The following is a 101,183-nucleotide window of genomic DNA, read 5'->3' as shown; positions in this document are numbered from 1 at the left end:
AGACAACCTCAGACAACCTCAGACAACCTCAGACAACCTCAGACAACCTCAGACAACCTCAGACAACCTCAGACAACTATGTGAAAGGCTTTTGAAAAAATTTCTTCATCGAAAATTTTTACAAGGTATTTTTTAGATTATATTCTGTTTTCCACCTGAAATGATAATTTTATCACCTGAAACCAAGAAAAATGCATGATCACCTTGATGCTTTGTTGGCTTTCCCCAAAAGGACAAAGCCCGCTCCACCGGTCTTCAAACAATGCCAATCGATAAACAACAGTCTGTAAACAATCTGGCTTCTTATCTAACGGATTTGACTTAGCTTTCCCCTTCAAATACACCCTTGTAATGCATCCTTGTCTAGAGTTATTCTACAAAAAACACTGCTTTAAGAATACCACAAACAAAAAACATCCCATGCATAAAATTTTAACCGCACCTCAAACAATAGTATTTTACGACACAACAGGATAAACTATTGTCTTACAGATTTTCTCGTATCACTCTCATTCTGTTTCAAGAAGTTGCCTGATAAGCACAAAATGCCATCTAAGAGAGTTCAATGCCTCACCATGTAACGCATCGCCAATCTGCTCTAGCCAACAAAGCGCCCATTTTGAAAGAATAAACGCTTTTTACATACACTCCCAAAAGAAGGAGAGAACCATTTTGCCTTTCCTCACTTTAAATAGACATATCCGTTGACCTCTTCCCACCACCTCAAAGGACGAAGATTTTAGCCCCTATCGGTTTGTAAACAATTCAACTACTCTGAAAGGATTCCGTCTGCTAATCATTTATATGATTCATTGGCATAAGGTTTAACCAAGCAAGCCCTCCACTGAATAGATGTCTCTTCAATACTTAAATGGATCAAGTATTGTATATCTTATTTTCCTTATATCACCAGCTTCAATAATAGTGTTTTAATGACGATGTTTTACGGCATAACAAGATAAAATTTTATCCATGGGCTTTTTGTCATCGCCCACCAGCACCTTAAACCCAGCGCTTTAATAATGTATCACGATACCACAAGAGAGAAGCATTTTGGATAAAGTCTTTATTCCTCAGCAAAAACTCTATGAATAAAGAAAGTTTTTTTGTTCTCTTTTACCCCTACCTTCAATAATCACTGTCTTAATCCTCTAAAGAACAATAGGCAAACTGACCGTTACACATCCAACAAAGGCAGCACAAAAAATAAAATAATAAAGAGAGTTGAGTTTTTTCTAAAGCGCCTCAAAACTTTCTGCACAATATATTCTATAAGACTTTTTCTCATAACAGATATTTTGCAATCATTTTTATCTTTCTCAAAGCTTTCATTCTCAGGCTTTGACAGCATAAATCACCGCCATATTGACAGGGCGTGTTTCATCACCCCCTGTTTTTTGCAACAAGACCTTATGTTCATGCTCTCCTGCAGCCTTCGTTAACCGATCTTTATTGTAGACTTGAGCCAGACTTCTATTATATTCACCGTGATTCATATCCCAAACTACCTTGTCAATCATTGGATAACTATGCTGGTGTTTGCCTGTTGAATCTGTTTTTCCTTCATGGGTATGAGATTTAAAAGACTCTTCTTGTCGACTTCCCAAGCGACGTCCTTTATCAATTGCTTTTCCACTATCGAGCCCCCGTAAAAACATTCCACGAAAATCGGGAACATTGAATGTTGTTCTCCCGTCTCCTTTTCCCCATGTTTCTCCCAGAACAGCAAAGAGATTGGCATAGCTCCTTCGCGAATATTCTTTACCATCACACAGTAACCATCCAGAGGGTATTTTTTCTGTAGCAAAAGTCCCGATAAATCCAGAAGAAAACGTTTCCGGTAAAGGAGGAAAGGGCGGAATTTCAGGAAGTTTTATAGTAGGATTGGTTAAAAACCAGCCATCAGCATTTTTTCCGGCAATATCACGCGTATAGACGATCTCATAAAGCCCCCCTTTTTGAATTTCTCCGCCCTTTAAAGGCATAATACCCTCTGGCGTTGCCATATAAGTTGGTCGTGGAAGTAATTGATTTAAAGAAACATTTGTTATTCCTCTGTTGGCGCCTTGTGCTTTGAAGCGCACAACAATGCCATCCATATAAGTCTCAAAAAAAGACTTTGTCGCCAAACGAAGTGATGTCCTCTCGTTCTTCACATCAACAGTAAACTGTGTTTCAATCCCGCCCCCATTATCCAACAAATATTCTTTGATGCGTTGCATCATAGCGCGAGCACTATCATTAACTGTGCTTGGAGGTTGCCCTTCTGCCCAGTTTATACTCTCGTCGGCATAAGCATTTTCTGATGCGATAATTGACCAATCATAAATCGAACTCATAGAAGATACTCTTTATTCAAAAAGGGAAAACGAGCAAAAAATGAAGAAAAGAAAGCCGCAATTTTATTTTTAGATGCCGGTATTTTCTCCTCTTTCATTTTCTCCATTTTCAGTCCTATTTTGTCATAATCAACATGCAATAATTTTGTTTTTGCATTGACATAAACAGCTTCCGGCTTCACACGCAACACGTCTTGCGCCATAACGCCCTGATAACGTTGTGGATTTCCTTTATAATTAAAGGTATAAAGTGGATATCCCTTTTTCTGCCCCACAGAGATAATATTTTCTTTTGCCCTCACATCACAAAGCCCTAAAATTCCGCCGACCAATCCAAGCACTTGCTGCGCATCACGCAATGGATCTTTTGTCACAGAAGGCATTGTCGTGGATTTTCCGGAAGTCGTTCCGTAATTTCCAGCAGCCTGAGTCCCGACCTGTAACAAGCTTTGCAATCGGTTCCAATCTTGATTATCTTTTTCTGACCATTTTTGGCGTTCAGCATCTAAGATATTTTGACGATTTACATCTTGAATCATGCCCCCTTTCAAAGCATTGCTTTGCACGTTACTCTGCCCTTGATAATAGCTATTTGCCGCATTAACCTGATCATTCTGAGAGCGATCAATCATCTGGTTTGCATTCATCATATTGTTAATATCTTGATTATATTGCTGCGCTGCAGCATTTGTTGCCAAGGCGCCTAGCTCATCGGCCAGCACACCGGTATGAGCCCCAGAGCCATAACGTCCTGCCCCAGACATTGATTGATTAATTGCATCGGAAGTTTTATTCAGAGCATTTTGCAATGCAGTATTAAATTTACTATTGCTTCCAATCCAGCTTCCCTTAGCCATACCGGAAAGATTTGTAGCGCTGTTGGTTGGTGCATTCAACCATTGCGTTACCGTTGGATTGTTATAGAGCCCTGCTGCTTGTTGTAAACCGGTCAGAGCATTTTTTGTCATATCGCTAAGACCAGCGACTCTGTCTCCCTGATAAACGTTTCCGCCAATCCCTTTATTATAAAGTCCAAGTGCATCAGCACTGGCTTGTTTTAAAATATCAGCCGCCCAAGCAGGTGGAGCATTTGTTTGTGTTGTTGTCTGCACTTGAGGTGTGGTTTTTCTACTCATGACTTGAGAACCTTTCTATATTGAATAAGATTACGAGAATATCCGTGATGAGCGAGCTTTTTCGCCCATCCAGTTCTTCCAAACATGTGCATTTCTTCAGCATTAATTGTTCGCGCCCATTTTTCGACTTCATCAATCAACTTGACCAATTTCAGCCCTCCCTCTCCAGCAAGATCAGAGAGAACGACGCATTTTTTCCCCGTATGGGCACTTTCAACTTTGGTTATTGCAAAAGCACTAAATTGGATTTTATTTTTTAAGACCAGCCACAATTGTGCTTGTCCTGTAGCGATTTCTTCAGCAATTTTTTCCAGACAAACATCATCAGGAAAGCGCCGAGCATATTTTCTCAATGCAGCATTGAGAGCCTCTTGATAGGGCGCTATTTTTTCCCATGGCCACTGCTCTGTCAAATGAGCAGAATATAAATCTTGACTCTCTTGCATCATAACTTTGGCTCTTTTAGCTTTATCACTCATCTCCCCTTAAAGAACATCCCCCTACGCATTTCTCATGTTCCATGCCCCCCGCACAATAAAAGAAAAAAAGCCCCATCATCTCTTTGTCACAACAAAAAGGAAACTTCTTCTTTATAAAAATAAGCCATTGTGCAGACTATTTTTCCTTTATCGCAGAAAAGCATGAAGCATGAAGCATGACGCACCACCTTGTTCCTTTGTTTATAAAGGCTTTGGTCTATGAGCATTTATTCTTTAATAATTTTAATAATAGAGGCTTTGGGCCTATCGCATACCGGCTTGCGTCAATTCCACATCAAATCCGGTGACATGAGTCCAATTCACCCCTTCAGGAATGCGCAATTTAAAGCGATAAAACCGTGCCCTTGCGCGACAATGAATTTGTCCCGTATTATAAGAGGGCTGTTTTTCTGGCAACCAAACAGTTTCCTCTTCAAGAGATTGTCGAAAGCGCATTCCCACAGACAAATAAAACTTTCCACTATTGACTTGAGGCATAATATTTTTCACCCGTGTTATCATGCCATTTGTCTGCCCCATTTCTTGTGATGTCACCACACAAGCCATAGGAGAACCAGAAAACGAACCAAGTCTGCCCTGTTGATCAAATGCCCCCAGAATAGGCGATTCATTTTTCCAAACTTTACTATCGAGAGAAAAGGACAAATTATCAATATTCTCTGTTACAAAATCAAGACCTTCTAGGGTTGTTCCGGCTAAGAAAATAGGCAATATCATTTTGATATCGACGAGAGCTTTTGTCCATTTTTGCAATCCCCAATCATAAATGAGCAAGATACGTTTATGAAGATTCTCATCAGAATCAACCATCCAATAAACACGATTATACACCCCATCGATAGCCGCAGACATGGTATACAAATTATCCTGCCTTGATTTTGCGGTCATCGTTCGATCGACTTTTTCGAACCCAATGGGGATAATCTGTCCATCATTTGTTATTTGATAAAAACCGCCCTCATCGGCAAAGAATGCTAAATCACCGCGACAAACAATTGATTCAGCATTTTTTGCGCCTCTTTTATCGTGTATTTTTTGGAAACTAAAAATAATCTTAGAGCCAGGGATAAAAGAACCGGCATAGATTGCAGAACGCATAAAGATAATTGGATTTGTTGTCTCCGTTGCCCCTTGAACAAATCCGCCATCAGGAAAATCTTGATAATCGCAACTTTTTTTCCCCACGGTCCAAAATTCAGCATCATTTAATCCAGACCAATGAACCCGTCTTGGATGCTCGGTTAATTTCATCAAACAAACGAAATCTCCCCAGATTCGAACAATCCCTGCTTGTGGTGGATTTCCTCCTAAATTTCTAAATCTTTTATCATGATTAATATCAATCACTTGTGGTTTATCATTGGCATTCACCGCAATGATAAAATCACCAAACAAAGCAAAAGACCACGGAGCATCGATATTAGCCAGATAAGATTTTCCTTTTTGGCTAATATCTTTCCAGTTCATTGTTGTATTATCAAGCAAGAAGATTTTTTCTCTTGTCCCAACAATAATGGAAACCCCATTTTTTGTTTTAACCGCAAGAGCGCCTAAAATTGGCTCAGGACAAGGCTCTGATAAAGGTTCAAAACTTGGCATAGGGATATAGGAGCCATCAGCCGGTAGCACATTAACAAGTTCATCGGTAAAAATTCCATTGATATCCGCCACATCGGGTCGATAATCAGCGATTGGGAAAAAAGCCATCAAGACCCCCATAAAATCTTTGAAGAGCCTAGTGCCATTCAAAACACCGAGGCTTATTGATAAAAAACCACAAAAGCCCTTAAAACTCTAAAGGCATAAAATTCAACAAAATACACAACCTTAAGTTGACCAACGCATCGAAAAAAAGATACCATAAATAATGGCATACCCAGCGCCATCCACCAGCGCCCGACCAAAATCAACCGCCCGCAATCACCCCAACAACTGGGAAAAAGCCTTTAAACTCTCCATAAATCTTTGAAGAGCCTAGTACCATTCAAAACACCAAAGCTTACTGATTGAAACCACTAAAGCCCTTAAAACTCTAAAGGCATAAAATCCAACAAAACACACAACCTTAAGTTGACCAACGCATCGAAAGAACGATACCATAAATAATGGCATACCCAGCGCCATCCACCAGCCCTTCACCATCAATCCCCAGCGCTCATCCAACCATAAGGGACAAACCAGCCATCAACGATTTGGAACAAAGCCTTTTAAAAACGCATTGGGCGAATCTTTGAAGAACCTTTTTGGCGCGATGTTTCAATACGCAAAGCTTGAAGCTGTTCTTGAAAATCTCTGAAAGAAACGGCGGCATATTCAGGATCTTTAAGAATATTTTTATAAAGTTCATATTTTGCCCGTGCTTTAATAAGATCAAAAGCATAAATCAACCAAGGATTATCATCCTCTTTTAGTTGTTCATCGGCAAAATGAACAGGAGCATAAGAAAGCTGTACAGTTTCCACATGTTCTGGTGTTGGAAAGAGTCCTATTTTTTGATCAAGGCACGTATAAAAGAATGGCGTTCCTAGCGCAGGATTCATACCATATTGTTGATGCAACACTTCCAAGGGCTTAAAGAACAACTTTGTTGGTGTTGCATTCTTTGTTGCTAAAAAGACGCCCTCCAAACTCTTTTCTGATTCAATAAAAACTCCCTCTTCTTGCCCATACCATGTTTTACCACTTTGTGTTTTAAACGTCCTTTCTCTTTTTTCATTAAAGAAAAAGGGTTCGCGTTCACACAAACGCAAAGCCGTAAAAATTGAATCTTGAATTTGCAGAGAATATTCCGCTGTTGTATCATCAATTTCATCTTGAATAAGGGCGACCATATAAGCAAAAGTTTTAGAATGGTCTGAATGTGTAAGGTTTAGATTTTGGGGATCAGTGGATAAAGTGGTCATAAGCCTGTCCTTGTTTCTGGAAGCATTTTAAATTTTTCCCCCAACAGATCCCTCTTGTTGGGGGAAGTGAGCAAACATTCGCTTTAAGCGGGTGCTCCATAAGTTGGGATGACGATAGTGCCAAAATCCTGAGCCCCTTGCGTACTTCCTGGCAAGGTAAAGCAAGTTTTTTTCATACCAATAATGGTTTTTGCCGCGACCCCGAATTCTCTTTCATAGTCGAAGAGTTCTTCCACCAATTTATAGCGTGTTGCTCCTCGATCTTTACCAAAAGCAATCACAGCACTCTGCGCACCAAGGAGAACAGCACGACGCACATTTGGTACAGCTTTATTTGCCGTCCCAGATTCGACCCCTTCGGTAATATGTTCAGCTTCGCGTAAAACCACACCATTATACATGCCCAAAGATCCATCATAGAGCGGATTTTTGATACGACTTCCACTATAGATTGCCTTGGTAATATCGAGCCATTGCCCCGCATCTGTGTTGGTTCGCAATTGTGTCACTTGGGTTGGATGAAGATAAAGCACATAGACATTTTCCCCATCGATCCGCACGGGTCTAATTTTAGGATTTGCCAATTTAGCCCGTTCAACAGCTTTATCAATGAGCTTAAGATCAAAAACATCGTTTGATTTTAAATCTTCATCTTTTGTTTTTCCATTAGGGCGCACGACGCGTTTATCGGTTGGTGCCGTTGGTGCATTAAACCCATAATGGACAGGTTTAAGATTAATCGTACGTCCCTCAAAGTTAATAGCTTTTGCAGTATATCCACACACTTGAATGAAGAACATCATACTCAGACGATCTGCATACCAATCAACCAAACCATTTTTTGCCTCAGTACGCAAATCATGGAGAATTCGTTGTTGATCAATCGTTCCCTCATTTTTGACACGCACAGCATGAACGAGTTCATTAATTGCCAAACGATCATTGAGAAACTGTAAAGCTTCTTCATTGCCTTCCAATGTCTGCCCTTCGCTCACCCCATCGCCTAGCAACTGCACACGCAAATTAAAGCTAATAGCATCCCCACTTGCTTTCGTGGTTTCATCTTTTAATTGTACGATACTGTTTGAATCATTTCCAATCAGCGGTGCAATCGGAAGTGCTTTTGAGACTTCTTGGTTTAGTAATTTAGACCATGTGCGCACTGCCATTGGGTCATTAAGTCCGATATAAGTTACAGTCATTTTGTCCTCTAAAAGTTTTATTGACATAAAAAACCCGGCAAAGCGCCGGTTGTTAAAACACCACATTTCATTTCAAATGGTGAATAGGTTGTTCGTGAGTTTTATCTAATTTCTGTTAGCGTCTGCCTCCCCCTTATAAGAGCTCTCCTCACCACATCCGTGCTTTGAGAAATCCCCCGTATTCCCTGCGCTAAAAGCCTCTCCACGTTCCCACAAAAAACACTTGCCACATTCTTGTTTTTTAAAATTCTCTTCCCCCCATTAAGCGATTAAAAGAAGCTTTATTTTTAGGATCAGAAACCCAAGCGCTAAACTCTGCTTCTGACATTTTATCAAGCATCTCCAAAGAAATCGGCCCATTTGGCGTCAAGCCGTTATAAGCAGCAAGTGTACGTGCAGAATTGTGTCTTTCCTGTAAATTTTCATCCATGTTATTGGGAACATTTGTGTAGCCAATTTTTTGTGCAATAGAGTAAATCACTTCAGCCGGATTTTGATTTTTTTGCGCACAATCGCGCAAGATCTGTTTCAACTCATCACCAATCAACGCATCAATATTTTTGGGATCGGCCATCTCAGGATAGAGAGAAGCACAAGCTGCCAACTGTTTAGCCCGCGTTTCATAAATAAAATCAGCGGCTTGATCAAAATCATGATGCTTTTGTTTAACACTTGCAACAGACTGCTGAAAAAACGCATGCAACTGTTCTGCTTCGCGAGCCAGAGAAGGTTGTTGTTTTTCATGTAAAAGCCCTTGTTTTTGGAGTGTTTTTCCCAACCATTGCATATAGCCCATAAAGTCTTTTTGCGGATCTGGCGGACCATCTTCTCCCCCTTGAACTTCTTTTCCAGCCTTTTGCGAAGAGTCCTGTTTTTGATGCATTTGCCCTTGGAAATTATCTTCAAGAGTTTTTTCTTCTCTTCCAATTTCACCGTCTTCTCCCTCTTGTGTTGAGAGTAGATAATCCTGTTTCAATTGGTTTTGTTCTGCTGGCGTTAAGTGTTCTTGATCCATGACATTAGCCTTCTCTTTTTTAAAACAATAAAATCAAATTTTTCAGATAAAACAGCCCCATAAGCATTTGTCCCCTTAATACTTACCCATCATCACTTAGGCTCCAGCATTCTCCTCACATGGCTCCCCCACCATGACAGCAAAACACCTCCCACCATATCCCCGCCGTGACAGCAAGACTCTATTAAAGATGTTTCCCAACACCAACACTACGGCTCAACACAACAGCTCTTCTGAGATAAAGAGAGGCGACATTGCACGACATAAGCAACATGGGTAAACTATGGACATTGTTTAGATAAGCAACTTCTGATAGATGAAATTCATCCAAGAGAGCACATCATAAAGCATCCTATTGTTGAGCCTTTACTGTCTGCAACATCTGCATTATCTGCTCTGTTCCCATATTACCCCCCATCTGCGCTGAGGCATTTTGCTCTTCTTGAAAAGAGTTTTGCGCCTTTATCGCAATTTTATGAATAAGTGAAGCCGGTAAAGGCGAATAGCGTAAGAGATCGAGCATAATTTCAGGCGTTGCAAAATTTTGCATCAAAGGAAGCAATTGCATGATCAGTGCAAAAGTACGCTCTTTTTCATTAAGACTTGTTGGCGCATCATCCACGACAATATCATATTCCAAACTTGTCACCATTTCGCGTGTCAGCGGCACATACTGGGCATTTTCATCACCAGCAATACGAACCAGCCGCCCATCGGACAGATAATTTTGAATAAGATAGAGAATAATTTTTCCCTGTCGTTGCCGATATCGACGCAACCCATCAAAAAAGGAAGCCAAAAGATTAAGTGACGATTGTCGCCGTTGTTGTTCAAGAACGCCAGGCTGATTGACAGCTCTTGTCCCAATAAATTCAGAAGACAACCCCGTCACCTGTTCAAGTGCGCTCTTTGCTTCATTAAACAATTGGAAAAACCCTTGCGGAAATTGTGCCACGGGTTTAGGCTGAATTCTTCCCCCAGACACAGCACCACTTTTCAACCAAGTAATACTATCAGCTCTAGCCCAACTCTCGACGGCTTGTCGATCATCATCAAAAGCATCGCGCTCTGCCATAATTCCGCCTTTTGATTGGCTATTGAGCAAATGCATCACTTGACTAAAATATTTGTTTGCCCACCGTTGTGGATCTTTTGTAGGGCGCACAAGTCCGTAAAAGTGCCGGCTTAACTTATCAAAAGTACCGGTAATACACTCCCATCCCAATTGATTGGGTGGAACCAAGGGCTTATCAGGCGCTTCAAGCAGCTTTCTGCCTAAAAATGCTCGTTTGACAATTTTTCTGTTCAACCTTGTTGCTTGAACATGCGGAAAGGTTTTACTTAAATTTTGGAAATCTTGCTCTGAATAATCGATAAACTTTCCACTTTGAGGCTCGAGAACTTTATAAATCACCTCGCGTTCAAACCAACGACATTCTACCAATGTCACCATTTTAGGACGTTGATAGGTCCCTCCCTCTTCCCACTCTCCCTGATATCCCCTCTCGGACTGATAACTTTGTGTCATCCCATTGCTGGTTGGGTGTAAAAAACTCTGATGTTTAACCCAATCAGCATTAAGATCACTCCAATGAACATTGGGAAACATTTCTTCAGCCATAGCAAGAGGTTTTTCATCAATATACCACAAGCGTTGTGCATCAATAAGATTAGGCTTAACAGCACTTGCATCCCACACCATTTTCATAGGGTCGAGCCGCGCAATGACTGGTTTTCCTTGTGGATCTTCTTCATAATCAAGGCGTGTATCTGTCCACCCCATTCCGCAAATAATTGCATCTTGAAAGGCATCGGAATCTTCGTATTCCCCATCGGCTTCATCACGAAACCACTCAGCCGCCCCTGTCAAAATCTGGTTTGCAAAGGCTGCTCCTTCTTGTCGTGGAATAAATTGAACTTGCCTTTTATTATTGCGCTCAGCCCCAATCACGGCATTAATTAAAGGCGCAATACGGTTAAAAGTCATAACCGGTCTGTTTTGTTCGTGCAAGACAGCCAAGTCTTGCTCATTCCATTGCCGTCCATTATAAAAATCGTAATCTTCTTGGGCATTTTTTCGCCATTTTTCGACATGGGCAATATCATCCTGATACCACCCCACGAGTTTTTTAAAAAGTGCTTGATTTTCAAGCGTTTCGATTTGATTAAAAGTAGAATCTGTAGAAATATTCATTAAAAAGCCATCCATGACGTTTGAGAATGGTGAAACGAGCGATAGGTATTTTTTCGCGCTCTAGCATGCGGCTGTTCATAAGCCACACACATCAGTCCAAAGGCATCGGCCCCATGGCTAGCCCAATCATGTTCAGCGCCTAGTCCGATATTGCGCTGTTCGTCGCGCTTTTCATGATACCAAGCAAGCGCTTTTCTACCCGCACATGTCGTTTCACGATTAAACCATAGTGCAGGAAACAATCGCCTTACGGCTTCGATACGCATTTTCACAGCGCCTGTTCCTTGATTAGGGATCACTTTAGTTTGAAAACCGGCTTGTTGAAGTGCACTTTCAAAACTCACATTATAAACACGATCTTTTGTTGCGCCATCATGAGGCAAAACCATGAGAGCCTTTTCATATCCCCTTTGAAAGACCCAGCCCACATGCTCTGAGAGAGGCTGTCCTTGGGCTTCATAATAATCGAGCACTCGAATTTCCCGTCCAACAAATTGCGCAACCCACAATGCGGTAGCATCAGCCTTTGCTCCTGTTCCCCCGATATCCCAAAAGATTCTCACCTGCATCAAAGGATCACGTGGAACGGTGGTAATCCGCCCTTCCATTTCGGCTTCGAGAAGACATTTCTGATAATAAGCCCCTTGGACAGCTTGAAGATATTCGCCTTCCCAAATATGGTTATACTGCTCTGGTCTTTGCTGCAAATCGTCCATTCGATCACGATTGAGTTTTTCAGGAAATTGCGGATTATCACGCCAATTAATTTCTGCCCCTTTGATATGAGGATTATCGACATTTCGGAAACGTTTTTCCACGGGTGCATTTTCATGGCACGGATTCCATGTGACCCATAATTCTGCATTCCAATCTTTTCCTTCTTCGCGCAAAGTTGGAATAAGTGTTTGCCAAGCAGTCTCAGTGACCGGCTCCGCTTCATCGACCCAACAAAGGAAAACGCGCCCCATTGATTTAATACTTGCGATATTGCGATCAAGCCCAGCAAACACATAGACAATCCGTCCATCTTTTGACTTAATATATTTATCGCCGATTTCATAATAGTCTTGTAAAAAAGGGTAAGATTCGATAGCGCGTTTAATTTCTTCCAAAGAACTTTCATTGAGAGAATTTTGAAATTGCCTTGCACAAAGAATAATCCCGCGTTCTCCAGCCATTCCATGGCGATATCCCACAACAGCCGACATCAAAGCAAAAGAACGTGTTTTTCCAGAACCCCGTCCTCCCCAAGCGGCTCGCACATCTGCTTTTCCAGTAAAAACAGGAATAAGCTTTGGAATAAGAGCCACTTGAGCCGTTTTCTGCTCCATTTTTTGAGAAATTTTCTGAACAATTTTCATTATAAATTTTCATACTTTAGCAATAATTGCGCTTCACCCTTTTGCTTATCCCAAGTTTAATTCTCCCAGAACAATTGAAAGAAAAGAGCAATTAAAGGAAAAGAGCAATTAAAGGAAAAGAGCAATTAAAGGAAAAGAGCAATTGAACGCAAAACGCCCTTCTCAAAAGCAGCGCTTTACCTTCCTTCATCCTAATACTCAATGAATTTCACTTTTTTGCATGAAGCCCCCCCCCTTCAACCCCTTTGAACCCCTTTGACCACTTTGGACCCCGCATATACACGATATGCGCCCCCAAGGGTCCTTAAATCACAAGGGTCCCTATCCCCCCCCCAAACCGCCCCTCAAACACCGCGCCTGTCATCCCCCAACCACAAGCACAGCATCCCCCCACCAAATCATAGCCTCAGCACATGGCTCTCAAGCATATCCAAAGCCCAACATCCTCCAATATCATGCCTCTCAAGCTTCCCCAATCCTCACACTTGTCTATCCCCGATACCCCCACCAAAACACATGCATCCCGCAAGCATAATACTTCTCTCAAGTTTCACGCCCTTCACCCATCAAAACACTGTCCCATATCCACCACACAAACATCCTGCACCAAATCTCCTCCAACACATGGCTCTCAGGCATCATTCACCCAAGCCAAGTATCACGAGCGCCTACAAGCAAGATAGCCTCCGCTTCAATCCCCTCAAGACAAGCAATCACCAAAGCAGCCCCCCTTGCAAGACATCACCCCGCATCATCCACCTCAGCCTAACATTTTTCAATATCACAAGCCTCCGTTGCTGAAAAATCACGCTTCTCCGGTTCACTATTTTTTGCATTCACTGGTACAATCTCGATACGCGAAACTGTTTTAACCTGCCCTTCTCCAGTCCCCTGAAGAGGCAACACTTTTGCAAGAAGCGAAAAAAACGGTACGGGATTGTTTAGAGCATGATATTGAAGATAAGACACCAGCCCATCTTCACCATAGTGATAGCCAGCCTGCTCCGCCGCAGTCAGAAGAGCTTCATTAAATCGCTTTGTTGTTTTATTCAAAGACCCTTTTTTCCGCCCTCTTCGACGTAAGGGAAGACAATGTTCATCTACCATCATCATGATCCTTCCAACTAAAGAGAAACCAAAACCTCAAACACAAAAAATGATATGAAAATCAGGAATGAAACCTCAAAAGCAACCAGCAATTTTAAAAAAATGGGACACATACTAAAAGGTAAAAAACACCCACAAAGCACAAATTCTCTGCTCCGTTTTTACGGATCTCCATTTTTACAGATCACCATTTTTACGCTTTTACATTATTACAGAACAAAGCCAAATGAAACTCCCAAACCACCACCCCGCTCCACTTTGTAAACACTGGTCTGTTAACAATCTGATTTCTCGTCTATCAGATTTCCCTGCTGATTATTTCATATGGCTATCCCACACTTTAAAGAATGGTGTTTCATCAAACACGCCAGATAAGCTCTGATCTACAATTCGACTTCAAAAAGCAAATTTTCCTCTGCTGAATAAAGCTTCCACCCCGCACCGGTTTTAAACTATCATCCAACCTCTTACCCAATAAATTCCCCTACTAACATCAGATTACCGCCCCCAAACATTCCTATTTTACAGTATAACAGACTAAAAAATATTTTAATTTTCTTGCCAATCTTCTGAAACTACTTTATTGATAGTTCTGTGTTTTTGATCGTCCACGCAACGGTCAAATAGGGATTTGAAAGCCCGAACGCTCAGTACATAAATTTATCCCGCTTTGCGGATATCCCGGAATTCCGGGAGCTTTTGCTATGTCCAAGTGCTTGTCAGCACTAAAAGCAAAAGGCTGGCTGAGCTCAGTGCTTTCAAACTCCCGGAATACTCATGCGAGGGCGCTCGCCCCCAGCGGGGGGCTTGAAGTGCCAACTAAAAATCCAGATTTCGCACTTTTTTAAAAAGTACCCAATCTTATAGTCTTTGAAATTATTTTGATTTTTCTTGCCAATCTTCTGAAATTGCCTTATGAATTGATCTGTGTTTTTGATCGTCCACGCAACGGTCAAATAGGGAGTTGAAGACCCGAAAACTCGTACATGAATTTATCCCGCTTTGCGGGTATCCCGGAGTTCCGGGAGTTTTTGCTATGTCCAAGTGCTTGTCAGCACTAAAAGCAAAAAAGCTGATTCGAGTTCAGTATTTTCAACCTCCCGGAATACCAATGCGAGGGCGCTCGCAACCGGAGGGGGGCTTGAAGTGCCAACTAAAAATTCACATTTCAACGACATTTCAATAGGTAAAAGAATCCGTTATAGACGTATTTCAATGGGGCTTTCTCAAAAAGAGTTAGGAAGCCATTTAGGTATCAGTTTCCAACAAATCCAAAAATATGAAAAAGGTTTAAATCGTGTAAGCGCGGGGTGTTTGCTCGAAATTGCTAAAAAACTAGAGGTTCCTATGAACTTTTTTTATGCGGACCTTTTAACAGCAGATATTCCCACAAAAGAAACTCTCTTACACCACGATCAAGACACATACAGCGAAAAAGAACACGCCCTTTTGAAAAACTTTAGAGAGCTCCAGCCGAAAAAACAAAAAGCAATCTTGTGGTTGATTTCTGATTAGACAAAAGCACACCCATCAACATCCCTCGCCAATATATCCAACATCCTTAAAATATAAGCTTCAGATCACGACACCTCAAAGAAGACAATTTTATCAGACAAGACAGATAGGCCCTGCCCTAAAATATTCCCTCACACACCTTTCTCCAGTCAACGCGATTTATACCCCTCTTCATCCCAACTTTCCCCACTCCATTCACAAATGCGTCCCCTAGTTCTCCGACCACATTCCATGTCAAGACAAAAGCATACAACGCATAAATCCTTCACTTCACTTTTACAGATTCACGTTTTTACGCTTTTCCATCTTTACAGAAAGCAGCCAAACGAAATTTCCAAACCAGCCCACCACTCAATAAACAAGAGTCTGTTAACAATCCCACTTTTTATCGAGCACATTGCATTTGGGCAACCACCTCTCACCACCCCTCAAAGAATGCTGTTTCACCAGACACGGACAGATAACCCCTACCCTCCAATATCCAGACACTCTCACAAAAAGCAGCGTATAAATTGATACGCTTGAAGGTCCATCGACGGCATATCCTTGCCTCTAATGCCCCCATCTCACCCTACCCCAAATGACAATATTTTACAGCATAAGGCATAAGAAGATAATGAGATAATTTTTAAGATACAAAAAAATGCTCTCATTTTCCAAATCTTTTAATTGTTCTTGCCAATCCCTTGAAATTACTTTATCACTCAAAGGATATTTTGGTCGTCTACGCAGCGATCAATAAGGGATAGTAAAGCCCTAAGCTCTAGCGTAAGAATGAACCCACTTTGTGGGTGTCCCGGGATTCCGGGAGATTTTGCTATGTCCAGGTGTGATAAGCACTAAAAGCAAAAATGCTGACTAGAGCTCAGTACTTTACTACTCCCGGAATACCAATGCGAGGGCGCTCGCAACCGGAGGGGAGCTTGACGTGCAAATTAAGAATTCACATTTCAACGACATTTCAATAGGTAAAAAAATCCGTTATAGAAGAATTTCAATGGGACTTTCTCAAAAGGAATTAGGAAGCCATTTAGGCGTCAGTTTCCAACAAATCCAGAAATACGAAAAAGGCTCCAATCGTGTAAGCGCCGGACGTTTACAGGAAATCGCCAACATCCTAGAAGTCCCTATTACCTTTTTTATACTGATATTTTTGCAGAAGAAGATATTCCCACAAAAGAAAATGCCTTACACCACGATCAAGACACCACTAGCGAAAAAGAACACGCCCTTTTGAAAAACTTTAGAGAGCTCCAGCCGAAAAAACAAAAAGCAATTTTGTGGTTAATTTCAGATTAGACAAAAGCGCACCTAGCGACATCCCTCGCCAATATCCCCTCTGCCTAAAACCTTTCCCGCCTGATACCACCACATCTCAAAAAACGGTTTACAGCACCGGTTTACAACATCATAGGATAACACACACCAAAACCTTGGAAAAACATCCCCACCCCTCTCACAGAATTTTATCAAGAGATCTCTTCTGATTTAAACGCACAATTCCGATTGTATCATTATGATACCTTTTTACATTTACCTTGTCAAGTTTTTATATTTTTCTTTTGATATTTTTGTGTTTTTCTTTAAGGAATCCACATCCATCAAAACACCTCTCATAAAAAACACAATGTCCAAAACAACAAGAGCTAAAACAGGAGTGCCCCTAATAGGAGTGCCCCTAAATAGGATTATTATTGTATTTCTCATTCACCCACTTATTAAAAAAACATTTCTCAATGCTTCTCACACCCATTTCACGGATATCCCCCATACAAATATAGACGCAAATATAATTGTTAAATTTCGCATAGAATATAAAAGCCAACCACGATTTTTCTCTCTTCACACCTCTTTACACATCCCCTCTTTACAACATCACCCCTGCAATCTATTCACAGCTATTCCCAAACTCTTCTCTCTAGCCAACACACGAACAGCACTCTTCATTTCCCTCCATTCACACACTCTTCACCTCCCCAATCCTTCTCACCCCTCGACACCATGACAATATATTGATTTATAAGAAATAATTTAGCGTTATTGATACTGATTGAGAGTTCCAAACATCGTAAGATTCTCTCATTTCAAATCTCTCCCATGTTGAATCAATCAAAATCACTCGCTTGCACGTCAAAAGCAGGGGAGAGCCCGTATGGATAAAAAACGATTAAGAAAGGAATAAAAATGGCTCTTATGAACCGTCTCAAGTGCCAAAGGCTGTAGCCAACACCCACGAGCTAGCAAATATAATGATGATACCGACTTGCTTCTTCATAAGCGTAAAGATAGGAGTGCTCAATGGATTTATCATTATACCATGACAAAAAACACGCACAATACACAAAGCACAAATCCTCCGCATCATTTTACAGATCACCGTTTTTACGCTTTTACATCTTTACAGAACGTAAGCCAAACGAAACTCCCAAACCACCACTCCGCACCGCTCTGTAAACACGGGTCTGAAACAATCTGATTTCTCGTCTATCAGATTCCCCTGCTGATTATTTCATATGGCTATCCCACACCTCAAAGAAAGCTATTTCATCAGACAAGACAGATAAGCCCTGCCCTAAAATATTTCCCACAAGCTCTTCTCCAGTCAACACGCTTAACACCCCTCTTCATCCCAGCTTTCTCCGCTCCATTCACAAGAGCCCATGTGGATAAAAAAACGATTAAGAAAGGAATAAAAATAGCTCTTATGAACCGTCTCAAGTGCCAAAGGCTGTAGCCAACACCCACGAGCTAGCAAATATAATGATGATACCGACTTGCTTCTTCATAAGCGTAAAGATAGGAGTGCTCAATGGATTTATCATTATACCATGACAAAAAACACGCACAATACACAAAGCACAAATCCTCCGCATCATTTTACAGATCAACGTTTTTACGCTTTTACATCTTCACAGAACGCATCCAAATGAAACTCCCAAACCACCACGCGACAATTTGATAAAAACAAAACACCTTTCAACAATCTCAAACAACAGATTTCCGTAAAGAGTTCATATGAATTTGATTGTTTAGATCTGACTATTAAATTGGCATATAGAGCCGTAGAACAGAAAGTAATTTTCTATAAGACAGAAACGATAAAAGCGCTATATAACTGAGACAGAACATGAAGAATTGCAAACAGATAAAACGATATCTCTTCTCATTACAATACTGAAATTGTAAACGAGACGACGGATAATTGTCGGCTGAATATGTAATTTTCACATCTGTAAATTTTTATTGATTAATTCAATCCCAACATTTCCCCTGAAACACATTTCTTCATTATCTACTTCTTTGAGACAAACCGGTAAAGGCGTTTCATCTATTATAAGTACGGACATAATAACGCGTTACTCCAGCCTCATCATAAGAAACCATAGACATGATACCTATCTTTATTGGCGTTATTTGATAAGTCAAGATTACACCATTTTGCTGTTTGTTTGGTTGATCTGTATAGATCACATTATATCCATTCCGTCGCAACAGATCAATAAATACGGGAGTAAAGTTGTCTCCTGTTTTATTTTTTTTCACAACAAGTGTTGTTGTAGCGGGCGGTAAAGGTTTTTTAAGATTATGAACAAAATCGTTAGCAATTAATTTTACATCATCTTGCGTAATATTTGGACTGACATAATTTGATGAATAATTACTCATAGATGCACAACCAGCCACCAATACAAGCGGTAACGGAAATAAATATTTTGACATCTTAACTCCCCTATTAATTGCATTCTCTCCTGAGAAGCTCCTACACCAGAAATAAGAGCATCCTTTCAAAGAATAGCCTTAACAATATACTGCTTTACAATCAAGCATTCGTTAATCACTTTCTCGCTTATTAAAAAAACGACCACCATCTCTCATAGTACTCAAAGCTTATGTTTAAGACACAAAATATATATGTTAAAAGTACGAAAAAACACATGTAAAGAATGTAGTATACATATAGTACATGTATACTTACTTTCATGGAGTGTTGCATTACATAAACCAACCCACAGCACCCTTCATTTCCCCTCCATTCACGAAGACACTTCCCCCCAATCCTTCTCACCCCTCCATATCATGACAAAAAACACGCACAATACATAACCCCTCTACTCCTTTCTCACAGACACATTTTTACGCTTTTACATCATTACAGAACAAAGCCAAGGAAAGGTTTACCACCCCGTACCACTCTATAAACAAAGGTCTGTAAAGAATTCAAATGCTTGCCTAGCAAGTTTCCACCACTGTCCACTCTTTCGTTTCAGATCACCCCCTTCAAAGAGCGGTGTTTTTACCTCATGAATAAGATAATGAACGAACCGTCTTTAGAAAAAAGAAACGGCATGGAGATATCAAATATATCAATGGTCGTCATCGACTGTCGTGTTAAGGGGTGTTAACTCTTTATTTTTCTTAATTTTTACAACGCCAATCATTCCCGTGGAAATAATGAAGGCAGACATCGCTAAAAAAGAGCTTAACAATCCCACAAGCGCCAAAAATCCAGCAATAAAGCCAGACATTGCTTCCGCAGAGTTCGCTAAAGTTGAAAAGGTTCCAAAACTCTTACCAAAATCTTCACGACGAGAATATAATTGAATAGCTGAAACTAAACCAATATCCACAAAGGCACCAATAAATCCTAAAACAAACGCTAACACGAGAAGGAATTTTAAATAAATTTCTGCAGCTAAGGGCATAACAAACAGAATAACCCCATAAAGAAGCCAAAATACCATGAGCTTCAACGATGTAATATTTAATATAATTTTATGATATAACAAACCACCAACAATAGTTCCAACAGCCATGAGAGAAAAAATATAACTCACAAGGCTCTCCTCTCCCCCTATAGAGAGAACAAAAGCTGGAATTAAAAATCTTAAAATAGCACCCGTAAAGAGAATAGCAAACGACGATCCAACCAGCGTAATAAATAAATGTTTATTTTCAGTAGAAATATATTTAAGATATGAAGCTGTTTCTCGATAAATTTTTATAAAATTGAATGATTTATTCTCGCTTGAATTTAAATTCATGAGATTAAATAACACGATAATAGATATAAAATAGGTAAAAAAATCAAAAATGAGTACTGCCGATTTATTTGCTAAAAAAAGCAGTAGGGAACAAACCAAAGGTCCAATGACGGCTGCAGTTTCCATGATAATTTGAGCAATGCTATTGGCCTTTGTAAGATCTTTTATTGAAAACATTCTGGGAATAGCAGCTTGAAAACTTGGTTGGAAAATACTTCTTCCGATCGTTGTACATATTGCTGCAACAATAAGAACAATGATATGTGCCGTACCTGTTATAGTGGTTATAAAAACGAATAATGAAGCTAATAATCTAACAACTTCACTTAAGATCATATTTTTCTTCAAAGAAAAATTATCCGCTAACCAACCTCCTATAGGGCCAAAAAAGAGAAAAGGGATAAATCGAAAAAAATACACAAGACCTATAAAAAAGGTGTTATCTGTTAATTCTAAGACCAGTAAAACAAAAACAACTTCATAAGCATAATCACCAACTTTAGAAATAAAGAGAGAGCAAAAAAGAGCTAAAGGACTCTTTTTTAAAAATAAATTCATACCAACCATCCAATGTTAAACTTTTCTACACTTAAAGTTACACTTCCTTCGATACAATTGGTGATATGAACTTCAGAAGAGTCTTTTATTCTAATAAATCACTTAATAAGTTAAGTGAAAATTTTTAAAGAAATACTCCTCTTGATATAAGCATTTAGACCAATATCAAGTAATATATTAATTTTTCTTTCTTATTTGCTTTAAAAAAGAAAGAATGTAAAAATTATGAGATCAAAATCTGCTATATTATTATATTGACTTCCAGCCCACGTCTCAAAGAATGAAAATTCCCAACCAGAACTAGTCTACAATCCCACGTCAAAAAGCAGCTTTCCCCACAAAATAAAGCTTACACCCAACCACTCCTCAAACGACAGCACTTCGTCAGGCTCAACAAATCAAGCCCTCTCTCCTTAAACCACCATCCTTCACGCATCTCTTTGCAATACCCGCCTTACCCACACTCTCCTCCTATCCATGCGCACTCTCTTCATTCTCCATTCCCCCCTTTTTCTCTCCCATCACACACTTAACAACTGAACACCCCTCTTCCTCTAAACTTTCCCCTCCATTCACGAAAACACTTCCCCCAATCCTTCTCACTCCTCCATACCATGACAAAAAACATGCCCAATATGAATTGGTGAATATTTCGTCTTTTTTGTAGATAGAATTACTTATAGGTAACAGTTTTAACATCATAGCTGGGTACATACTGTTAACATCATATACTTCAATTCCATTATATATATGTCCCCCTGTCTTGATTAAAAAAACAAAGCCACCTTTATATGCATTTCTTAATATCTCATCATCATTTAATTCTAAAGTAGGTGTTAAAAAAGTTGCTTTTGTAATTTCCGATAAATTGTTCATTACAGGGCTTGGTAAAGTATCGTATTTTTTTAAAGTATCCTTTTTTAATAAAATGTCTTTAAACCATATCTTTTATGATATCATCTTCAGCTTTTGAGAAATTATTTTTTAAATCAGTCTTTTAGCACTGCTCTCTTTAACAATATTTCTTTTTAATTTAGTTATTATATTTATTGTAGTGAATTAACTGATTTTCAGTTTCTGGATACGCTTTAAAATAAAAAGCACTATTTGGAATTGATTCATTATATTTATGGGCACAAACAGCAAAGTTTTCTTTTTTTGTTTAAACTTTTTTTCTGCTTGCCATTTTTTTAATTCTCTGCTAGCTTCACACACATTCTTAGTAGTGACGGTTTCCGAAGGTGCGATTTCCTCCATCGCCTTTATACCTAATGAAGTACTAAGATATGAATGTGCATAATTTATACGTTTTTTTAAGTTTTGCAGATCAGTTTTTTTGACATTGTTTACCCCAATGTTGAGAATTTTTTCCGCTATTGAAGCCCTCTGTTCCCGCAGAGGGCTTATTTTTATAATAAGGTGACAAGTATAACTTGTATCATCTATTTTTTCTTGTAATAAATTAATAAATTTTTTCACCATTAAAACATCTGTTTACAATTTCATAATCTTTAAACTCATAAGTTTTTTGTTTCTGGATTAGAAAATTGAACTTGCATTCTTATTTTAAAGTCAAGTCTCATTAGCAATACCGTGTATTTTATTACATAGTAAGCTCTATTATCGTTACTAGATTTAGTTAATTTTACTGATAAAATTAGGCCCATATTTTGACTGGTGGTTCCAAATTTAGAGACAATATCAAAAAATCTCGAATAGCTGTTCTTGCTATGACAAATAGAACTTTTTTATCATCAAAATACAGAACTGTTTGTACAGTATTAGTCTTTTTGTCTAAACTAGGAAGTTCTGCTTTACCTGCTGAATAACCTAGTACTTTAAATTTAAAATCAGCTTAACTATACATAAATCCATAAATCTTTCGCATCATTTTACGGATATACGTTTTTACGCTTTTACACATTCACAGAATAAAGCCAAACGAAACTTCCAAACCACCACTCCGCACTGCTCTGTAAACACGGGTCTGTAAACGAACAAAGCTTTTTGCCTAGTACCCCTTACAGTCTTCAGACACCCCCCTCAAACGACAACACTTCATCAGGCTCAATAAATCAAGCCCTGCCCTCAAATATTCTAGCTCTTCACCCCCCTCAAAGAGCCGTGTTTTACGGCACAATAGAATAGAAAATTTTTGATTTTTCTTGCCAAGCTTCTGAAATTACTTTAACTTAAAGTGTAATTTTGATCGTCTACGCGACGATCAATAGAGAACTGAAAGCCCGAAACCTCGATACATAAGAATGAACCCACTTTTGTGGGTGTCCCGGGATTCCGGGGGCTTTTGTTATGTCCAAGTGCTTCCCAGCACTAAAAGCAAAAAGCTGATTAAGCTCAGTACTTTTAGACTCCCGGAATACCAATGCGAGGGCGCTCGCCCCCAGCGGGGGGCTTGAAGTGCCAACTAAAAATCCACATTTTATCGACATTTTGATAGGCAAAAGAATCCGTCACAGACGCATTGCCATGAGGCTTTCTCAAAAAGCATTAGGAAACTATTTAGGTGTCAGTTTTCAACAAATCCAAAAATATGAAAAAGGCTTCAATCGTGTAAGCGCAGGGTGTTTACTCAAAATCGCCCAAAAACTAGATGTCCCCGTAAACTTCTTTTATGCAAACCTTGCCACAAAAGAAGATCTTTCAACAAAAGAAACTCTCTTACACCACGATCAAAAAACCTATAGCGAAAAAGAACACACCCTTTTAAAAAACTTTAGAGAACTCAAATCGAAAAAACAAAAAGCAATCTTGTGGTTGATTTCTGATTAAGCAAAAGCGCAACGATCAACATTATTCCATTCATATCCCCCTTAAATCAAATTCAAACCAGCTCCCCACACCCCTTCAAAGAGCAGTATTTTACGGCGTAATAAAATAGAAAATTTTTAATTTTTCTTGCCAATTTTCTGAAACTACTTTATTACTTAAAGGGTGAGTTTGGTCGTATACGCAGCGATCAATAGGGGATCAAAAACCCGAAACCTAAACATAAATTTATCCCACTCTGTGGGTTTCCCGGGATTCCGGGAGTTTTTGCTATGTCCAGGTGCTTTAAGCACTAAAAGCAAAAAGCTGATTTAGGTTCAGTATTTTTGACTCCCGGAATACCAATGCGAGGGCGCTCGCAACCGGAGGGGGGCTTGAAGTGCCAACTAAAAATCCACATTTTATCGACATTTTGATAGGCAAAAGAATCCGTCACAGACGCATTTCAATAGGGCTTTCCCAAAAAGAATTAGGGAGCCATTTAGGTGTCAGTTTCCAACAAATCCAAAAATATGAAAAAGGCTTCAATCGTGTAAGCGCAAAATGTTTGCTCGAAATCGCCCAAAAACTAGATGTCCCCGTAAACTTCTTTTATGCAGACCTTGCCACAAAAGAAGATCTTTCAACAAAAGAAACTCTCTTACACCACGATCAAGAAACCTATAGCGAAAAAGAACACACCCTTTTAAAAAACTTTAGAGAGCTCAAAGCGAAAAAACAAAAAGCAATCTTGTGGCTAATTTCTGATTAAGCAAAAGCGCAACGATCAATATTATTCCATTCATATCCCCCTTAAATCAAATTCAAACCAGCTTCCCCTCAAACAACAGCACTTCATCAGGCTCAATAACTCAAGCTCTGCCCTCAAATATTCTAGCACACCACACCCCTTCAAAGAGCAGTGTTTTACGGCAGGTAGGATAATCAGCTGCATTTTTGTTGTCACTTATAATTTTCCAATGACTTTTGAATGCCTCTATTAATCTTTTTATAGCACTTTTACTCTTTTTAAAGCTTCTTTCTCTGCTTCTTCTTTTAACTTCATGCCATTGGCGCCTTCATACCTTTTTATTGTTTTTTCAATCTGATCATCAGTCCCTGCTTTAAAAACAATCATTGTTTCAAACGGACGAAATAATGACGATTGCGAAATATGAAAAAAGATATTCGTGCGCAAATTGTTTGGATCAAACTCGCTATACCCTTTTATTTTTAAGTCATCGATAGATATCGCTTTTTTTGACATGGCAAGACCAATAACATCGCTATTTCTCTCACCAAAATTTTGTACTTTTAAAAGGTTATTTTTAGCGTCATCAACTGTCGATATATTCATGACTTCGTCAAGAACTAGAGCATTTATATCAAATTGAGCATTGCTGACAAAAATGAATATAAGATCACGCAAAGAACAAGCTTTTTGAAAATAACAAGCATTGTACAAACGTGAGCGAATCCCAAGACATCCGACTGCTTGTCGAATGATTTTTATAGCGAGCTCATATGATTTTTCATCTAAACGAAGATCACGAATGTCTGGAATGTAGATTTCTTGTGTTTCTTGTAACGGTGCAACTTCACTGTTTAATGCACGATCAATAAGCTTTTCTAACCAATTGTAACTCTCAACATTATCCTGCTCTCTGACAGACGATCTAATCTCTTCTAAAAGATTGTCCAGCCCATACTCTTCTCTAAAAGCACGCTCTCTTCGATCACACGTCATCGTAAATGTATGGGTATTTTCTCGTTTGTCCGGTATAGATGATGCGTCAATTTCTGGATCATTCACTTTAAATGGATCAACGCTTTCTCCACTTTTAACAGATATCGAATGCTCACCTCTAATAGTATCAAAAACTCTCGCCCCTTGCTCCTTCCTAAAAGAAATGCCTTGTTCAAGAAACATCTTTAATGGATTGGAATCGTCCGGTGTTAACGGCATATCCCGTATTAAAAAGTCCAAAATTTCCCGTTGAAGCTCATCATCACTTATTAACGAATCTTTCCTATCCTCGTAGAAATCCTTTAAGCCTTTTGGAATACGCCGATTGTAACTCTTAACCTCCTTTGCAAACCAGCTGTTAATTATTTCCTTGTTTGTGGCTAATTTCATGAGATTATACCCCCCGCTTAAATTTCAAATGATCCTTTTTATCAATAAATCCAAATACAGTTTTTATTAAAACTCTTGAAAAAAGTTCATTATCTGTTTCTCTTACTTAGTATTTACCATATTATAGTTTATTGGTAAATAAGTAAAGTAAAGTAAAATCAATTAAGATATAAATGATATTTTTAATATACACCTTCACTTAAACTTGCTTTTATAACAACGAATAGCGGAAATTTTAACCAAAAACAGGTTAGGGGTCTTGTTTTTCAAGTCTTTATCTTGATTAAAAAACTGCAAAGGAGCAAACTTGATTGTGCAGATAATCATGCTTCATTATCTACGAGCCACTAACAAGAGTGCAATCAATCAAACAGTTTTAAAAAACTTTTAGCAAAATTTTAAAGCAGAAAAACGCATATCACCGAAAAAATGAGAGAGCAGTGCATTTTACGCATCCTCCACCTTTTGCTTAAACAGCAAAACTCCAACCCATCGTCAAAATATCTTCGTCTAAAATCCCCCATGCCACAGATCAGCCCCCTCAAAGAGCAATATTTTACGGCGAATAAACAGCATTTCTCTTTAACGCTTTTACGCATAAAGCAATAAAGCAATAAAGCAATCCCGCTTGTGACTTCACTTATAACATTGCAAGAAAATAGCTTTCACGACAAACAGAAGTAAAAGAATCCTACGATATTCGAGAACGCTCATTTAACATGCAAAAAAACCGACCACTCCCTTTGCTTTGCAATAAAACACCGCTGTCTCATCGTGAATTTTCTAAATCAGCACGCCTCAAAGAGCGGTGTTTTATCACATAATAGGATTATCACCGCTCTTTATAGCGTGAATTTCTCCACACTTAATCTTCAGGAAAAAATTCCAACCGATCGCCTTGTTTTGTAATTTTCACCGTTGATTCATCGTGAATTTTTCCAAATAAGATATTTTCCGCCAGTGGATCTTGAATTTCTTTTTGGATAATCCGTTTAAGCGGACGCGCACCATAGAGCGGATCATAGCCTTTATCGGCAAGAAATTTTCTCACCTCTGGCTCGATTTGCAAAGTTATTTTGCGTTCATTGAGCAAATTTTGCAAATGTTCTATCTGAATATCGACGATCGCTTCCATATCGTGACGTTGCAGCCTTTGAAAGAGAATAATCTCATCAATACGGTTTAAAAACTCCGGACGGAAAGCCGCTTTCACGACATTCATAACATCATTTTTTGCCTGATCGGTTGTTTGTCCTTCAGGCAAAGCGGTTAAAAATTCAGCACCAAGATTAGAAGTCATAATCAGCAAGGTATTGCGAAAATCGACAGTACGTCCTTGACTATCGGTCAAACGTCCCTCATCCAACACTTGCAACAAGAGATTAAAAATATCCGGATGTGCTTTTTCAATTTCGTCGAATAGAATGACCTGGTAAGGTCTTCTACGTACAGCTTCCGTCAGCACCCCACCCTCTTCATATCCAACATATCCAGGCGGCGCCCCAATCAGCCGCGCCCCAGCATGCTTTTCCATATATTCAGACATATCGATGCGCAACATGGCATTGGAGTCTTGGAACAGAAAAGCGGCAAGTGCTTTAGTTAATTCGGTTTTTCCCACACCGGTAGGACCCAAAAACATGAAAGAGCCAAGCGGGCGATTGGGATCTTGCAACCCTGCGCGCGCACGACGTACAGCGCGAGAAACAGCTTGCACAGCCTCTCCCTGCCCAATCACACGTTTGCTAATTTCATCTTCCATCCGCAACAGCGCCTCCCGTTCTGCCTCCAGCATCCGATCAACAGGAATACCGGTCCAGCGCGAAACAATCCGTGCCACATGTTCAGCAGTAACCGTCTCTTCAACGAGATGATTTTGTTGATCATCATTTTCCGCGATGCTCAATTGTTTTTCGAGTTCAGGGATAACACTATAAGCGAGCTCTCCAGCACGTTGGAATTGTCCATCACGTTGTGCAATAGCCAAAGCATTACGGGCTTCTTCGAGTTGTTTTTTCAAATCAGCAGCATGCCCTAATTTTTGTTTCTCAGCCTGCCAAGCCGTTGTCATCTCAGCGGACTGTTGTTCCAATGTTTTCAGTTCCTCCTGCACATTTTTCAAACGTTCTTTTGCTGTTGGCTCGACATCTGTTTTCAAAGCTTCCCGTTCAATTTTCAACTGTAAAATACGCCGATCAACAGCATCGAGTTCTTCCGGCTTTGAATCGACCTGCATGCGCAACCGCGCCGCCGCTTCATCGATAAGGTCAATAGCTTTATCCGGCAAGAAACGATCCGTAATATAGCGGTTAGACAAACGCGCCGCCGCAATCAAAGCACTATCTGCCAAGCGCACTTTGTGATGTTGTTCATATTTTTCTTTAATACCGCGCAAAATAGAGATAGTATCCTCTAAAGAGGGTTCCGGTACAAAGACAGGCTGAAAGCGGCGTGCAAGAGCAGCATCTTTTTCAACATATTTTCGATATTCATCGAGCGTAGTAGCCCCCACACAATGGAGCTCTCCGCGTGCAAGAGCAGGCTTTAACAAGTTAGAAGCATCCATAGGCCCGTCAGATTTTCCAGCCCCAACGAGATTATGCAATTCATCGATAAACAAAATGATCTGCCCATTTTCAGCTTGCACCTCTGCCAGCACCGCTTTAAGGCGCTCTTCGAATTCCCCACGATATTTTGCACCAGCGATAAGCGCTCCCATATCCAGTGCATGAAGCTGTTTATCACGCAAGGTTTCAGGCACATCACCATTAACAATGCGCAATGCCAACCCTTCCACGATAGCTGTTTTCCCCACCCCTGGTTCACCAATAAGCACAGGATTATTTTTGGTCCGCCGTGAAAGCACCTGAATAGTGCGGCGGATTTCCTCTTCCCGCCCAATAACAGGATCCAGTTTTCCTTCACGGGCATCTTTTGTCAAATCACGAGCATATTTTTGCAAAGCATCATATTGGCTTTCGGCATGGGGGCTTGTTGCTGTTTTTCCCTTCCGCAAATCATTAATAGCCTCATTAAGCGCTTGCGCTGTCAACCCTCCGCTTGTAAGAATATCAGCAGTTTTTGCGGTCTTTTCCATGATCAGCGCTTGCAACACACGCTCCACAGTCACAAATTGATCACCAGCTTTTTTCGCCAGATCTTCCGCTATGTTAAAGACTTTTGCCAACGGCTGAGAGAGATAGAGCTGTCCATTTCCCCCTTGCACTTTAGGCAAAGCATTAAGCGCTTCGTTAAGCGCCTTTCGAATAAGAGTAAGATCACCACCCGCTTTTTGTATCAGTGATGCTGCCAATCCTTGAGAATCGTCTAACAACACTTTCAACAGATGCTCCGGCAAAAACTGCTGATGATCAGAAGCAAGGGCACCACTTTGTGCTGATTGTAAAAAACCCTGCACACGTTCGCTATATTTTTCCAAGTTCATTTTTTTTCCTTAAATCTCAAGCCACCACCGCACTTTAAATTCCCCCAACATTCCACAAAAGAGACATCTTCAAAGGACCAACCACCCCCCACAAAACACCGCAAATGATGCCACATGAAGAAGAACCGTAGTGCTAAAAAGAATATGGGTCCTCACAAGCCCTATAGCAAGAGGGAGAGAAAGGCACACTGTCATTATTTAAATAAAAACTGCAACTCCCCTATAACCCCACCATCACAGCCTCACCATCACACACTTAACAACTTAACACCCCTCTTCCTCCCAACTTCCCCTCCATTCACAGCACTCTTTCCCCCATTTATCTCACCCCATTCCCCGCCAGACAAAAGCCCAACATGACCCCAAAACACGCACAATGCATAAATCCATAAGTCCTCCACTTCACTTTTACGGATATACATTTTTACGCTTTTACATCTTTACAGAACGTAAGCCAACGAAACTTCCAAACTATCGCCCCGCACACCGCTTTGTAAACACTGGTCTGTAAACAATCCAGCTTCTTATCTAAGGAAGGACTACTGATCACTTCATATAATTATCACCACCCCCCAAAAGACGCACTTCATCAGACAAGGCAGTTAAGTCCAGCCTAAAATATTCCCTTACACACTCTTCTCCAACCAACGCGCTTAACACCCCTCTTCCTCCCAACTTCCCCGCTCCATTCACAAATGCGTCCCCCCATTTATCTCACCACATTCCATGCTAGACAAAAGCCCAACATGACCCAAAACACGCACAATGCATAAATCCATAAGTCCTCCACTTCACTTTTACGGATATACATTTTTACGCTTTTACATCTTTACAGAACAAAGCTAAAGGAAAGGTTCACCACCCCACGCTGCTCTATAAACAATAGTCTATAAACGAACAAAGCTTTTTGCCTAATCCCCTTACAGTCTTCAGACACCCCTCCTCAAACGACAGCACTTCCTCAGACTCAACAAATCAAGCCCTATCATGAATATTCTAGCTCTTCCCCCCTAAAAGAGCGATGTTTTATGGCATAACAGAATAAAAAATATTTTTGATTTTTCTTGCCAATTTTCTGAAACTACTTTACCATTTAAAGCGTGTTTTTGATCGCCAACACAGCGATCAAGAGGGAAGACAAGCCCTAAGCTCTAGCGTAAAAACGAACCCGCTTTGCGGGTATCCCGGAATTCCGGGAGATTTTGCTATGTCCAAGTGTTCTCAACACTAAAAGCAAAAAGCTGATTTAGGTTCAGTATTTTCAACCTCCCGGAATACCAATGCGAGGGCGCTCGCAACCGGAGGGGGGCTTGAAGTGCCAACTAAAAATCCAAATTTTATCGACATTTTGATAGGCAAAAGAATCCGTTACAGGCGCATTTCAATAGGACTTTCCCAAAAAGCATTAGGAAGCCATTTAGGCGTCAGTTTTCAACAAATCCAAAAATACGAAAAAGGCTTCAATCGTGTAAGTGCCAAATGTTTACTGGAAATCGCCCAAAAACTAGATGTCCCCGTGAACTTTTTTTATGCAGACATTGCCACAAAAGAAGATATTCCTACAAAAGAAAATCTTTCAATACATGCCCCACACCATGATCAAGAAACCTATAGCGAAAAAGAACAGGCACTTTTAAAAAATTTTAGAGAGCTCCAGCCGAAAAAACAAAAAGCAATCTTATGGTTAATTTCTGATTAAGCAAAAATGCAACGATCAATATATCCTCCCCCCCTGCCTAAAATTTCCCATACCTGATATCACCACATCCCTCAAACAATACTGTTTTATGACATATTGATTTTTCTTGCCAATCTTCTGAAATTACTTTATCACTTAAAGTGTAATTTTGGTCGTCTACGCAGCGATCAAGAGGGAACTGAAAGCCCTAAGCTCTAGCGTAAAAATGAACCCACTCTTGTGGGTGTCCCGGGGTTCCGGGAGATTTTGCTATGTCCAGGTGCTTTAAGCACTAAAAGCAAAAAGCTGACTAGAGCTCAGTACTTTCAGACTCCCGGAATACCAATGCGAGGGCGCTCGCAACCGGAGGGGGGCTTGAAGTGCCAACTAAAAATCCACATTTTATCGACATTTTGATAGGCAAAAGAATCCGTTACAGGCGCATTTCAATAGGACTTTCCCAAAAAGCATTAGGGAGCCATTTAGGCGTCAGTTTTCAACAAATCCAAAAATACGAAAAAGGCTTCAATCGTGTAAGTGCCAAATGTTTACTGGAAATCGCCCAAAAACTAGAAATTCCCGTGAACTTTTTTTATGCAGACATTGCCACAAAAGAAAATCTTTCAATACATGCCCCACACCATGATCAATGCACCTATAGCGAAAAAGAACACACCCTTTTAAAAAATTTTAGAGACCTCCAGCCAAAAAAACAAAAGGCAATCTTATGGTTAATTTCTGATTAGGAAAAAATGCAACGATCAATATATCCTCCCCCCCTGCTTAAAATTTCCCATACCTGATATCCCCCCCAAAGAGTGATGTTTTACAGCATGATAGGATAATTCACGCTATAGCTCGTTTTCTGTTTCTGTTATTGCTTTAAGCCAAGCTGCTTGAGGATCAGCGACTGGGGTTTAAAGTTTGACTATTCGTAGCAAAGCAGAGTCACACAAAAATGACATTGTTGCTCAAAACCATGCCCCCTATTGAGTTTACGAGACAGTGGAACAGTGTCAAGAAGGCAAAGCCCCGAAAAAAAACATATGAGCGGTTAAGTAAAAATCAAAAATTGAATCTATAACGTTGAAAAAGCTTCCCGATGCTGGATTATTCCCGTGCCCCCTGAATCTCAGAAAAATGATTTAAAATACATGTTTCGTTGATGAGCCAATCATTGAGAACGAACAATTGACAAAGAACGGTTCACCAATATCCTGATAGCCAATAAACAGAATAATCCACTCAATCCAGAAAGAAGGAACAATTTTCCAGCCGAAGTGTGACCTAAAACAAACGCTCCAACAAAGGGCGCCACCAACATAGCTAAATTTTGTATAGACTGCACCCATCCGGAAGCCACCCCAATCTGTTCATTGAAATTGCTTACCAGATAAACATTAGAAGATATGGAAAAGTAAGCGCTCACCATTCCAATAAGAAAAAAACAGAACAACAAAGTCTCAATACGGAGTAAATCAAAGTAAAAAAAGCACACAGAGATCAAGACAAAACCAATCATTGATGACATTGCCGGCATTAACAACTCCGATATTTTGCCTGTAAGGGGTTTATGCTTTGATTGTTTCACACGCCAAAACCCATAGAGAAAATTACCAATCGCCGAAGCCGATACCAACATCCCAAGAGCTTGTTTATTCATTTTCATTACACTAAGAATAACGGGCAACTGATTATTCACCATAAAGATCATGGCAAAATACACAAATATCACCGCCACATAGGCATACCAAGTTGTCCCATAAAGCCTCTGCTGTGCTTGCGTGGTATTCGCTTTTTTTATTCTTAGCGACGAGACAGGTTGTGCACCAATAAAACAAAACACGATAAAGCCTAGCAATGTCAAAAAACCAGAAAACAATAAAGTATAGGTATCTGACAAAAACGCGACAAAGCGTACTCCCCAAAGCAGGTCCTATCATCTTCGCCATGCTATTGATCATATTAAGCACAGAATAGTAACGGGTCCGTTCGTGTTTAGGCACCGAATTTGCACTAAGAACGGAAATTGCAGGCATGGCGACACTATTGAATGCCGCTCGAATAACTGCCAGTATAATAAATCCTTGCAGACTCGTCGCCATTAATAAACCGACAGTACATAGCGCCCGTAACAACAGTGACGCCCGCAACCAATGGATCATATAATGATGACTGACCAACATTCCAATTGGCTTAGACAGAACGATACCAGGTAATAATGTTGCCGCTCCAATAAAAGCGACATCATATTGATCAGCTTTCCAAGTGAACACAGATACGGTCAAAATCACGATATAATCAATCCAGCCCCCAAATGACACCATACCATTACCCAGCAAAAGCACCAACAAGCGATTGTTTGCTGCCCCATCTATTTGCACCAAAACACGCGCCCCTTCTTTTTCGTTAGCCATACCTCAGCAATACTGATGAGATGATCAATTCTTCCCTCACACCCTAAAGACATTATCGACCTCCCCGCAACAAAGAAATTTATAATGATCCATGGGAACCACTGGTGCTAAGTCTTAGATATGTATTAACACTTCCACCATTGATTGAACTTAATCTGCATCTCTACGAACGACGACAATAAGCAAGCCGTTAATCCAACCCTTGAATCCATTTACGATAATCCCGCGTACCCCCTTAAGCTCCAACACAAAAAACGCTCTGAGCATTCTCTCCTCAAGAGGACTCTTTATTCTTCCTCATCACTTTTCTGCGGCGGGGGCGGTAAAATATAAGCGCCAGAAAGCCAACGATTAAGATCAATGGCTCGGCACCGTGTGGAACAAAAAGGATAGGCGTTTTGTTGTGCCATCTGACCACAAATCGGACAAGGATGCGGAGGGCGAGTCTCTTTTTGCAAATTGAGCTCTTTTTTTTCTTGGCGCACCTTTGTCATTTGCTCCTTCATTAGTTTTTCTTCTGTTCCTTTTTTTTTCATTTTGGCTTTTCTCTTTTTTTTGGTTTTCACCTTGCATTGATCTTGCCTTAAAGTTTTTCTAATGCGTTTCTTCAGCCCAGTGCGTAAAAAGCGGATAGTGATAAGCGGTCAAGAGATCGGCTGTTTCAGCCAACGGTAAACCAACCACATTGGAATAAGAACCCCTGATATAGACAACAAAAGCACCGGCTTTTCCCTGAATAGCGTAGCCACCCGCTTTCCCTTGCCATTCTCCTGAAGCAAGGTAAGCCTTCATCACAGCAGGGGTTAAGCGTCTAAAACGGACACGACTTTCAACCAATTTTACGGTTTTTTTCCCCTTTTCATTCAAGGCACAAATAGCGCCATAGACCTTATGCGCCCGCCCCGAAAGGTATCGCAAACATTCATAAGCCTCGTCTTCACCCTCTGGTTTAGGGAGAATGGTGCGCCCCACAGCCACCACCGTATCAGCAGCCAAGATAATCATTTTCTGTTGAGGTAATTCTTCTTGACCATTCTGCAACTCTTCTTGAGCATTCTGATTGTACCAGCGCAAAATTTCTTGGGCTTTCAGCGCTTTTTCTTTTGCCAAACGTTTGGCAAGGTTTGCAGGATGTTCTTTTAATTTTGGCGTTTCATCAATATCGCTTGCACAAACCTGCTGAGGATCAATCCCTATTTGTGCTAAGAGCGCTAAACGCCTTGGCGAAGCGGAAGCAAGCACCAAATGAATTTCTTCTGTAAGAGCATCTGCCAAACGTTTTTTCCCCCACTCTCTTATATTTTTCATTTCCACCCCTTCACAATCGACTTCCCTCTCACCCCTTTTAAACACCCCCTTTTACGCGACCCCCTTTAAGCGCCCCTTTTTAAGCACTCCCTTTTAAGAGCCCCTTTTTAAGCGCCATTAATCTCCTTGATCTTTTTCCGCATTAATTTTACAGTTTTTCAAGGCCATTCAAACACTCCCCTTTTTTCACTCATGAAAAGCAAGCTTAAAAACTGTTAAAAAATAATAGAAACAATATGAGAGCTTTTCGAAAAAAGCACAAGCCACCCCTAAGGCTACTTATAGCGATATGTAATGCGCCCTTTTGTCAAATCATAAGGTGTCATTTCCACCATGATTTTATCACCTGCCAACACGCGAATACGATTTTTTCGCATTCTACCAGCAGTATGCGCAATAATTTCATGATCATTTTCCAGTTTCACACGAAACATTGCGTTCGGTAAGAGTTCAGTAACGATACCAGAAAATTCTAAAACTTCTTCTTTTGACATAAACAAACATTTCCTTTACAGTGCACATTTTTGTTAAGCTGTGCGTTATTTCCAGCGTTCATACCCTATTTTCTTGAGTTTGTGAATAAAAATTCAACAAAAAGAGAAAGGTTTTTCAAGTTTACTCTCTCATGCGCTCAAAAAACATCACCCCACACATTTTGGCACAAAACTTTCTCTCCACCAATTTTACCCACCCATTTCCTCCAATTTTTATGATGATCTTGATTTCAGAGTGACGAGAAATTACGCTAAATTTTCTCCCCCTCAAGCATTTTCCCAACGCCTCTGACTTATCCTCCACCACTTACAAACAATCATCCTCCCTCCAACTTTTCCTCACCTTCTCCCTTCCACACCTTAAACATGCGCCCTTCAGATAAACACCACTCCCCACACCAAAAGCCCCCTCCTTTTCTCAAAAACCTCCTCCATTCTTCACGCAACCTTCCACAACATCCTTCACCACCCCACACGCCACTCTCTATGCATTTCCCATACAGCCTTGCCCCATTTTTCCTCTCTCCACACATTTCCTCTAAGCCACTCCTTCCATTTATGTTGCTCTCCCTACCTTAAAAGCACGATCCCTATACATTCCGTCTCATTAACCACAACACCCCCTAACAACATAAAACCTTTTCCTTTTTTACACATTTCCGTTTTTACGCTTTTACACATTTACAGAAAGCAACCAAATGAAACTTCCACCCCACCCCGCGCTACTCTGAAAACACTACTTTCCCCCCCAGTTTTTACCTAGCCACTCTTTCCCCTATAAACTTCAGATCCCCGTTCAAACAAGACTGTTTCATCAGACCAGACAAAGAAATCCAGCCTAAATATTTATCACACTCTAGAAAAACAGCTTGATACATTGATATGCCTGATATCACGCCCCCTATAAGCTCCCCTTCTAATCATGATTTCGGAGCCGCGTGAGAGGGACAAAACAAGCTCCTATGGTTCTTTTGTCAAGGACGCCTTTAGGCGCCACGTAGTGGTTTCCTTGACCTTAAGAACCAAGGCTTGTTAGTCCTCTCATTAAACGCGGATCTGATCTCATGATTTTGGTGAGCGTTCCGGAGAGTTTGAGAGGCGGAAAGCCTCTCATTAAAAAATAAAGTTTATAAATAAAAACTATTTTTATTTGCCAATCTCCTGAAATTACTTTATTGATAAGCACGTGTTTTTGATCGTCCACGCAACGATCAAGAGGGAACTGAAAGCCCTAAGCTCTAGCGTAAAAATGAACCCACTTTTGTGGGTATCCCGGAATTCCGGGAGATTTTGCTATGTCCAGGTGTTTTCAACACTAAAAGCAAAAAGCTGACTAGAGCTCAGTACTTTCAGACTCCCGGAATACCAATGCGAGGGCGCTCGCAACCGGAGGGGGGCTTGAAGTGCCAACTAAAAATCCACATTTTATCGACATTTTGATAGGCAAAAGAATCCGTCACAGACGCATTTCAATAGGACTTTCCCAAAAAGCATTAGGAAACTATTTAGGTGTCAGTTTTCAACAAATCCAAAAATATGAAAAAGGCTTCAATCGTGTAAGCGCAGGGTGTTTACTCAAAATCGCCCAAAAACTAGATGTCCCCGTAAACTTCTTTTATGCAAACCTTGCCACAAAAGAAGATCTTTCAACAAAAGAAACTCTCTTACACCACAATCAAGAAACCTATAGCGAAAAAGAACACACCCTTTTGAAAAACTTTAGAGAACTCCAACCCAAAAAACAAAAAGCAATCTTGTGGCTAATTTCCGATTAAGCAAACACGCAACAATTGCTATTATTCCATTCTATACCCCTTAAGTAAAACTCAAATCAGTACTCCACACCCCTCCAAATCACGCCGTTTTATGGGATATTGATTTCTCTTGCCAATTTTCTGAAATTGCCTTATGAAAGATACTGTAATTTTGGTCGTATACGCAACAACCAATAGGGAACTAAAAGCCCTAAAGTTTGGTACATAAAAATGAGCTCACTTTTGTGGGTATCCCGGAATTCCGGGAGCTTTTGCTATGTCCAAGTGCTTTAAGCACTAAAAGCAAAAAAACTGACTAGGGTTCAGTACTTTACTACTCCCGGAATACCAATGCGAGGGCGCTCGCAACCGGAGGGGGGCTTGAAGTGCAAACCAAAAATCCAAATTTTATCGACATTTTGATAGGGAAAAGAATTCGTCAAAGAAGAATTGCCATGAGGCTTTCTCAAAAAGCATTAGGAATGCCATTTAGGCGTCAGTTTCCAACAAATCCAAAAATATGAAAAAGGCTTCAATCGTGTAAGCGCAGGATGTTTACTCAAAATCGCCCAAAAACTACAAATTCCCATGAGCTTTTTTTATGCAGACATTGTGACAAAAGAAGATGTCTCAGTAGAAAAAATTGCCTCACACCGTGATCAAGAAACATACAGCGAAAAAGAACATTCACTTTTGAAAAATTTTAGAGAGCTCCAGCCGAAAAAACAAAAAGCAATCTTGTGGTTGATTTCTGATTAAGCAAAAGCGCACACAAAGCATAAATCCCTCCGCATCATTTTACGGATATACATTTTTATTTTACGGATCAACGTTTTGATGCTTCTCTACATTTACAGAAAGCAGCCAAACGAAACTTTCAAATTCCTCTCGCACCGCTTTGTAAACATAGGTTTGTCAACAATACAGCTTCTTACTCTAGCGAATTCCCCTGCTGATTTCAGATCACCACCCCTCAAAGGATGATATTTCATCAAACGCGACAGATACGTCCTATTTTAAAATATTCTTGCCCCTTCACCACCCTAAAGTAAGATCACGCAAAGCACCGGTCAATCCCACGTCAAAAGCAACTTCCCCACACCCCAATCTTCTCTCCCGTCAACACACCCCCCTCTTCATTAAAACGCCCCCTCCCTTCATAAGACTCTTTATCCCCACACCCCATTCCCTCCACTCCTCTCATCACATGCCATGCCATGCCATGCCATGCCATGATAAAATCACACACCACGCATAAAATCGCACCTTCCTTTTTTGCACATTTCCGTTTTCACGCTTTTACATATTTACAGAAAGAAGAAAGTCTGTAAAAAATCATTACACAATAACGTTTTCAACAACTGTCTTTAAAATTTTTCCTCCCTTTTCATTTAAATCCTCCTATTTTTACTTAAATCATAGATATAAACCGCCCTATTATTTCCCTTGACCAACATAAAATTTTTCGACAAATTCTAGCTATCAAAAGGGTTCATAAGAAGCATTTTACGACTTTTAAAAGAACTTTTATTTACACCCAGTGCTTTCTTGTAACGTACGAGAGTACATTTAATTGATTGACTAGAAGAAAATTTGAAATGAGAGAACCTTTTCGTTTTTCTCATTCAACATTCGCAACGATAACTTATCCTTATAAGTCAGTATTTTTTCGTAAGACAAAACGCACCAAAAGAAATATACTTGCGTTGCATATCTACATGCTTGTTTTAAAGACAACTCTCACAACGCTCATCACACCCATTTCGCGAACACTATCCGTAAAGGAATAGCCCCCATGAAGGGTATAATATCCATTCAGCCCCCCTTTATGTTTATGGAAGAACAAGGCCCAGCACCATCACAAAAACTCTACCCACTCCTAATGTTGCGCACAGCCTTCGGTTCAAGAGACAATTCATTAAAGGCATGCCTTTCTGATACAGTTTTGACCCACATGGTCCACCCGCTCATGATATGCAAGCAAGTAATTTTAATTGATTCAATATGAGAGAACTGATGATGAGAAAAATTTATTATGCTCAGCGTTGTGTTTCATGTTAAAAATGATAACTTATTGTTATAAATCAAGGTATTAACAAATAGGAGAGTCAACATCAAGACACTTTACTTTTTCCAAAAAAAAAGCTTCACACTGAAAGAAAACATCTAAAAATTAGATAAAAAAAAAGGTTTGCCTCTAATAAACAAACCTCTGCAGAAAATTATTCAAATAATTTTCAAAATTTTAGATTAATCCCTCTAAAAGCAGCAAAGATACTTCAGAAGCACCAAAATGAATACAAAGAATTATTTAATACAAAGTTAAGAAAAATCAAGAATAAAAAATTTTTATCGTTAATGCACCTTTAAAAAACGAGGCTTTTTAAGCCACTCAGTTCAACAATCTGGGGCAGCTCAAAAGAGCCCCAACCAATCTCCTCAAATCCCTAAAAAGACCGTATAAAAGATTCACAGAGCAAGTCTTCGCTTAAAAAAAACATCAATCGCAAGCGCTCATAAAAGCCAGCGTTGGTACAAAAGATCAGATTATCGATAAGTTTTGCTGAAATGTCTTCTCAATCAACAAAAAAGAAGCGGACTTTTAAATATTTCCGCCTCTTTAACAATAAAACTATGATGAGAGATTATTAAAAAATTTCAAGACTGTGAAGGGAACCAATTTGATAACAATTCATACCTTACAGGATCATCGGCACATTGTCCACCACCACATTCCAGTATGGTAGAAATCAAATTTGCCGCAATCAAAAACACAAATAAGAAACTTGCCGCTTTACTCAAGAATGGGAAAGGAGAAAATTCTTTGAACTTGTGTGCCAATTCGCCTAAAATCATGGCAAATGAAACAGCAAAGATACAAAGGACAGAAATAATGAAAGCCCAAGTATAAAAATGCAATCCAAAGAACGTTGAACCATATCCTAAATCATCGGGTGTGATATGCAAAAACACTTGCCGTGCTGCAACGGCACTGGTTACCATACAACCGAGAATAACCATACCATAATGGGTATTTTTCACCTTATGGTGAATATTGAGCAAGAACCCACAACCTGCCAGCATCAATCCAACGCGCTGCAGCAAACAAAGGGGACAAGGTAACTCAAACTTTACCAATTGATAATAAAAAGCCACCACCAAGACAATAGATAACCCAATGAGTCCTAGCGTATTCATAAAGATGACGAAGTGAGGATTTTTTTGTTCAACGTGTTCCATGGCTATTCTCTCAAAAAGATAAATTTAAAGTAGAAGTTGCGTGATGATTGAAAGTGAGAAGAATGACAACGAATAAAACTACCCACAAAGCATAACTTATATTTTTTTTGCCACACATAGTCGTTATTGCAGTCCCTAAAGCGATTAAAAATGGAAAAAACATAGCTTTTAAATCTCCTTTACATCCGGTGTTTAACTCTTAATTTACTTCAGCATTCACCATATTACAAAATTGGGCAAAAAAGAGACCACGGATTTATTATTCACAATTCGCCATTTACTTCTCTTGTCATAATATTTAAATGAAAAAATAAAGAACTCTATAATCGCTCAAAAGCACAAATCAACAGAAGCACAAAAGCGTCAATTATTCGCTTCCCTTTATATCAGCCATTATTAAAGATATATTGACCATTATAAAGGCATATTTCCCCACTCAATTAAAAAAAATCACTTGAACAGCAAAATAAATAGCTTTTGAAATTAAGAGATCGACATCCCTTTTTTCTCAAAAGAATACCCTCACTTTGCAACGCATTTTCGTCATATAAATCTCTTTTTCTCATAAGCAATTTTTCAAATTGCAGCAGATTTTATAATATATGGTGATCGTGTTTATTTTGGCAAATAAAAACGAATAATTTTTTTGAACCCCTTACAATCAATGGCTTTCCCTCAATATATTTTTCCTCTTATCTTAAATAAACAACAATCTCGTAAGCTTAACAGCCTCATGGCTCCAACACCACCCCTTAACACCTCTTCCTCAAAATTCACCTCCCCTCAAAAGAAGTGCTTCATGACCTTCAATACTCTGATTTTTCAACTCTCAAGATTCCCCTTTAAATTTTTAGCTTTCCATCTTATTTGAAAAATAACTGTTTCTCTGTCATCAATTGGCTTTGCAAAGAGAATATAAAACTTTAAAAAAAATAATGATAAAGAATCGCATTGAACCTTTGAAAAGGATGGTGAATGATGAAAAAATCATGTGATGTCGCGATTTTAATGGGGAGCCAATCGGATTGGCAAACGATGTGCCATAGCGCAGATATTTTGACAAATCTTGGTATTTCTCATAGTTCGCATATTGTCTCAGCACACCGAACCCCTGAACGCCTTTATCAATTTGCAAAAGAAGCAAAAGAAGCAGGGTTTAAAGTTTTAATCGCCGGTGCAGGGGGCGCAGCGCATCTTCCTGGTATGCTAGCAGCCCTTACGCCTCTTCCTGTTTTTGGCGTTCCAGTGCATTCTCATTCTCTTTCTGGTCAAGATTCTTTGCTTTCAATTGTGCAAATGCCAGCAGGGATACCCGTTGGCACATTAGCAATTGGCAAAGCAGGTGCAATTAATGCAGCACTTTTAGCCGCAGCCGTTATGGCCATTTATGATCATGATCTCGCCCAACGATTACAAGATTGGCGTCAACAACAAACAGCTAATGTCGCCAAAACGCCTGTAACGGAGGGTTAAAATGGCACCGTTTTCCAACACGCCCCCCTCACCCAACACCACCCCCTCACCCAACACCCTCTCACCTAACATGTTACCTCCAGGCAGCGTCATTGGTTTAATCGGCGGCGGACAGTTAGCACGGATGCTCGCCATAGCGGCCGCAGAATTAGGATTTCGAACAGTTATTTTTTGCCCTGAGGCCAATTGCCCAGCCGCTCAAACAGCAAACAGCCATATTGTTGCCTCCTATGACGATACATCAGCTTTAGATCATTTTATTTCTCAGTGTGATGTTGTCAGCTATGAATTTGAAAATCTTTCGCTTCAAACGGTTCAATATGTAGAGAAGAGTAAGCCTGTTTATCCTTCTTCCAAAGCATTAGAGATCACGCAAGATCGACTTTTTGAGAAGCAATTTTTGCGTGATCAAAGGATTGGCACCGCCTCATGGTATGCTGTTGACAATTCTTCTTCTCTTCTTTCCGCGCTCGATGCCTTAGGCGGACGTGGTCTTTTAAAAACGCGTCGTTTTGGTTATGACGGAAAAAACCAGATCAAGCTTGACCACCCCGATGAACAAACCCTTGACGAAGCCTTAAGGACTTTTCAGGAGCAGCCTTGTATTTTGGAAGAGATAGTTCCTTTTTTATCGGAAATTTCAGTTCTCTCAGCTCGCACAAAACAAGGAGAACATATTTTTTATGATTGCCCTGAAAACCAACACAAAAACGGAATTCTTCATAAATCCTTTGTTCCATCACATATTCCACTTGACGTGCAAAAAGCAGCCCAAGAAATCAGCCTAACAGTCATGGATGCCCTCGATTATGTTGGTGTTCTTTGTATTGAGTTTTTTGTCTTAACGGATGGTCATCTTTTAGTAAATGAACTCGCGCCGCGTGTCCATAATTCTGGTCATTGGACACAAAAAGCATGCATAACTTCACAATTTGAACAGCATATCCGTGCTATTTGCGGTCTTCCATTGGGCAGCACATACCGCCATAGCGATTGCCAAATGACAAATCTTCTTGGGAAAAATTTAAGCACGTTAAAATATTTTCTGAAGCAAGAGCGCACCTCGATCCATTTATATGGCAAAAGCACTGTTCAACCCTACCGCAAAATGGGGCATGTCATCCAATTAATGGGACCAGCTAGCAAATTTTAAACCCACATATATACAAATGCTTTTCCCCTCAATGAACTGAAAAACAACCTCTCCCCTCACACCGATATCCAGCGGCTCAAAGCGCGCCGCCCCCCTAACCTTTTAACTTTCCCCTGAAAAGGGCCCCCCGCCCCGCCAGCCCCTCCACACCCTCCTACAAGCCCTGCTCTTTTAAAAACATCACCTCTTCTCGCCCACAAACCATTTCACATCTCATCCCCCCTCAAAAACAAATCTTCACCCCACACCGATTGACTATCCATACGGCTCAACAAACGCTCCCCAACCCCTTTCAACCCTTCTTTCCCACCCAAAACTCTGTCCCCCCTTTTTTTCTCAAAAACATCATCCCCTCATCCAACATGTTACCTCTAAGCATCATTATTCCCCCATGATAACGGCAGCCTCTTCATTTTCCTTTTAATCCCAATCTTTAGGAAATAAACTGATCTATTGATCTATTGCGCCCATAGATACCAATCCCAACGATTGCGCTTTTATTGTCTCTAGCCTCTCTTCTTATGTTTATTTTTGCACAAAAGCATTTTCACAAAAGCATGAGTTTTGTTTTCTCATAAAATCGCTGAGAGGTAAAACGTATGACTCTCCCCAAACAACTCTCGCAAACGAAGCCCAATATCAGCCAGAAGGTAGCCTCTTCAGCATAGAAACTTTCCTCTTTTTCTCCTCTCTTTTTTCCTTAACGAATAGAGGAGCTTCTCCTTTCGTTAATCCGCCCAACATCTTTCTCGAAAAAGCTTCCCTGAACTTCTCCCCAACAGCTTAAATTGCTTTTTTACAGATCAATTTTTCTTCTCTCACGCCCCCTCTCTTTTCAGCGCATCCATTTTCGCACCTTTTAATCCTGTTAAAACAATAAATTATAAGGCGCATCACCACCGTATAATGCTCATTGGTTTTATGACATCCCTTTATTGCATCCCGCACAGTTCTTTATGAACTCCCTTATCGTAAACGCACTTTGTTTACGCATACTCTATAATCAACCACAAAAGACTGTCTGTAACTCTCTATCCTGCTCAGCAATGACATTCGTCAAGATTAACCGACCCGCAACTTCACGAAGTTCCAATTTTTTCGCGCTGCAAGCTTCTTTCAAGAGCACCTAACAGCACCCTTAATTGACTAAATATAAATGTTTATTTTATGATCTTGATAAAGCTAAATTATACTTTTTAATACTACCATTTTAATACTATTATTACCTTTAAAACGCTCATTGTGCGAAAAAATACTTCATTCCTAAAAATAATAAAATAATTTCGCTTGTATCTTATCTTAATATGTGATTAACGTTCAGCACAAACTTAGATCTTTTTATAGCAAAAATATCATACAAAAGGGGAAAATAATGGAGGGTATCTCTTCAAACAAACTCAAAAATGAAAACAATGAAGAAACTTTAAATGAGGCACAGTCTGTTCCTCCCAAAAAACGTAAAGGGGGTCCATTTAGACACATGTTGTTCCTCTTTCTTCTAACCTTTCGGAAACCCATTGTTTTCGTAACGAAAATCCTGTCGATAATCTTTTTATTAATGACAGGAATTCTTTGTCTAATATACCTCACAGGAGGAAGAGAGTCACTGCCCCTATTGATCGGGATACCAATGCTCATTACGTCAGCTCTCTTTGGCATTTGCAACATGTATATAAATTGGTATTATGACATACTTTTATTACGTCTATCACCAGACAATGTAAAGCTTTCACTCTTTCAATAAACATCATCATAGACCACCCTTGGGAAGGTCAAATTTTTCTACAGCATGGATATTAAAAGGAATTCAAACTATCCACATTCAAGAGCCAAAGTGTATTCTCAGTATACTGTCTCTCTCACCGGATAATTTGAATTCCCCATCCGCTTGACAATATCCAGCAACCCACCCCACGTAGAAATACACGTAGAAACAATGGGGTTTCAAATAAGCATAAGCTATTGCCTTCAAAGAGAAATTTATGCATAATCTTTCATTCTAACAGCACAGATTTAATCCCTCATTAAAAGAGCCAAGCGCTCCGCTCCGTTCTTAATCTCCACGTCAAAGATATAATTACAGGATATGATTACAGTACGAAGCTTATCCATTCCCAAACATCCTCTCACCCCTCACATAAAATAAAAAGCCTCAAACAGAAGACGCTTGTGTTACCAATTTACGCACTTATTTTAACACGCACTTATTTTAACACGCACTTATTTTAACACGCGCTTCTTTTAAAGAAACACTTGGCCAATGCACATTGCCACCACTTCAAAACCACCCCCCATCATAGAGCATAAAAGCTCTCGGGTAAAATCGCTTAAACATTCATAGCGCACCACCCTTCTTCAAGCTTATGAAGCGTAAACGCCAGCCTCATCACACCGCTTTGCCAATCCCCAATGTTGCAACACTCTCTTGCACTTGAAAGGATTCATAAAGAACTGTTTTATTCCTTGATCTTCAAGTGTTTTCATCCATACACCAATCCCGCTTGTGATATGCAAGCAGCAAATGCTATGAGATATACAGATTGGCAATGAAAAAATCATAACTCTACGCGAGGCTCTTATTTGCTCTGAACAATAGAAATTTATCCTTAACAATTCATCCCATTTGTCATCATCATGCGGTTTATTTTCTAGGTTTTAAGAATAAGCCTTAAGAATATCATCACACACACTAACAAAAACACCTCATGGTATCAATTTTACATGAACCTTACTAAACGATGATATTTTACGGAAAAACAAGATTATTTTCTCACAAATGAGAAGCTTTTACTTTTTTCCACTCTTTGTCCTTCTTTTGCGAGAATATTTTTACTTTCAAGGAAACCATTAACCCACCATAGGAAATGTATAATACACCCTTGACAAGAATAAGACTTCTTGTTAAATCTTCCTTACTTTTTTGCAATTTTCACTTATTCGTTGTGCTAATGAAGTGTGTTAATGCGTACCTTAAGGGTGCGTTTTTCTTTTTGTGATCACAGTGAAAAAGTGTATCGTGTGATGTTATGATGCAAGTACAATATCGCAATGCAATGTTCATTGAGTGAACAGTGTATTGGGGTTGCGGTGTTGTATTTTTGTGTTTTAATGTTGTATCATAGTATTGTGTTACGTAAACTGTTTAACGGTGAATATGATGAAAATTAAAAATTCGCTTAAAGCACTAAAGGAGCGCCACCGTAACAATCGTTTGGTGCGTCGTAAGGGTCGTATTTATATTCTTAATAAGACGAACCCTCGTTTTAGAGCGCGTCAAGGCTAATTCTTTTGGTTAATGTTTTTATGCCTACTTTTTGTAGGCTTAAAAATTTTTTCTTAAGATTTTTTGGGTTACGAGTCGGTTGGTTATAAGTTCGTTGATTACAAGTCTAGTATTTGATAATATTTGGTGATTTATCTTTTGGGGGCTTGTTTTTATGGATTCTTCTATTTTTTTAAAAACCTTTCGATTTTTTCAGTCGCGTTTTTTCTGTATTTTCAGTCGCGTTTTTTTTCTTTTTTTTGTTGGCATATTTTGTTTTGTTCCCTCGAGCTATGGGCAAAATCCTCCTTCGCTTCCTGAAGATCGGCCTTCTCCACAATCGCTTTTACCCTTAGATGATCTTATTCCCAATTCTCCTCCCCCTTCCTCAACGCCCTCCGATTCTGATTTGTCTGCGGTTATTCTTGAAGATCTTGACAAAGAGCAGCTTTCCCATATTGACAGAGTTAAGCAACGCAAAGAAGCCGAAATTTTACGTTTACTGAAAGAGTTGAAATATTGTGCTGATGTTTCTCAAGCAAAAAAGATCAGTCAACAACTTCAACATTTGTGGTCCCAATCGGGGAGTGAGACGATTGATCTTTTAATGTCATGGGCTGAAAATGCAATCAGTAGCGACGATTATGGACTTGCACTTGATTATATTGATAATGCTATTGCACTTTTACCTACTCACGCTGAAGCTTGGGTAAGGCGCGCTTGGATTCACATTCAACTAAACGATTTCAAGCTTGCCATGCTTGATCTCAACCATGCTCTTGAACTTGAGCCGCGCAACTATATAGCTTTTTTTGAACTTGGCGTTACCATGGAAGCAACAGAGCGTCCAAAACTGGCTCTTAAAGCCTATGAAACCGCATTAGAATATTACCCACAAATGCGCAGAATTCAAAAGCGCGTACAAGCTCTGTTAGACGAACAATCACCACAAGCTCTTTGAAACCATTCAAAAACGAGATGCTTTACGCATCTTTTCAAACTTGGATAAGACGCAAGCCTGCTTTACATTCCACTCAATAAACTCAAAGCCCCCTGCTCATAACCACGCCCTCAAACACCCCGCACGCAATTGACCCCACCCCACGCAATTGAAAATGTCTTTTTTGAATTTTGACCTTTTTTGTATTGAAGGAAGCGTCCAAACACTTCCAATATACCCCTTAAAGAATTTCTTCTCCTAGCAAGCAAACGCTTCACGCTTGAGTCCTCTTCACACCGCCTCTTTTTTCACATCTCTCCATCATGGACAAAAAAATTTTGTAAACACGATCCTCAAAAAATATTTTTTGAAAAAAACTTAAAACATCGCTGAGCCCTTTGATAAACTATTATCGCCTTTTTTTTATTTTTATGAGCTTCAACCATAGCAGAGAACATACCGTATCGGCTCTTCTCCACCCCTCAAAGTTGATAAAACAGCACTGAAATATTCCCCACGAGGCAAAAACTTCAAAGACGCAACGTCAGTTAAACAAACATCCTTGAATAAAAAATATTCCCCTTCAAAGCTCCCCCAAGTATTCCCGCGAAACATAAAAATCAAGCGATTGCCAATGAATATCCTCCCCACACCTTAAAGCACGAAGTCTCTTAACCCGCTTCGGACTGTAAACAATCCGAATTCTAGTAGACTTCTCTTGGTTTCCCACATATGGGATTTTCTTAAACTTAAGGACATTGACCACACACATTAAAACATTGAACCTATCAAGGATAGCAACCTTATATTGCCAGTAAATAACAGTATGTTACGCCATAACAGGATAAAATTTGATACCCTCACGCCTTTCCATGCACGTTTTCATCTCCCAGTATAGTCACTTTCCTATTTTCCTTTAAATTGAAACAAATCTTTCTATTGGGTATAGACCACCAACACCCATTTTAAAACCTGTCATTTTAACGCTTTTACCAAGTTGAAAATCATCCAATGACTTGATGTGAGGCGTTAATTTGTCAGAAGGTATATATGGGCAAACGGCTTGAAAAGTATTATCTTCAAATTGCAAACAATACCGACGACGAGCTAAATATTTAGCTGCTATAATTTTCTTTTTATTTTCTAATTTCCAAGCCCCTATTTTAGAGGGATGAATATCTAATTTTTTAGCATTTTCAGTTTTGAAACAATGGATACTATCAGTGTCACAATAGATAAAATTTTCAAGTCCAATTTTGTAAATAGACTCAATTAAAAACATACGAGCATAGCTTCCAGCAAATAAAGAAATTGGCAAATAACCACATTTTTGGAATATTGTTTCACCCCAAATAAATCTAAGAACATCATTTTCAAATTCGATATATGTTTTAATTCTATGAGGACGTTCAGCCATTTTTCCACATAATGAATTAAGAAACATTTTTCCTATTCTGCTGATTGTTTTATCTGAAGAATTTTTCAATTCAAAAAATTCATCAATATAATCAGTAAAAAGGTCATCTCTTGCTTGAAAGAGATAACCATCTAATAATTCCAAATTTTGGTAGTGATAAGATTGTTTAAACAATTCAAATTCTTGTAATGTTAACATGAATATTTTTTTATGTTCACATTCGTATTCAGATAAAATTTGTAAATATTCAACACCCCCAGATGATGATTGTGTGTTATTATTTAAAATAGGTATTTTGTTTTCTCTTAATTCTGCTGAGTTTATATAAAATCTTTGAAGACCTAGAGGGTGTAAGTCATTAGTTTCAATTTTACCTTTTTTATAAAGAGGTGCCCCTATAGGTAATTGTTTTAACATCATAGCAGGGCCCATACTATTGACATCATAAATTTCAATTTCTTTATTTATGAATTTACCCATATATCTATTAAAAAAACAAAAACCACCGTCATTTGCTTTTCTAAAAATATAATCATCACCTTCTTCTAAAGATGGGAATAAATATGTTTCTGCTTTAATTTTTGTAAATTTTTTAAACATTTTTTCTGACCATACAGCTTTAGCATCAGCTGCAAAAGTCATTTTATTTCTTCCCCATTGGAGTCTTTTTTTGAGAGCAATGGCTAATCCCTTGCTTTCATTCACACAGCAGTCGATATCATTTTGATGAATAATAACATCATCAATGCACTCAAAGAGAGAAGATTCACTTTGTTTTAAATCGGTAAAAGCTGTTATTATGTCTTGTAAAGGAACTAAAAATAACTCTAATGAATCGAATAGATAAACTCTTTTTGATTTATTTGATTGAAATGCAAGTTCCGATCTAAGAACTCTATCCTTTTGCGAGATAAAATCATAAAATTTAGGTGTTATAAGATCATTTTGATTAAAATGACACCATGATCGAATAATAGCATAATCATAGTTTAGGTTATAAGCATAAAATCTTGTACTGTTTTCTATTTTTTTCACAAATTCTAAAAAAAGTCTAACAGGATCACCATCGTTTATTGTAAAAACAGTGATATCTGTTAGATCTTCAACATTAACAATTGAAACCATATAGGGCTTAACAGGTTCTTTAATTGTCGCCTTGAAAGTAAAAGTATATAATTTTCTAAAGTTGATAAGTCTCATGTTTCCTCCCTCTTTAGATTTTATCACCTCTTTATTGTGTTTACTTCATTCTAAAGACAAAAAATATTTATCTTTTACTATATTTCGCTCTTCACGAACACTCTCATAGCCTTCACCCCATGATTGGAGATACCTTTTTACACTTAGAAAATCATAGAAACGAAAAGCGTTCACAATTTGCCCTCAAAGTTGATAAAACAGCACTGAAATATTCCCCACGAGGCAAAAACTTCAAAGACGCAACGTCAGTTAACAAACATCCTTGAATAAAAAATATTCCCCTTCAAAGCTCCCCCAAGTATTCCCGCGAAACATAAAAATCAAGCGATTGCCAATAAACCGTTATGCCTCACTCAATCACCCACTCCCACTCATATTTTTTGCTTTTTTTACTTTGAATAAAGCATTCTATATATCATACAGCCATTTCTAGCAGCCACCCGCAAGGTTATAGAATCATCCTGAAAAAACTTTATGAAAAATAAGAGATTGAGGTTATTTTATCTCTAGCAGAAACTCTGAAATTGTTTTATATTAAGGAGGGTGTTCTGCGCTTCTCGACAGGAAATAACGTATTCCTGAGACCTTAATGATCTCCAAGGGAGCTGTCCCTGATCAAGCCCGTGGGCTTTTTCATATGGCGCCCACCTATTTGTATAGGTTCCCGGGATCAGCTTTTTCCATCGGCTGTTGTGGATCACCCTTTTTTACATCAAAATTTTTCCAGATAAAAATTGAGAGCGTCCTTTTACATAAGACCAATGACGATATGCTCTTTTCAAGAAATAAAAATTACGTTGAGCTTTATTTTATAAAACAGACAGCACTTACAAAAATAATCCCTCTGTGAATCTGCTTCATCCCTTTGCACAGCAAGCAGCGCAAAAGCAGCTTGTCGTATCAAGATACCCTACCATAAGAGCGCACATTTTTTCATGAGCACAGCTCTTGTCCACACAGAGATTTACAAAACGCCAACAATGGATAAAATACCAGCATCTTATAAAACAATTGGCGAGACAATGACACATAATCCCCTCTGTGAATCGGCTTTATCCCTTCGTACACAGCAGCGAAAAAGCGGTTTATCGCGTCGTGATGCTCTTTTAACAGAAGAGCGGGCACTCTTTTCGCAGCGTGCTTGTTGCCACTTTATTGAATACCTTGAAAAAAAGGGGACAAATTTTTCACAGCTCATTTTAGCAGGCTATTGGCCCATTAAATCGGAAATTGACCCGCGTCCTTTACTGGATGCTGTAGCGTTACGCGGCGGACGTTTAGCCTTACCAGCAGTGCTTGATTCCACCACCATGGTTTTCCGTGCATTTTCGCCCAACACGATTTTAGAGCCCATGCGTTTTGGCACCTTTGGTCCAAGTGCAGACAGTAGCGTTGTTGTCCCCAATAATATTATTGTTCCGCTTTCTGCATTTGATCGTCAATGTCACCGTCTTGGCTATGGAGGAGGATATTATGACCGTGCGGTTGAAGCTCTTGAAAAACAAGGACATCAAATAACATTATGGGGCATAGGATTTTCATGTCAGGAGGTTTCCTCTATTCGCGCAGCAGAACATGATCTACAGGTACAGGGGATTTTTACAGAAAAAGGTTTCTTAAAATGTTAAAATGTGATTAAAGCGCCTATGCGTTTTTTATTTTTAGGTGACATTGTTGGTAACACAGGCTGTAAAGCTGTTTTTGAACACCTTCCTCAACTGATTGAGAAGTGGCAGCTTGATTTTGTTGTGGTAAATGGTGAGAATGCCTCTGGTGGTTTTGGTCTCACACAAGAAACGTATCAAGATCTTTTGATGACCGGTGTTGATGTTGTCACCACGGGCAATCATGCTTTTTCTCACAAAGAAGCATTGCAGTATGCCCATGAGAGTGATCGTTTTTTACGCCCTGCCAATTTTTCGAAAGAAACTCCTGGAAGAGGTGTAGGTATTTTTACAGCAAAAAATGGAGCCCGTGTTCTTGTCGCCAATCTGTTAGGCAACGTTTTTATGCCGTGCAAAGTAGAAGATCCATTTGAAACAGCAGAAAATATTCTTTTAGCCTGTTCGTTGATGGAGCAAGCCGATACGGTTATTTTTGACTTTCACGCAGAAATGACAAGCGAGAAGCAATGTTTTGGCCATTTTCTTGATGGTCGTGTGAGTGTTATCGTTGGCACGCATACGCATATTCCCACGGCTGACGCGCAGATCTTAGAAGGTGGGAGCGCCTATTTAACGGATGCAGGCATGTGTGGAGATTACAACTCATCTCTAGGAATGGACAAAGAAGAACCCTTACACCGTTTTCTTTATAAGACGAAGCAAGATCGTTTTGAACCGGCATGTGGTCCCGCCACCCTTTGTGGTTTAGCGGTTGAGATTTCAGACCGCACAGGTTTAGCAGAAAAGGTCTCGGCAGTACGGATTGGTCCTCATTTAAAGCCTGAAGTTCCAGATTTTTGGTAGCTTCTTTTAAGCCGCCCCCTTTGATGATCGCTCTCCACTGGGCGCCCTTTGGATGATTGCTCTCCAATGTTTCCTTTTGAGAACTCTTTTTGGCAAGATGACTTTTCAAGCCCTTCCCAAATCCCTAAAAACACCACGCCTTCCAATTTGCCTAACACAGCAACTTTTCTAACACAAATAAGTCACTCTTTAAAAAGGGAAAAGGTCCAAATTTTCATGATTTCTAAAATGACGAGAAGGAGGTTCTATTTGGACATTTCTGCGGGGGGGGGGGAGGAGAAATGCTAACCCCCTTCTCTAAAAAAGGGTTTATAGAATAATTTATTATTTAGCAAGAGCCTCTTTAATTTTTTCTTTATTCTAACAAAAAATTAATCTTAAAATTGCCTTCTGCTTTTTAGGTTTAAGCTCTCTAAAACTTTTCAAAAGGACTTGCTCTTCTTTACTTCCGATCTCATCATCACAAGTTGAGACGTTTTCCTTTGTTGAGAGATCAGCGTAAAAAAAGGAAATGGGAACATTGAGAATATCAGCAATTTCTTGTAAACGCCCCGCCCCTATACGATTAGAGCCTTTTTCATATTTTTGGATTTGTTGAAACGTCACACCTAACTGGCTTCCTAATTGCTTTTGCGACATCCCGATCATTGTTCTTTTAAAGCGAATTTTTCTGCCTATCGAAATGTCGTTAAAGTGTGGATTTTTATCTTTCACTTCAAGCTCCCCTGCCGGTTGCGAGCGCCTCTTATGCGTATTCCGGGAGTCTGAAAGTACTGAGTTCAGTCAGCTTTTTTTGCTTTTAGTGCTAGAACGCACCTGGACATGGCAAAAACTCCCGGAATCTCGCGATACTTATAAAGCAGGCTAATGTCTCAGCTTGGATTTTCAGGCTTTGGGCTCCACCATTCAACCGCACTGTACAACGAGAACCCTCGTTCTTGTTCATAAAATAATTTCAGGAGACCAGCAATAAATTTAAAACAGTGTTTTTATCTCATGAGACAATCAAACACAAAATTGCCTTCTGCTTTTTAGGTTTAAGCTCTCTAAAGCTTTTCAAAAGGACTTGCTCTTCTTTACTCGAGATCCTTTCATCATAAGGATCCAAGGCGTTTTCCTTTGTTGAGAGATCGGAATAAAAAAAGGAAATGGGAACATTGAGAATATCAGCAATTTCTTGTAAACGCCCCGCCCCTATACGATTAGAGCCTTTTTCATATTTTTGGATTTGTTGAAACGTCACACCTAACTGGCTGCCTAATTGCTTTTGCGACATCCCCAGCATTGTTCTTTTAAAGCGAATTTTTCTGCCTATCGAAATGTCGTTAAAGTGTGGATTTTTAGCTTTCACTTCAAGCTCCCCTACCGGTTGCGAGCGCCCTCGCATAAGTATTCCGGGAGTTGAAAGAGCTGAAACTTGACTCAGCCTTTTGCTTTTAGTGCGCAGACGCACCTGGACATAACAAAAGCTCCCGGAAATCCGGGATATCCATAAAGCTGGATAAATACGTGTCTCAAGTTTCGGGTCTTTCATTCCCTGTTGATCGCTGCGTAGACGACCAAAACATTCGCTTACAATAAAGTAATTTCAGGAAATTGGCAATAAAATTTAAAAACAGTCTTTATTTGTATTTTTATCAGAGGCAGATAACCTCTCATTTTTGATTAAATTATGTGTGAACGAAGTGAGCTCTATTTATTGAAATAAGTATAAGATCATAATCAAGAGATGCTAGACGTAGTAAAAACCTTTCATAGGCATCATGAGCAAACAAGCAAAGAAATATCATGATGATACCACCAATGACCATTGCTGTTTGGTGTTCATAGGGTGCAGCTCCTGCTGTGTATCCGAAAAAAAGAAAAAATAGGAATAAAGCCAAGCCACCAGCAAAGAAGTTTAAGAAGGCAAAAACTGGTTTACGAATGAATAATAAAATAAGGAAGATTGCGTAAAGCAACCTTTTAAATATCACAGCCAACATTCTACGTATTGTTTTAAATATCCAAACGAATATTCTACGTATTATCTTGAACACCCCACGCATTATAGTTGAAGCAATGCTCTGTTTTGCATCTAACCTTTCTTCTTTGGTGTTTTGTCTTCTTAGCAGAAAGACTGCTCATGACTCCCCCATTTTCAAGCCACTGTACTATAAAAATGTACTATAAAAATAATTTATCTCTAATTATATCATCCCAAAATACAACAATATTTTATTCATTTTAACTAAAAAACAAGTGCTTTATTGAGAAGAAAAGCTATTTTCATTAGTAAGAGCTGTTAAATCCTTACGTCTAAAATAGATAGAGCGTCCACAACGGATAGGTGGTTGCCCTTGCATAAGAATAATCTGTTCGTCTTTTCGCATGTTTCGTGTTATTTCATGTGGATATATTAAAGGTCTATGCTGGGTGCTTATATTTTCTGTCCCTCTTGTATGGAATCCTCCTAGAGGTTTGCTTGAATCTTTCACTTCAATGGTCATTTGACCACATGCCTTAGATATATTTTCAGCAGTTTTAATATCTTTTATTGCGGCATAGCTTACAAAAGCACAATTTTCAAACCATGTCATAACGCCTGACGAACCGAAATAGTGTTCTATTTGATCTACAGACTTGTAAAAAAGCATGAGAGATATACCATATTTGCGTCCATGATCACGTGCTTCTTCTAAAATGTTCATATATCCTAAAAGATCAGCATTATCTAAAATAAAGAGCGCTCTTTTTGCATAATTACCATTAGCAGCTTCCATAGCTCTGAGAAAAGAGCCAACAAGGATACGCCCAACACCTGGATAAGATTTTAAAATTTTTGAGGGGATATTTAGAAAAATATCAATATTTCCCTTTGTTATATCGGTAGTTTTAAAATCATGACCACTGATAAGATCTGCATAGTTAGAGAGTGAAAGCCATTGTATATCTTTTGCAGCAGTAGCATAGACACCTGAGAAAGTTTGTTCAGCCATGTTTGTAAAAACGCCAAGGGTTTCACGAATAAATTGCGATGAAGAATTTGATCGTATAGATTGCAATTTTCCAATCACAGAGGGTTCTGGCATTGACATGATCGTGTGAAGGGTTTTTAAGTTTTTTTCCTTTACTGCGTATTCATCAGAAAAGACAATATGCGCAAGAAGCCCTGTTAACAAATTATGTGCTTGTAATACAAAAAATTGATCAGTCGAAGTTGATTTGTCGTTTTCAGAAAGAAGGAGTCTAGCAACTTCAACCACACCCGCTTCTCTTTCATAAAGGGGGAGATTTTCATCTAATAGCCAATCTAAAGGGTTAAAAGTTTTTGTTGAAGAACCATGAGGATCAAGAACGTATACTTCTCTTTTTGACAGCTCCCTTGTTTTTTTTACCATTGGAGCGATTTCAGTTGAAGGGTCAAAAACGACCAGTGGACCGGAATATTTGAGACAAGTTGGAATAACATTACTGGTTGTTTTATAACCACCAGAACCAGCGAAAAATAACATATGAGTTGAATCAAAATTAAGTTTGTATGTTAACAATGGCTGTCTACCACCTTTTCCCCATGTAGTTTTGTCTTTAGGATCAAATTTGACATCTTTAACAACATCTTCGTCGACTCTATAGCGCTCTCCTATGACGACTTCGCCATCACTTGGAAAAATCTTTTCAAGGCGTTTCATACTCATCCATTGAACACCACCAAAGATTGTATTTTTTGAATTTTTCAAAGGTGAAGCTTTAGGTAATGATCGTTTTATCGTGTAACCAAGGATAACAATGCCAACAATAACACCCCCTAAAACCATCCTATCAAAGAAAGGAAAAACATCCGCCCATGTCATATTATTTTGACCTACATAGGGACTGAGTCTGATATATTCATTTGCACTATAATAAGCTGCAAACAAACCAAAGATGATCATGGACGAAATAATGATATTTTTTCTGATATGCCTTTTTTGTAATAAGATGAATGAAGAACATGAAAGTGCAATAAGGATTAAAATATCCAGTGGCTTTGATCTTACAAACCAATAAGCATCAGGCGTCGTTCCATTTTCTGTAATGTTATTGATCGTTATATTGACCAAAAAAGCTACAATGATTGAAAATATGAATGGCAATACTAAAAATATAATCTGTTTTTTGTCTAATTTATTAACCATTTTCCCCCCGCATATCAGAAAAAGCTTCTCTTCCTATTTTTTTCGAAGTTTTTATATTTTTTGAATTTTTATCAAGTTTTGAAACATAAAGCAAGCCATCTTCAGATGAAAGACTTATCTGCCTCTCTAAGACGGGCTTTTATAAAAAGCTCTCCTAAACTAATTTTTTCAAAAATTTTTCCAAAGTTTCTTTGATGCTTCACGCGCTATTTAAATTTCTTACTTAATTCTTTTACGACACTGTATCGGCTTCTTAACAGAAAAAAAACCAATAACAATACGCATTAGTGTTCACTGAAAAAAAGCGCGGTTTATCATATTTTTCCGTAAAACATCGTTGTTTAGAGCCGTGATATAAGGCATGTAAAACTTCACATATTTAAGTGTTTTTTTAGAGTGTGTAATAAATGGGCATGACTTATCCCGTAGAGCCTTTTTAAAGTGAACCACATGGAGTAGTCAGGAGTAGGTCAAACCGCGCCAACAGAATCCGAACTTTTTACAAAACAGCCCTTAAGTCAGGAATATGCATCCTTTAAAGCGGAAGAAAAACAAAGACAAGAAAAAGCGTACAAATCAGGCGTCATGACGAGCACCCCTACTCTGTTTTATGAGATGCATTTCCTTCTAGTCCATGGGCACTTTATCGGCACCCCATTAACAATGCCATCCTCAGCTTTTAAAGAATGAAGCGACTTTTTTGTTATGGTCGTCTTTTATAGGTTTTCCATATTCATTTTTTCATCAATTAAAGAAATTACATCGCCCTTTTCATCAATACCCGTGCCCAAGAGTTCTACTAAACTTCCATGGATTGCGAGATTTTAAAGGATTACACTCCGGATTCTTGTCATGTACTATACACCATTCTATATAAGCGGGGTCATTCTGAAAATCTTCAGGGTCATCATAAAGAACTTTTTTTTCAAGTTGATTTGCACCAGACTTTTTCCATGTACCTGCAATCGTTTGAGGCAATTGAGCTTGATAACATCCAATCATAATCAATAAAGCACTCAATAATTTAAAAGTCTTCTTCATTTTATTTTCCTTGAATAATTATAAATACTATAAAAGTACATAAATTATTTTATTACCATATTTTTATATTAAAAAACAATAAATACTGTGAATATTTACTATCATTTTGAATATATATTCTTTAATACTTTGCTTTGACAATGATAATACAACGAACACAAATACAAAAGAAACAACAAGCGCGCAAATACAAAACCGTCGCCATAACGGGAGCCCCTTCCAAATTCTCTGTTCCAAATTCTCTGTTCCATGAGATAGTTGCCCTCTCGCCCATGGCACTTTATCTGCACTCTCAAGCGATTGAGTTCTTGAACATGCATGAAACGATTTTCGAAAACCGTCTCTGTAATATGCGTGGTTCCCTCAACCCCGTGTCATAAGCGCCGTAAACGACACTGAGAACAATGATACAAGTCTCTATTTGTTTGTTTTATGAAGCCCCACCCGCCTCTCAAACGCTTATGCCAACTCGTAAAAACTCCAAAACCATGAGAGCCCCGCGTTTATTGAGAGGATTAACAACCCTTGTTGTCTGAGATCAAGCCCCTTAAAGGGAGACCGAATACCTTTGAAGAGAATTACACTGTGATGCGTTGAATTTTTGCACCACAACGAACTAATTTTTCTTCTAATCTCTCAAATCCACGATCAAGATGATAGACACGATTAACGATTGTTTCCCCCTTTGCTGCCAATGCTGCAATCACAAGAGAAACAGAAGCGCGCAAATCCGTCGCCATAACGGGAGCCCCTTGCAAATTCTCTGTTCCATAAACGGTTGCCGTTTGCCCATCAAGCTTTATCGAAGCCCCTAAACGATTGAGTTCTTGAACATGCATAAAACGATTTTCGAAAATCGTCTCTGTAATATGCGCAATGCCTTCAGCCCGTGTCATGAGCGCCATGAATTGCGCTTGGAGATCGGTTGGAAAAGCAGGATAAGGTCCTGTTTTAATATCAACAGGCATAATTTTGGTGTTCTTTGGATTTCGCTTAACATGAATTCCTTGAGGTTCTATTTGAATCTCGAGCCCTGTTTTTTGGAGCACCTTAAGCACTTTTGTGAGGTGATTAGGATTTGCATTTTTAAGAAAGACATCGCCTCCTGTCATAGCAACAGCCATTGCATATGTCCCCGCTTCGATTCGATCAGCAATAACGCGTATTTTTGTTCCTTTAAGTTTTTTAACCCCTTCAATTGTAAGCGTTGTTGTTCCCTCACCAGTTATTTGAGCCCCCATAGCATTCAAAGTTCGAATAAGATTTGCCACTTCTGGTTCACAAGCTGCATTCTCAAGAAAGGTTGTTCCCTTTGCCAATGTCGCCGCCATAAGCATTACATGGGTTCCACCAACAGTAACTTTAGGGAAACGATAGTGAGCACCTTTTAACCCCCTTGGTGCTTTTGCATGAACATATCCATTTTCGATCGTAATCTGTGCGCCTAAAGTTTTGAGCCCCTCAAGGATAAAATCGACAGGTCTGGTTCCGATAGCGCATCCTCCAGGAAGCGAAACATAAGCCTCTAAGCATCGTGCAAGGAGAGGTCCGATAACCCAAAAGCTTGCGCGCATTTTTTTCACCAGTTCGTAGGGCGCCCGTGTTGTCGCTATTTTTTGCGCAGTAAAATGAATTGTTCTTGAATTCACACACTCATCGTTAAACTCTTGTCCATCAACGGCATATCCAACACCATGATTATTGAGGATACGAATAAGCAGTTCGACATCAGCCAGATGAGGAATATTTTCTAAAGTGAGCGTTTCTTCTGTCAAAAGCGCCGCAATCATAAGAGGCAATGCAGCATTTTTTGCCCCTGAGATAGGAATTGTTCCTTTAAGTTTTTTTCCCCCAATAATTTGAATAGAATCCATCGTGTTTTCCCTCTTTTCCTTTGTGCCTGCCCTTCCAAAGGTTTTTCCCCCTTCGAGAAGTTATGCTTTATTAATCGTTTTAGAACGCATTCTAAATATGAGAACAAATTATTGAGAAGTTTGGTTGCAAAGCTTCACTAAAAAACATTTTTTTGCATTTTAGAGCTCTGTTTGCGCTCTTTGTCGGCTTTGCTCTTTTCGACGTTTCAGGTTTTGACGCAATTGTTGCGCCAATCTTTCTTGACGTCGTTTTGCTTTTTCATCTTGATGATTCATTTCATTTTGTTTTTGTTTTTGATGCATTTGTGTCATTGCGCAACCTTTTAAACAGTGTTGAGCTTCTATCCAAGCAACTCATAACCTTAAATATTCAAGCGTATAAGAAACATATGTCATGACATAAGATACGTTTTCTTGCAAGAATATACAAATGTTCTCTTGCCTATTTTCTGACAATATGGCACAAGACAGCGCAAAGATTGAAAAGGGGCTGCGGTAGCTCAGTGGTAGAGCACTCCCTTGGTAAGGGAGAGGTCGAGAGTTCAATCCTCTCTCGCAGCACCATTTTATTCTTCTTTTGTTTATTCTTCTCTTACCCCTCTCCTCTTTTTCTGCAAACACCAATCACCTCCATTGAATCCTCCATCAACGAAAATATCATACGCAGCACTCTCTCAGTAAGAAAAGCTCTTGCCTTATTTATTGGTGCCTCCCTAACACTCAACATAAAAGCTCCCAGAACAACAAGGTGCTCAATACGCCTAAATAAGCTTTAACGGTCTTAATTCCCCCTTCAAACATCTTCCTCCATTTTCCAACATGCTTTCATATTCATTCCAAGCTCCCTCCTTGCGCTTTCCTCAAACACCCCACTTTGCTTTTCCCCCTCTGCTCTTTCCTTTTTATAAAACTTTACCCCTCCTCAACGCTGTACAGATCCCTTTCTTGCCCGCCTCATTCTTGTGTTTCCCACCAACAGACGCTTTGCATTCGCTCCCCGCTCTCTGTTTTTCCTTTCCTTCAGAGCAATTTCTGTCCTTATACTAAAACCTGTCTCAACACACTTAATTTGCTGTACCATCTTCTCCAAAGCCTCATTAAAACGGCTAATTTCATTTTCCAGCTTGTAAATATACGCTTCATCACGATAAGCACGTTTAATCAAAGGTGGCATATCTGGCCAATAGAGCATTAAATCCACCCATTCGCGTTGAGAAATCCATAACCCTCCTTGACATTGTGCTTTATGTTCTGCTGGAAAAGTCTTTTGCATGAAATGAGGGATCAAAATTTCAGGTTTTTTTGTTTTAATTTCTAATAAGCCATTTTCTCCCACAAAAGCATCGGGAGAAAATCCTTGTCCGCGATCATCTGCCAAAACAAAGCCAATACATTCAGGTTCTGTATGCGTAAGTTTTGCATAGAGCTGTCGTGCGATTGGTTCTAATTCTGTCCCGCGTCGCTGAGAAACTGTTGTTCCTTCCTCAACGGTTTTTCCTGTAATTCTTTCTCCCGCCAATTTCATCATCACACTATGATATCGTGAAGTTTTTTGCCCCTGTTTTTTTTGTGCCATAACCATCTCAAACAAAGAAGCCGTAATCAAACCATTACGCACTTTCATCCATTCTTCTGTTCCCTGAACACAATCGATAATGATTGGCATAGTATTTCTCCCCTTCACCTTTAAAGTTTTTTTTGCAATATATTCTCTTTGAAACATTCACATTTTTTAAGCTGTATTCCTGTTTAAGCAGTGTCCCTCACACAGACTAAAAGCGACTGCATCCTTCAATGCATCCTTCAAGTATTGTGCCCCCGAAAACACAAAAACTGCCCCCCAACATCCCCCCCGCAGGTTTCTCAATTCCCCAATGAAACTCAGCCAACAGCTTTTCCCCTCGCAAAGCGCCCACAATTTCTCACATATAGGCTCTTTTCTTCATACCCCCCTCTCTCTCATATCGGCTAAAAAATTTCCCGCAAAACGCTCCCCCCCAAGAAGGAAAACATAACGCGCATCATGGTCACCGCAATAAAAAAGCACTTGCCCTTTCATGAGTAAAATAATGCCCCCCCTTAACACGCAACACAAAAGCTCCCAGAACACACGTGTCCCAATACGTGTAAACAAACTTTAACGGTCTTAATTCCCCCTTCAAACATCTTCCTCCATTTCCCAACATGCTTTCTATTCACTCCAAATCCCCTCTTGCTTTTCCTCCTCTGCTCTTTCCTTTTTATAAAACTTTGCCTCTGCTCAATGCTGTACTGCTTCTTCTCTTCCTCCTAAGCCTCATGTTCGTTCTACAACATGCTTTCTATTCACTCCAAGCCACTAATAGTTACCTCTCCCTCCATTTCCTCAATCCCCCCAATGTGAAACTCAGCCGACAGCTTTTCCCCTCGCAAAGCGCCCACAATTTCTCATCCATAGGCTCTTTTCTTCATGCCCCCCTCTCTCTCATATCGGCTAAAATTTCCCGCAAAGCCTCCTAAGAAGGAAAACATAATGCGCATCATGGTCACCGCAATAAAGAAGCATTTGGCCCGTTCATTGCGGCTCCCTTTTTTAATCTAGCTATTGCACGACGGAAAAATCATAGCGGTAATATTCTTCCCCCAATTTTTTTGCCACAGACTGAGCCACCTCTTGCGATATGAAAAGAATAGCGTTGTGTTTTTGTGGTTCGAGTCTGATTAAATTTCGCATATTTCCAGCATAATAAAGTGGAATCCCTTGATAAGAAGTCTTTAGATAACTTGGCATGTTTACCACCAATAATCTGTCAAGACATCACATGGGCGTAAACGATGTTGTTTTTCATAAGAGCCATAAAGATTATCTTCATAATCGCAAGCGGCTCTTTCATTTAAACAAGCATGATAAGCTTCACTATTCAAAACGAAGGGCTGCAATGGCGTATTTCCTTCATTCATTTCATGATTTTCGACATAAAAATCAGCGATTTGTTCTGTAACATCTTCAGCATGAGAAGTTGTCAGATCGAGTCGTAAAACTCTATAAACAGTTTCACATTCTTCAATCAATTCGAGCACTTCTTCGATTTCGTCAATTGGTCCTTCATAAGTATCAGGATTTTCCTCTTCGCATAAAACGATAATGATTTCATCCTCTTTAACGAATGGAATATTTTTCATTATTTCCCCCTTTAGATAGTTGATAAAGCATAGCCTTGTCTTGACAAGACTAAATATAGCGTTAGTCTTATATCCTCTATAGGAGAGATGTCAACCATTTTATCCTTCATAAAAGATATATTTTAAATCTCTGCGGGGTTCAAATGACATATGTAAATAAAAATCTATTATTCTTTGTTCCTCTCATGTCCCTTTGTTGTTCTCTATTTGTTCTTACTCGATTGCAATTATAAACACACAGGAGAGATAAAATGAGTGATATGATATTAATAAAATACTGGAGTCGTCTTGATTCAAAAGCACAGAAGGAAGTTATTTTGGAGCTTCGTCAACGGGTCGCCGCAAAAGAGTCAAAATCGCCTGCCTCTCTTGCGGAGAGAGTTTTGAAATAAGCTCTATAAATTCTTTATCTTCAGGGCTAGCCCCTTTACCGTAAAGAATATAATTCATACTGATATTAATTTCGTGACAAATTCGCGAAAGAGATTCGATTGTTGGTTCTTTTCCTTCAGAAAGAATAGAATGAAGGTACCCCGCACCTTTACCGGCAGAGAGGGAGATAGATCTCTTTGACCGCCCACTTTTTTCAAAAGCGATCCTTAATCTTTGACGCCAACCATCGATATTCATAATTTCACCATATAGCGCGTCTTTTTAAAAAAACACGTCCTTTTTATAAAACGAGCTTGCATTATCCTCTAAAAAGGATAAAATTAAGGAAACAAATTTTACTTTTTAGGGGGAAAATTTTTTATTTTTGGATCATAAAAACACTTTAACCACCCTATAGGATATACAAAACCACCTCCCAAAGTTGCTGCCCAAAAGCAGATACATTGAGAATGTGTGGTACTCTTTATTTTTTCCATCACCGCAATCTTAAATCGTAAGTTTGCATGCGCTTCAAGCACACCCAATCACTTATAAGCGTCGTAAAGAAGCCTCTCGTCATCATCGAACAGAGCCCAACACAACACAAGTTAAATCCTTATTTGCGCTTTTATCATCAATAAAAATGTATAAAAAAGAAGAAAGTAGATTGCAGTATGAAACACGCTAATCAACAAGAAACTCCTCATTATGAATCGTCTAGGCTTCCATATGTTTGTTGGTATCAAAATGACTTTCTAGGAGGCGTACGTGGGATGCGCGCACACGAAATTGGAATCTATACGATTCTTCTCAATGAAATGTATGCACGCGGCCGTCCTCTAGAAATATCGAAAGAACGTTTAGCGCGTCTTTGTGGTTGTGACAAGCGAACTTTTGTTAATGTTTTAGAAATGCTCATCCAAGAGGGTAAGATTTTAAATTTAGCCAATGGATTATGGAACAAGCGTTGCGAAAATGTTTTTCAAGAGCGTGAAAAATTGCTTGAACAAAAATCCTTTGCGGGTCGTTCTTCGGCAAAAAAACGCAAGAAAATCAATGCTGAGATTCAACAACTGCTTAACGAGAGTACAAAAGATGCTGCACAAAGCTCAGAAGCTCAAAAGACAGAAGAAAAGGAAACACCTTACGGTGTTTTAGAAAAGAAAATTTTGTTTGATGAGACAGAACCTTGTTTTTCCTGCGAAGAGAACTTTGAACAAAGCGATCACCCATCACCCTCATCGGCTCTTGATTCTGCTCTCCCTTCCCCTCCACAAGAAGAAGCGGAGCAAAAAAACGCCCCCTCTTTAAACGCTCCCCAAACCGATTTTGCCCCTGCCCCTATTGCACAAATTGTCACGGAGGAAAAAACAAAATCCGCCACCACACTCCCACCCAGCCTCTCTGTATCCATTCCGCCTTCTTCCAACAAAAAACCCACTGCCTCAGTTGCCAAAGGGCATCGCCTTCCTGAGCATTGGCAAGCAGACATCAAGGCAGCAGTTTCAGAAGGTTTAAGTGAAAGCCAAGCTCATTGGCAAGAAAAGAAGTTTCGCGACTATTGGCAAGCCAAGGGTGGCAAAGAAGCTCTCAAAGTAGACTGGCAAGCCACATGGCGCAACTGGTTTCGCCGTGAAATCGAACGGCTAGAACAGCAAAAACAGGGGAGCTCCTCATCTTTCATCTCTGAGAACAACGACATGCTTTACCGCAGTTTGATCAACTATAGCGACAATTTTTGACATCACACGAACAACCTATTTTTCAAGCACGCGCGGAGACAAAAAATGTTTCAAAACCATAAAAATAATAACAAAAACAACAATGAAATAAGCTCTTCATACAGCAAAACGAGCCAACATCACCCCTACTACTCTCACCACAAAAGTGTTCGCCCTACACAAGCCCATCTCTTGCACGCAAAGGAACACAAAAGCTCTCCAGCCTCTGTGTATCCATCCCGCCTTCTTCCAACAAAAAACCCACTGCCTCACAATTGCCCAAGAGCACCGTCTTCCATGCACTTGGCAAATAGTTATCAACGCGGCAGTTTCAGAAACTTTCAGCAAAGATCATACCCTTCAAACAAGGCTCGCCAGCCTCTCTGTATCCACCTCCTCTTTCTCGAGCAACACCCTTCTTCCAATTACCGCCCTTTCCAAAGAGCACCGGCTTTCTGAACATTGGCAAACAGACATCAACAGAGCCATTTCAAAAAACCTTCAACGAAAAGCAAACTCTTTGGCAACAAAACACCCCAACAAGCGCCACAACACATAACCCAACAGGACCCCCAGCATGCACAAAACCTCAGGCAGATCCACCCCGCTCTTCTTACACCCCCCTTCCTCCTTTCCCCAAGACACCACTTCCCATGCTCTTGGCAAACAGACATCAACAGAGCCATTTCAGAAGGTTTGAGTAAAAGCCAACCCCATTAGCAAAGCCAAGAAGTTTGGCGACTATTGGCAAGAAAAGAGCGACAAAGAAGCGCTCAAAGTAGACTGGCAAGCCCCATAGCACCACAGATTTCACGATCAGATCGAACGGTGAGAACAGCAAAAGAGAGTCCTTATCTCCTACATCTTAAGAAAAACAACAATCATATCACGAATGACCATGAGCACAATTTTTGAAATCAAACAAAAACTTATCTCACAAGCCGATAGAATAGTAGAAATGCTTCTTCCCCAAGGGCACAAACGAGGCAACAATTGGATTGTAGGCAACACACGTGGTGAAGCGGGTCAAAGTTTATCAATTTGCTTGAGTGGGAGTAAAGCAGGACTTTGGTATGACTTTGCAGAAGGCACTGGAGGAGATCTTTTAGATCTTTGGTGTGAAGTCAAAGGCATTAGCCTCTCTCAAGCATTAGAAGAAGCACGCGCAACTCTCAATTTGACACGCCCCAAACCCTTTATGGTCCCTCATCGTTCCTATCGCCGTCCACCGGTTCCTAAAGGGCAGACCCCGCAAAATCTGGTAAAAAACTATCTCCACAAAGAACGCCACATTCCTCTAGAGGTTATAAAGCGCTACCGCATAGGAGAAAATGGTGACAAAATCATTTTCCCCTTTTATAAACCCGACGGCACCCTTGCTTTAGTCAAAGAACGGCTCGCGCAAGCAGGAGCAAAAAGCAAACCAACAGCTTCCCAATGTGAACCGATTTTGTTTGGTTGGCAAGCCCTTTGCCCCACAGCCCCCCCCTCCACGCACGCACTTCAGCAAGCATCTCAGCAGGCATCCCAAAACACACCCCAGCAAGCGCCCCAAAACACATCCCAACACACACCCCAGCAGGTACCCTCAACCAACCCCGCCTCCACGCACACACCCCAGCAGGTACCCTCAACCAACCCCGCCTCCACGCACACACCTCAGCAGGCATCTCAGCACGCACCTCAGCAGGCATCCCAACACACATCCCAGAACACACCTCAGCACACACCTCAGCAGGCGCCCCAGCAGGCATCTCAACACACATCCCAGCACACACCTCAGCAGGCATCCCAACACACCGCCACAACCAACCCCGCCTCCACGCAAGCACCTAAGCAGGCGCCCCAGCAGGTACCCTCAACCAACCCCGCCTCCACGCACACACCTCAGCAGGCATCTCAGCACGCACCCCAACACACACCTCAGCAGGCGCCCCAAAACACACCCCAGCAGGCACCCTCAACCAACCCCGCCTCCACGCACACACCCCAGCAGGCACCCACCCACGCGTCCCAACAGGCGCCATTCCCCACGCTTTCTTCAACAAACCGTACCATTGTTATCACTGAAGGAGAAATTGATGCGCTTTCCTTAGCCGCCTATGGATATCCGGCGGTTTCTGTTCCCTTTGGAGGAGGAAGTGGAGGCAAACACAACTGGATTGAAAATGAATTTGATCATTTAGAATCTTTTGAAACAATTTTTTTAGCCACCGATATGGATCCGCCCGGAGAAGAAGCAGCCCGTGAAATTGCCAGCAGGCTTGGACGTCACCGTTGCTACCGTGTCCGTTTACCCCGCAAAGATGCCAATGATTGTTTAACCGCAGGGATTGATAGCGCCACCATAAAAGCCGCCTTTTCCTCAGCACAAAGCTTTGCACCAGAAGGTTTACGGCGCGCCTCAGACTATAAAGATCAAGTGATTGGGCTTTTTTGGCCAGAGCCTGAAAAACACCTTGGTTATACGGTTCCCTATCCTAAACTGCAGGACAAATTGCATTTCCGCCCAGCAGAATTAACGCTCTGGAGTGGTGCGAGTGGTGCAGGTAAAAGCCAATTGTTATCAGACTGTATTCCCCATTGGATTGCACAAAAGAGTCGCCTTTGTTTAGCGTCTCTAGAAATGAAAGGAGAACAATCGCTCCGCCGTTTAACCAAACAAACGGGCGGCTTAGAACAGCCTACAAAAGAAACGATTGAACGGATTCTTCATTTTTTAGACGAAGGGCTTATTCTTTATGAACATGTTGGCAAATCAAGCGTAGATACCTTGCTTGAAGTCTTTGACTATTGCCGTGCGCGCTATGGCTGCGATCAATTTATCATCGACAGTTTGATGCGGCTTGGCATTGCCTCTGATGATTATGCAAGACAAGAACAAGCCGTTTATAAAATGGTTGATTGGGCTGTTTTAAACAGTGTGCATATTCACCTTGTCGCCCATGCCCGCAAAGGCGGTCTGGATAAAGATATCCCCAGCACAGAAGACATTAAAGGCGCCTCAGAAATTGGCGCCAATGCCTTTAACATTATCACCATTTGGCGCAATCGGTCGTTGGAAGATAAAATCTTTGCCGCCTCTCTAGCACAAGAAAAAGCAGATTTAGCCAAACGCCCCGGCGTCATTATGAATATTGCCAAACAACGTTCTGGTGATTTTGAAGGAAAAATAGGGCTCTGGTTTGATCCCCAAACCTACCGCTATCGCTGTTCTTTTGAACAATCATTCCCTCGACGTTATCTGTAATACCCCATAAACCCCACTCTCTTAAAAAACGCCTCCGCCTTCAAACGCGCACGCCTTGCTCCCTCACAAACAACAGGAAGGATAAATCCACAAATGATAAAAAACACCCAATCCTTCGAGAACCAAAGCCAGCCCAACCCCATATTCTCTGCTCCCAAACGCAAACAAAAAAAGGTCGCTCCAACAACAGCGCAAAACACCACCCCTTTCAATAGCCACAAACAACGCGTCACCACCCCATCTTGCCGCCCCCTCATATGCAAAATCAAGAACCACTCCAACACTACAGCAAACACGATCCCTATCAAGGACAATAGTCCCCACGGTATATCCATACTCTCCATTCCCTCAAGAGCCAAAAAAAGGACGACTCCTAAAATGCAGTAAAACAGCACTTCCTTCAAAAAGAGGGAAACACCACAAATACAATAAAACGCCGCCCGCCACCAAGGAATATCGAAGCGATTGGAAAGCTTATAAGTACCAATAACGACAACAATAAAAAGGTAGGAAAACACCAACAACAGCAAAAAAAACAAATCGTTCGACATCAATATCCAAAATAACCCACAGTAAAATTAAAGACCACACCCATGGAGAAAAAAACACCAGCTACCTCAAGAACCAAGCCCCTAGAACACGCGCACGCCTTGCTCCCTCACAAACAAAAGGAAGGGTAAATCCAAAAATGAATAAAAACACCCAATCCTTCGAGAACCAAAGCCAGCTCAACCCTAGATTCTCTGCTCCCAGACGGATAAAACAAAGAATTAGTGCCAAAATGCAGCAAAACAGCACAAAATTCAAAGCACGCAACAACCTCTGTAGCACCGTATCACTTTGCTCGCGTATAAAGAACCCCAAGAGCACTTTCAACAATACAGACAAGAGCAAAACCTTTAAGAATACCGCTCTTATGCTATCCATATCTCTGACGCCCACAGCAGCAAACCACAGGATAAAGCCCATAAGGCAACAAAACATAACCGCCTTTACGAACACTTGCCAAGCAACAGGCATACTCTTGACGCCCAGATGCACCAAACCAAGGACAGTTGCAAAAATGCAAGAAAACACCGCCCCCTTCAAGAGCAGCTCTCCGTCAACAGCGCGCCTGCCCACGCCCACATAAACAAAACCAAGGTAGGTAGCAACAACGCCATAAAGCACCACCCATCTCCAAAACATCCACCCTGTAACAGAGCGACGCTTTGCTCCCACATAAATAAAAATCAAGACAAGAGCAAAAAAGCAGAAAAACCCCAACCACTGCCAAAACATCACATCGTTCGACATCAAATACCCCTCACAGAAAGAACATCAAAGACCACGCCCGTGGAAAAGAAAAATGCTCATTCTTTTTAAGCACCCCAACAGTACACGCATACACCGTATCCCCTCCAAAGCAAAAAAAGGAACAAGTCCAATAGTGCCCACAAACACCCCATTGTTAAAGATCACAAACCAGCGAACCCCCATATGCTTAGCGCCCACATGCGCCAATCCAACAACAGCTCCAACAACGCCGCAAAACACCAGAAACCTCAAAAACATGTCCCGCGCAACTACCATACGCCCCGCTCCTTTATTAAGCAAAAATCAGAGACCATGCCAAAATGCAGCAAAAGATCAATCCTTTGAAAAGAATGAAAGCCTAAAACCAAGACGCCTTGCTCCTAGAAAAATAAGCCCAAGGATAAGACCAAAGACAACGCCAAAAAGAATGTTAAACACCCACCTGTTTGAGAACCACACCCAAGTCAAACCAAAGTGCTCGGCTTGCCCATAAACAAACTTAGAGACAGCGATAATAATGAAGCTCAACGCCAAATTTTTTAAAAAAGCCTTCCTTGTAACCCCAAAAGACCTCATTGCCGCATAAATAGAAACAAAGACAAGAGCAACAAAGCAGAAAAACCCCAACCACTGCCAAAACATCACATCGTTCGACATCAAATACCCCTCACAGAAAGAACATCAAAGACCACGCCCGTGGGAAAGAAAAATGCTCATTTTTTTAAGCACCACCCCAACAGTACACGCATACACCGTATCCCCTCCAAAGCAAAAAAAGGAACAAGTCCAATAGTGCCCGCAAACACCCCATTGTTAAAGATCACAAACCAGCGAACCCCCATATGCTTGGCTCCGTTATACGCCAATCCAACAACAGCTCCAACAACGCAGCAAAACACCAGAAACCTCAAAAAAGACACCCCACGCGATATCCCCTTACCCCGCACCCTCATAAGCAAAACCAAGGACCAAGCCAATAACGCAGAAAAACGCCAGCCCCTTCAAAAACATGTCCCGCGCAACCACCATACGCCCCGCTCCTTTATTAAGTAAAAATCAGAGACCATGCCAAAAATGCAGCAAAAGATCAATCCTTTTCAAAGAATGAAAGCCTAAACCCAAGACGCCTTGCTCCACGATAAATAAGCCCAAGAATAACGCCAAAGACAACGCCAAAAAGAATGTTAAACACCCACCTGTTTGAGAACCACACCCAAGTCAAACCAAAGTGCTCGGCTTGCGCATAAATAAAATCAATGACAGCAGCAAAAATGAAGCTCAACAACACCATCTTGAAGAACAAACCCTTTTTTACACCACGCCGCTGCATTACTTCATAACCAAACATAAGGAAAATGCCGGGAGTGCCATAAAATACCACAGCCCGTAAAAATACGCCCCACGTCATCCCCAACGCCTTCATTTCCATATAAACAGACACAAAGACAAAAACCGCAATGCAGAAAAATACCAATCTTTTCAAAGATAAAACACCGCGCAACATCATGCCACTCCCCATCAAGCCATTCAAGGAAAATCCACCATGCAACAAAACACCCCTCCTTTCAAGAGCCAAATCCATGGGGCTCCCCCACACAAGCGCAACAGTCCAAATCACCCCCAAGAGCGCATACCCAACACGCACACTCCAACACATGTCTTCCTCTCATCCCCCTCTTTTGCCTAGAGCAAGCAACATTTTTTAAAAAACGAGAAGCAAAGTTAAAATTTTTAAGGAGATGCTATGACCCATCACGAGAAAAAAAATACACAAACCTGCCCGCTTGATCATCAAAATCAAGGAAAGCACATTGGTCATTTAAAGACGCAAGAAATTGCTGTTGAAACGCGTAATCCTTATTTTAAACCCAATCATCCAGAAAGTTCCAGCAATCCGCGCACCATCAATGCCATTGCCAATACACAAAGCCATCCCATTGCACTTTTATATGCGAAAGGACATCTCAGCAAAGCCCAATATAAAGCGGCAGAACGTTTTTATTTTTACTGGCGTCAAAGTCAAGCCGATCTCCACATGAGCCTTGACTACACCCGTGAAAAGGTTTCCTGTAGCCAAGGGTACACACACCCCATTGAACGTCAAATAGAAGCATCCAATCATTTAAGAACAATCAAAGTTCAACTGGGTATTCTTGGCTATTCACTGCTTGAACGCGTTATCGGCTATGGACAAGCAATCAAAGAATTAAATTCTTCAAAACGCAAACAAAATTCCCTTGCCGATCATTTACGAGATTGTTTAGACTTGCTCGCATTTCATTGGGGATATGCAAACCATAAACATTCTGAATAATCCCCTCCTCGCCATTCAAATCTGCCTCCCATGTTGCTGCGCCTTCTAAAGCCCCCCACACCGCTTAATCATCCAGCAGCTCTCCCCAACCTCTTCCACCACTTCACCCCTCACACCCAAAAGGACAATACTTCACTCCACACCCACTCAAGATACACTCCACACCCTTAAAAACAAAAACCCTGCTCCCACACCAGTCCTGTAATCATGAGGTTCTTTTAAGTTTATTCGTGCTTATTGAAGAATAAGTTTTGTTTAAGATGCTTGCATGCATCATAACAGCTTTAAATACAGTTTATTTAAATACAATTTAATTGTTTAATTAATGTCGAGTCTCAAAATAAATATTCAATTGAAAAAGTATTCATTAATTTTTAATGCAAAATGACAAAATTTTCTTTTTTGTAAAAAGTATTTTTTATATTGATATATTTTGAATTCTCTGCTAATTTTAGTGTAATAGTTTTGTAAGTATGAATTTGTGGATTGGATACGGTCTTTTAAATTCATTTTTTTAACATGTCCTACAAGCCAATGTTAAAATTCTCCTGCTTTTAGTCCTCTGATTACAACGGAGGACTTTTTTTTATGACTGTACTTTTTTATAACTGTATTGTCTTAAATCACTCTCTTATGAGCTTTGTTATATTCCTCCATAAAATCTCCCCGCAAACTAGATCATTCTTTTATCAAGTTGGCTTGCGTTCGATCCTCAAAGAACAAAGGTTCTTAACCCAATCTGATCTACAAACAGCTTGGATAGACTTCACTCTTGGTTTTCCATTCACTCTTTGTTTTCTATTCAGGGATTTTCAGCTGAACTCAAGATGCAACACGAGCAAGCTCTGCCCTAAAGATTCACCACGCCCTTTAAAAAACACTTCAATATATCCAAAGCGCCGGCTGGCTCTCATATCACCAAACCGCAAATGACAGTGTTTTACGACATAACAGAATGACTTATGTTTGACGACTTTCTTTATCCTGTAGCCCACCAACCGGTTGATGTATCATGGCACCATTTTGATTTATAATTATAATCGCGCGTTATTCATATTAAAATTAAGCGACCCGAGTATCATAGGGATTGTCTCATTTCAAATTTATTTCATATTGCATCAATCAACAGCATATCTTTTGCACGTTACCAACATGAGAGACATATGAAATAACACACTTCGAAGATAAAAAAGCAAGATGCCTCTTATGAACACGCTCAAGAGCCAAAGGCTGTCATCCCATGAGATGCTAAAATAGTATGATAGTGCTGGCTTTCGCCTTATGCGATTTTAAAAAGGGCTGATCCACTTCACAAGAGATTTCTCCATTATCCCATTCACCAACATTATTGTGAGATAAGACAACATGATGTTTTTAAATCAAGGACGTAAATGTGCAACACAAGTATATTCTGTTTGGAACATTCTGTTTTACGCGACTCACGTAAAACCCCATTAAAAAACTTGCATCCCCACGAGAAAAAACTAAAGCGTGAGGATAAAAACATGAGACAAGCGTGATTCCATTCAGCTATTGCTCTTTAACTGTCAAACCAAATAAAAAATAGATCCGGCCAAATAAAAAATAGATCCGGAAAGACGGAGTTTCATCTATAGCACTTCATATTCTTCTCAAATATGTTCATCTTCCTGCTTTAAGAGATAAACTAAAAAGATATACAACATCGCTCCTAACATCCCCCTCTTTCTAGCATCCCTCAAGAATCAAACGTTATACAGCTCATTTTGTCATATTATAAAGCATTGTTATTTTAATGCGGTGTTGAGGCAGTGAAAATAATTGAAGTGTTTAGCCACCGCCATTAGCGAAGCAAAAAAAACAAACTGTTGAAAAGCAGTGTAAATCTTGTGTAAACATAAAAAAAACAAGAAAAAGGCACAAAAATATCTTAATTTTTATAAAAATACTCAACGTCTTTTACGATTGTATTGACGAACAACCCTGATCACATAATCATCTTAAATATTGAGAATAAAAAATGAATAGCCCTACCCTAGCAAATACAGCAACCTACCAATATAAAATATAAAAAAAAATCTTTTGGTTATCTCTGTTTCTTATAGAATATGCCTTTCCCTATGGATGCACTCTAGCCTCCAAAGAGTGCATTCAATCCATGGAAAGGATGCACTCCAGCCCTCATAAAGAGTGCATCCTTCCCCTCAAACGGATACTGCCCAACCCTCATAAGGCAAGTATCCAAACTGTAGAGGATGCACTCCGCGCCTTAAAAAGAGTGCATCCTTCCCCTCAACGGATACTGCTCACCCTCATAAAGCAGTATCCAAACTGTAGAGGATGCACTCCGCCCTCATAAAGAGTGCATCCTTCCCCTCAACGGATACTGCCCAACCCTCATGAAAGCAGTATCCAAACTGTAGAGGATGCACTCTAGCCCTCATAAAGAGTGCATCCTTCCCCTCAACGGATACTGCCCAACCCTCATAAAAGCAGTATCCAAACTGTAGAGGATGCACTCCGCCCTCAAAAAGAGTGCATCCTTCCCCTCAACGGATACTGCTCACCCTCATGAAACAGTATCCAAACTGTAGAGGATGCACTCCAGCCCTCAAATAGAGTGCACCCTTCCCCTCAAAAGATACTGCCCAACCCTCATAAGGCAAGTATCCAAACTGTAGAGGATGCACTCCGCCCTCATAAAGAGTGCATCCTTCCCCTCAAAAGATACTGCCCAACCCTCGATAAAACAGTATCCAAACTGTAGAGGATGCACTCCGCCCTCATAAAGAGTGCATCCTTCCCCTCAACGGGTTTTACTCAACTTTCATCGTATTTCATTCTTATGAACCCTCATTTTATGAATCCTTAGTCAAAGGCACAAAAAAGAAGTTTGCTAGCAACTATTGTATCACCCACCTTATGGGATTCCACTTGCCTACAGAGCTTTCAAACTTTTTTACGCCTTCATAAAATCGAATCTGAAAGAATTCATTAAGGCAATTAAGGGTAAATTTTGTCAAAATATAGACAAACTTTATTCTTTTTTATGACTGTTGTATTTTTACTATAGTTATTTAAATCGAATTTATGTATGATACATATCGATATTTATTTATCGAAATAAATATAGGAGAAAAAACTATGAATATCAGATATTTTTTCATAGCGGGGGCAATTACAAGTGGTTTAGCTCTCGCGATTCAAAAATCTGATCGTATAGTCAATAAAGAACCCTCTCCTATTGTTGCACCTTATACTATTGAGAAAACAAATTTACAGTTTGTTAAACAAGTAAGGGACACATCGGATACATTGAATATACTGAGAGTCAGTAATAGAAGCGCCTCAGAACAAGCATCAATAAACGATATATACGAAAAAGGAAAAAGTTTATTGAATGCAATAGCTGGTTTTTTAGGATCAATTATTATATATTTTATACAATTGGTTTCCGCTAGAGTATAAGATACAAAAATTTCTTAAAATAAGGTTATATACATTTTGTGTATATTGTAAAATTTAAATAAAAAGGCCCTTTTAAAATGGGGCCTTTTTTAGTTTAATTTTTCCGATGTTTTAATTTAATTTTTATTGTGTTTTTATTTGTTCAATATCACCGCCTTCAAAAATGACATTTTTTACTTGTCCCACATCTCAAATAATGAGGGCTCTCTCCTTAAGCTCCCCCCCATAGGCGCTTTAGTCAACGGACTTCCCCATAGCGCTTTAGTCAATGAGGGTCCACAATCCTTTTGTTCTTCTTGTTCTTCCAAAAAATTCTCCTATTTTCAAGAAAATGACCCTGCAACCCCACTTCAATAGGATTCATTTCAAAGCTTGAATGAACAAGGCTCCTAAAAATACGAAAACAACCCATATACCGCGCCCCCCTACAAGCAAAACCATTCTTTGAACTTCCTCGCAATTTCAAACGATAAAGTAAGTCCCAAGCGCTCACTCTAGGCTCTAAATCCCATGGGCTCTTATTCCCTTTAATCAATACTAATCCATAATCGGCTTTTCTTCCACTCAATGCCATCTTCAACACTGCTCCTTAGAGCAATATTTACGGACAACCCATAAAAGAGCACCAAAACACCTCAAAGGTAAAAAAGCTTAACACTACTCAAAAATGACATTTTCTACCCTTCCTCACATCTCAAATAATGAGGACTCTCCTTTTAAGCTCACCCCACAGCGCTTTAGTCGACAGAGCTTCCCTCCATAGGCGCTTTAGTCAATGGACTTCCCCCTCATAGCACTTGAATAAGCGATAATTTATGAGCATTTTCTAACAAAACAACAGGACCGTCTTAAAGAAGAGAGCAGAATTTATAATCGATTTTTCTCCCCTATTTTTGAGGATCAAGCCATTTCCAGTCTATTTTTTTTAAAATCTTGGCTATTATTCTTGATTTTTCGAGCACTTTATTTTGCTCTGGTAAGAAAGGTGTGAAAGCGTCTCAATCATGGCGCTTTTCTTCTTTCAAATAAGGGTACTTTTCTTCAACAGGAGAATAAACTAATCAATTTTTATATCCATAAATGCGATTTCACCATCTTTGATATAAGTAATATCAGGAGCATGTTTTACCCCCTCTGCTTCAATCACGAGCTGTTCATCACTCACCCCTTCAAATCCTTGTTCCCTTAATTCTTGTTTTTTCTCCTCGACTAATTTTTTATGAAAAGCGCGTTTTTGATTACACGTATTAGGAGATCTCACTCTAAAAAGCTGATAGTCCATGGCTATAGACCACTTCTCAGCAACCCGTTCCAGCAGATCGTAACTGAACTTTGCTTCCCTTTTCACTTCTTGAGCGATCATTAAAGCGCGTTCCAAATGAACTTTTTCAATGGTTTCATCAAAGCCAAGCTTCTCCCCTGCCGTAAAACTTTCATCATAAGAAGCTAAAGTCTCAACATCACCCAGTAAGGCAAGAGCAGCAAGATGCAGCAAAGCATAAGGTGCAAGCTCTATGTCATCATCCGTTGCCCAAGATAAAGAGTCTTTTTCCCAAGGGGGAATACCATATTGAGAGCGAAACATTTCATGCAAAGAATCATCTTCCATTGTCCATTTTAAAGTTTTATCGAGTGCTTTCTTTAAACGCTGGGCGCTCACTTTTTCTTCAAAAATTTCCAATCCATTGGGTACAAAATTCATAAATACCGTTGGCACAACCCCAGAATTATGAGGATTAATCGTCTGACAAGCCGCCGCAAAAATACCGCTCATAATTAAAAGTCCGCGATCAAAGGGCGAAAATTCTTCCACTCGTTGCTCGTTATAGAGAAACTGCACTTCACGATCTGGTAAAAAGAGGGTTGCCAAATAATCTCCCTTTCCCTCGATTTCCACCGACCATCCCAAGCTTTTTAAAAGCCCTGTTGCACTTTCTATCGTGAGAATTTCATCATCATCATAATCGGCAGAGAACTCTTTTTCCTTTAGTTGCAAACGCCTCTTCTGCACCACGGCTTCATCTTTCCAAAACTGCTGCGTTGCAAGATCATTTTCTTTAAGCACTCTTTCCAGCTCGCCTTTCACTTGGAAATTCATTTTCATCCGTTTAAAGACAGAGGTATAAAGAGCTAAAACAAGCATGATAATGATCATGCAAATAACAATCATCACCCAGAATCCGGGATCTAATAGAAGTACCGCTATAGGATCACTGTTCTTTTTTCCCCTCTCAGTCTTTAAAAAAGCCCGTGCGACAGAGAGCTTATGTGCTCTCGCACCGAGATTGCTTCTTCTAGTTTCTGAATATTTTTGTACAACTCACCCGTCACTTTGGTGCGAAGCCATAACATAACCGGAATAAAAATAATAACACAAACCGTTATGATGTCCGTTGTTTTAAAGAGAACGGCATGCACAACATATTGCCACCCTGTCAGCTGCCAATTCAATACACCTGGTATTTCTATAACCATTTTCCACATGATAATGAGAACAGCAATAGCAAAGATAATTTTATAATCCTTTGCTGAGAGCAACACTTGCTGGAGCGAAAAAGAATGCGCTCCTTTATGCGTTTCTTGCTCTGATGCCCAATTTTGCTCCTTCATGTATTCCCCTCTCACTCTTTGAAAAGACCCGTGCGACAGAGAGCTTATTTGCTATCACACAGAGATTGCCTCTTCTCGTTTCTAGATCTTTTTTCCAATTTACGCATTATGATGATGCAAAACCCAAATACCACCGGAATAAAGAAAAGTACACAGGCCATTATGGTTTGCGTCATAATAAAAATAATAATATTCGTGGCACCTTGCTACCCTCTTACCTTCCTCACACCTCAAACAGTGAAGATTTTCAAACCACGCCAATCTGTAACCGATAGCCACAATTCAGCTTTTTTCCCAAAAATTCTCCTATTTTCAAGAAAATGACCCTACATCCCCTACATCATCGGATTTACTTCCAAATCTCTATGAAGCAGACTGAAAAACACAAAATACCATAAATTTTTGTATCAATATCACCATACTAAAACGCTGTTGAGGCTTAGCAAGTGCTTCTTAATTGGCAAAGACTACTTAAAAAGACAAAAAAACATCTCAAAGACAAAAGAGCTTAACACTACTTAAAAATGACATTTTTTACCCTTCCTCACATTTCAAACGATAAAGTAAGTCCCAAGCGCTCACTCTAGGCTCTAAACCCCATGGGCTCTCATGTAATAACGCTTTTATCAATACTAATCCATAATCGGCTTTTCTTTCACTCAATGCCACCCTCAACACTGCTCCTTAGAGCAATGTTTACGGACAACCCATGAAAGAGCACCAAAACATATCAGAGGCAAAATGGTATAGAGAGCAATCCCTATAAAGGCTGAATCTCTCATAATTTCTTCATTATTTTTTTCCCTCTCATGACTCTCAAACGCTGTATCCTGTTCTTGCAAGACGTTTTTCAGTTCTTTTCTTAAGCAGCAATACGTTCTCACCTGCTTAAAGACACCATAATAAAGTTGTAAAATCATCATAGGAATACAAGCAACCCACAGTGTCACGAACAGAAGCACGAGACCGAATATTGTAACAAGAATATCACTCCATTTTTCTCTATCGCCTTTTTTATACCAATCCTTTTGATCGGTTATTTTACCCCGTTGCTGGTTTATTTCTTTCAATTTTTGAGTATTTTTTCTCAACAAAAGCCACAATGTTATGAAGAGTATGTACAGAACTGGAAACAAGACCCAAACACACACTGTAATAACTTGCCAAAACGCACACAGAGAGAGAAAAAGGGGTGTATCCTGCCACCCTGTCAAGTTCTCTTGGCTACCCAAGGATGGGAAAAATAAAATCCTGTTGCACAACTCAATAATGAGCGAGAGGAACCAAATGACAACACACTCTCGCACAGAAAAATAATCTTTCCCAGAAAAATAGCGTAGTTCATTATAAAATGCTGAATAAAATGCTGAATTTTTCCCCTTCATTGCTCTTCCTTTTTTTATGAAAAACGCATTTTTTATCTCATGCCCGCTCTTTTAAGAACCACGAAAAGTGCGATGCATAGCGCTTCCCTTATTTTCAATAACCCCCCCCAACTTTCTAAAAGCGCTATTGCTCTTCCAAATGATGAAGAGCAGCCTCCTCATTACAAAAGAAAATAGACTATCCCCTTTGCCTGATGATTTTCCAACCATCCCCTCTTCTCTATGTCACGAGAGCTTCTAAACATTGCCTCTTCCCCCTCACGATAGCTACAAAAGCGCCTTGTCACTCTCTTTATCTTACGCGTTTTAGTAGCCGTCTCATTCTACGATACTTTCTCACCTGCTTAAAGACACCATAATAAAGTTCTAAAATCATCATGGGAATACAAGCAACCCACAGTGTCACGCACATAAGCACGAAAACAAATATCATGACAAGAATATCGTCCATTTTCCAGTTCACACTTTCTTTATACCGATCCTTTTGATCGGTTATTTTACCCCGTTGCTGATCTATTCCTTTCAATTTCCGAATATTTTTTACCAACAAAAACCACAATATGATGCCGAGTATCAACATAACTGGGAACAAGACCAAAACACACACTATAATAACTTTCCAAAACGCATACAAAGAGAGAAAAAGAGGTGTATCCCACCACCCTGTCCGTTCTCCATTGCTACCCAAGGATAGGAGAAAGAAAATCCTGTTCCATAACTCAAGAGAGAAAATGTTGTACTCTTTGCTATCCAAGGATGAGAGAGAGAGAATCCTGTTCCACAGCTCAAGAAAGAAAATCCTGTTCCATAGCTCAATAATGAGGGAGAGAAAACAAATGACAACACGCTCTCGCACAGAAAAAACACTTTTTTCGAAAAAATGGCGCAGTCCATTATAAAATGCTGAATTTTTCCCCTTCATTGCTCTTCCTTTTTTTATGTAAAACGCATTTTTTTATCTCATGCCCGCTCTTTTAAGAACCACTAAAAGTGCGATGCATAGCGCTTCCCTTATTGTCAACAAAAAACCCAAACTTTCTAAAAGCGCGGTTGCTCTTCCAAATGATTAAGAGCAGCCTCCTCCTCATTACAAAAGAAAATAGACTCTCTTCTTTGCCTGATGATTTTCCAACCATCCCCTCTTCTCTATGTCACGAGAGCTTCTAAACATTGCCTCTTCCCCCTCACGATAGCTACAACAGTGCCTTGTCACTCTCTTTATCTTACGCGTTTTAATGCCCGTCTCACTTTACGATACGTTCTCACCTGCTTGAAAACAAAATAGTAAAATTCTAAAATGAGCATGACAACACCCGCAGGAAAAAAGACCTCTAGCAGAAATATCAACCAAAAGTATACAATAAAAAAACTGCTTATTTTTTCTCTATCCTTTTTTACCGGATTATTTTGTTGATCGGTTGTGTGACCCCGTTGCTGGATAACCTCTTCTAACTGCTGAATCTTTTTTTTCAACAAATACGTTAAGATGAGATAAAGCACCAATAAAACAGGCATCAAGGCAACAACACACACCATGATAACTTCACGCAGCACAAAGAGCGCCAAAAGAGTGCTATCCTGCGATACACTCAACGACCACTTGGATTCTAATGGGATCAAAAGAGCTTTATGACCTATCCCAATAAGGATAGAAATAAGACAAATGATAATATGATCTTTATAAGAACGAGATGATTTTCCAAAAAGAACAGAGCACAGTTTGTTATAAAATGTGGAATTTTTCCCCTTCATTTGCTCTTCCTTTTTATACAACTGTTTGTCCTTGACTTTTATAAGGACACAAACAATCTCTCAAGTAAAATTCCGTCCATTATCGTCAGACAGAATACCCCAGAGAACACTCGTATTGTATATTTATATTGCCAATACTTTTGCCAATACACGTGCTTGTTTTAAAGAAACACCTCTCAACACTTCTAAACCAACGCGCGTACACCCCATTTCATGAACAGCACCCATGAAGGGGATAACAATAGCGCCCTCATGAATATATCCCCCTTACTATAAACTCTATCACCCCTATTGTTTCAATAAAAAGTATAACCCAGCACCATTCACATGCGCCGCCCACCGCATCTACGATACCCATACCCTCCCCTTGCGACAAGCCATACTCGTTCCTCTACGAGATTACCCATTTACCCTAGGCGCGCGCTCTCCTACAACAAAACCTGCCCCTTACAACAGCCATACCCGCTCTGCCCCTACAACAGCCATATCTAGCTTCGACAACAGCCCTTATCTCTTGAAAAGATAGAAGCATTTTTATTCTTTTATCAATTGTTTTCCGCCCCCCCTGTTTTCCGCCCCCCCATTTAAGACATGAAAAAAGTCACTTCCATTGATGCGCAAATGATCGCGCAATAAGAGCATTTGAAATGAGAAAATCTTACAACTCTCTTATTCCAATTAAAAAGGATCAATGATCATTATAAATCAAAATATGACGATATCTTCCATTTTTCATTAGGGATCTTGCAAGCCAATAGCTCAGAATATATTCATAAAAACGCTTCTAACACAGTGAGACAGCCACTATTTTTGAGATCACGCGTTTTAATATTAATGAAAGCACTAACATTCTCTTCAAGTTTGAGGTGTTGTTTTGTCAACAATCTTGTTAGCATGGATTGATTCTATAACTATGCGGTATCATCACAATTGCTCTCTATGGACAGCATAATGATCGCTTCATTTTACTCACAATTCTTTATAAGCCTTGCGTTATAGGCTTGTCTGGAAAAGATAAAGGAAAATCCTATTGAATATAGCAATTATTTTGGGGTCTGTGCGTCAACCTTCATTAACACGAACTTTAGCCAGTTATTTAGCAGATTGCCTCATGAAGCGGGGTGCATCACTTCATTGGGTTGATTTGCGTGAACAACCGTTGCCGATAACAGATCCAGATTATCATCAGCAGGTAGAGGCTAATCCAAGTGCTGCGGTTCGTGAGTTTGTAAAAACCATTGCAGCGGCTGATGGCGTTATTCTAGCAAGCCCCGTTTATCAAGGGTCTTATTCGGGTGTTTTAAAAAATGCTCTTGATAATTTGAGCTATAATGCCTTTTTAAATAAACCTGTTGGGCTTATCTCTCATGGAAGTACCGCCAAAAAATGCGCACAACCGTGTGAACATTTATTGTCGTTGGTGCGCACGCTTTATGGTTATGCACTCCAATGTCAAATCGCCTCTTCCCCCGAAGATTTTTCCTCAGATGATGACGGTCGTACTTGGAAAGTTATCAGTGAAGAGATACAAACACGTTGTGAAAGGCTTGCTGATGAAATGTGTACATTTTTAAAGCACCATGGTGTGATTTAAAGCAATAAGGGAGGGGACTTGAAAAAAAAGGATGCGCACTATCGTTATCTAGTGGTAGGGGGCACAGGGATGCTTGCGCCTTTGTGTCAGTCACTTGAGCCGCAAGAAGTGATTATTGCTGCACGCTTTCTTTCCCATAAAGTCCAGCTTGAGGCATTGCAAAAACAGCATATGTGTGTGCCATTGAATTATGATTGTGCGGCATCAAAGGCGCAATTTTTAGAAGCTGTGAAGCAATGGCATGATCTAAAATATTGCATATTATGGATTCATTCGTCCGCCCATGCATTTTCTTGCGCATTAATTGAGCAGTTAGCTCTTTTGCCTAAACCGCCATGTATTCTTCATATTTTTGGTTCCAACACGCATGATCAAATGGTCCTCGAATGCGCGCGCAAAAACAAGGTTGATTTTATCCCCATTCAATTAGGACAAAAAACAACCCCAAAAGGTTCACGATGGCTGACTCATCAGGAGATAAGCCAACAGGTACTGGATGCCATAAAAAACCATATGAATAAACAAAACTTATGATCAATACCTATGCTTTTCAAAGAAGCCATGCCCTTCAATCTCTATCCATACCCGAACACCCTCTTGAATAGCCCATACTCTTTACATCATAGGCTTTGCGAACGAACAATCCCCCTCCCTTACGCCTCTCAAACAGTATCCTTATATCAAAAGCCCCAAAACCAAACGTTTTTTACCCCTGGGCTTATCCCCCTCTGACGGTTTATAAAATTCACACGGACTTATTCTCTTCTCACGCGACTTAGACAGCATAATCTTATAAGGCGTCATAGTATAAAACTTAAAACAGCAAATTGTGTTTAGAATTTTTTGTCTATTTTAAAGCTGACCTTTCTCCCCACACCTCAAAGAACGACAGTTTCTACGGAACAATGGTTTCTACGCAACGTAAGGTTCCCACGAAAATCTTCTCTTTCAGCAGTCCAAATTTTAGCAGGTTCGAATTGACTTCCCTCTCATAGTCGTCCCGTCATGACTTATACTCGACAAGCTTTTTTAAAGAAATTTCAATGCGCTCCTAAAAAAAACACTTCAACATACTTCGCACCCTCTTTATCCCAAGCACCCCAAAACCCTCACGGCTCTTCACCAACCACACATCTGCGCCTTTACAGTTCCACGTTTTTACGATTTTGCAAATTCACAGAAAACAAGCAAACTGCCGATAAACAGCCCCATTGAAACCTATCACCAGCCTATCACAAATCTATCACTGACCTATCACCAGCCTATTACTTGCCACCAGCCCTTTTCACCAAACGCCCTCCATTTCCCCATTCCAATGACGCATTTTACAATCCAGCCCCTCCATTGGCACCCTCTTTACCCCAACCGCCCCAAAACCCTCACGGCTTTTCACCAACCACAAATCCTTGCCTTTACAGTTCCACGTTTTTACGATTTTGTAAATTCACAGAAAAAAAGCAAACTGCCGATAAACAGCCCCATTGAAACCTATCACAAATCTATCACTGACCTATCACCAGCCTATTACTTGACATCAGCCCTTTTCACCAAACGCCCTCCATTTCCCCATTCCAATGACGCATTTTACAATCCAGCCCCTCCATTGGCACCCTCTTTACCCCAACCGCCCCAAAACCCTCACGGCTTTTCACCAACCACAAATCCTTGCCTTTACAGTTCCACGTTTTTACGATTTTGTAAATTCACAGAAAAAAAGCAAACTGCCGATAAACAGCCCCATTGAAACCTATCACAAATCTATCACTGACCTATCACCAGCCTATTACTTGACATCAGCCCTTTTCACCAAACGCCCTCCATTTCCCCATTCCAATGACGCATTTTACAATCCAGCCCCTCCATTGGCACCCTCTTTACCCCAACCGCCCCAAAACCCTCACAGCTCTTCACCAACCACAAATCCTTGCCTTTACAGTTCCACGTTTTTACGATTTTGCAAATTCACAGAAAACAAGCAAACTGCCGATAAACAGCCCCATTGAAACCTATCACCAGCCTATTACTTGCCACCAGCCCTTTTCACCCAACGCCCTCCATTTCCCCATTCCAATGACGCATTTTACAATCCAGCCCCTCCATTGGCACCCTCTTTACCCCAACCGCCCCAAAACCCTCACGGCTTTTCACCAACCACAAATCCTTGCCTTTACAGTTCCACGTTTTTACGATTTTGCAAATTAACAGAAAACAAGCAAACTGCCGATAAACAGCCCCAGCATACTACAAGCCTATTATAAGCCTATTCATTGACATCAGCCTTTTCAAACAGAGATCAGCATAAAATGAAAAAAATAATCCATGCCCTCCTCCCAAGCCGTGAAGCAATGGCATGATCTAAAACTCACATCTCCCCCCATGACATGAGGGCTACACACGCTTTTTCAGCGCTGCATTTAATTGCCGCGTAACCTTGTAATACGATATCAAACGCTTTATAAAAGAAATATACAGTGCCACAATGGGTATTGTTAAGAACAAATCAAAAATACCCCCCAGCAGAATGATCAAAATCAGCGTGTAAGCTGCCGCCATTGCGTAATGCATTTTATTCCCTTCTCTTTATAAATTGATTGATTGGGTTGCTTCAGTCACTTCTTCCAATTGCTGAATCTTCTTTTTCAATCGAGAGGTTAAAATTTCACGAAGGATCACAACAACAGGGATCGTTGCAAAAATACATACCGATAAAAAAAACCAGAAGAGCAAGAGAATGACAAAATATTCAAATCTGCTCTCATCTATCTCATCGATCCCTTTAAAGAAAATCACATAGACATAAACTTTGAAAAACATAATAATGAAAGAGAGGCATGCGTGGAGGATATAATCTTTGCGTGAAAAAGCGAGCCATTTTTTTAACGAATGAGAACTTATCTGTGTTTCTAGTGCTAAGTTTTGCGGCACTCTCTCTTTCCCTTTTCCGCTTTTTTCAAAGAAACAAAAATGCTGCGGCTGTTCTTTCATCAAACGTCTTTGTTTTTTCACTCTGTAATAGAGCCTCAAACGCTTGATTAAAGAATAATAAGGCGCCACAATAATCATATTCACAAAAATAGCAAAAACTGTAACTGCATTTAGAAGAAAACATCCAATTGGCAGAAACAAAATAAAAACCGCGGCCTCACTCCTCATGCGTATAACCTCATTGATTAATCTCCTGCTGCTTTATTTCTTCTTCCAATTTTTGCTTTATTTTTTCCAATTTACGCTCTTTAACGGAGCGCAGCCCCCACAAAATAGGAAGAGGTGTAAGAAGACAAAACCAAATCAACACCGGCAAGAGAAAAATAAAAGAACCAATTCCTTCCCATCTTATCCACTGCAACGGCTGTACCAGAGATTTTGCACCCGCAGGAACTTCTAAAGCCATCATGATAAGACATGTGCAAAACATAGTGAAAAAGGAACGCCCTATTATTTCACAACTCCCCACCCCTTTACGGCTTTCCACTGAAGGCACCGTCAATTTTTTGAATGAAAAGAAAGACTCTTCAAATGGCGCATTTTTCTCCTGCATTGATCCCCTCTGCTTTTACACTTCGCGCTTTTTACGCTCTATTTTTAGGTTTAAGCTCTTTTTAATTTATCTAAACGCTTTATTTTCTCTCAATAATTTTTTTCATCAATCCTAATTTCTACATCCATATATTCTAACTCCCCATCCTTTATGTAAAGAATATGAGGACGATAGTTTTTTCCATCAACTTCACAAATCGCGTCCTTTTCGTAAACGAAATATCCCTGTTGTCTTAATTCTTCTCTTTTTTCCTCGATCAATTTTTCATAAGAATCTCTTCTTCTATTGCACAAACTAGGATCTGAGGCTCTAAAATATTCATAGCTCTCCACCTCCATGGAAAAATCCTTTGCCGCCTGTTGAAGCAAATCGTAACTGGGTTGCTTTGTCTTTTCTACCGCCTTAGCGATTATCATCGCGCGTTCCAGATGCTCCTCTTCGATGCTTGTTTCAAAGCCCAGTTTCTCACCTTCCAGAAAGCTTTTGTGATAAGCGTGTAAGGTTTCAACATCACCCAACAATGCCAAAGCTGCAAGATAGCGCAGCGAATAAGAAGCCAACTGAGGGACCACAACTTTGTTTTCCCAAGGAAGGATACGATATTGAGAGCGAAGCATATTGCCAAGATCAACCTCTGTCATTGCCTTTTCTAAAGCTTTCTCGAGTGCACAGCGTAAATGCTGGGCACTTACCTTTTCTTCAAAAATTTCCAACCCCTTCACATCAAAACTCAATTCGAGAGCAATCAAGCCTCCAGAATTATAAGGGTCTATCGTTTGGCAAGCCGCCGCATGGATACCAGAAACCACCGCAATTGCACAATCAAATCGCGGATACCCCTTCTCAGCATTATAAAGAAACTGCACTTCACGATCTGGTAAATAATAGGTGGCCAAATGATCCCCTTTTCCTTCAATTTCCACCCTCCACCCCAAACTCTTTAAAAGCGCCGTTGCACTTTCCATCGTTAGGATTTCCTCATCAGACAGAGAAAACTCTTTTACCTCAGATGATGATTTAATCATCGGCGTTGCTCCACTAGACGGCTCAAAAGCGATAGGTTGTTCAAGCACGCGGTTGAATTCTTTTGTCACTTGGCAATACAGTCTCACCCGCTTGAAAGTAGAATAATACAATGCCCAAATGAACATCGTGACCACAGCAGAAAGCAGCGTGAAAAGCGTCAAGCCCACACCCCACGAGAGTACAACAATAATATCTATCATTTTAATATCTATCATTTTCTGCCCTCCCTTCACGCGCTGTTTTGTTGAGAAGCGGTTTTCCTCCGCTGCCAGATTTCTTGATCCAACTGCTTGATCTTTTTTTTCAACAAACGCGTAAAAATGATGCGGACCACAAAGGCAACAGGAATAAGCACAAAAAGAAGCGTTGATATAAAACCCAATATTAATGTTAAAATGAACAGAATATAATTCGACCACTCTGTCAAATCCCACTCAAAAAATATAACGAGTGCCACTTTAAAAGCGCTAATAATGAAAGCAATGCAAAAGATGACTTTATAATTTTTGCTTGTCAAAAACGCTTCTTCAAGCGAAAACGACCGTGGCTCTTCGTCCAATGATGCATTTTTTCCATTGCCCCTCATTTTTTATCCCTCATTTGTTTCAATTTTTAAGCCATTTTCATGAACCGAAGCTTTCGTCCTCACAATGAATGAGGGTTCATCAATATCAAGCGCTTGTATCCCTCATCTTTTATAAAGACAATATCAGAGTTGCATTTTTTTCCATTACCTTCAAACATCATGTTTTTATCACGCACAGTGTATCCTCTGTTGTCTTAAGGCTTCTCTTTTCTCGTCGATTAAATGTTCATACAAATATCTTCTTCTATTGCACAAATTTGGGTCTGAGGCTCTAAAATTCTAATCACTGCTCTTTTTATTTTCAGGAAGATAAGCTTCTTTGCAAAGAAGAAGCCAACTGATGCAAAAAAATCGTAACGAAGTTGCTTTGTCGTTACCACCACTTGAACCACCCAAAAAGCCGGCCCCAATGGACTTTTTTGATATTTTTTCAAAGCCCAGCCTCTCACCTTCCATAAAGCTTTTGTGAGAAAGCTATCAAGTATTAATATCAGCAAGCAATGCCAAAACCCCAAGGGTGCGCAGCAAATAAGAAGTCAACTGAGGGGGGCTACAATTTTCTTTTTCCAAAGAAGGGTGCTCTATTGAAAGCCCAAACACGCGGCCAAGATCAACCTCGTTCCCAGATCAACCTCATTCCCAGACCAACCTCGTTCCCAGACCAACCTCGTTCCCAGATCAACCTCAGTCATTGCCCTTATCGAAAGCTTCCTCAAGCACACGGTGTAATCACTGGGCGCTTACCTTTTCCTCAAAAATTTTCAATTCCTTTGCCTTAAAATCCACCCCTTTGCTTCAAAGCTCAGTTGTCAATCTAGCAAAGCCCCAAAATGATAAGGATTAATTTTTGGCAAGCTGCAGCATGTATACCAGCGCCTCCCACAATTCCATAATCATATTGCACAAAACCTTTTTCATCCAGAAAGAGAAACTGCCCCTCGCGGTCTCGTAAATAAATAGATGCCCCCTTTTCTTTCAATTTCTCCCCTCCACCCCAAGCTCTTTAAAAGCACTATTGCACTTTCCATGGAGCAAAACGTCTTGATCAAAAACTTGGACTTTTGGCACGCCTTCTTTATGCGCCTTGCCTCTCCATTTTCTCAGAAAATGGATTTTTCTGCCCCAAACACCACCGCCGCATCTTGTGCTTTAATATAGATTTTTCGCTCTCAATATCGCTTGGTAAGACACATTTTTATACTTGATAAAAAGAAAATAAGTTACAAGATTTTCTCTCTTAAAGAAAACAGCAACAGCAAGTAAAACCCAAAAAAAGCCTCTTTTCACTTTGCCCCCGCACCCGCTCAAACAAGAACCCCGCTCAAGCAAAAGCCCCAATTCTTTTCAAAACACAGCACAAATATAAAAAAAGCACAAAACGAGAAGTGCACCCCATGCTCCTTAATGAACATATCAAAGGCAAGGCTTATGGCATCCTTTCACTTTGTCACCGCACCCGCTCAAGCAAAAGCCCCACTCAAACAAAAGCCTTTCTTCACTTTGTCCCCTCGCTCACTTTTCCCTCGCTCACATCGTATAATATGACGAGAGCTTTTTTCTGCTCAACCTCTTCTTCCAATTGCCCTATCATTTTCTTCAACTGACGTGTCACGATAAAACGCATAATAAAAACAATCGGTAAGAATAAAAAAGCACTGGCAAGCATCCATGCTAGTGGCTCGAATACAACAAGAGAAACAAAGTCCCTTCCTCTCCATATCTGAACGACAACCGTTATAACTATTGGAGCTGTCACTATGACCGTAGAAATATAAAATATTTTTTTATAGTCTTGCCAAACAAGAGAAAGCTGTTTTTTATCAAACATTCTGCTGCTTTTTTATTTTGGGGAGATCTGTTTTAAGGCAATATCGCGTTCATTAAGCACACATTTCAGTTCCTTTTTCACGCGACAATAAAGCCGCGCACGCTTGATAAACAGGTAATAAATGATAAAAATCGGCACCCATATTAAAACATTTAAAAGCGTAAAACACAGGAAAGAAATGGCTATTAATGTTATAAGACTACTCGTCATTTTGTCCCCCTTCCACATTCTGCATACGCATTGCCTGATCGCTTTGTTTTATCGCTTCTTCCAATTGTGGAAGTATTTTGTTTAATTTTCTCGTTAACTTTATGCACATGATCCCAATGATCGGAGAAAAGAGAAAAATCCCTAACCATAGAAGGCTCAACAGCTGTATAATAAAGGCAACGCTATCATTTTTCCACCATACAAAATTTGCGATAGAGCAAGCAGATTGCAAAACAGAAAAGAGAATAAGGATAAAAAAGATTATTTTACATTCTTTTGAAGAAAAAGGCAGAGATTCTTTGAAGTTAAGAAAGCGCATTTTCGCATCAAGGGTCTTAAATACGAGATTGTGTCTTTTCATTTCTCCCCGATCATTGCGCAATTGTTGTACGGCTTGCTTTTGTTGCGTCGTACTCTTTTTCAAGCCTTGAGCGAGTTTAAAAGATAACCTCATATGCTTGATTAACAAGTAAGGAAGCCTAACAACGACCATAACCATTAAAATGGCAATGATAACGAACCCTAAAAAAGCCAAATGCTGCATCATAATGCTCCCTTTTTTTCCCTATCGCATTGATGTGAAATCATCATTTTTATTTTCTTCTCAAGCAAATGTTTCTAATTCCTTTACTGTTTCTTGCACGCCATACTGAAGGAAACTATGGAGAATTAAAATGACAGGTAAAGAAACAACAATACATACCCAGAACCACAACAGCAGTTTCATGACAAAATCAATAATGTGAAGCACTATAATAGGCACGTAATTGTGCAAAAAAATTGCAGATTTTGGAAGAAAAGCTGAAAAAACGACAACACCTGTGCAAAGTGCAACCATAACGAAAGCGATAGAAAAGATCATAAAATAATCTTTTTTTGAGAGAAGCAAAGATTCTTGAAAAGAAAAGGCACTGAACTGTGTTGCAAGAACTGTATTCTGTCCCCTACCCTCTGCCTGATTATGCCTCAAATTCTGCGCTGCACCCTTTTTTAATTTTCGCTGCGTCACCAATAACAAGATTGTCCGTTTTATCAACGAATAATAAAGTGCAACGATTGTCACCATGGTAGAAAGGAATACCATAAAAATTGCAGAACAAATAAAAATTGCCGTCCCTACGGCGATCAACATTCCAATGATTAAAGAAGCGGTCACTTTCCCCTCCTATAGTCTTCTGTCAGAGATTGGTTGTCTAGCTGTTGCTGCTCTGGCAAGGCTTCCCACAGCTTCATCATTTCCTTCACATCCCGTTTAAATATGGCGTTAAAGACAAAAAAGAGCGGAAAAAAACCAAAAAGAAAACAAAAAATCATTTGCGGTAAGAAACATAAAAAAGCCCAAACACTATTCCACCCCGCATCAAGCAAATGCTCGATGATAGGATTTTTAAAAGGATGTGCAAGGCTCTCCTGAATTATTTCCTGAAAACTTTTTTGTTTCGTTTGTCCCAGTGCTTGGAGCTGTTCTTTGGATATAACATGAAAAAATTCCAAAGGCTCCATATAGACAGTCGCGGAAAAAAGCACCAACAAGAGGATAGCCAAACAACAAATGATGATATAATCGCTTGTTGAAAGCATCATCCATTTTTTGAAAGTTGCCGATTGATCCAACACTGGCTGTGATACGAAAGCCTTATTTCCCTCATGGGCAGATTGGTGTTGTGATTTATCTTCGATCATACGGATACTCCCCCACTTTTAAAATTCCCACTCTTCAAATTTGATAGCACGCCACCAGCGCGGTAAATTCGCTTAGCACTCTTCTCAGAGTAAAGCAAGCACTATAATCCCCTATAAATATTTTATTCACGTACCCTATACGCGCTTATACATGACGCGCTTACAAGCCCAAACACCCCTTTTCCTCTCTTTATCGATCACACAAACCCTAAAAGACACCGTTTTACAAAAATCCAACAAATATTTAATCTAAAAAACATCTCATGTGGAAAACTGACATGCCCACCATAAACGACAGTGTTTTCACCGCTTAAATGAAGCCGAGTATATATAAAACAAAGGATGATGATATTCCTTGCTCATCTCAAAGAATGAAGATTTTAAAACCCACCTCAGTTTGTCAACAATCCCATTGCTCTTAAGTGCACTCCGCCTGCTGAGCACTTATGGGTTCCACTTGCATAAAGCGCTCTACGAACAACTTCTCCCTTAACAAAAGTCCTTCCTTAACATTGGCACCCTAATTTTTAACACTTAATGCGTCAAAAGTTACAATGCCTCATAAACCTTCCTATATCCGCCTCAAATGACAGTATTTTATGGCATAACAAGATGAAAAACATTTTCACAAGCACTTTGTATCTTGATAATCAACACATCCAAAATGCTGTAAGATTCTCTCATTTCAAATCTATCCCCTGTTGAATCAATAAAATTTATTTGCTTGTACGTAAAAAGTGGGAGAGCCATGCGCAGTGAAATTGTACAATGAAAATGCCTCTTATAAACCGTCTCAAATGCCAAGAGCTTGTAATACATATTGGGGATTGGCAAAATATGCGATGATACCAGCTTACGCTTTTATGAATCCTAAAAATGATGATCCTTAATAAAGTTATATTATCATGAAAGCTTTACCATAGATGCCCTTCTTGAGCCACCGTCGTGAAATGGGCTCGAGCACATGTAAGAGATGTGCCCCTAGAATGTGAGAAACAAGAACGCGATAAACAAAAGCGTGAAGCAATAAGCACGCCCCACAGACCAAACCAAACAACCGATTATCTAAAATGCGTCCACAGCAGCTTTGCAATTTTTCAATTCTCATTTTAAAATTTCTTGATTCAAAAAGCCCCTATTTTAAAATTAAAAAAGAAATGTCTTACACCTCATAGCCCCCACCTTTATAAAAGCATTTCTTATAAACGCCTCTTTTATCAAGCTACCTGCCGCTTATAAAGCTTCTTTGGATATTGCATCCCGTCATTTAACCATTTAAGTGACCACCTCCCTTTTTTATGAAATCCATTAAAACAGCAAAAACAAAAATATCCTCCATAAAAGATTACCGTAAATTGCTTGATCCTCCACAGTTTATTTTGTTATTTTGAAATGATGAACCATATTTTATTTGAAAATATAAGGATCTTATGCTATTATAAGCACATTGAAAAGTTTGTTTTTTTAAGCTCTGTGTCGCTCAAAAAAAGATAAAATCCTCTATAAAGGATAAAGATATATTTTGCAGCTTAATCTACATCAGACATCTTGGTACAGCGCCCAATAAGAAAACCCCAATATACCTCCCAATAACAAAGCTCAACGGATGATAAAAACAATGACTTTTCAAAGGTAAAACTGAAAAGTTTCCACGAAGCGCTCATGAGAAAGAAAGCAAATAATCCTACTAGAAAAGACTTCCTATTAGAAAGATAACGACATACCCATAAAACATCATTCTTGTTTTTTATTCACATGTGACAAAAGTTTCTTTTCAACTGTTCCAGAAAGGTTGAGAAATCTTTAGAAAGCAAATAACCCGCTATCCATGAAAAAATAAGCATGATAGGAGCGAGAAATAAGACTGATAGGGATAAGATAAAAATGGTAAAAAACACCTTAAAGATGATTTTTTCGCCCCACACCGTTGCTGTTCTTTGTGCTGAAAGACGCCTTTAGTATCCGTTTCTCCTTTGATCTGCAACGGCTCATATTCCCACAGTATTTGCTCCCACAGTATTTGCTCAAAGTGCTTTTTACATCACTGTCCCCCATCAACAGACAGTTTATTTTTCATTTAAATGGTTAAGTTCATGAAAATACGTAAAAAACGCGGTAGACCGAGAATAACAGGCAAACTCAGAGAGCCCAATGGCCGTATTTCACGTGCCCAAAGCCCCAGCGAATCTGCGCTTCAATCTGCGATTGAAATGCGTGCAAAACACTTTGGTTTAAGCCTTGAAGAAGCGAAAAATCCACTTGTTGGAACCTATATTGGGCGTCTTTGTTTGCTTGGCTATAAAGGGGATTCATCAGGCATCAGTAAGGAGCAATATGACACGGCGCAAAGATACTTGCAAATCAGAAACGACTATTTATGTGCAAAAGGCTTACCAAACGGCTATTATGATGGTTTTACGCACAGCGCATCAGATGAGACAACAAAAAAGCAATGGGTTCAAAGAGCGACGGAACGCTATGAAGATATGCAAGAAGCGATTAAAGAAGCACAATATTTGCATCGTCAACACAACTTTCATGCGGCATTACAATATCTTGTTATAGAAGATCAACCGCTGCCTAATCTTGTTGGTTCGTTGCGTATTATTCTTGATGCCCTTTATAAACATTTTGACTGTTCTAGCAAAAAGATCATTGGCTAAAAACACCCATCGTTTTCTCTCCCTCACAGGATAAAGATTCTAAAACCCTCCTTTGTAACATGCCTCTTTGTAACCAGCTCCTTTATAAAGAGACAATCCTTCTTGACAAGTTACACTTGAGATCCACTGGACTTGCCCTTTCATAGAATTCATGGGATTGACGAGCTTAAAGCACACAACAAATAAGCTTTAAAATATCCACCAAGCCCTTAAAAAACGCTTCAACCTGTCAAAGAGACTTATCACCATACCTCAACGATATATCTACCCATGCCTCAAAGGACAATATTTCACGACATATTTCACGACATGGACAAGATAAATATTTCCCCCTCTTCATACAGCAACCTTCTCCCCATCACCCTCCCCTCCCTATTACACCCCCTCCCCATTACCCCTATTGTAACAAACAACCCTCATCATCCAATTTTCCCCCAATATCGCGATATCCTTAGCTCTTGAGACAATTCATTATCGTCATTGTGCGTCTTTTCTTGTACAATTCTACACAGCTTTCCTGATCTTATGACAGACAAGAGACATGGCTTTGATTGCAGCATAATCTAGATTTCTCATTCAAGATCAATAACGACTAAAACATCATTATAAATCAATATGTTATCATTAAAACACCCCATTGATTTTTTTACAAAATTAAAAGCATCATCCCTTAAACGAAAGAAAAAGCCCCCACCAACAATCCCTTCCATCATCAACAACTTATACCGGTAACCATCCACCCACCACGCCACCGCTAATACGACAGCCAGCATAGCCCCAATCGCCAACACAATCGCGACACCTAAGCTTTACCCCCGCAAAACCTTCCAACCATCGCCTTCCTAATTCCATCAATAAAATACCACGGATTTCAAAACCACAATTCTTCCCTCTCCCTTCACCTTTCCCCCTCCTTTATCAAAGGAGAGAATGTTTTTTGCCGCAATAAAAAAGGGAAAATAATCGTTTTGCTGTTGACAGAATATGAAAAATCGTATTTAATGATAGGTGCGGTAAGGGATTTTTTGCGCCCAGATTTCATCAGAGAATTTTTGCATTATTATAGACTGTTATCAAACGGTGTGTTTCGCTATAATCTTTAAAAGTCTCTTGTTTAAAGGTATCTTTCGTCTTTCTCTGACTGTTTTTCTTCTGCATCATCCAATTTGCATCACCAACAGCCCTATAATTTTGAGATTTTCAAAACAAGCCGTATCCAATAAGGGCTCCCAATAGAACGCCCTAATACAATACCCCAATAAAAATACGGATACAACACATCACAGAAATGATGAGCAATATACGAATAATAATATGAAAACGACCAGGATATGCTTTCATCGCCTCATTTTTCAAGATGCGAAGGCTTTTTTTCAAAACATTGTTTAGCCAGAATTGAAGAACATAATGTCATCCATTGATTATCAATATGGAAGCTAATATTATGAAGCCACAAGATTCTTCTCTCCCTTATTCCTCACAAACACAAGGAAGGGCAAATGCACCAGAAGGGGCGCGTGCAACTGCATCATTAGACAATCTTGCTGCACATTCAGAACAACAAAGCAGCGAAAAAGAAGGAAATGTCCCGTTCAATCATGAGGAATTAAAAAATATCATTGCTCGTTTAGAAGAAGACATCTCAACGGATCGTTGGTTTACAACTGATTATGCAAGCATAGATCTTAAACTGATGCCAGCCTTAGTGGAACAAGCAAATCGTAAATATCCTGAAATGCGCCTTCAATTGGTAGCGTCATCTCACGACTTTGCCCTTGCACTAAAAGAAGCCATCGAAAACGGCATTCAATCTTCTAGATTTATCATTCACACAAAGGATAGAGGAATTCATTTTTCAGTGATTGATCATCAAACCATCGATGACAAAACGTCCGTGATATTTTTTGAACCTACAACACTTAACAATATGAGATCAGCAGTGCTAGCATTAAGGACACAACTGGCCCTTAAAGCGCATGAATTGTCTAACTGTTCTTTTGCCATGGCAGAAATGGACATTCAGCGAAGCTCTTCTGAATGTGGAATGTTCAGCTTAAGCCTTGCCAAAAAGCTTTATTCGGAAGCTCAAAAATTAGAACGACTGCACAAAGACAATATTAAGGGTGTGTTATGTGAACCAGATACGCCTTTATCTGCTGAAAAGTTAGATACATATCTTCCAACCACTTTTTATAAACACGTGCAAGGAAGAAGACGTCTTGGGGAATATCTAAAAGCCAATCCGGATGCGGAACATGAAACAGTAAACAAAAAAGGCGAAACTCTGAGAGAGAGATTTGAAAGAAGCTTAAGTTCAGCAGAAGGAAAAACTGTTTCTGTTTCACAACATAGAAAAAGAGCGACGGAATACAAATCTCTGATGATGTAAGATGTAATGAGTGTTTTAGCCATATCCGTATTCCACATCCACAAAGAATGAAGCTCTGCGGCTTTACGGTAAGATATAAATGCTATTAGCAAATCTTCTTTTCCCTTTGAAAGAAGTAACAATGCAAAAAGTGAGCAATTACCTCTTCAAACAAAAGGCAAAACAATAATATTCTATTAAAAGTAGCCCATTTTAAAGCCCGTATTTTAAAACTTTGAACAAACATAAAACACGCAAGTTTTGAAAAGACCTGCCCGCACTTTCTTATAAAGCAGCTGAAAAATGATTTTTTCCTTAATCTTCAAGAGATAAAGGTTCTTTTTCAAAACATTATTTGGTCAAAATATAAAAAATAATATTGCCTCCCGATTATAACCACGGAGGTTCATATTATGAAGCCACAAGATTCAAAAGATACTGCCGCTCATGCCTCACAAATAGCAGAAAGTAACATCGAAAATGAATCCTTAGAAAGCCTTATTGCCCGTTTAGAACAACTCAACGCTCCTCAAAAAGAAGAGAGCACCTTGAGTCAGGAAAAGTTGAAAGCTATTATTACAGACTTAGAAGATGATCTCGTCACCGGCCGTTGGATTAACTCTTATTATGAAAACATAGATATTAGATTGATGCCGGCTCTCGTAGAAAAAGCAAACAGCAAATATCCAGCAATGAATCTCAAATTGGCTCTTACAGCAGAAGAGTTTTCACACGCACTAAAAGAAGTCGTTGAGAGCGACGCAAAATCTGCTCGATTTATAGTAAATTCGGGAAGCAAAATCCACTTTGCAGTCCTTGATTATAAAAAAGTTGATGACAAAATCTCTTTGATTATGCTTGAACCTACAACATTTCAGAATATCACTGCTTGCAAACTAGGGATAAAAATAAATCAAACCCTTCAATGTCTTCAACTGCCTCCTTATTCTTTTACCACGGCAGAAATGGATATTCAGAGAAGCTCTTCTGAATGTGGGATGTTCAGCTTAAGCCTCGCCAAAAAGCTTCATCTTGAATCTGATAAATTAGCAAGATTGCACAAAGATAATGTTAAGGGTGTATTATGTGAACAAAATTCATCTTTATCTGCTGAAAAGTTAGATTCCTATCTTCCCATTAGTTTATACAAACATGCGCAAGGAAGAAAACGTCTAGAACAATATTTAAAAGCCAATCCGGATGCTGAACATGAAACAGTAAACAAAAAAGGTGAAACTCTGAGAGAGAGATTTGAAAAAAACTTAAGAACAACAGAAGGAAAAACTGTTTCTGTTTCCTCCCACCCAAAAAAGGCTCACTGAATACAAATCTTTGATGATGTAATTGAGGTTTTTTCCATATCCATAAAGAACGAGGCTCTGCTGCTTGACGGTGGGGTATAAATTGCTGTTAGCAAATCTTTTTTTCCGTTTGTAAGCAATTAAAGAGTTAAACAGCAAGCAACGTGACCTCTTAAAGACAAAAAGCTGAATACATAAAATATTTTAGGATTTTGGATGTTAAGTAAAAGCACCCGCCTCCTCCTGTAGCTTTTTTCTAAGAGTTGTCCACTTTTATCTCAAGCGCCTCCACATCAGTACCACTTGCCAAAACAACCGCAAACAGCCACTCTCTGTCCCCCACAATCACACCATCCGTTCTCTCCATCTCACCCCCCTCACAACCACCGCCAAAACAACCGCAAGCACCAACACCAATGCTAACACAAATCATTGTGCAACCCTCCAACCCCTGCCGCGCCAACAATGCCTTCTAAGAATTCCATTCACCAACATATATGTCACCCCTCCAACCTCACTTCTCATGCCACCGCTAACACAACCGTAATGCCACCGTAATGCCATTGCGTACATCAACAGCACCAAGTCTCAAAACCAAAAACATCTCTCAACGGAAAACACCAGCCCAACCATTATCCCACTTGGACAACCATGACCTCATTCCCTTAAGATGCTACAACTAACCTTTTGATTTCGTTAAATTTTCACGTCTTGTCTGTTTTTGCAGAGTGAAAAATTTCACTTTTAATGTGTCGACCAGCCTCACTTTAAAGTGAGGCTTTATTTTATGGAGAAGCAAATGAGAAAAATATCATCAGCAGGGCTTGCACTCATTAAACAATGGGAAGGATTGCGTTTGAACGCCTATAAAGATGCCATCGGGGTGTGGACAATCGGCTATGGACATATCAGCGCTGCTGGAAAACCGTTCGTTCGCAAGGGCATGACAATCACTGAAAAGCAAGCAGAAGAAGTTCTTTCTCAAGATTTAAGACAATTTGAAAATACCGTTGAAACAAATGTGATGGTTTCCTTAACGGATGAACAATTCGCTGCGCTCGTATCGTTTTGCTATAATATAGGAGCTTCGGCTTTTTGTAATTCGACCCTGCTCAAAAAACTCAATAACGGCGAATATGAAGCCGTCCCTGCTGAATTACAAAAGTGGACCAAAGCAGGAGGAAAACGTCTTCACGGTCTAGTGCACCGTCGTGCAGCCGAAGCAGGATTATGGGCAAAAGGTGCTTATGTTTCTCCCAACTACCAAACCGTAGAAACGCAAGCACCAATGGGATTTTTCAAAGCAGAAGCGCTTACACCGATTATTGGTTCTTTTTCTGGACTTGGAGGCTTATTGGCAGGCAATGGTCCCATCCAATGGGCATTGGCAGCCATTATGGTTTTAGCCGCCTGTGCAGGCATCTTCTTTGTGGCAAAACGGTTTCGGGAGCAGCGCTTATGATGTGGTGGATGAAAAAAAATCTGATGATAACAGGAGCGGCTCTGACCGCTTTTTTTATCGCTTTAGCAAAAGCTTTCACTCTTGGAAAAAAGATTGAACAACAAAAGCAAATAGAAAAAACGCTAAAGTCATCAATAACACGGCTAGAGGTGGAGAATGAAATTAATCAAAAAAGTGATCCTGATGTACGCGCTGCTCTTACTTACTGGTTGCGCGATAAAAACAATAAATGAGCCTTTTTCTTGCGTTGGTTGGATGCCCATTTATTTAGACAAAAAAGATCTCAATACCATCAGTTCAAATCTCGCAAGAGATATTTTAAAGCATAACAAACAAGGGGAAGGCTTGTGTGGGTGGAAACATGGCTAGAAAAAAAACAGAAAAACAAACAGAGCTTACAGAAAAGGAAAAAGAAATCCTACAAGAAATCATCACAACTTATAAAAGTGTAAAAATGATGTCACGTTATACGAAGTGGATTATATTTATCATTTTCCTATTAGCGCTTGATTTCTCACGTATCATAGATGCGTTAGCAAGTATTTTTACACAAAAATCGAATATTCAGCTCTAAAATAAATAAAAAACATGAGACGTGTTAAATCTTTTTTTAAATAAAAAGCCATTCGTTATTTTTTGAAAACACGGAGATTTTATTGATGATTTTTCACGTCTCATGGGAAATTTTTACACACTCTTCAAAAACGCTTTCATGAAATGAATTTAGGAGCATGAAGAGAGATTTTTAACAAACGCGTGAGTCAACAACTTTACTAACATAAGAAAAGGATCATACCAACGCACATTTTCTAAAATAACCTATTGATACTAAAAAATATTTTATACTCTTCACAAATCCCATCGGGAAGATACCATCGCGAAAAAATTTAAAAATATTTAGAGATATTTTTTTAATAATTGCATAAGTAAACAACGCAAAAAGTATTAACTTGCCTAAAATCCCCTTATCTTTACACTTTAAAAAAAAGAGCAATCAGACACCTCCCTACGCATAAATCCCCAATATTTATACCGCCTCTGTTTATAAAAACTCTGTTTATAAAAAAACTGACTATTTGAAAATATTCATGAGAGGCATTTTTATTTTCTTTCAGTATTTCACCCTAGCTCTCTCCACTTGTGAGGTATAAGAAAACGATTGCGATTGTTTCAACATAAGAAAGAATTGAAATGAAAAAATCCACCGCAATAAAAATCTCTTATTCAACATACAAAACAATGAATAATTCTGATCAATAAAAGCGTTGTTCCATTAAAACCCATTAAAAAATATGAAGCAATACATGATTATCATTATTTGCAAGAATGCAATGCTCTTGAAAACCGTAAAACCACATCACATTGATTTATAATTATCATTAAGCACTCTTCAACTTGAATTAAAGCCCTGCATATCGCAGGATTTTCTCATTTCCCAACCTGTTTCCTTTTAAAATAATCCAAACTATGTCGCTTGCACATTACAGTGTATGGGTCAAAACTATACAAGCAAGGCACGCCTCACCGTCTCACGGACCAACGGCTTGTCATAACATTGAGAGCTGGAAAAGTATATGATAACGCAAGCGTATTCTTTTATTAAGCGTAAAGATGATCGTGCCCTATAGTTTTATGCACTTCATGAGAACTTTGCCCTTATACCATTCACAAATCCATTGCGAAATCGGTGTGACAAGCAAGATGTCTCTTAAAAACATGTCAATATGCAAAAATATATATTTGGAGACAAATATATTTGCGGCTTTTCTATTTTACGTGAGGGATTTCACAAAAAAAAGATATGCAAGCAACAAAAGTTTGAGGCATCATCTTCATTATTTAATAAGATATTACTATAAATACCTTTAAAAGTCATAAAGCAAAAAGATGATGACAAGATGCGTGCTTATATACCTTTACATTCTTTCTCAATGAGGCTGTCTTTCTATTGCAGAGATTAACCAAACAGAGATATGCTTGTCCCAGTATACAAAAGCCCTTTAACAGAGAAAACCCTTATTTTTTCATACAAAAGCTTGAAATACCAACATCTTATTCATAAAAAAAACAAACAAGACCCAACATGCTCTGTCCAACTTTCTCTCTTCAACTTTCAATGAATACAAACTCTTGCGTTAGTTCATAAAAACCATTCGCCCTTCTAAAGCGCAAACACAGGATTTTTTTAATGGTGCATGCATAAACTTAAAATGAAAAAATAGAACTGTATTAGGAATAAATGACTATAAATCAAATAGTTATATTTTTATCACTAAAATATTTTCAAAAGAAACCACGATCCCCGCACAATAAAAACATCTCATAAATGCAAGAGAAAAAGTCATGAATAAAGAGAGAGATCTATTCACAATAGCGATACATCAACCAATGAAAAATAACAAAATGCTATAAGATCACTATCATAAAAGGAAGAACTGTACGAAACGTGAAAAAGCATTAAAAAAAACGGGCACAGAAGGCCCGTTTCTTTATTACTTCTATGGAATAAGAGCTTAGAA

Annotated in this window: 89 protein-coding genes, 1 tRNA gene, 1 other RNA gene and 4 pseudogenes; 31 read left to right on the top strand and 64 right to left on the bottom strand. The window is 39.6% G+C overall.

What is annotated here, in order from left to right; translation table 11 throughout:
• Positions 1-1,334: 1,334 nt before the first annotated feature.
• The 10 genes from ACFIJP_RS02555 to ACFIJP_RS02510 form a co-directional block, all read right to left on the bottom strand.
• Positions 1,335-2,339, bottom strand: coding sequence for a phage tail protein (locus ACFIJP_RS02555; protein ID WP_375625393.1), 1,005 nt, complete (start codon positions 2,337-2,339; stop codon positions 1,335-1,337).
• On the bottom strand, positions 2,336-3,475 hold the full coding sequence (locus ACFIJP_RS02550; protein ID WP_375625392.1) for a tail fiber domain-containing protein: 1,140 nt from the start codon (positions 3,473-3,475) through the stop codon (positions 2,336-2,338). Before ACFIJP_RS02550 ends, ACFIJP_RS02555 begins: the two co-directional genes overlap by 4 nt.
• On the bottom strand, positions 3,472-3,954 hold the full coding sequence (locus ACFIJP_RS02545) for a hypothetical protein (RefSeq protein WP_375625391.1): 483 nt from the start codon (positions 3,952-3,954) through the stop codon (positions 3,472-3,474). The genes ACFIJP_RS02550 and ACFIJP_RS02545 overlap by 4 nt, the downstream gene beginning before the upstream one ends.
• A 264-nt stretch (positions 3,955-4,218) precedes the next feature.
• The gene (locus ACFIJP_RS02540) at positions 4,219-5,682 is read right to left on the bottom strand and encodes a hypothetical protein (RefSeq protein WP_375625390.1); all 1,464 of its coding nucleotides are present in this window, start codon (positions 5,680-5,682) and stop codon (positions 4,219-4,221) included.
• 500 nt (positions 5,683-6,182) lie between these two features.
• Complete coding sequence (locus ACFIJP_RS02535; RefSeq protein ID WP_375625389.1) at positions 6,183-6,878, bottom strand: hypothetical protein; 696 nt, start codon at positions 6,876-6,878, stop codon at positions 6,183-6,185.
• A gap of 83 nt (positions 6,879-6,961) precedes the next feature.
• A complete protein-coding gene (locus ACFIJP_RS02530) occupies positions 6,962-8,080 on the bottom strand; it encodes a N4-gp56 family major capsid protein (RefSeq protein WP_375625388.1) in 1,119 nt (372 codons plus the stop codon).
• 241 nt (positions 8,081-8,321) lie between these two features.
• Positions 8,322-9,095, bottom strand: coding sequence for a hypothetical protein (locus ACFIJP_RS02525; RefSeq protein WP_375625387.1), 774 nt, complete (start codon positions 9,093-9,095; stop codon positions 8,322-8,324).
• Between the two features lie 352 nt (positions 9,096-9,447).
• Complete coding sequence (locus tag ACFIJP_RS02520; RefSeq protein ID WP_375625386.1) at positions 9,448-11,289, bottom strand: portal protein; 1,842 nt, start codon at positions 11,287-11,289, stop codon at positions 9,448-9,450.
• Positions 11,289-12,650 carry a PBSX family phage terminase large subunit gene (locus tag ACFIJP_RS02515; protein ID WP_375625385.1) on the bottom strand — a complete coding sequence of 454 codons (1,362 nt, stop codon included), beginning with the start codon at positions 12,648-12,650 and terminating at the stop codon, positions 11,289-11,291. Before ACFIJP_RS02515 ends, ACFIJP_RS02520 begins: the two co-directional genes overlap by 1 nt.
• Positions 12,651-13,415: 765 nt before the next feature.
• A complete protein-coding gene (locus ACFIJP_RS02510) occupies positions 13,416-13,757 on the bottom strand; it encodes a hypothetical protein (protein ID WP_375625412.1) in 342 nt (113 codons plus the stop codon).
• Positions 13,758-14,903: 1,146 nt separating this feature from the next.
• Between ACFIJP_RS02510 and ACFIJP_RS02505 the strand changes: the two genes are divergently transcribed.
• On the top strand, positions 14,904-15,272 hold the full coding sequence (locus tag ACFIJP_RS02505; RefSeq protein ID WP_375625384.1) for a helix-turn-helix domain-containing protein: 369 nt from the start codon (positions 14,904-14,906) through the stop codon (positions 15,270-15,272).
• Between the two features lie 928 nt (positions 15,273-16,200).
• Positions 16,201-16,571, top strand: a pseudogene (locus ACFIJP_RS02500) (helix-turn-helix domain-containing protein).
• A 2,025-nt stretch (positions 16,572-18,596) separates the two neighbouring features.
• On the opposite strand, the gene ACFIJP_RS02495 reads toward ACFIJP_RS02500, so the two are convergent.
• The 4 genes from ACFIJP_RS02495 to ACFIJP_RS02480 all read right to left on the bottom strand — a co-directional run bounded on the left by ACFIJP_RS02495 (position 18,597) and on the right by ACFIJP_RS02480 (position 22,354).
• A complete protein-coding gene (locus tag ACFIJP_RS02495) occupies positions 18,597-18,992 on the bottom strand; it encodes a hypothetical protein (protein WP_375625383.1) in 396 nt (131 codons plus the stop codon).
• Between the two features lie 644 nt (positions 18,993-19,636).
• Positions 19,637-20,872 carry an MFS transporter gene (locus tag ACFIJP_RS02490; protein ID WP_375625382.1) on the bottom strand — a complete coding sequence of 412 codons (1,236 nt, stop codon included), beginning with the start codon at positions 20,870-20,872 and terminating at the stop codon, positions 19,637-19,639.
• A 471-nt stretch (positions 20,873-21,343) separates the two neighbouring features.
• The gene (locus ACFIJP_RS02485; RefSeq protein WP_375625411.1) at positions 21,344-21,802 is read right to left on the bottom strand and encodes a DNA polymerase; all 459 of its coding nucleotides are present in this window, start codon (positions 21,800-21,802) and stop codon (positions 21,344-21,346) included.
• Positions 21,803-21,931: 129 nt separating this feature from the next.
• A complete protein-coding gene (locus ACFIJP_RS02480; RefSeq protein WP_375625381.1) occupies positions 21,932-22,354 on the bottom strand; it encodes a hypothetical protein in 423 nt (140 codons plus the stop codon).
• Positions 22,355-23,290: 936 nt separating this feature from the next.
• On the opposite strand from ACFIJP_RS02480, the gene ACFIJP_RS02475 reads away from it, so the two are divergent.
• Together ACFIJP_RS02475 and ACFIJP_RS02470 are read left to right on the top strand one after the other, a co-directional pair.
• Positions 23,291-23,662, top strand: coding sequence for a helix-turn-helix domain-containing protein (locus tag ACFIJP_RS02475; protein ID WP_375625380.1), 372 nt, complete (start codon positions 23,291-23,293; stop codon positions 23,660-23,662).
• 376 nt (positions 23,663-24,038) lie between these two features.
• Positions 24,039-24,410, top strand: a complete 372-nt coding sequence (locus tag ACFIJP_RS02470; RefSeq protein WP_375625379.1) for a helix-turn-helix domain-containing protein — start codon at positions 24,039-24,041, stop codon at positions 24,408-24,410.
• Between the two features lie 237 nt (positions 24,411-24,647).
• Here the strand turns inward: ACFIJP_RS02470 and ACFIJP_RS02465 are convergent, their stop codons facing one another.
• The 3 genes from ACFIJP_RS02465 to ACFIJP_RS02455 form a co-directional block, all read right to left on the bottom strand.
• On the bottom strand, positions 24,648-25,775 hold the full coding sequence (locus ACFIJP_RS02465; protein WP_375625378.1) for a hypothetical protein: 1,128 nt from the start codon (positions 25,773-25,775) through the stop codon (positions 24,648-24,650).
• An 865-nt stretch (positions 25,776-26,640) separates the two neighbouring features.
• Positions 26,641-29,220, bottom strand: coding sequence for an ATP-dependent chaperone ClpB (gene clpB / locus ACFIJP_RS02460; protein ID WP_375625377.1), 2,580 nt, complete (start codon positions 29,218-29,220; stop codon positions 26,641-26,643).
• A 546-nt stretch (positions 29,221-29,766) separates the two neighbouring features.
• On the bottom strand, positions 29,767-29,913 hold the full coding sequence (locus ACFIJP_RS02455) for a hypothetical protein (protein ID WP_375625376.1): 147 nt from the start codon (positions 29,911-29,913) through the stop codon (positions 29,767-29,769).
• A 622-nt stretch (positions 29,914-30,535) separates the two neighbouring features.
• Here ACFIJP_RS02455 and ACFIJP_RS02450 point away from each other — a divergent pair.
• Both ACFIJP_RS02450 and ACFIJP_RS02445 read left to right on the top strand, forming a co-directional pair.
• On the top strand, positions 30,536-30,919 hold the full coding sequence (locus ACFIJP_RS02450; protein ID WP_375625375.1) for a helix-turn-helix domain-containing protein: 384 nt from the start codon (positions 30,536-30,538) through the stop codon (positions 30,917-30,919).
• 359 nt (positions 30,920-31,278) lie between these two features.
• On the top strand, positions 31,279-31,644 hold the full coding sequence (locus tag ACFIJP_RS02445; RefSeq protein WP_375625374.1) for a helix-turn-helix domain-containing protein: 366 nt from the start codon (positions 31,279-31,281) through the stop codon (positions 31,642-31,644).
• Positions 31,645-32,072: 428 nt separating this feature from the next.
• Here the strand turns inward: ACFIJP_RS02445 and ACFIJP_RS02440 are convergent, their stop codons facing one another.
• The 5 genes from ACFIJP_RS02440 to infA form a co-directional block, all read right to left on the bottom strand.
• A complete protein-coding gene (locus ACFIJP_RS02440) occupies positions 32,073-32,561 on the bottom strand; it encodes a hypothetical protein (RefSeq protein WP_375625373.1) in 489 nt (162 codons plus the stop codon).
• 31 nt (positions 32,562-32,592) lie between these two features.
• Complete coding sequence (locus ACFIJP_RS02435) at positions 32,593-33,315, bottom strand: MFS transporter (protein ID WP_375625372.1); 723 nt, start codon at positions 33,313-33,315, stop codon at positions 32,593-32,595.
• A 287-nt stretch (positions 33,316-33,602) separates the two neighbouring features.
• Positions 33,603-33,851: a DNA gyrase inhibitor YacG gene (gene yacG / locus ACFIJP_RS02430; protein ID WP_375625371.1), complete on the bottom strand. Its 249-nt coding sequence runs from the start codon at positions 33,849-33,851 to the stop codon at positions 33,603-33,605.
• Between the two features lie 58 nt (positions 33,852-33,909).
• The gene (locus tag ACFIJP_RS02425; RefSeq protein WP_375625370.1) at positions 33,910-34,623 is read right to left on the bottom strand and encodes a Maf family nucleotide pyrophosphatase; all 714 of its coding nucleotides are present in this window, start codon (positions 34,621-34,623) and stop codon (positions 33,910-33,912) included.
• A 275-nt stretch (positions 34,624-34,898) separates the two neighbouring features.
• A complete protein-coding gene (infA, locus tag ACFIJP_RS02420; RefSeq protein WP_004857577.1) occupies positions 34,899-35,117 on the bottom strand; it encodes a translation initiation factor IF-1 in 219 nt (72 codons plus the stop codon).
• A gap of 1,403 nt (positions 35,118-36,520) precedes the next feature.
• Here infA and ACFIJP_RS02415 point away from each other — a divergent pair.
• Positions 36,521-36,892, top strand: coding sequence for a helix-turn-helix domain-containing protein (locus ACFIJP_RS02415; protein WP_375625369.1), 372 nt, complete (start codon positions 36,521-36,523; stop codon positions 36,890-36,892).
• Between the two features lie 365 nt (positions 36,893-37,257).
• Positions 37,258-37,630 (top strand): annotated as a pseudogene (locus tag ACFIJP_RS02410) (helix-turn-helix domain-containing protein).
• A gap of 322 nt (positions 37,631-37,952) precedes the next feature.
• On the opposite strand, the gene ACFIJP_RS02405 reads toward ACFIJP_RS02410, so the two are convergent.
• The 3 genes from ACFIJP_RS02405 to ACFIJP_RS02395 all read right to left on the bottom strand — a co-directional run bounded on the left by ACFIJP_RS02405 (position 37,953) and on the right by ACFIJP_RS02395 (position 40,274).
• A complete protein-coding gene (locus tag ACFIJP_RS02405) occupies positions 37,953-38,123 on the bottom strand; it encodes a hypothetical protein (RefSeq protein WP_375625368.1) in 171 nt (56 codons plus the stop codon).
• 1,406 nt (positions 38,124-39,529) lie between these two features.
• Positions 39,530-40,111: a disulfide bond formation protein B gene (locus ACFIJP_RS02400; RefSeq protein ID WP_375625367.1), complete on the bottom strand. Its 582-nt coding sequence runs from the start codon at positions 40,109-40,111 to the stop codon at positions 39,530-39,532.
• A gap of 10 nt (positions 40,112-40,121) precedes the next feature.
• Positions 40,122-40,274 carry a DUF5993 family protein gene (locus ACFIJP_RS02395; protein ID WP_375625366.1) on the bottom strand — a complete coding sequence of 51 codons (153 nt, stop codon included), beginning with the start codon at positions 40,272-40,274 and terminating at the stop codon, positions 40,122-40,124.
• 812 nt (positions 40,275-41,086) lie between these two features.
• Here ACFIJP_RS02395 and purE point away from each other — a divergent pair.
• Positions 41,087-41,584, top strand: a complete 498-nt coding sequence (purE, locus tag ACFIJP_RS02390; RefSeq protein ID WP_375625365.1) for a 5-(carboxyamino)imidazole ribonucleotide mutase — start codon at positions 41,087-41,089, stop codon at positions 41,582-41,584.
• A 1-nt stretch (position 41,585) separates the two neighbouring features.
• Positions 41,586-42,737 (top strand): 5-(carboxyamino)imidazole ribonucleotide synthase, encoded by a 1,152-nt coding sequence (locus ACFIJP_RS02385; protein WP_375625364.1) that lies wholly within the window; start codon positions 41,586-41,588, stop codon positions 42,735-42,737.
• A 56-nt stretch (positions 42,738-42,793) separates the two neighbouring features.
• Here the strand turns inward: ACFIJP_RS02385 and ACFIJP_RS02380 are convergent, their stop codons facing one another.
• Both ACFIJP_RS02380 and ACFIJP_RS02375 read right to left on the bottom strand, forming a co-directional pair.
• Entirely contained in the window at positions 42,794-42,937 is a 144-nt protein-coding gene (locus tag ACFIJP_RS02380) for a hypothetical protein (RefSeq protein ID WP_375625363.1), read from the bottom strand.
• A gap of 803 nt (positions 42,938-43,740) precedes the next feature.
• The gene (locus tag ACFIJP_RS02375) at positions 43,741-43,863 is read right to left on the bottom strand and encodes a hypothetical protein (RefSeq protein WP_375625362.1); all 123 of its coding nucleotides are present in this window, start codon (positions 43,861-43,863) and stop codon (positions 43,741-43,743) included.
• A 2,031-nt stretch (positions 43,864-45,894) separates the two neighbouring features.
• Between ACFIJP_RS02375 and ykgO the strand changes: the two genes are divergently transcribed.
• Entirely contained in the window at positions 45,895-46,020 is a 126-nt protein-coding gene (gene ykgO, locus ACFIJP_RS02370; protein WP_013545486.1) for a type B 50S ribosomal protein L36, read from the top strand.
• Positions 46,021-46,174: 154 nt separating this feature from the next.
• Positions 46,175-46,960, top strand: coding sequence for a tetratricopeptide repeat protein (locus ACFIJP_RS02365; protein WP_375625361.1), 786 nt, complete (start codon positions 46,175-46,177; stop codon positions 46,958-46,960).
• 895 nt (positions 46,961-47,855) lie between these two features.
• On the opposite strand, the gene ACFIJP_RS02360 is transcribed toward ACFIJP_RS02365, so the two are convergent.
• Positions 47,856-49,556: a DNA polymerase gene (locus ACFIJP_RS02360; protein WP_375625360.1), complete on the bottom strand. Its 1,701-nt coding sequence runs from the start codon at positions 49,554-49,556 to the stop codon at positions 47,856-47,858.
• 542 nt (positions 49,557-50,098) lie between these two features.
• Between ACFIJP_RS02360 and ssrS the strand changes: the two genes are divergently transcribed.
• The 3 genes from ssrS to ACFIJP_RS02345 all read left to right on the top strand — a co-directional run bounded on the left by ssrS (position 50,099) and on the right by ACFIJP_RS02345 (position 52,024).
• A non-coding RNA gene (ssrS, locus tag ACFIJP_RS02355) (6S RNA) lies at positions 50,099-50,259 on the top strand.
• 319 nt (positions 50,260-50,578) lie between these two features.
• Complete coding sequence (locus ACFIJP_RS02350; protein ID WP_375625410.1) at positions 50,579-51,184, top strand: 5-formyltetrahydrofolate cyclo-ligase; 606 nt, start codon at positions 50,579-50,581, stop codon at positions 51,182-51,184.
• An 18-nt stretch (positions 51,185-51,202) separates the two neighbouring features.
• Positions 51,203-52,024: a TIGR00282 family metallophosphoesterase gene (locus ACFIJP_RS02345; protein WP_375625359.1), complete on the top strand. Its 822-nt coding sequence runs from the start codon at positions 51,203-51,205 to the stop codon at positions 52,022-52,024.
• Positions 52,025-52,384: 360 nt separating this feature from the next.
• Here ACFIJP_RS02345 and ACFIJP_RS02340 read toward each other — a convergent pair whose 3' ends face one another.
• The 8 genes and pseudogenes from ACFIJP_RS02340 to ACFIJP_RS02305 all read right to left on the bottom strand — a co-directional run bounded on the left by ACFIJP_RS02340 (position 52,385) and on the right by ACFIJP_RS02305 (position 59,408).
• Entirely contained in the window at positions 52,385-52,738 is a 354-nt protein-coding gene (locus ACFIJP_RS02340) for a helix-turn-helix domain-containing protein (RefSeq protein ID WP_375625358.1), read from the bottom strand.
• Between the two features lie 280 nt (positions 52,739-53,018).
• Entirely contained in the window at positions 53,019-53,375 is a 357-nt protein-coding gene (locus ACFIJP_RS02335; RefSeq protein ID WP_375625357.1) for a helix-turn-helix domain-containing protein, read from the bottom strand.
• Positions 53,376-53,694: 319 nt separating this feature from the next.
• The gene (locus tag ACFIJP_RS02330; protein WP_375625356.1) at positions 53,695-54,009 is read right to left on the bottom strand and encodes a hypothetical protein; all 315 of its coding nucleotides are present in this window, start codon (positions 54,007-54,009) and stop codon (positions 53,695-53,697) included.
• 261 nt (positions 54,010-54,270) lie between these two features.
• The gene (gene traG, locus ACFIJP_RS02325; RefSeq protein ID WP_375625355.1) at positions 54,271-56,181 is read right to left on the bottom strand and encodes a Ti-type conjugative transfer system protein TraG; all 1,911 of its coding nucleotides are present in this window, start codon (positions 56,179-56,181) and stop codon (positions 54,271-54,273) included.
• Between the two features lie 774 nt (positions 56,182-56,955).
• Positions 56,956-57,222, bottom strand: coding sequence for a hypothetical protein (locus ACFIJP_RS02320; RefSeq protein WP_375625354.1), 267 nt, complete (start codon positions 57,220-57,222; stop codon positions 56,956-56,958).
• Positions 57,223-57,412: 190 nt separating this feature from the next.
• Positions 57,413-57,612 (bottom strand): annotated as a pseudogene (locus ACFIJP_RS02315) (UDP-N-acetylglucosamine 1-carboxyvinyltransferase); the annotation flags it as partial.
• 188 nt (positions 57,613-57,800) lie between these two features.
• A complete protein-coding gene (gene murA, locus ACFIJP_RS02310; RefSeq protein ID WP_375625353.1) occupies positions 57,801-59,096 on the bottom strand; it encodes a UDP-N-acetylglucosamine 1-carboxyvinyltransferase in 1,296 nt (431 codons plus the stop codon).
• Positions 59,097-59,255: 159 nt separating this feature from the next.
• A complete protein-coding gene (locus ACFIJP_RS02305; protein ID WP_015856869.1) occupies positions 59,256-59,408 on the bottom strand; it encodes a hypothetical protein in 153 nt (50 codons plus the stop codon).
• Positions 59,409-59,585: 177 nt separating this feature from the next.
• Between ACFIJP_RS02305 and ACFIJP_RS02300 the strand changes: the two genes are divergently transcribed.
• A tRNA-Thr gene (locus tag ACFIJP_RS02300) sits at positions 59,586-59,660 on the top strand.
• A 358-nt stretch (positions 59,661-60,018) separates the two neighbouring features.
• Here the strand turns inward: ACFIJP_RS02300 and ACFIJP_RS02295 are convergent.
• The 4 genes from ACFIJP_RS02295 to ACFIJP_RS02280 all read right to left on the bottom strand — a co-directional run bounded on the left by ACFIJP_RS02295 (position 60,019) and on the right by ACFIJP_RS02280 (position 62,888).
• The gene (locus ACFIJP_RS02295) at positions 60,019-60,762 is read right to left on the bottom strand and encodes a lambda exonuclease family protein (protein WP_375625352.1); all 744 of its coding nucleotides are present in this window, start codon (positions 60,760-60,762) and stop codon (positions 60,019-60,021) included.
• Positions 60,763-61,677: 915 nt separating this feature from the next.
• Positions 61,678-61,866 carry a hypothetical protein gene (locus tag ACFIJP_RS02290; protein WP_375625351.1) on the bottom strand — a complete coding sequence of 63 codons (189 nt, stop codon included), beginning with the start codon at positions 61,864-61,866 and terminating at the stop codon, positions 61,678-61,680.
• A 2-nt stretch (positions 61,867-61,868) separates the two neighbouring features.
• Positions 61,869-62,258, bottom strand: coding sequence for a hypothetical protein (locus tag ACFIJP_RS02285; protein WP_375625350.1), 390 nt, complete (start codon positions 62,256-62,258; stop codon positions 61,869-61,871).
• Positions 62,259-62,570: 312 nt separating this feature from the next.
• Positions 62,571-62,888 (bottom strand): XRE family transcriptional regulator, encoded by a 318-nt coding sequence (locus ACFIJP_RS02280; protein ID WP_375625349.1) that lies wholly within the window; start codon positions 62,886-62,888, stop codon positions 62,571-62,573.
• A 416-nt stretch (positions 62,889-63,304) separates the two neighbouring features.
• Here ACFIJP_RS02280 and ACFIJP_RS02275 point away from each other — a divergent pair, with 416 nt between their 5' ends.
• Positions 63,305-64,372 (top strand): DUF1376 domain-containing protein, encoded by a 1,068-nt coding sequence (locus ACFIJP_RS02275; protein WP_375625348.1) that lies wholly within the window; start codon positions 63,305-63,307, stop codon positions 64,370-64,372.
• Between the two features lie 877 nt (positions 64,373-65,249).
• Positions 65,250-67,601 (top strand): toprim domain-containing protein, encoded by a 2,352-nt coding sequence (locus ACFIJP_RS02270; protein WP_375625347.1) that lies wholly within the window; start codon positions 65,250-65,252, stop codon positions 67,599-67,601.
• Here the strand turns inward: ACFIJP_RS02270 and ACFIJP_RS02265 are convergent.
• The 6 genes from ACFIJP_RS02265 to ACFIJP_RS02240 all read right to left on the bottom strand — a co-directional run bounded on the left by ACFIJP_RS02265 (position 67,592) and on the right by ACFIJP_RS02240 (position 70,554).
• Entirely contained in the window at positions 67,592-68,152 is a 561-nt protein-coding gene (locus ACFIJP_RS02265; RefSeq protein ID WP_375625346.1) for a hypothetical protein, read from the bottom strand. The two genes, ACFIJP_RS02270 and ACFIJP_RS02265, sit on opposite strands and share 10 nt — an antisense overlap.
• 61 nt (positions 68,153-68,213) lie before the next feature.
• Positions 68,214-68,897 (bottom strand): hypothetical protein, encoded by a 684-nt coding sequence (locus ACFIJP_RS02260; protein WP_375625345.1) that lies wholly within the window; start codon positions 68,895-68,897, stop codon positions 68,214-68,216.
• Between the two features lie 24 nt (positions 68,898-68,921).
• Positions 68,922-69,173 carry a hypothetical protein gene (locus ACFIJP_RS02255; RefSeq protein WP_375625344.1) on the bottom strand — a complete coding sequence of 84 codons (252 nt, stop codon included), beginning with the start codon at positions 69,171-69,173 and terminating at the stop codon, positions 68,922-68,924.
• A 57-nt stretch (positions 69,174-69,230) separates the two neighbouring features.
• Positions 69,231-69,554 carry a hypothetical protein gene (locus tag ACFIJP_RS02250; protein ID WP_375625343.1) on the bottom strand — a complete coding sequence of 108 codons (324 nt, stop codon included), beginning with the start codon at positions 69,552-69,554 and terminating at the stop codon, positions 69,231-69,233.
• A 56-nt stretch (positions 69,555-69,610) separates the two neighbouring features.
• A complete protein-coding gene (locus ACFIJP_RS02245; protein WP_375625342.1) occupies positions 69,611-69,763 on the bottom strand; it encodes a hypothetical protein in 153 nt (50 codons plus the stop codon).
• Between the two features lie 221 nt (positions 69,764-69,984).
• Positions 69,985-70,554: a hypothetical protein gene (locus ACFIJP_RS02240; protein ID WP_375625341.1), complete on the bottom strand. Its 570-nt coding sequence runs from the start codon at positions 70,552-70,554 to the stop codon at positions 69,985-69,987.
• Positions 70,555-70,641: 87 nt separating this feature from the next.
• Here ACFIJP_RS02240 and ACFIJP_RS02235 point away from each other — a divergent pair, with 87 nt between their 5' ends.
• Together ACFIJP_RS02235 and ACFIJP_RS02230 are read left to right on the top strand one after the other, a co-directional pair.
• Entirely contained in the window at positions 70,642-71,211 is a 570-nt protein-coding gene (locus tag ACFIJP_RS02235; RefSeq protein WP_375625340.1) for a hypothetical protein, read from the top strand.
• A 3,123-nt stretch (positions 71,212-74,334) separates the two neighbouring features.
• Complete coding sequence (locus ACFIJP_RS02230) at positions 74,335-74,658, top strand: hypothetical protein (protein ID WP_375625339.1); 324 nt, start codon at positions 74,335-74,337, stop codon at positions 74,656-74,658.
• A gap of 265 nt (positions 74,659-74,923) precedes the next feature.
• On the opposite strand, the gene ACFIJP_RS02225 is transcribed toward ACFIJP_RS02230, so the two are convergent.
• The 6 genes from ACFIJP_RS02225 to ACFIJP_RS02200 form a co-directional block, all read right to left on the bottom strand.
• Positions 74,924-75,232: a hypothetical protein gene (locus tag ACFIJP_RS02225; protein WP_375625338.1), complete on the bottom strand. Its 309-nt coding sequence runs from the start codon at positions 75,230-75,232 to the stop codon at positions 74,924-74,926.
• Positions 75,233-75,715: 483 nt separating this feature from the next.
• Positions 75,716-76,828, bottom strand: a complete 1,113-nt coding sequence (locus ACFIJP_RS02220) for a DUF6990 domain-containing protein (RefSeq protein WP_375625337.1) — start codon at positions 76,826-76,828, stop codon at positions 75,716-75,718.
• A gap of 68 nt (positions 76,829-76,896) precedes the next feature.
• Positions 76,897-77,268 (bottom strand): hypothetical protein, encoded by a 372-nt coding sequence (locus ACFIJP_RS02215; RefSeq protein ID WP_375625336.1) that lies wholly within the window; start codon positions 77,266-77,268, stop codon positions 76,897-76,899.
• A gap of 671 nt (positions 77,269-77,939) precedes the next feature.
• Entirely contained in the window at positions 77,940-78,359 is a 420-nt protein-coding gene (locus tag ACFIJP_RS02210; RefSeq protein ID WP_375625335.1) for a hypothetical protein, read from the bottom strand.
• A 586-nt stretch (positions 78,360-78,945) separates the two neighbouring features.
• Positions 78,946-79,575, bottom strand: a complete 630-nt coding sequence (locus ACFIJP_RS02205) for a hypothetical protein (RefSeq protein ID WP_375625334.1) — start codon at positions 79,573-79,575, stop codon at positions 78,946-78,948.
• Positions 79,576-79,871: 296 nt separating this feature from the next.
• The gene (locus ACFIJP_RS02200) at positions 79,872-80,405 is read right to left on the bottom strand and encodes a hypothetical protein (RefSeq protein ID WP_375625333.1); all 534 of its coding nucleotides are present in this window, start codon (positions 80,403-80,405) and stop codon (positions 79,872-79,874) included.
• 1,030 nt (positions 80,406-81,435) lie between these two features.
• On the opposite strand from ACFIJP_RS02200, the gene ACFIJP_RS02195 reads away from it, so the two are divergent.
• The 4 genes from ACFIJP_RS02195 (at position 81,436) to ACFIJP_RS02180 (ending at position 84,201) form a co-directional block, all read left to right on the top strand.
• A complete protein-coding gene (locus ACFIJP_RS02195) occupies positions 81,436-81,999 on the top strand; it encodes an NADPH-dependent FMN reductase (RefSeq protein WP_375625332.1) in 564 nt (187 codons plus the stop codon).
• An 18-nt stretch (positions 82,000-82,017) separates the two neighbouring features.
• Entirely contained in the window at positions 82,018-82,533 is a 516-nt protein-coding gene (locus tag ACFIJP_RS02190; protein ID WP_375625331.1) for a short-chain dehydrogenase, read from the top strand.
• Between the two features lie 781 nt (positions 82,534-83,314).
• The gene (locus ACFIJP_RS02185) at positions 83,315-83,743 is read left to right on the top strand and encodes a hypothetical protein (RefSeq protein ID WP_375625330.1); all 429 of its coding nucleotides are present in this window, start codon (positions 83,315-83,317) and stop codon (positions 83,741-83,743) included.
• Positions 83,744-83,832: 89 nt separating this feature from the next.
• The gene (locus ACFIJP_RS02180; RefSeq protein WP_375625329.1) at positions 83,833-84,201 is read left to right on the top strand and encodes a hypothetical protein; all 369 of its coding nucleotides are present in this window, start codon (positions 83,833-83,835) and stop codon (positions 84,199-84,201) included.
• A 378-nt stretch (positions 84,202-84,579) separates the two neighbouring features.
• Here ACFIJP_RS02180 and ACFIJP_RS02175 read toward each other — a convergent pair whose 3' ends face one another.
• The 10 genes from ACFIJP_RS02175 to ACFIJP_RS02130 all read right to left on the bottom strand — a co-directional run bounded on the left by ACFIJP_RS02175 (position 84,580) and on the right by ACFIJP_RS02130 (position 90,870).
• Entirely contained in the window at positions 84,580-84,924 is a 345-nt protein-coding gene (locus tag ACFIJP_RS02175; protein WP_375625328.1) for a hypothetical protein, read from the bottom strand.
• A 238-nt stretch (positions 84,925-85,162) separates the two neighbouring features.
• On the bottom strand, positions 85,163-85,537 hold the full coding sequence (locus ACFIJP_RS02170; protein WP_375625327.1) for a hypothetical protein: 375 nt from the start codon (positions 85,535-85,537) through the stop codon (positions 85,163-85,165).
• An 89-nt stretch (positions 85,538-85,626) separates the two neighbouring features.
• The gene (locus tag ACFIJP_RS02165) at positions 85,627-86,778 is read right to left on the bottom strand and encodes a DUF6990 domain-containing protein (RefSeq protein WP_375625326.1); all 1,152 of its coding nucleotides are present in this window, start codon (positions 86,776-86,778) and stop codon (positions 85,627-85,629) included.
• A 14-nt stretch (positions 86,779-86,792) separates the two neighbouring features.
• Complete coding sequence (locus ACFIJP_RS02160; RefSeq protein WP_375625325.1) at positions 86,793-87,149, bottom strand: hypothetical protein; 357 nt, start codon at positions 87,147-87,149, stop codon at positions 86,793-86,795.
• Positions 87,150-87,367: 218 nt separating this feature from the next.
• Positions 87,368-87,583 (bottom strand): hypothetical protein, encoded by a 216-nt coding sequence (locus ACFIJP_RS02155; protein ID WP_375625324.1) that lies wholly within the window; start codon positions 87,581-87,583, stop codon positions 87,368-87,370.
• Positions 87,584-87,963: 380 nt separating this feature from the next.
• Positions 87,964-88,128, bottom strand: coding sequence for a hypothetical protein (locus tag ACFIJP_RS02150; RefSeq protein WP_375625323.1), 165 nt, complete (start codon positions 88,126-88,128; stop codon positions 87,964-87,966).
• 516 nt (positions 88,129-88,644) lie between these two features.
• Positions 88,645-88,977 (bottom strand): hypothetical protein, encoded by a 333-nt coding sequence (locus ACFIJP_RS02145; RefSeq protein ID WP_375625322.1) that lies wholly within the window; start codon positions 88,975-88,977, stop codon positions 88,645-88,647.
• Between the two features lie 199 nt (positions 88,978-89,176).
• Positions 89,177-89,734 carry a hypothetical protein gene (locus ACFIJP_RS02140; protein ID WP_375625321.1) on the bottom strand — a complete coding sequence of 186 codons (558 nt, stop codon included), beginning with the start codon at positions 89,732-89,734 and terminating at the stop codon, positions 89,177-89,179.
• A 57-nt stretch (positions 89,735-89,791) separates the two neighbouring features.
• Positions 89,792-90,343 (bottom strand): hypothetical protein, encoded by a 552-nt coding sequence (locus tag ACFIJP_RS02135; RefSeq protein ID WP_375625320.1) that lies wholly within the window; start codon positions 90,341-90,343, stop codon positions 89,792-89,794.
• Positions 90,340-90,870, bottom strand: coding sequence for a hypothetical protein (locus ACFIJP_RS02130; RefSeq protein WP_375625319.1), 531 nt, complete (start codon positions 90,868-90,870; stop codon positions 90,340-90,342). Before ACFIJP_RS02130 ends, ACFIJP_RS02135 begins: the two co-directional genes overlap by 4 nt.
• Positions 90,871-92,963: 2,093 nt before the next feature.
• Here ACFIJP_RS02130 and ACFIJP_RS02125 point away from each other — a divergent pair.
• Positions 92,964-93,533 (top strand): hypothetical protein, encoded by a 570-nt coding sequence (locus tag ACFIJP_RS02125; RefSeq protein ID WP_375625318.1) that lies wholly within the window; start codon positions 92,964-92,966, stop codon positions 93,531-93,533.
• 572 nt (positions 93,534-94,105) lie between these two features.
• Here ACFIJP_RS02125 and ACFIJP_RS02120 read toward each other — a convergent pair.
• Positions 94,106-94,324, bottom strand: coding sequence for a hypothetical protein (locus tag ACFIJP_RS02120; protein WP_375625317.1), 219 nt, complete (start codon positions 94,322-94,324; stop codon positions 94,106-94,108).
• A 653-nt stretch (positions 94,325-94,977) separates the two neighbouring features.
• Between ACFIJP_RS02120 and ACFIJP_RS02115 the strand changes: the two genes are divergently transcribed.
• Both ACFIJP_RS02115 and ACFIJP_RS02110 read left to right on the top strand, forming a co-directional pair.
• Positions 94,978-95,922, top strand: a complete 945-nt coding sequence (locus tag ACFIJP_RS02115) for a YopJ/AvrA family T3SS effector serine/threonine acetyltransferase (protein WP_375625316.1) — start codon at positions 94,978-94,980, stop codon at positions 95,920-95,922.
• A 392-nt stretch (positions 95,923-96,314) separates the two neighbouring features.
• Positions 96,315-97,245 (top strand): annotated as a pseudogene (locus ACFIJP_RS02110) (YopJ/AvrA family T3SS effector serine/threonine acetyltransferase).
• 213 nt (positions 97,246-97,458) lie between these two features.
• Here ACFIJP_RS02110 and ACFIJP_RS02105 read toward each other — a convergent pair.
• Positions 97,459-97,635, bottom strand: a complete 177-nt coding sequence (locus ACFIJP_RS02105; protein ID WP_375625315.1) for a hypothetical protein — start codon at positions 97,633-97,635, stop codon at positions 97,459-97,461.
• 366 nt (positions 97,636-98,001) lie between these two features.
• Here ACFIJP_RS02105 and ACFIJP_RS02100 point away from each other — a divergent pair, with 366 nt between their 5' ends.
• Genes ACFIJP_RS02100 through ACFIJP_RS02085 form a run of 4 tightly spaced genes read left to right on the top strand, consistent with a single transcriptional unit; the run spans position 98,002 to position 99,238 of the window.
• Complete coding sequence (locus tag ACFIJP_RS02100; RefSeq protein ID WP_375625314.1) at positions 98,002-98,664, top strand: lysozyme; 663 nt, start codon at positions 98,002-98,004, stop codon at positions 98,662-98,664.
• Positions 98,661-98,897, top strand: coding sequence for a hypothetical protein (locus ACFIJP_RS02095; protein WP_375625313.1), 237 nt, complete (start codon positions 98,661-98,663; stop codon positions 98,895-98,897). The genes ACFIJP_RS02100 and ACFIJP_RS02095 overlap by 4 nt, the downstream gene beginning before the upstream one ends.
• Positions 98,821-99,033, top strand: a complete 213-nt coding sequence (locus ACFIJP_RS02090) for a hypothetical protein (RefSeq protein ID WP_375623746.1) — start codon at positions 98,821-98,823, stop codon at positions 99,031-99,033. The genes ACFIJP_RS02095 and ACFIJP_RS02090 overlap by 77 nt, the downstream gene beginning before the upstream one ends.
• The gene (locus ACFIJP_RS02085) at positions 99,026-99,238 is read left to right on the top strand and encodes a hypothetical protein (protein WP_375625312.1); all 213 of its coding nucleotides are present in this window, start codon (positions 99,026-99,028) and stop codon (positions 99,236-99,238) included. Before ACFIJP_RS02090 ends, ACFIJP_RS02085 begins: the two co-directional genes overlap by 8 nt.
• Positions 99,239-101,183: the final 1,945 nt, after the last annotated feature.

Source organism: Bartonella sp. MU37NMGALS, from assembly GCF_042194015.1.
GTDB classification, from domain to species: Bacteria; Pseudomonadota; Alphaproteobacteria; order Rhizobiales; family Rhizobiaceae; genus Bartonella; species Bartonella grahamii.
Note: the sequence above shows the minus strand (reverse complement) of the source record. Positions and strands in the feature narration are given on the sequence as shown.

Excerpts from the sequence above, each read along its gene's own strand:
- ACFIJP_RS02555 (WP_375625393.1), bottom strand. The coding sequence starts at position 2,339 with ATGAGTTCGATTTATGATTGGTCAATTATCGCATCAGAAAATGCTTAT.
- ACFIJP_RS02550 (WP_375625392.1), bottom strand. The coding sequence starts at position 3,475 with ATGAGTAGAAAAACCACACCTCAAGTGCAGACAACAACACAAACAAAT.
- ACFIJP_RS02545 (WP_375625391.1), bottom strand. The coding sequence starts at position 3,954 with ATGAGTGATAAAGCTAAAAGAGCCAAAGTTATGATGCAAGAGAGTCAA.
- ACFIJP_RS02540 (WP_375625390.1), bottom strand. The coding sequence starts at position 5,682 with ATGGCTTTTTTCCCAATCGCTGATTATCGACCCGATGTGGCGGATATC.
- ACFIJP_RS02535 (WP_375625389.1), bottom strand. The coding sequence starts at position 6,878 with ATGACCACTTTATCCACTGATCCCCAAAATCTAAACCTTACACATTCA.
- ACFIJP_RS02530 (WP_375625388.1), bottom strand. The coding sequence starts at position 8,080 with ATGACTGTAACTTATATCGGACTTAATGACCCAATGGCAGTGCGCACA.
- ACFIJP_RS02525 (WP_375625387.1), bottom strand. The coding sequence starts at position 9,095 with ATGGATCAAGAACACTTAACGCCAGCAGAACAAAACCAATTGAAACAG.
- ACFIJP_RS02520 (WP_375625386.1), bottom strand. The coding sequence starts at position 11,289 with ATGAATATTTCTACAGATTCTACTTTTAATCAAATCGAAACGCTTGAA.
- ACFIJP_RS02515 (WP_375625385.1), bottom strand. The coding sequence starts at position 12,650 with ATGAAAATTGTTCAGAAAATTTCTCAAAAAATGGAGCAGAAAACGGCT.
- ACFIJP_RS02510 (WP_375625412.1), bottom strand. The coding sequence starts at position 13,757 with ATGGTAGATGAACATTGTCTTCCCTTACGTCGAAGAGGGCGGAAAAAA.
- ACFIJP_RS02495 (WP_375625383.1), bottom strand. The coding sequence starts at position 18,992 with ATGTCAAAATATTTATTTCCGTTACCGCTTGTATTGGTGGCTGGTTGT.
- ACFIJP_RS02490 (WP_375625382.1), bottom strand. The coding sequence starts at position 20,872 with ATGAATTTATTTTTAAAAAAGAGTCCTTTAGCTCTTTTTTGCTCTCTC.
- ACFIJP_RS02480 (WP_375625381.1), bottom strand. The coding sequence starts at position 22,354 with ATGGTGAAAAAATTTATTAATTTATTACAAGAAAAAATAGATGATACA.
- ACFIJP_RS02465 (WP_375625378.1), bottom strand. The coding sequence starts at position 25,775 with ATGAAATTAGCCACAAACAAGGAAATAATTAACAGCTGGTTTGCAAAG.
- clpB (WP_375625377.1), bottom strand. The coding sequence starts at position 29,220 with ATGAACTTGGAAAAATATAGCGAACGTGTGCAGGGTTTTTTACAATCA.
- ACFIJP_RS02440 (WP_375625373.1), bottom strand. The coding sequence starts at position 32,561 with ATGAATAAACAAGCTCTTGGGATGTTGGTATCGGCTTCGGCGATTGGT.
- ACFIJP_RS02435 (WP_375625372.1), bottom strand. The coding sequence starts at position 33,315 with ATGGCTAACGAAAAAGAAGGGGCGCGTGTTTTGGTGCAAATAGATGGG.
- yacG (WP_375625371.1), bottom strand. The coding sequence starts at position 33,851 with ATGAAAAAAAAAGGAACAGAAGAAAAACTAATGAAGGAGCAAATGACA.
- ACFIJP_RS02425 (WP_375625370.1), bottom strand. The coding sequence starts at position 34,623 with ATGAAAAATATAAGAGAGTGGGGGAAAAAACGTTTGGCAGATGCTCTT.
- infA (WP_004857577.1), bottom strand. The coding sequence starts at position 35,117 with ATGTCAAAAGAAGAAGTTTTAGAATTTTCTGGTATCGTTACTGAACTC.
- ACFIJP_RS02400 (WP_375625367.1), bottom strand. The coding sequence starts at position 40,111 with ATGGAACACGTTGAACAAAAAAATCCTCACTTCGTCATCTTTATGAAT.
- ACFIJP_RS02395 (WP_375625366.1), bottom strand. The coding sequence starts at position 40,274 with ATGTTTTTTCCATTTTTAATCGCTTTAGGGACTGCAATAACGACTATG.
- purE (WP_375625365.1), top strand. The coding sequence starts at position 41,087 with ATGATGAAAAAATCATGTGATGTCGCGATTTTAATGGGGAGCCAATCG.
- ACFIJP_RS02385 (WP_375625364.1), top strand. The coding sequence starts at position 41,586 with ATGGCACCGTTTTCCAACACGCCCCCCTCACCCAACACCACCCCCTCA.
- ykgO (WP_013545486.1), top strand. The coding sequence starts at position 45,895 with ATGAAAATTAAAAATTCGCTTAAAGCACTAAAGGAGCGCCACCGTAAC.
- ACFIJP_RS02365 (WP_375625361.1), top strand. The coding sequence starts at position 46,175 with ATGGATTCTTCTATTTTTTTAAAAACCTTTCGATTTTTTCAGTCGCGT.
- ACFIJP_RS02360 (WP_375625360.1), bottom strand. The coding sequence starts at position 49,556 with ATGAGACTTATCAACTTTAGAAAATTATATACTTTTACTTTCAAGGCG.
- ACFIJP_RS02350 (WP_375625410.1), top strand. The coding sequence starts at position 50,579 with ATGACACATAATCCCCTCTGTGAATCGGCTTTATCCCTTCGTACACAG.
- ACFIJP_RS02345 (WP_375625359.1), top strand. The coding sequence starts at position 51,203 with ATGCGTTTTTTATTTTTAGGTGACATTGTTGGTAACACAGGCTGTAAA.
- ACFIJP_RS02330 (WP_375625356.1), bottom strand. The coding sequence starts at position 54,009 with ATGTTGGCTGTGATATTTAAAAGGTTGCTTTACGCAATCTTCCTTATT.
- traG (WP_375625355.1), bottom strand. The coding sequence starts at position 56,181 with ATGGTTAATAAATTAGACAAAAAACAGATTATATTTTTAGTATTGCCA.
- ACFIJP_RS02320 (WP_375625354.1), bottom strand. The coding sequence starts at position 57,222 with ATGAAGAAGACTTTTAAATTATTGAGTGCTTTATTGATTATGATTGGA.
- murA (WP_375625353.1), bottom strand. The coding sequence starts at position 59,096 with ATGGATTCTATTCAAATTATTGGGGGAAAAAAACTTAAAGGAACAATT.
- ACFIJP_RS02305 (WP_015856869.1), bottom strand. The coding sequence starts at position 59,408 with ATGACACAAATGCATCAAAAACAAAAACAAAATGAAATGAATCATCAA.
- ACFIJP_RS02295 (WP_375625352.1), bottom strand. The coding sequence starts at position 60,762 with ATGCCAATCATTATCGATTGTGTTCAGGGAACAGAAGAATGGATGAAA.
- ACFIJP_RS02290 (WP_375625351.1), bottom strand. The coding sequence starts at position 61,866 with ATGCCAAGTTATCTAAAGACTTCTTATCAAGGGATTCCACTTTATTAT.
- ACFIJP_RS02285 (WP_375625350.1), bottom strand. The coding sequence starts at position 62,258 with ATGAAAAATATTCCATTCGTTAAAGAGGATGAAATCATTATCGTTTTA.
- ACFIJP_RS02280 (WP_375625349.1), bottom strand. The coding sequence starts at position 62,888 with ATGAATATCGATGGTTGGCGTCAAAGATTAAGGATCGCTTTTGAAAAA.
- ACFIJP_RS02275 (WP_375625348.1), top strand. The coding sequence starts at position 63,305 with ATGAAACACGCTAATCAACAAGAAACTCCTCATTATGAATCGTCTAGG.
- ACFIJP_RS02270 (WP_375625347.1), top strand. The coding sequence starts at position 65,250 with ATGAGCACAATTTTTGAAATCAAACAAAAACTTATCTCACAAGCCGAT.
- ACFIJP_RS02265 (WP_375625346.1), bottom strand. The coding sequence starts at position 68,152 with ATGTCGAACGATTTGTTTTTTTTGCTGTTGTTGGTGTTTTCCTACCTT.
- ACFIJP_RS02260 (WP_375625345.1), bottom strand. The coding sequence starts at position 68,897 with ATGTCGAACGATGTGATGTTTTGGCAGTGGTTGGGGTTTTTCTGCTTT.
- ACFIJP_RS02255 (WP_375625344.1), bottom strand. The coding sequence starts at position 69,173 with ATGGTAGTTGCGCGGGACATGTTTTTGAGGTTTCTGGTGTTTTGCGGC.
- ACFIJP_RS02250 (WP_375625343.1), bottom strand. The coding sequence starts at position 69,554 with ATGTCGAACGATGTGATGTTTTGGCAGTGGTTGGGGTTTTTCTGCTTT.
- ACFIJP_RS02240 (WP_375625341.1), bottom strand. The coding sequence starts at position 70,554 with ATGTGTTGGAGTGTGCGTGTTGGGTATGCGCTCTTGGGGGTGATTTGG.
- ACFIJP_RS02235 (WP_375625340.1), top strand. The coding sequence starts at position 70,642 with ATGACCCATCACGAGAAAAAAAATACACAAACCTGCCCGCTTGATCAT.
- ACFIJP_RS02230 (WP_375625339.1), top strand. The coding sequence starts at position 74,335 with ATGAATATCAGATATTTTTTCATAGCGGGGGCAATTACAAGTGGTTTA.
- ACFIJP_RS02225 (WP_375625338.1), bottom strand. The coding sequence starts at position 75,232 with ATGGCATTGAGTGGAAGAAAAGCCGATTATGGATTAGTATTGATTAAA.
- ACFIJP_RS02220 (WP_375625337.1), bottom strand. The coding sequence starts at position 76,828 with ATGATTGTTATTTGCATGATCATTATCATGCTTGTTTTAGCTCTTTAT.
- ACFIJP_RS02215 (WP_375625336.1), bottom strand. The coding sequence starts at position 77,268 with ATGAAGGAGCAAAATTGGGCATCAGAGCAAGAAACGCATAAAGGAGCG.
- ACFIJP_RS02205 (WP_375625334.1), bottom strand. The coding sequence starts at position 79,575 with ATGAAGGGGAAAAATTCAGCATTTTATAATGGACTGCGCCATTTTTTC.
- ACFIJP_RS02200 (WP_375625333.1), bottom strand. The coding sequence starts at position 80,405 with ATGAAGGGGAAAAATTCCACATTTTATAACAAACTGTGCTCTGTTCTT.
- ACFIJP_RS02185 (WP_375625330.1), top strand. The coding sequence starts at position 83,315 with ATGACGCATTTTACAATCCAGCCCCTCCATTGGCACCCTCTTTACCCC.
- ACFIJP_RS02180 (WP_375625329.1), top strand. The coding sequence starts at position 83,833 with ATGACGCATTTTACAATCCAGCCCCTCCATTGGCACCCTCTTTACCCC.
- ACFIJP_RS02170 (WP_375625327.1), bottom strand. The coding sequence starts at position 85,537 with ATGCAGGAGAAAAATGCGCCATTTGAAGAGTCTTTCTTTTCATTCAAA.
- ACFIJP_RS02165 (WP_375625326.1), bottom strand. The coding sequence starts at position 86,778 with ATGATAGATATTAAAATGATAGATATTATTGTTGTACTCTCGTGGGGT.
- ACFIJP_RS02160 (WP_375625325.1), bottom strand. The coding sequence starts at position 87,149 with ATGAGGGGCAATGGAAAAAATGCATCATTGGACGAAGAGCCACGGTCG.
- ACFIJP_RS02145 (WP_375625322.1), bottom strand. The coding sequence starts at position 88,977 with ATGTTTGATAAAAAACAGCTTTCTCTTGTTTGGCAAGACTATAAAAAA.
- ACFIJP_RS02140 (WP_375625321.1), bottom strand. The coding sequence starts at position 89,734 with ATGATGCAGCATTTGGCTTTTTTAGGGTTCGTTATCATTGCCATTTTA.
- ACFIJP_RS02130 (WP_375625319.1), bottom strand. The coding sequence starts at position 90,870 with ATGATCGAAGATAAATCACAACACCAATCTGCCCATGAGGGAAATAAG.
- ACFIJP_RS02125 (WP_375625318.1), top strand. The coding sequence starts at position 92,964 with ATGAAAATACGTAAAAAACGCGGTAGACCGAGAATAACAGGCAAACTC.
- ACFIJP_RS02115 (WP_375625316.1), top strand. The coding sequence starts at position 94,978 with ATGAAGCCACAAGATTCTTCTCTCCCTTATTCCTCACAAACACAAGGA.
- ACFIJP_RS02105 (WP_375625315.1), bottom strand. The coding sequence starts at position 97,635 with ATGATTTGTGTTAGCATTGGTGTTGGTGCTTGCGGTTGTTTTGGCGGT.
- ACFIJP_RS02100 (WP_375625314.1), top strand. The coding sequence starts at position 98,002 with ATGAGAAAAATATCATCAGCAGGGCTTGCACTCATTAAACAATGGGAA.
- ACFIJP_RS02095 (WP_375625313.1), top strand. The coding sequence starts at position 98,661 with ATGATGTGGTGGATGAAAAAAAATCTGATGATAACAGGAGCGGCTCTG.
- ACFIJP_RS02090 (WP_375623746.1), top strand. The coding sequence starts at position 98,821 with ATGAAATTAATCAAAAAAGTGATCCTGATGTACGCGCTGCTCTTACTT.
- ACFIJP_RS02085 (WP_375625312.1), top strand. The coding sequence starts at position 99,026 with ATGGCTAGAAAAAAAACAGAAAAACAAACAGAGCTTACAGAAAAGGAA.